Source organism: Corynebacterium efficiens YS-314, assembly GCF_000011305.1.
Taxonomy (GTDB): Bacteria; Actinomycetota; Actinomycetes; order Mycobacteriales; family Mycobacteriaceae; genus Corynebacterium; species Corynebacterium efficiens.
This window is the reverse complement of record NC_004369.1, coordinates 973212-1088554: the sequence shown is the minus strand read 5'-3', so window position 1 is coordinate 1088554 and position 115343 is coordinate 973212. Positions and strand designations below refer to the sequence as shown.

Genomic DNA, 115343 nt, shown 5'->3' with positions numbered 1-115343 from the left:
CCACCGGCATCGGCATTGAACACCCGCTCATGGCTGAACACGAAGCCGAGTTGATCGACGCCCTGGAGGACCTGGGTCACGAGGTCAACCCGACCGAACAATCCAGTGGTCTGTCCGCCCTGATGCGCGGAACGGGCAACTCCATCATCGGTGGCGCCGACCCCCGCCGCGAGGGGGTGGTGTTGGGCGGCTGACCCGGGGCTGTTCCCCTACAGCCCGTGGCGGTCGAAGATCGCGAGCATCTTGGTCCGCCGGTAGTGGGTGTCACGCAGCTCGGCAAGGGTGCGGGACAGCTCCAGCGAAGCCGGCTGGAGTTTTCTCGCCCGTGAGAACAACTCGGCAGCCCGCTTGTAGTTCTTTTCAACTGCCGGACCACCGGCCACATCCCGGCCCAGCCGGATGAGCAACTCCAGTGCCCTGTCCGGTACGGTGCGCTCGAAGTAGGTGATTACCGAGTCGGGAACCAGCATCGCCTCCCTGGTGGCGATGAGCTCCCACAGAGCCTCGGTGTCCCCCTCATGCAGGAGCACCTCCTGGAGGGCAAACACATTGGTGATCATGGCCTGTGCCTCTGACTGCAGGTCCTCCCCACGGGCTCGACCTGCCTCCACCAGGAGGAGGTAGTTGGCCAGGCTCTGGTGCCTGGCCAGCTCCCGGCGGGCGAACTCGACGGCCTCATCGACCCGGTTGGTGTCCACGAGGATGTCCACGATCTCCCCGGCAGCAAGGCGGTGACCGGGCAGGCCCTGCCAGTCCCCGAGCATCTGCTCAAAGAGATCCTGTGCCTGGTCTATCCGGTTGACCTCCACCAGCCGGTGGAATGCCTCCTTCAGGTTGCCTATCTGTTCCAGGGTGGTGACCGCCAGGTCCACATCCCCCGTGGCATCGGCGAATTCAACCAGGTGGCGGGTGATTGACCAGCGTCGACTATCGTGTCGGTCGCCTGCGGGATTATCCAGCGCGCTCTCCAGACCACGACGGTATTTCGCCTTCGCCCGGTCATCAAGGATGGGCCAGAAATCCGCGATGCTGACCTCCGGCCACCCGGGACCCGTCAGCTGCACCTTGAGCACCCAATCCACCACCTTGCCCGGGTGCGCCTCCCCCGTGACGCAGATGAAGGCATGCAGTGCTGCGGCATCCTCCAGGACCCCGCCGAGATATCCATCGGAATCATCGGTCCGCTCCAGGATCGTGGAGATCCGATCCACCAGCCGCCTCGACTGTTTGATGAGTGCCTTCTGGTGACCTGCCATGGCGAGGGCTTCGATCTCATTGACCACCTGACCAAGCTGGTCCGCGACCTCCCCGGCGCGGTGATAATCCACGAAGGGGCCCACACGGCAGGCGTCGGTGATCAACTGCCTGACATAGTTCTCCACCTCCTCCGGGGTCAGATCGGCGGCGATACCCGAATCGGTGAGGACTGCGTGGGACAACTGCGCCAGATAATCCTCCGCCCCGGGTACCGCGTCACGCAGCGCATCGAGCACGGTGAGCAGATCGTCCCGGTCGAGGGCGGCCAGCATCTGTGAGACGGGGTCGGCATCACGGGCCTGCACGGGAACGGGCACATCGTCGAACGCGTCATCAAACGCATCATCATCGAAGGACAGCACACCCGGTTTCGATGGCTCATCCAGGAGTGTCAGTCCCAGGGCCACCAGATGTTTGCAGAAGAATCCCCGCTGATGATGGGGACAGGAACAAAACGACTGGATCTGCCCACCCACCAGTCGAAACCCCACCTCATACAGGCGGGTACCCCGGACAGCACCTTCCACCTGGCGATCATCTTCTCCCTCAATAGTCACCGCGTGCAACAGTTGTTCCCCCCGATCAAAGACATCCGATCCGGCGTTAACTTCGAGGAGCTCCCTGCTGAGGGCGGTACGTAGAGCGGTGATGGGTGAAGTCATGGGGTCAGGATAACCGAAGCCTTTCATCACCAAGAGCTTTTCCAGTCGTGAGTGTTGCCAAGACACCAGCACTTGCAGCACATATGCTCTATGTATACTTACTGGATTTGCCCTGTGAATAAGCTTCACTCCCCCTCAATTATGCCCTTCAAGGGCGCAGATAAGGCTCAAGGTGTTCAAGAACGAACTCATGGCAGGCCTCACCTCGTTCGCAGTCGGCACGACGGCGGTAGTAATGGTCTCCCCCACCGCCCACGCTGTCCAACTGCACTCAGAGGAACGCTCAGGGCGGGAAATCTGCGTGGCCACCCTCTCCGAACGCGAGACTCAGATCTCCAGGGACTACTTTCAGAAGCTTCTCGACGAACACGCGAAGCTCCAGGAGAAACTCCGCGCTGCGTTTCCACAGTTCCAGGCTGAATACATCGCAATGGATGAACGAATCGCGGCTGGTGAGGTTGTTAGAGGGGTTGATCTTCCTCAAAGATCTAGCGACGCTCTTCGAAGTGAAGGGGTCTTCTTCGTGGATTTGGAATTGTTCTTCTTTCAGGGAACTGCAGAATATCGAGAGTATCAGCGCCTCGCTGAAGAAGGCTTTGCCATCACCGTTGAGATAGCTCCGGGATGGACGAAGGGTGAACTACCTCTTTACCCCTTCAGTGAGAACGCTGTTCTACCGGTAGGTGCTGATTGGACCAGAACTGAAGTCAGTTCCAAAGCGGTCTCATTGCACGTTGCTCTGACGAATCTGTACTCCCAGAGTGCACTGAGTTCAACCGTCCAACGGGAGGCAGTTCGTCCCTATATTCAGCCTCATTCATATGCGATCACCACGATTGAAGAGCAGTTCCTCGAGACCTTTCACTATGACACCCTGAAAGATGCTGCAGAGGATTGTCTGGCTTCGGTGGATACCTCGGCATTCCCTCCGGTTGAGGCCGCTCCCACCACGACGTACACCCCCACGGTTACGGTGACCGCCCCTGCCCAGACCACGACTTTGACCCCGGAGCCTTCAACCATCACGGCTGCACCCAGCACCGTTGTCGTTGAACCAGCTCCAGTCACCACTACTGCATCGCCTTCGACTGTCACTGAGATTCCGGATCCCGTGACCACAACGCCGGCTCCCCAGACAATCACAGAAACCCCAGAACCGATTACGACAACGGCAACGCCCGTAACGGTTACAACTACACCTGATCCAGTAACAGTCACTCAGACTCCGTCACCGGTGACCAAGATATAGCTCTCCCAAAACAAAAGCTACACCCACAAGGTCAGATTCGATAGGAAAAAGTCGATGAACCGACAAACGTCTCAAACCCGATACAGGTGTCCTCGAAGACTAGTCGCTGACGGTTACTGATCGCTGCTTTCGCCTCGTTCCATACCTTTTCAATCGGATTATGGTCCGGGGCATAAGGTGGCAACCATACCAGGCGCACATTAGCCAAGACGTTGCCTTGGCCAAGGTGCTCGCGAAGCTTCTTGGACCTGTGCCACCTCGCGTTATCCCACACCACGGTGATCTTTTTACCTGGATGCCTGTCCATCAGCGTGGTCAGTGCCTCGATGATGGTGTCAGTGTTTTGCCACGCCAACCGCAACAGATCCACCTCACCGCTGCTCTGGGACAGGAAACCGATGTAGGACTGGGCCTGACGGACACGATCGACACTCAACGTTGTGGGATGACCTTTATGGATCCAGGCTTTACGCACCTCTGATTCATGCTCAACACGGACTTCGTCAGCGGCAAAAACCACCTGCTCGGGGTCATTAAGTGCGCCAGCGATCTCGTTGCGGATCGTAGCCATCCGGGCAGCAATCTCGGCGTCACTGCCGCGGCGTTTATCAAAGACCTGTGGGTATTTAAAGCTCAGGCCCGCGTGGCGTAACAGCAGGTGGTAGGTGGTGTCAGAGTCGTAGACGACCTCGAAGTTACTGGCTATCCAGTCTTTTAACTGTGGCACGGTCCAGAACTGGGCTGGGATGTCATGTGCAGACGGCGGTGTGGATAGGACTGTGGCTATCTCTGCGCGTTGTGCGGGGGTGAGTTTGGATGCGTTGGTGTTAGCTGCGTGGCCGGTGTAGAGGCTGGCGATCCGTAGTCGGTTGAACTCTAGGATCCAGGTGGTGACCGTTGAGGGTCGTCGCTCCACGAACCTGGCGATGATGTCTGGGGCGACACCGTCATCGAGAAGTAGAAGTGCTTCGGCTTTGTGTTGGACAAGGCTAAATCGGGAGCGTTTGTAGCTTTTGAGGATGGTGATTTCCTCGTCGGTGAGGGCAATCTTCGAGAGTGTCTAATGGTTTGTGTGTGAGGGACTCCCCTCACATCAAGGAGATAAACCATAATGACCACCGTGGCTAAACAAGACCCAGCAGATTCCGCACGGATCAAAGCAATCGAGGAAAAGCTCCTAGCCAACCCAGAAATGGCAAAGCTCATCGATGAGCTCGGCACGTCCACCACCGATGCCAATGACCTCGTCCGGGGCCTGTTACAGGCGTCAATTAACCGTGGTTTGAACGCGGAAATGGATGCCCACCTCGGCTACGGGCATAGTGATCGGGATGGGAAAACAGCCGCTGGCCAGGGAAATCACCGCAACGGGTACTACCCCAAACGCGTGGACTCCAACTACGGTCCCATCGATGTTGCTGTCCCCAGGGACCGCAACGGCTCCTTCCTACCGACCATGGTGCCCAAAGGCTCCCGCCGGCTCACCGACGTCGACGATATGATCATCAGCTTGTATGCGGGCGGGATGACCGTGCGAGATATCCAACACCACATGATCACCTCCATGGGTGTTGATATCTCCCATGAAACAATCTCCGCGATCACCGATGCCGTCTTGGATGAGGTCATGATCTGGCAAAACCGCCAACTTGATGACTTCTACCCGGTGATCTTCCTCGATGCGTTACGCATCAAAGTCCGTGACGGGGGCCGGGTGGTCAACAAGTCCGTCTACCTGGCCATCGGGGTGGATATGGACGGGATCAAGCACATCTTAGGGATCTGGTTGGCGAAGGAAGAAGGAGCGTCGTTCTGGGCGAATGTGTGTGCCAACCTCGCCACCCGGGGAGTCCAGGACGTCTTTATTGTCTGCTGTGATGGGCTCAAGGGCCTGCCACAGGCGGTGGAGGCCACCTGGCCTGATTCCATGGTCCAGACCTGTGTCGTGCACCTGATCCGGGCGGCGAACCGGTGGGTGGCCTACGGCGATCGCAAGGCCGTGTCGGCGCAGTTGAGGAAGATTTACACGGCCCCCACCGAGGACACCGCTATCGCGGCGTTGGAGGAATTCGAGGCATCTGAACTGGGAGTGAAGTACCCACAATCGGCGAAGGTGTGGCGTGATGCCTGGGATCGGTTCATCCCATTTTTGCAGTTCCCGCCGATGGCGAGAAAGGTGATTTATACGACGAACTCGATCGAATCGATGAACAATGAGCTGCGGAAAGCCACCCGGAACCGGGTGCAGTTCACCAATGATGAGTCCGCGATTAAAACCTTGTGGTTGATGATCTGCAATATCGAGGACAAGCGGGCGGCGAAACGCGCTAAGCAGGGAAAACGGGTGGCTGCTAGCAGCGGCCGGTTGATCGAGGGCCGCAAGGTCGCCAACTGGAAGCAGGCGATTAATCAGATGGCGGTGGCGTTCCCGGACCGCTTTGAGGCTTACCTTTAATATTTAAATCCAGGAGCCCCACACACAAAAATCTTGACACCCTCCTTCGGGGAGGCGACCATGGTTCAAAAGTCAACAACCCCGGTGAAGCAGATCAGCGCTCAAACACGCTTATCCGGAAGCTTTTGTTTTGAGAGAGCTATAGTTGAACCGAGTACTATTACAACCACTCCGGATCCCGTGACCACCACGCCCACCGCCGACATCATTACTGTCACAGAGACACCAGAGCCGGTCACCGTGACAGCTCTCCCAGACACGGTGACTGAGACTGCAGAACCGGTGACTTCCACGGTAACCCCGGAGCCCTCTACTGTGACGCTTGCTCCGTCCACCACCACGGTGAACCCAGCTCCTGCCACCGTCACCAACACCCCAACCACCGTGACCGAGACTATCGAGCCAACAACAGTCACCGTGACCCCGACTGCAACGAAAACCTCGGCTCCCGGTGACCAGGCGACCGACAACGAGGGTGGTTTTGGGAACCTGGGCCTATTTGCAATCGTGGCGGCCATTTTCGCAGCAATCGGCGGAATAGTTGGTTTCATGATGCAGGGCATCATCTAAACACTGGTCAATAAGGGCCAACGGGGACAGATGGTTTCTCACTCAATTCCACTCGAACAAGAACCCCGCCGGGATTCCAACCAAATCCGAATCGAAGCTAGTGGAGGAAAACCTCACTCGCTGGCAACGTCACTACCGGACATTTCGGATCAGAAAACCAAGGGTTAATCCATCTCGCTGCGCCCCACGCGCCGGGAACCGCGGTGTTCAGTACGCACCGCGTCATTCTCTGACTGCTCCGATTCATCCTCCTGATCGGAGGCCCTGTTGGCCGCCATGTTCTCCGCGGCGTGTTTGAGCCGGAACTGGCGTGCCTCCTCGACGATGCCCTCCCGGATTTTCTTGTTCCGCACCGCCGCAGTGGTTGACCGGGGTGGCACGAGGTTGTTCTCCTCCGCCGGCAGACCCGCCTGCAATTGGCGGGCGCGGCTGACCTCGGCGTCAATCTTGATGCCGAGGATGAGCACGATGTTGAGGATCCACATACCCACGAACAACGCCATGACGGATCCCACCGCACCGTAGCTGTTGAAGGCGGCGAACGTGGTGAAGTAGATGTTCAATCCCCAACCGGCAAGCAGGATTCCGAGGATGGCGAAGACGGATCCCGCACTCAACCACTTGAACCTGTGGGGTTTGACGTTGGGAGCGAGGTGGTAGAGAAGCGCCACCAACCCCATGAGGATGAGAAGGATCGCGGGCCATCTCACCCAGTTCCACACCGGCAGGAACGTCTCGGAGAGATAGGTGAGGACATCGGTCAGCCCCAGGGGTTCGGCGATCGGGCCGAACAGTCGCATCACAGTGGTCTCATTGATCAGCAGCGATATCAGGATGGCGGCCACCCCCATCAGCAGGGACAGGTTCATGAGCACCATCATCAGCCAGTGCTTCAGCAGGAACCGTCCCTCGGCGCGCCCGTAGACGGTGTTGGCGCAGCGGGAGAACGCGCGCACATACGCCGAGGAGGTCCATAGCGCCACGACGATACCCACGATCAGACCGACCAGACCCGCGGAGGCGGAACCTGCCACGGCATCGACCACGCTGAGGACAATCTGCTGCTGGTCCTCGGCGACATGCCGGGTGATGAACTCCCTGGCCTGGTCAAGTACCTCCAGGGGTCCACTGGCCAGCACCAGCGTGACCAGGGAATAGGCCACCAGTAGGCCCGGGGCGACTGACAACACTGAGAAATAGGTCAGGAGGGCACCCAGGTCCCACAACCGTTCAATGAAGAATTCCTTGGCCACCCGTTTGATCGCATGACGCCAGCCCTCGGCTGAGAGTGGACGGAGTTTGTCCACATCGATTTCCTCGCCGGAGATGTCCGTATCCGCTGCGATCAATGTTGCGTTCAGGTATTCACTGGGCTGCACCACGCCTTCCATCCTCCCACAAGACCTGGTGGGGAACCACGGACCCGGTGTCCACGGTGACCTCCCGGATGCTAGCCCCGACGATGGTCACAACATGGCCACAACACCCGGGTATAGACCTTTAACCTCTTCCCTGGTGCTTTTAGACCCGATATCATCAGGGCAGACCCTGTGATATCTGATGTCACAGGAGTTCCTGCCGGTCACCCCCCTGGTGCCATCGGCCATGAGGGCCTCCGCATCCTATGGTGCAGGGGCCCTCGCCATGCTCACCCATGCTCACCACCCCAGTTACAACCACCCCAGTTCGCGGGCCCGGGCGAATGCCTCGAAGCGGTTCTGTGCCCCCACCTTGCCCATGGCCTGCGAGAGGTAATTGCGTGTCGTGCCGGGAGCCAGGTGCACGGCAGCGGCGATCTCCTCCACGCTCAGCCCCTTGCCCGCCAGTTCCAGGACGCGTTCCTCACCCGGGGTGAGTGGGGATTCACCGGCGCTGATGGTCAGGGCGGCGAGTTCCGGATCGATATAGCGTCGGCCGGAATGCACACTGCGGATGGCGTCGGCGAAGTCGGCGGCGGTGGAGGTCTTGGGCAGAAACCCCCGGACCCCGCTGGTCAGGGCACGTTTGAGTTGTCGGGGTCGGGCATGACTGGTGACAATCAGCACGGGAAGTTCCTCGGTCATCGCCCGCAGCGCCACGGCCGTGTCAATGCCGTCCATCCCGCCCAGCTGGAGGTCCAGCACACAGACATCGGCGCACTCCTCCCCCGCTGCCTGCCGTTCACGCCACCAGGTGAGAAGCTCCTCACCGGAGCTGCAGACCACCACCACCTCCAGATCAGGCTCCAGGCCCAGCAGGGTGGCAAGCGAACTCGCAACGAGGGATTCATCATCGACGATGGCAATGGTAATCATGCCGGGACCGCGCTTTCCAGGAGAAGTCGGACGGTGAAGAGCTCGCCCTCGCAGTTGACCTGCAGGGACGCCCCTGCAGCATCGGCGCGTTGGCGCAGCGCACCGAGGCCTGAGAGTCTACCCACCGCACCGCTGGCACCGTCGTTGGTCATGCGGACATCCGTGTCCGACAGGTACAGATCGACCGTGGTGGCGTCGGAGTGGCGCAGGACATTGGTGGTGGCCTCCCGCACCAGCCAGGCGGCCAGTTCACGGTGGGGTGCGGGGACATCACCGGCGGCACCGTGGACGTGGAGGGTGATGCGGGCGTCGTCAAGCAAACTTCTTGCGCCGTCGATCTCGGTGGCGAGGTTGATGGAACGGTACCCCTGGACCACCTCCCGCATCTGCGACATGGAAGTGCGTGCGAGTGTCTGCAGTTCACGCAGCTCATCCTCCAGCCGGTCATCACCGCGGGTGGCCAGGGCGAGGGCCACCTCGGATTTCAATGACATGGCTGCCAGGTGCTGACCGAGGGTGTCGTGCAGTTCCTGCGCGAAACGCAGACGTTCCTCGGTAACCCGCAGGGAGGCCTCCAGTTCCCGGGAGTGCTCCACCTCCTTCATCACATTGACCGTCCAGATGGTCATGCGCACAGTGATCACCGTGATCGGGGCGAACACCACCCACCATGAGGCCACCGGCACAGTCATGTTCACGATCACCCCGACCACCAGGGTGAGTCCGAGGATGATGAGCCAGGAATACCTCAACCAGGGCACATAGGCGATCGACAGGGCAAACAGGGACATCACCGTGATAATGACCGCTGTCAGACGATCCGCGGTGGAAAAAGACGGATGTTGCAACGCCAGTGACACCACCAGGCCGAGTACCGTGATGACCAGCCCGACCCGGAATAGTGGTTCAACTGGGCTGCGGGGCCGGGTGTTGAGGTCCGGGTGCACCTCGAAGATCAGGATGGGGAAGATCAGGAGCAGCAGCACATAGAGACCCACCACCACGAGGCGCCAGGATGGAATGCCTGCGGTGGAGAGGAAATCGGAGGCGCCTACCAGGTAACCCAGGATCACGGCCACCGGAATGAGCTGCATGGACACCCGGGTGTACAGCGCGTATTTGTCCACACTTCCGAGTCCCCGCCACCGGTGCAGTGGGGTGAGGAGGTTCTCCAACCGGGACGAGTGTGTTTCAGTCATCAAAGAACCCATGTTAGCGGTGGGTGTCCCAGCGCATGAAGTGTCGTGCCGCGACAACCGCCAGGACCGTCCACGCCGTCACGATCAGCAGTGGTTGCACGCTGGCACCCAGCACACCGGTGAAATCGAGTGTCTCCGCACCGTTCAAGGCCGAGGTGAAGGTCTGCCCCGCCCAGCCCAGCTGGACCAGGTCCCTGACCGCGGCGAAGGGGGTGTAGCTGATGATATCGGCCACCACCCCGTCACCGAAGATGGGCCGCACCGACCCCAGGCCGATCAGGGCGATGGTGAACACCGGCATGGAGGTCAGCTGGGCGGCCTCTGCGTTGCGGGTGAACGCGCTGGTGTTAAACGCCAGGGCGCTGACCAGCACCAGACCGATGATCATGGCCACAATGACCGGGATGAGATTGACCGGGGCAGGCGCACCCATGAGCATCAGGAGCACCACCACGATGACGGCGAACACCACCGTCAGCAGGGCACCCGGCACGCAGATCGCCCCGAGGATCTCCCCGTCGCGGGCTTCCCCGGTGCGCAGCCTTTTCAGCACACGTTCATCACGCCGGGTGGTCACCATTGACAGCACGGTGTAGAACTGCACGAACAACAGGGTGTACAACGCGAAGATATCGAAGGTGTTGGCGGCCTCCAGGGCCCCGCGGTCCCCAACGCCGAACAGAAACAGTGGGATGCCGACGGGGAATGCCGCGATGAACAGCAGTGTCTTGTTGCGGCGGAACTGCAGCCACTCCGCGGTGCCCAGTGACCTCAGCCGGGACAGGGAGGTGCTGCAGAGCCGGTTCCTGGACGGGGCGGACGTGACGGCCGAGGTGGTTGAGGTGGAGTTGGTTGAAGTGGTCATGTCTGTTTCTCCTGGGCTTGTTGGCTCAGCTGTGGGCGATATTGTTGGCGATGGTGCGACCGGCGATGCCCATGAACACCGACTCCAGGGTGGCCGGGCGTGCGGCGAAATTCTCCAGCTCAACGCCCTGATCCGCCGCCCACTGCAGCAGCTGCAGGGTGTGGTCCTGCAATTGGGTGGTGGAGATGACCACGCGGTTGTCGTCTCGCTGTACCTCAGCCCCGGTGAACTCCGGAAGAGCTAAGCGCCGGTGGTCTGTGGTGAAGCTGATCTCCGCGCGCACCCGCCCCACCAGTTCCCGGAGGGTGCCCGCCAGGGCTATCTCCCCGGCATCCATGATCGCGATCCGGTCGGCGAGGTATTCCGCCTCCTCCAGGTAATGGGTGGTCAGGATCATGGTCACGCCGCGTTTCTTAAGGTTAAGCAGCAGGTCCCAGGTCTGGCGGCGTGATTCCGGGTCCAGGCCGGTGGTGGGTTCATCCAGGAACAGGATCGACGGATCCCCCAGCAGAGCACAGGCAAGATCGAGGCGTCGTTGTTCGCCGCCGGACAGTGAGCCGACCTTGACGTCCCTGCGGTGGGTGAGATCGACGTCGGCAAGCACCTCATCGATGTCCCGGGGATAGGAGCAGGTGCCGTGCCACATGGTCATGGTCTCCTGCACGGTCAGCTGCGAGGGCAGACCCCCGGACTGCAGCATGATGCCGAGCTCCGGGCGCAGGTCATTCCGATCGGCCAGCGGGTCCAGCCCGTTGATGCGCACCTGCCCGCCGGTGGGTGGGGCGAGCCCCTCCATGATCTCCAGTGTGGAGGTCTTGCCCGCACCGTTGGTGCCCAGCAGGGCGAACACCTCACCACGCTGGACGTGGAAACTGCAGTTCCGCACCGCCTGGTACGCCTTCTCCCCCTTGCCGTAGGTGCGGGAGAGATCGGTGACCTCGATGACTGTGGTGGCGGCGGCCTGCTGCCCTGCAGAGTCTGGAGTGTTCAGTGTGCCTGTCATGACACCGATTCTTCCCCGGATCTGCCGCCGTCACCAGAGTCATATGTCAGGAATGTGGTGCCAGCCTGTCACCTCCCGGGCATGACAAATGTCATGGGTAACCCGGTGCTCAACACTGCTTGACGACGCCCCGATCACACCACGTGGTGCGCGTGGGCGTGGGCCCCACCGCCCGAACCGCTCGCCGAATCCCCGAGCTGGTTCGCCGGCTGCCCACCGGGTTCCACAATGACGAACTGGCCCATCATGCCCTGGTCCTCGTGGTAGAGCATGTGGCAATGGTACATGTACGGCCAGGCGGGGTCCGGGTGGTAGCCGAACTCCACGGCCAGGCGGGCGGTGGCACCGGGTGGGAGCCCCACGGTGTCCTTCCACCCGTCGACAGGCACCTCGATGTCGGTTCCGGTCATGGACAAGACCTTGAAGCGGGAGTTGTGGATGTGGAAGTTGTGGGGCCAGTCCGAGTTGTCGTTGGTGATCTCCCAGATCTCCGGGCCGTCGTGGTCGATGACCACATCCACCCGCTGCATGTCCATCATCTGGTCGTTGATGGAGAAGGTGTTGAGCACGAAGCTGCGCTCCGGCGCGTCGATGACATCCGGGTCCTGGCGGGCGGCCGGATCGAGCACCCCGGGGATGGCCGGGGTGGACGGCGCATCCTCACCCGGGCCGGTGATGGTGAGCAGATCGAAGGAATCCGCGAACCCGAAATCCGGGGTGTACTCATCCTCCGGCACTCCGAAATTCCCGGGGAACGCCACCGACCGCAGGGTGACCTCCTCCCCCGGTTCCAGATCCACCAGGATCTCCCAGCGCTCACCGGGTCCGATGATCAGGCTGGTGCGCTCGATCGGTTCGGCGAGGAAACCGGAATCACCGGCGATGACCTGGAAGGGGCGGTCATCGGAGAAGGCCAGATTGAAAAACCGCATGTTGGATCCATCCAGCAGGCGGAACCGGACGCGGCGGGTGGTGGCGTCGAAATGCGCTCCGGTGATGCCGTTGACGGTGGGGGTGTCCCCGAGCAGGCCCAGGTCGGGCAGGTCCTCCTCGTCCAGGGAACCATCCTCGTGGAAACGGTGGTCCATGAGCACCACCGGGATGTCGTCCACACCGTAGTCCTTCGGGATGTCGAGGGAATCGGAGACCTCATCCTCGATGACGAAGGCACCCGCCAGCCCGCGGTAGGCGTGCAGACCGGTCAGCCCATGGGGATGCGGGTGGTACCAGAGGGTGGCCGCGGTGTTGCTCACCGTCCAGGACGGGGACCAGGTCTCCCCCGGTTCGATGGGCGAATGGGGTCCGCCGTCGGCGATGCCGGGCAGTTTCATGCCGTGCCAGTGGATGGTGGTCATCTCCCCCAGCCCGTTGGTGATCTCGACGGTGACCTCCTCACCCTTGCGGGCGGTCAGGGTCGGCCCCAGGTGGTTGCCGTTGAAACCCCAGGTGCGGGTGGTCACATCGGGCAGGATGTTGCTCTGCCCCTCCTGGGCGGTGAGGCGGTAGATGACCCGGTTGCCCTCCCGTTCGCCCTCGGCCAGCGGCGGAATGGGTAGTGGACGGGGTTCACCGCCATACCCGCGGGGTGTGGAGTCCCCGGCGCAGGCCACCAGGAACCGCGAGGCCGCCACCATGGCCACCGTCGCTCCCGCACCCTTGATGAACGCCCGACGGTTGATCTCTGGCAGCTGCATGATGTGGGCCCACTCCTGATTTTCTACGGTGAAAACATTGGTAATCATCCTACTGAGCTCGGCAAGCGTGATCCAACCCCCGGCCCCGGCCCTGCCTACAATGACGGCCATGAATACAGATGAAAGCACCCACCGGGACCGCCGGGATCCGGCGCTGGAGGAGCACAACGCATCGCGGTTCATCTGGTCCAACGGCCTGCAGAACATCGGGGACCAGATCATCGCCGCCAAGACGGTACTGCCGTGGCTGCTGCACGCCGGTGGCGCACCGGGGTTCTTCATCGCGCTACTGGTACCCATCCGTGAATCCGGGTCCATGCTTCCGCAGGCCGCGATCACCCCGTGGGTGCTGTGGCAGGCGTCCCGCAGCCGGGTGTGGATCATCGGTTCCAACGGTCAGTTCCTCTCCGGTCTGGGTATCGGCATCGCGGCACTGTTCCTCGAGGGGTGGGCGCTCGGTATCGCGGTGGTGGTCCTGCTGGGCATCCTGGCGCTGTTCCGGTCCATGTGTTCGATCTCCTCCAAGGATGTCCAGGGCAAAACGATCACCAAGGGGCGTCGGGGCCTGATCAACGGCCGTGCCACCGCGATCGGCGGTGGTGTCGGCCTGGCCGTCGGTCTGGCCATCACCTTCCTGCTCGACACGGATTCCCCACCCTGGGTCCTGGCCGCGACCGTGATCGCCAGTTCCTTCTCCTGGTTGATCGCCTCCTTCATCTTCGCCGGCATCCGGGAACCGGATACGCGGGAGAAGGCACTACCCCGGGATCCCGAGGAGAAGAACCGGTGGTGGAAGGACTGCGTGGACCTGCTCGTGGAGGATGTGAACTTCCGGAAGTTCGTCATCGTGCGCTCCCTCATGCTGGTCACCGCACTGTCCACCGCATTCATCGTCACCCTCGCCGCGGAGGCGGGACAGGACATCACCGCGCTCGGTTTCTTCGTCATCGCCTCAGGGCTGGCCTCGATGGTGGGTGGTCGCATCTCCGGAATCTGGTCCGATCGTTCCTCCCGCGATGTGATGGCCGGTGGCGCCCTGCTCGGATCCCTGGTGCTGTTCGCGCTGGTCGCCAGCGCACAGTGGTCCCCGTCGACGGTCAATGTGATCGCGTTCCCCGCCGGGTTCTTCCTGGTCAACCTGGCCCACACCGCCATCCGGGTGGCACGTAAGACCTATGTGGTGGACATGGCCGAGGGGGATCAACGCACCAGATATGTCGCGGCGGCCAACACGCTGATGGGCGTGATCCTGCTAGTCGTGGGTGCCATATCGGGTGCCGTCGCCATGCTGGGAACCAGTTGGGCACTGATCTTCCTTGCTGTGATCGGGCTGGTGGGGGTGGTGTTCTCCCGCACCCTGGAAGAGGTCTCCGCACCACAATCCTGATTAGTGATCCACCACAGTTGCGAATAACCCCGCCCCGCCCGCTTCGGGCGTTATGCTGTCTTGCGTACATGTGCCACCGGTAAATTTTTAGAAGTTGAGGTCATCTTGAGCGCAAGCGATTCCTCCAGCGCAGTTGTTGTACTGGCAGCGGGTGCTGGAACCCGCATGAAGTCGGATCTTCAGAAGACATTGCACAGCATCGGGGGTCGCAGCCTCATCTCCCACAGCCTGCATGCGGCTGCGGGGCTGAACCCGACCCACATCGTGGCCGTTATCGGTCACGGTCGCGATCAGGTCGGTCCGGCGGTGGAGGACGTGGCCACCCACCTGGGCCGCGAGGTCCGGATCGCCATCCAGGAGGAACAGAACGGAACCGGTCACGCCGTGCAGTGCGCGATGGACCAGCTCGAGGGTTTCGACGGCACCATCATCGTCACCAATGGTGATGTGCCCCTGCTGACCTCCGACACCCTCGGTTCCCTGTTGGCCGCGCATACCGCCACCCCCACCGCGGTCACCGTGCTCACCATGAACCTGGATGACCCCACCGGTTACGGTCGCATCGTCCGCAATGCCGACGGTGAGGTCACCGCCATCGTCGAACAGAAGGACGCCTCCGATGAGGAGCGCTCCATCACCGAGGTCAACTCTGGGGTGTTCGCCTTCGACGCGACCATCCTGCGTTCCGCCCTCTCCCAACTGAAGTCCGACAATGCACAGGGTGAGCTCTACCTCACCGATGTCCTCGGCATCGCCCGCAGCGAGGGCCACCCGGTCCGCGCCCACATCGCCGCCGATGCCCGCGAACTCGCCGGTGTCAATGACAGGGTCCAGCTCGCCGAGGCCGGCGCTGAACTCAACCGTCGCACCGTGGAGGCAGCCATGCGAGGGGGCGCCACCATCGTCGACCCGGCCACCACCTGGATTGATGTGGAGGTCACCATCGGCCGTGACGTGCTCATCAACCCGGGCACCCAGCTGCGGGGCACCACCTCCATCGGTGACCGCGCGGAGATCGGCCCGGACACCACCCTGACCAACATGGTCATCGGCACCGGAGCCTCCGTCATCCGCACCCACGGGTCCGATTCTGAGATCGGTGAGGATGCCACCGTCGGCCCGTTCACCTACATCCGCCCCGGCACCAAACTCGGCGCGGAGGGCAAGCTCGGTGGTTTCGTGGAGACCAAGAAGGCCACCATCGGCCGGGGCTCCAAGGTGCCCCACCTGACCTACGTTGGCGATGCCACCATCGGCGAATACTCCAACATCGGGGCCTCCTCCGTCTTCGTCAACTACGACGGTGTGAATAAGAACCACACCACCATCGGCTCCCATGTGCGCACCGGTTCCGACACCATGTTCATCGCTCCGGTGACCGTGGGTGATGGCGCCTATTCCGGGGCAGGTACAGTGATCAAGGATGATGTTCCTCCGGGGGCCCTGGCCGTGTCCGGTGGACGTCAACGCAACATCGAAGGCTGGGTGCAGAAGAAGCGCCCGGGTACGGCCGCCGCCGATGCCGCAGCAGCCGCACAGAACTCTGTCCCAAACCAGGAAGGCTAAGCAGACTCACCATGACTGCTCACTGGAAAGAAAACCATAAGAACCTCATGCTCTTCTCGGGCCGCGCCCACCCGGAGCTGGCTGAGGCCGTCGCCCGCGATCTCGAGGTGGAGGTCACGCCGATGACCGCCCGTGACTTCGCCAATGGTGAGATCTACGTTCGTTTCGAGGAGTCCGTCCGTGGCTCCGACTGCTTTGTCATCCAGTCCCACACCCAGCCACTGAACAAGTGGCTGATGGAACAGCTGCTGATGATCGATGCCCTCAAGCGTGGCTCAGCCAAGCGCATCACCGCCATCCTGCCGTTCTACCCCTATGCCCGCCAGGATAAGAAGCACCGCGGCCGCGAGCCCATCTCCGCCCGCCTCATCGCCGATCTGCTCCAGACCGCCGGCGCCGACCGCATCGTGTCGGTCGACCTGCACACCGATCAGATCCAGGGCTTCTTCGACGGCCCCGTCGATCACATGCACGCCATGCCGATCCTCACCGACTACATCAAGGACAAGTACGACCTGTCCAACATCGTCGTTGTCTCCCCGGATGCCGGTCGCGTGAAGGTCGCCGAGAAGTGGGCCAACACCCTCGGTGATGCCCCGATGGCCTTCGTGCACAAGACCCGCTCCACCGAGGTGGCCAACGAGGTCGTGGCCAACCGCGTCGTCGGTGATGTCGCGGGCAAGGACTGTGTCCTGCTCGATGACATGATCGACACCGGTGGCACCATCGCCGGTGCCGTGGGTGTACTCAAGGAGGCCGGTGCCCGGTCCGTGGTCATCGCCTGCACCCACGGTGTGTTCTCCGATCCGGCCCGTGAGCGTCTGTCCAGCTGTGGCGCCGAGGAGGTCATCACCACCGACACCCTCCCGCAGTCCACCGAGGGCTGGTCCAACCTGACCGTCCTGCCGATCGCACCGCTGCTGGCCCGCACCATCAGCGAGATCTTCGAGAACGGTTCTGTCACCACCCTCTTCGAGGGTGACGCCTAAACCACCCCGTTAGCCCAGGAGCCCCCGGATGTCTGATTCCTTCACCCGTGTCCGGCAGGTTCTTGAGCCACTGGCCGACCCCGCACGTGCCGCCGAGATGACGGCGTACATGCGGGGTCGGTTTCCGTTTCTGGGGATCGGGACACCCGCGCGCAGGAAAGCCACCATGCCGATCCTGCGCACCCTCCGTGAGTTCGATGCTGACCTGGTCGCCGCCTGTTTCGACGCGGAGCAGCGGGAATACCAGTATGTGGCCTGCGATCACATCCGGCGGGTCGGCATCACCGACCTGCCCCTCGCCGAGCGTTTGGTCCGGACGAAATCCTGGTGGGACACCGTCGATGCCCTGGCCAAACCTATCGGCGCCAACCACGCCGATCACACCATGCGAGCGTGGGCAACCCACCGGGATTTCTGGGTACGCAGGGTCGTGATCCTCCACCAGCTGGGCAGGAAGACCGACACCGACCGGGATCTGCTCGCCTGGATCATCCGGCGGAACCTCGGATCCGGGGAGTTCTTCATCAACAAAGCCATCGGCTGGGCATTGCGTGACCTGGCCCATCATGATCCCGACTGGGTCCGCTCCTTCGTCGAGGCAGCCGACCTGCATCCCCTGAGTCGCCGGGAGGCGCTGAAGAACCTGTGACCGAACCTGTGACCGCCCCCCTGGGCCGTTTTGGTGCCCTGTTTCGTCCCGTGGTAGCCTATCGGAGTCTCGGCGAGGGCCGATCACACAGGGGAAATATTCCGCGGTGATCACGGCCGTTATCGACGCGATTCAGACTTCCACGGAAGCCGCCCGGGTGGGCATGATACCCGCCGGCCGGCTGCCACGCCTGCGAAGACTCGACCAAGACACTCGAGTCGGTCGTGGGCTTTATTGTTTTCGCGGCCGAGTTGATCCGGATCATCCCATTCAAGGAGAAACACATGGCTAACAAGTTCGAAACCATCGAGGCTGCCAACCGCACCGAGTTCGGCAAGGGTTCCGCACGTCGCGCCCGCGTCGCCGGCCTGGTCCCCGCCGTTGTCTACGGTGCCGACATGGAGAGCAACCTCCACATCACCCTCAACCACCGCGACTTCGCCGGACTGGTCCGTCGCAACGGCGTCAACGCCGTCATGGAGCTGGATGTCGAGGGTGTCAAGCAGCTCGCCATGATCAAGCACATCGATCAGAACGTCCTGACCTTCAACATCGACCACGTCGACCTCCTCGCCATCACCCGTGGCGAGAAGGTTGAGGTTGAGATCCCGGTCATCGTCGAGGGTCAGCCTGCACCGAACACCATGTTCGTCCAGGATGCCGACACCATCCGTGTTGAGGCTGACGCCCTGAACATCCCCGAGGAGATCGTTGTCTCCATCGAGGGCATGGAGCTCGGTTCCCAGATCACCGCCGGTGACATCAAGCTCGATGACGACATGACCCTCGTCGACGACGCTGAGCTGCTCATCGCCAACGTCGTTCTCCCGGCTGTGGAGGAAGCTCCAGCTGAGGACGAAGAGGGCGAGTCCGAGGGCGAGTCCGAGGCCTAAACCCCTCCTGCTCTCCAACCGGGGCCGCTGAGGTGACAGTGCACAGTCACCTCAGTGGCCTTTTCTCATGCTTGTCGACGCCCCGACCACCCCGTGTACCCCACCGTTTGACCGGGGGACGCGGCGTGGTTGACTGGGGTGTGTGAATGACTCCCCTGTTCTTGTTGTCGGTCTCGGTAACCCGGGCCCGAAATATGTCGGTACCCGCCACAACATCGGTTTCGAGGTGGTGGAGGAACTGGTGGGCCGCAACTACGCGAACTTCAGCGTGCACAAGCGGTCCAACACCGAGATCGCGCAGCTGCCCGGTCTGATCGTGGCCAAGCCCCGCAGTTTCATGAACCTGTCCGGCACCCCGATCCGCGCGCTGTGTGACTTCTTCAAGATCTCCCCCGCGAATGTCCTGGTGGTCCACGATGAGCTGGATCTGGATTTCGGTCAGGTCAAACTGCGTCAGGGCGGCGGAGACCATGGGCACAACGGCTTGAAGTCCACCAGCAGATCCCTGGGAACCAAGGACTACTGGAAACTCAGCGTGGGCATCGGCAGGCCACCGGGCCGGATGGATCCGGCCACCTTCGTGCTCAAGCCCTTCTCCAAGCAGGAGCAGGACAGCGTGCCGATCATGGCCGCGGATGCCGCGGATCTCATTGAGGAGCACATCAGGACACTGTGACTACCACCGCCGGGCGTGTTTGAGAGCGGTGCGCAGGGCTGCGTCGTCAAGCTCGAGGGCGCCCGCCTTGCGCAGGCGGTGTGCGACGGTCGGGCACGAGGAACACCGGGGGTTGTCCTTACAGCACTTCTTTTTGACCTTGCCGGATTTCAGCCGTTTGCGCACCTTGGTCATGGATTTGCCCATGGCCCCTACTTCCTGCGTGCTTCCTTGAGGCGGCGGGGCAGGTCGATATCATCATTCTCCAGGGCACCGGACTTGAGCAGCCGGGTGTAGACCACCGGGCAGTTGGTGCACCGTGGCGTCTTCCGGCAACACGTACTTTTCAGTTTCACCCCGAGCGGGTTGTGTGTCACCGTCACGCGTGAGGTGGGTCTCTTCCTACGCTTGCTCATGGTTTCCAGTGTAGTGCCCGAGGCAAGGGATGCCTAACAAAATAATCCGGCTGCGGCACCGGTGATGTCTCACAGGTGTGCAGCCGGATCACTCTCCGGGTGGGCCGGGGTTAGAGGGCCACGGGCAGTGCGCGCTCCGGGTAGACCTTCGGGCGTGCACCGGCGATCTCCTCCACAATGCGGACGACCTGGCTGGAGTAGCCGAACTCGTTGTCATACCAGACGTAGAGCACCAGGTGACGGCCGGTGGCGATGGTGGCCAGACCGTCGACAATGCCGGCGTGGGTGGTGCCCACGAAGTCGGTGGAGACCACCTCCGGGGACTTGATCCAGTCGATCTGCTGACGCAGGTTGGAGTGCAGGGACACCCGGCGGAGGAAGTCGTTGACCTCCTCGCGGTCAACCTCCTGGTTGAGGGTGAGGTTGAGCACCGCCATGGATACATCCGGGGTGGGGACGCGGATGGCATTGCCGGTCAACTTGCCGGCGAGTTCGGGCAGGGCCTTGGCCACGGCCTTGGCCGCACCGGTCTCGGTGAGGACCATGTTCAGACCTGCTGCACGGCCACGGCGGGAACCCTTGTGGAAGTTGTCGATGAGGTTCTGGTCATTGGTGAAGGAGTGGACCGTCTCCACATGGCCGAACTCGACACCGTAGCGGTCGTTGATGACCTTGAGCACCGGGGTGATGGCGTTGGTGGTGCACGATGCCGCGGTGATGATGGTGTCATCCTCCGCGATGTCGGAGTGGTTGATGCCGTAGACGATGTTCTTCAGGTCGCCCTTGCCCGGCGCGGTGAGCACCACCTTGGACACGCCCTTGGCCTGCAGGTGCTGGCCCAGGCCCTCACGGTCGCGCCAGCGGCCGGTGTTATCCACCACGATGGCGTTGTCGATGCCGTATTCGGTGTAGTCGACCGTGGTGGGGTCGTTGGAGTAGATCACCTGGATCGGGGTGCCGTTGGCCCAGATGATGTTGTTCTCGTGATCGATGGTGATGGTGCCGTCGAAGGCCCCGTGCACGGAGTCACGGCGCAGCAGGGAGGCACGCTTGACCAGGTCATCCTCGGAGTTCTTACGTACGACGATCGCGCGCAGGCGCACACCGTCGTAGAGGGCCTCACGGGAGACGAGGATGCGCGCCAGGAGACGTCCGATGCGGCCGAAACCGTAGAGGACGACATCGGCGTGTTTGGTGGTCGGGCCGGTGCCGATGACATCCGCGAGTGAGTCCTCCAGGAAGGCACGCAGATCGGTGCTGTCGGAATTCTCGAAGTTGTAGGCCAGCTGTCCGAGATCGATCGATGCCGTGCCGAGGTTCATGTCCACCAGCTCGCGCAGGATCGCCAGGGTGTCCTCCAGGGGGAGTTCCTTGGAGGTGATGTGACGTGCGTAGCGGTGTGACTTGATGATGTCGATGTCAGAGACATTCACAAGGAGACGACCGAAGACCGACACCACGACATTATTGTTGCGGTGCAGACGCCCGATGAGGGGCACCATCTGCTCCGCAACTGCGATGCGTTCGTTCCAGTCCTTGTGGTTGTTCGTCATTTAATGCGTCCTTCGATGGGTAGGTGGAGAACAAGCCCCCTCAGCCTAGCTCAAACGGAAGGATTCATTGTGCTCAATATCTGTTTCACTGACCCCGTTTTGATATTACCAATACCGGTTCCCACCAGGCAGTACGCATAGTCCCAGTTCCCTGTCGCCCCAGCCGCGGCCCGCAGCGGGGCGATCATCACATTCAGGTACGGGTAGACCGGGGGTAGACTTTCATTTTCCCGCACGAATCGGGTCTTCACCCCCCTGGCGTACCTCCCTGAGAAGGCCCTGGAACAGGTGGTGGTCACGCCCCGTTCACCGGCCGTCAGGAGCAGTTCACGATTGGTCGCCGAGGTGCCGGCCTCATCCGCCAGGAGGAACACCGACCCGCAAGCCACCGCAGAGGCCCCGAGATCCAACATGCGTTGCACGCCCTCGCGGGTGGAGACACCGCCCGCGGCCACCACCGGGATGCGGACCTGCCCCACCACGGCCCGCAGCAGCTCATCAAGGGACCTCCGATCCGGTTCCTCTGTAAGGGACCAGGTGGACCGGTGACCACCGGCTTCCGGCCCCTGGACCACGAGCACATCCGCGCCGGCCCGTTCCGCCGTTCGTGCGTCATTCTCGTTGGTTACGGTCACCCAGGCCTCGATCCCCGCCTGTTTCAGGGTGGCGAACTCATCCGGTGTGAACATGCCGAAGGTGGAGGAGATCACCGCGGGGCGCGCTGCCACGGCCAGGTGGAATTTCTCAGCCCAGCCGTTGGTCAGATCCACCGCCGGAACCACTGGTTCCCCCAACCGGTATTCACGGAAGGCCTGGGTGAGCAGGCCGGCGACCTCATCAACATCCGATGGTGTCGGTTTCTCCTCCTGCGGACGGAACAGGTTCACCCCGAACCGGCCGGACACCTGCGCCAGCTGTGTGCGAAACTGCGCCACGCTGGAGGTGCCACCGGCGAGGAAACCCAGCGAACCGACCTGCCCCGCGGCGGTGACCAGCTCCGGGGTGGAGGGCCCCCCGGCCATCGGGGCGACAATGACGGGAACGGACAACGAATCGAGAATACCCATGCCACCCAATACTATTGACCGGGTGAGTTTCCTCTCCCGAATTCAGGCATTCTTCCAGTCCTCCCGCACCCCCGAGGTCCCCGACCTCGCAGAGCTACCCGAGGCCAGGTGGCTGGTGGTCGGTCTGGGTAATCCCGGCGTAAAATACGAGGCCACGAGACACAACGTGGGTTACATGTGCGTCGATACGCTTCTCGGTACCCACGACGCACCACCGTTGACCCCGGTCAGGGGACTCAAGGTGCTGACCACCCCGCTGCCCGACGCTGCTGACAGCGCGCTTGCGGTGCGTTCGACCACGTTCATGAACCATTCCGGGCAGGGTGTCGCGCCGCTGGCGCAGACACTGGGCATCCCGCCGGAGCGGATCATCGTCATCCACGACGAACTGGATCTACCAGCAGGCAAGGTACGTGTGAAAAAAGGTGGTAATGAAAACGGCCACAATGGTCTGAAATCCCTCACCCAGGAACTGGGAACCCGTGATTACCTGCGTGTTCGCATCGGCATTTCCCGTCCGCCCCAGGGCATGAGTGTGCCCGATTATGTCCTGGAGCCGGTGGCTGACCAACAGCCGGGCATCGATGTGGCTGCCGATGCGGTAGATCTGATCATCGCGCGGGGATTGGCGGCTGCTCAGAACGACATCCACGCACGCTAGAATCTGCCCACTCAATATTCAGATCGCCAGAGACATCTTGACCTTGTTGTGTTTGAGCTCTTTGTCTTCCACACCCATGCCCGTCTCCACGATTCTTCCCCGCGAGATCACCGCGTATTCCCGGGCCACCTCAAGTGCGAAGCCCATGTTCTGCTCAACGAGGAGAATACCCATTCCGCCAGCTGCGAGTTCGGTGATCGCCTGCTGAATCTCAGTGACTACCGAGGGTTGGATGCCTTCAGTAGGTTCATCCAGGAGCAGGAGACGCGGTCCTGAAATCAGCGCACGGGCTATGGCCAACTGTTGTCGCTGACCACCGGAGAGCAACCCCGCCGGTCGGTCCATCACCGCGTGAAGGGCGGGGAACCTCCCCAGTGCATCATCGACCCGGGCGTGTCCCGGCCGCCCGTGTAGATCTGCAACCACCCGAAGGTTTTCCCAACAGGTCAGTTGAGTAAACGACTGCTGCCCCTGTGGCACGTATGCCATACCCTTCCGGATCCGGCTGTGCGGTGGCAGAGTGGAAATATCCTCACCGTCGAAAAGCACTCTTCCGCTGGTGGGATTGATCAGACCGATAGCTGTACGCAGTAGAGTCGACTTGCCCGCGCCGTTGTGCCCCAGCACAGCCAGGATGCCAGACTCAGCCGATTCCAAACTCACGGAATGAAGAACCTGGGTACGCCCATAACTGGCGGTAATATCCTGCAAAATGAGCATCATGCCTCCCTGGTTGTGATGGCGGTGGTGCCCAGGTAGATGGCCTGGACGTCCGGGTGATTCTGAATTTCATCGACGGTGCCCTCCGTGAGAATCTCTCCCCTGTTCATAACGGTGACCCGGGTGGCGAAACGACGCATGAAGTCCATGTCATGCTCAACCACCAAAACCATTCGGTCACGCGAGACGCGCGATAGAAGTTCTCCGGTGGCGACGCGTTCCTCCTCGCTCATACCCGCCACCGGTTCATCAAGCATGAGCACTTTGGCATCCTGCACAAGAAGCATGGCGATCTCCAACCACTGTTTCTGCCCGTGGGAAAGGGTTCCCGCCTGCTTATCCACGAGATCACCGAGATTTGTCACCTGGAGGGCATCCTCAATACGTGGATCGATGTTCCTTCGTATGCCCCCTAAAGCTCTGAGCCCACGGTGCAACCCACATGCGACATCAAGGTTCTGAAGAACCGATAACCTCTCAAAGACGCTGGCGGTCTGGAAGGTACGCCCGACGCCCATTCTCGCGATCCGGTGTACCGGGGTACCTAGAATCTCCCGACCATCGAGCTTCACGGACCCTCCACCATCGACCAGACCGCTGATGGCATCAATGCATGTGGTCTTACCCGCCCCGTTGGCACCGATGAGAAAATGCACCTCTCCGGTCACTGAACGAAAACTCACATTATTGACAGCAGTGAACTCACCGAAGCGCACAGTCAGGTTTGTAACATCGAGGCTCATGATGATTGCTCCTTTGTCAAGCGTTTCCAGCCAAGCGACGCAATCCCTCCGGGGAGAAGCACGATGACCAGAACAAGGATCGCGCCCTGGAAGTAGGACCACGCACTGGGAAACGACTGGGCAAGGGCGGATTCCATCCACCCCAGGGCGAGAGCGCCCACTACAGGGCCGAAGAGGGAATTCCGACCACCCGCGGCGACAGCGATCACGAAGACGATCGATGGGACGACCCCGATCTCGGCGGGTGAGATGATTCCCATGATTGGGACGAACAACGCACCGGCGATACCTGCCATCATCGCGGCGATAACGTAAGCCCCAGTCTTGATCCATGCCGGATCGTACCCCAGAAAACGCACCCGTTCCTCAGTGTCACGCGTCGCTACCAGCAGTTCTCCGTAGCGACTCCGCATGAGCCAGTAGGAAATGGCAACCATCAACAACAGCACCCCGGCCGCCATCAGATAGAGGACCACCCGGTTCGTCGGGTCATAGAGTGTGAAGCCGAAGAAGGATGTGAAACCGTTGAGGCCGTTGGAACCACCGAGTGCGCCCTGTTGTCCCACCAGGAGAACGACCACTGCGGCAGCAAGCGCCTGGTTCAGAATGGCGAAATATGCCCCCTTTATGCGACGCTTGAAGATTGGAAACCCCAACGCGAATGCGACTAGTGCAGGCAGGATGATGACCGCTAACACGGTCACCACGGGATTAGCGAAGGGTCGCCACCAGAGTGGCACGTCGGATGTGCCGGCCAGGGACATGAATGCGGGAACGGTTTGTCCCATCATGGCTGCATCTGCCAGCAGCATGTGCATAGCCATCACGTAGGCGCCGATACCGAAGAACACTCCTTGTCCCAGGGTCAGCATCCCTCCTCTACCCCACGCGATGCCGATTCCCACCGCGACGATGGCATAACAGACCAGACGTGCCATGAGATTGAGCTGGAATGTTGACAGCACCAGTGGCGCGATGAGCAACGCGGCAGCTAACAGGGAGAAACCCAGGGCAGCATTCCTTAGCGTAGGCGCGTTGACCACCGACATCTTCCTGCGCGGGGTGGAGTCGGGATCTGGTCCCGTCGTCGGGATCGTTACCCTGGTCGAGCGCTTTGAGATGATACTCATACGAGGCTCCTTGTTCGGGTTTGAAACAGCCCTTGGGGGCGGAACTGAAGAAAGGCGACCACTGCAATCAGCACAATGAACTTCGCAATACTCGCACCGGTTGAGTACTCAATGAAGGCTTGCATTATGCCCAGAACAAACGCCATGATCACCGCGCCCTTGATCTTGCCGATTCCACCCGCGGCCACGACAAGGAAAGCGTCGACAATGTAGTTCTGACCGATGGTCGGCCCGGTGGCTCCAATGAGAGTGATGGCGACGCCTGCAATTCCGGCGAGACCAGACCCGATAAAAAAGGTCATACGGTCCGTGGCCCGGGTATTGATGCCATTAGTCTCGGCGAGATCGCGATTGATCACGACTGCCCTGATTCTCCGACCCCAGATGGAACGGTTGAGAAACACCGCCAATCCGGCCACTGAGGCCAAGGCGAGAAAGAGAATGAACAGTCGGGACACCGGCACCAGAGTCCCCAGAATTTCGGTATGACCACGCAACCATTCAGGCGCACGTACGTCTACTGCTGGTGCGCCGAAAATATCCCTGGCCAGCTGCTGCAGGATCAGACCAACGCCAAAGGTCGCAAGCAGTGTGTCCAAAGGCCGGTGGTAGAGATGGCGTAGCAAGGTCTGTTCAAGGAGAACCCCGAGGAGCCCTCCGATGGCAAATGCCAGTGGAATACTGATCAAAAGCGAGAACCCTGCAGAGTTGATAACCCCCTGCACAACGAAGGCCGTGTAGGCCCCAACCATGATGAACTCGCCGTGGGCCATGTTGATGACCCCCATCTGACCGAAGGTCAGGGAAAGACCAACCGCCACCAGCAGCAGAACGGACCCCACTGACAGGCCCGCTACTAGCTGATTGAGTAGAATGTCCATGTTCTTGAGTGCTCCTGCTTAAGACGTGGCTGCAGAAGCAGACTGTGCCCACTCGTAGGTCTCCAGAAATGGGTCTGGATTAACAGGCGAGTCGGTTTCCCAGATGATGTCGATCAAACCGTCTTCACGAACCTGCCCAATGCGTGGAGTTTTAGAAATGTGGTTGTTGTCGCCGTCGACAACGACCGTGCCTTCCGGTGCATCGAAGGAGGTACCATCTGCTGCTTGCCGGATGGCCTCAGTTTCGAAGGAACCGGCTTTCTCCACCATCTCCTTCCACAGGTAGAGACTGGTGTACGCAGCCTGCATGGGATCTGAGGTGACGCGGTCCTGGCCATACAAGCTCTTGAAGCGGTCGACGAAACCGGCATTCTCATCGGTGTCGACAGTCTGGTAGTAGTTCCATGCAACGAGTTGTCCCTCAATGTTGGAGGCGCCGATACCGGCAATCTCTTCCTCGGCGATAGATACAGACATCACCGGGAGAGTCTCGGCGGTCAGCCCGAGACTGTTGTATTGGCGGAAGAATGCCACGTTGGAATCGCCGTTGAGGGTGTTGAATACCGCATCAGCGCCGGAATTCTTCATTCGATTGGCAATTGTGGTGAAATCTGTGGAGCCAAGCGGGGTGTAATCCTCCCCCACGATTTCCATTCCGTTAGCCTCGGCGTAATCCCTGATGATCTGGTTCGCGGTCCGGGGGAATACATAGTCGGAACCGACGAGGAAGAGCCGGCTCTTCCCTTGTTCCTTGAGGTAATCAAGCGCCGGGATGATCTGCTGGTTGGTGGTTGCCCCGGTGTAGAAGATGTTGGGTGAGGATTCCATTCCCTCGTACTGCACCGGATAGAAGAGCAGGGAGTTGTTTCCCTCGAACACCGGCAGCATGGCTTTACGAGAGGCAGAGGTCCAACCACCGAACGCTGCTGCCACACATTCCTGCTGTATCAACCGCTGGGCACGCTCTGCGAAGGTCGCAGGTTCACTGGCACCGTCTTCTTCCGCGATTACCAACTCTTTACCCAGAACACCGCCATCCGCGTTGATCTCCTGAGCCGCCATGTGTAGGGATTCATTGACCGTGGTCTCCGAGATTGCCATGGTGCCTGAGAGGGAATTGATGAATCCCACCTTGACGGCGTCGCCCGAAGTATCTACACATGATCCGCCGTTGGCGGCAACAGTCTCCGATTCTGCACGGGTGCAGGCCGTCATTCCGAGCGCCAGCGCTGAGAGCACGGCCAGCCCCTGAATCATTGTCTTCTTGGACATTCTTCCTCCGGTTCAGATTTCTATAGATCGACAGGTTTACCTGTTTCTATAAAGCTATAGGTAATCAGCCGCAAGAATCACTCAGGTGTCGCAGCCCACACTTGGACTACCCCCGGATTAGTGTGCTACAGGCTCATGAATAGTGCATTGAACTGGCACTTTCCGCACCTCTCCATTTAGCGGTTTCGTGTCGATAGAGTTCAATAATGGCTTCATGGATCTGCTGGATACGTCCACTGCGATATGCGAGCGATCGCACGACGAATCCCCCGTGCACTCTGGTCAAACCACACTCGAGCTCACCGACCCCTGACCAACGAACCGATTCGACGATATTTGTTGCTGCATGGAAGACCACGTCATTGCATAGCGGTGGCGCAATGAGGATAAGGGTGCCCGAATGGCTGAAACCCTCCATCACCCCGATTCCGGATATATCGACATCAGGAACCATTCGTAGATTGTCCAAAAGCACCATGCGCCCCTGCATCATGACTTCTGTGCGCATATGTAGACGGTCGAAACCGAAGTGGGTGGCATCCGGGGACCATCCTGGGGTGACAATCTCGGCGGAGAGAAAGACCGAGGACTCGTCCATCTCTACACGGGTCGACTGCCGGTAGGTGCCACCACGGTAAACGATCACCGGATCGGGCACGCTCTCCAGCAGCGCCCGCTTTCCCAGTTTGACGACGGTCTGCTGAACAGCCGGTCCCTGTGGGGTGCGGTAGATCTTTGTTGCAGACTGGGTGCATAGTTGCAGACCTGCCCCGTCACCGACCTCCACATCAATGTCATAGACATCACCACCGAGAAAACCTCCCCCTGGGTTGATCAGTGTGTAACTCACCAAGCCATCATCCGACGGGTAATGGGGGCGCAGTACGCGAAGTGCCCCCCGGTGGAATTGCGATTGTGCGAAGCTGCGACCGTCTGTTCCCCTGTGGGCGATCCGCAGTCGCAGTTCTCCACCGGGCTTCACGCCAGATCGGACATGAGAACATCTCGCCGGATCCACGCCAGGATCTCCTCAAGTCCTTCATCGGTACGGAGATTGGTCAAGGCGTAAGGACGTTGGCCCCGGAACTCATGGGTATCCTTCACCATCACAGACAGATCTGCTCCGACGAACGGTGCGAGATCTGTCTTATTGATGACGAACAGGTCAGCTTTAATCATGCCCTGGCCGGCTTTTCTAGGGATCTTTTCTCCCTGAGCCACATCAATGATGTAGATCGAGAAGTCTACGAGTTCCGGGGAGAAGGTCGCCGAGAGGTTGTCCCCACCGGATTCAATGAAAAGGAGGTCCAGGTCAGGGAACTTCTCTCTGAGCTGTCTGGCCGCCGCCTCATTCATCGAGGTGTCCTCACGGATGGCGGTGTGAGGGCAACCTCCGGTTTCGATGCCGATAATTCGCTCGGTCGGCAGAATGCCATTGCGGGCGAGGATTTTCGCATCTTCGATGGTGTAGATGTCATTGGTTATAGCTGCCATCGACAGCGTCCCATCGAGTGCCCGGGTGATACGTTCAATCAACTGGGTTTTTCCGGCCCCCACGGGGCCACCGATTCCAATTCTGATCATGGTTTCCTTCTTTCTGGTAATTTTCGTTTCTGATCGGTCCACTGCGTGGTGTGCCTAGCTCATGAACATCCGGGCACGTTGATTCTCATGTTGCATCTGTGCTATTTCGAGTCCCGGAGTAATGGAACCGATGTCATCGAATTCGATGTCCGCAGAGTTTCCGACAGCTGCGGTCACCCACTCCTGTGCTTGTCTGATCAAATGCTGACCAGCGTTTTGTCCGAAGGGGACGGCTCTGACGGCATTGTGGATCAATGACATTGACGTGGCGTAGAGGTGTTGCGCCACCGCCTCATCCTCGGCGACATCCAGGGCACGCGCCACAAGGGCCCAGACGATGGCTGGATGACCGGACAGAGTCCGCTGGTCCACCTCTCGGCGGTACCAGATCAGAGCCGGATCGGGGTATCCCTGTTCCGCTATCTCCAGCATCCGGATACCCATAGTCTTGCCAGCTGTGCGAATCTGCTCGGGAACAGCCTGAGCTGTAATCAGTTGATCGAGCTCTCCCACCCGTTTCAACGAGGTCGAGCGAAACACCTCCCTAATGACAACAGCATCAGTGAACGTCAGCTGCTGTTGAATAAACATCTGCAGCCATACGCCGAAACTGCTCGCATCATGGATCACACCTCGATGAAGATAGGTTTCGAATCCATGGGAATGACTGAATGCACCGGTCGGCAGCGCGGAATCCATGAGCTGCATGGCAGCTAAAGTCCGCGTCATGCGAGTGGATTCCATTGAATTCACCGGGATCACATCAATGGGTGTGCTCAGAATGCCGGAAGGGGGTCGGCATCACGGTACTTCGTCTCTCGTACCGGACACCGTAATGTTCCAGAAAGTCAACAACGGTATTGTCATATCGAACTATCATCACGTCACCGTCAAACTGTGCAGGTAGATGGCGATTACCCAGCGAATGGGCAACAAAAGCCATATCCCTGAGGGTCCCCGGCCTGATCATGAGGACATCTGTCGGTGCCACGGCAATGAGAATAGAGTTCTCACCGTCACTATGGAGAACATCGCCGTCGCGTAGTGGCGGATGCCCGGAAGGCAGTCGCAGTCCCAGCTCGGAGCCATGATCACTCACCAGACGCTGAATACGTTTGGTGAGTGCGTCGTCGACGAGCGTGATCGTCTCCGCGTGGTGAGTTCTCAGTTCGGGTTGTTCGTGAATGTTCCCGATTATTTCGGTAATGATCATGTGTCTTCGCCTTTCTAGAAAAGGAAATAGCGCTGGGCCAGTGGTAGTTTCTCGGCTGGTTCACAGGTGATTAGGGCACCGTCGATACGCACTTCGTAGGTTTCAGGGTCAACGTGAATGGAGGGAGTCTCCCCATTGAGTTTCAGACTCTGCTTGGTGAGGGTCCGAATGCCATGGCATTCCTCAATCCGACGGTTGAGTCCGAGTTGCTCGGGGATACCGGCAGCAATAGCTACCCGGGGGAGGAAGGTGATCGAATTGCTGCTTGTCGCGCTGCCGTAGGAGCCGAACATGGGACGATACAATTCCGGTTGGGGAGTTGGAATTGATGCTCCCGCATCCCCCATGATGGAATTGACCACCTGCCCACCCTTGAGAATCATGAAGGGTTTCACACCGAAGAACTTCGGTTCCCACAGCACCAGGTCGGCGAATTTACCGGTTTCCACCGAACCAACCACATGAGAGATGCCCTGGGCCAGTGCGGGATTGATCGTATATTTGGCTACGTAACGTTTGATGCGGTTATTGTCTGAGTCCGCGGTATCGCCCTCGAGTGGACCACGTTGGCGCTTCATCGAATCCGCCACCTGCCACGTTCGGATGATGACTTCACCTACCCGTCCCATCGCCTGCGAATCTGACGAGGTAATGGAAAATATACCCATGTCATGGAGTACATCCTCTGCAGCGATGGTTTCAGTTCGGATGCGGGAATCGGCGAATGCAACGTCTTCGGGGACATCGGGATTGAGGTGGTGACACACCATTAGCATGTCCAGGTGTTCTTCCACGGTGTTCACTGTGTACGGTAACGTCGGATTCGTTGATGCAGGAAGCACATTGGGTTCCCCTGCCAGCGCGATGATGTCAGGAGCATGGCCGCCTCCCGCCCCCTCGGTGTGGAAAGTATGGATCACCCTCCCCCCGATCGCCTCCCGGGTGCTTTCGACGAATCCTGCCTCGTTGAGGGTGTCTGTGTGCACAGCCACCTGGATGTCGAATTCGTCTGCCACACTGAGCGATAGATCGATGGTGGCGGGTGTGGCACCCCAATCCTCGTGAACCTTGAGCCCAATGGCGCCTGCCCGGATCTGGTCGATCAACGGTGCCGATGCTGTCGCATGTCCCTTACCCAGCAATCCGATATTCATCGGGAAGCCGTCCAGCGATCTCAGCATCTGATGAATGTGCCAGGGTCCGGGAGTAATCGTTGTGGCCTTCGTGGATTCCGAGGGACCGGTACCGCCACCGATCATGGTGGTGATCCCGGAAACTAGTGCAGCTTCGATCTGCTCCGGGGAGATGAAGTGGATGTGAGTGTCAATGCCACCCGCAGTGAGCACCTTGCCCTCGCCGGCAATGATGTCGGTGGAGACACCGATTGGGATTGTCCCCCCATCCATGGTGTCGGGGTTACCCGCATGACCGATCCCGGTGATAATACCGTCGCGGATTCCGATGTCCGCCTTGTAGATTCCCGACCAATCCAGGACGATCACGTTGGTGATCACCGTGTCGGGAATGTCCGGATCCTCTTCTCTCGTCCGGTGCCCGTTCTGGCCCATCCCGACGCGCACAACTTTCCCGCCTCCGAAGACAGCTTCCTCACCGGCGATGGTGAGGTCTTCTTCAATCTCGGCGAAAAGACCGGTGTCGGCAAGTCTCAGTCTGTCCCCGGTGGTGGGTCCGTACATCGAGGCATGCTGTTTTCTACTCATGGAGAACATCAGGATGTTTCCCCCGTCCCACTGGCGGGTTCACTGGCACCCGAAACCATGCAAGATTCAACGGCACCGTTGATTTCATTGCGAAATCCCCGTATCAGGCGCCCGCCCGCAAAGGGAATTAATCGAACGGTGGTGGCATCACCGGGTTCCAGGCGGGCAGCGGTTCCGGCCGGGATGTCCAGACGCATGCCACGGGCTCGTACGCGATCGAAGGTCACCAGCGGATTTACTTCTGCGAAGTGGTAATGCGACCCTATTTGGACGGGCCGGTCCCCCGTGTTGATCACCTCGATCTCAATGGCTTCGCGACCACGGTTGCAAAGAATCGGTGTGTCGGACAGGACATACTCTCCGGGAATCATGACAACCTCCCTATCGGATCGGAGTGTGGACGGTGATGAGTTTGGTCCCATCTGGAAATGTTGCCTCTACCTGCACCTCAGGGATCATCTCGGCAATGCCCTCCTGGACGTCGTCGCGGTTGAGGATGGTTGTGCCCCAGCTCATCAGCTCCGCCACCGAGCGGCCGTCCCGTGCTCCTTCCATCAGTTCGTAGGAGATGATGGCCACCGCTTCGGGATAGTTGAGTTGGAGGCCACGGGCCTGTCTGCGGCGTGCCAGGTCTGCCGCGACTACAATCATGAGTTTCTCCTGCTCTCGGGGTTGTAGGTGCATTTTGTTTCGAGATCCTCTCTGAACGGTCAAAAATAACTATAAGTCAATAGTTAGAGAACGGTACACCTACGTACCCCCAGCCACAGAAACCCTCCACCGAGTTACAGGTGCATCCACCAGGACACCGGCTGGGGTTCGACCCACCCCACCGGCTATTCTTATAATCCATGAGCACCACCAGCACAGCAGCAGAGGCACAACGCCGCCGGACATTTGCCGTCATCGCACACCCCGATGCCGGTAAATCAACCCTGACCGAGGCGCTCGCACTGCATGCGCACATCATCTCCGAGGCTGGTGCCACCCATGGCAAGGCCGGCCGCAAGGCCACCGTCTCCGACTGGATGGAGATGGAGAAGGACCGCGGTATCTCGATCGCGTCCTCCGCCCTGCAGTTCGAGTACGCGCCCGAGAACCATGAGGGCGAGCCCTACATGATCAACCTGGTGGACACCCCGGGTCACGCCGACTTCTCCGAGGACACCTACCGTGTGCTCATGGCCGTCGATGCCGCCGTCATGCTCATCGACGCCGCCAAGGGCCTCGAGCCGCAGACTCTGCAGCTCTTCCGCGTGTGCAAGGCCCGTGGCCTGCCGATCATCACCGTGATCAACAAGTGGGACCGTGTCGGTCGCACCCCGCTTGAGCTTGTCGACGAGATCGTCCAGGAGATCGATCTCCAGCCCACCCCCCTGTTCTGGCCCGTCGGTGAGGCAGGTGACTTCCGCGGACTGGCGCGCATCAACGAAGACGGTGAGGCCGAGGAGTACATCCACTTCACCCGCACCGCCGGTGGCTCCACCATCGCCCCGGAGGATTTCTACACCCCCGAGGAAGCTGCGCAGCGTGAGGGCGAGGTGTGGGAGAACGCCACCGAGGAGGCGGAACTCCTCGCCGCCGACGGTGCCGTGCACGATCAGGAGATGTTCCTCAGCTGCACCACCTCCCCGTTGATCTTCGCCTCGGCGATGCTCAACTTCGGTGTCCACCAGATCCTGGACACCCTGTGTGCCCTGGCCCCCTCCCCGCAGGGCCGCGATGCCGACCCGAAGGCCCTTGAGGCCTCCACCACCGCCATGGATGAACGCCGTGAGGTCACCGATGATTTCTCCGGTGTGGTGTTCAAGGTGCAGGCAGGCATGGACCGCAACCACCGTGACACCCTCGCCTTCATGCGGGTGGTCTCCGGGGAATTCGACCGTGGCATGCAGGTCACCCACGCGCAGACCTCCCGCAGTTTCTCCACCAAGTACGCCCTGACGGTGTTCGGACGCACCCGTTCGACCGTGGAGACGGCCTTCCCGGGTGACATCGTGGGTCTGGTCAACGCCGGTGCCCTGGCACCCGGTGACACCATCTACGCCGGACGCAAGATCCAGTACCCGCCGATGCCGAAGTTCGCCCCCGAGCACTTCCGCATCCTGCGTGCGAAGTCCCTGGGCAAGTACAAGCAGTTCCGCAAGGCACTGGAGCAGCTGGATTCCGAGGGTGTCGTCCAGATCCTGCGCAACGACCTGCGTGGCGATGCCAACCCGGTCATGGCCGCTGTCGGCCCCATGCAGTTCGAGGTCATGCAGGCCCGCATGGAGGTCGAGTACAACGTGGAGACCGTCGCCGATCCGATCCCGTACACCGTGGCACGCCGCACCACCCCGGAGACCGCCGTGGAGCTGTCCAAGCAGCGCGGTGTGGAGGTCTTCACCCGCACCGACGGCGAACTCATCGCCCTGTTCGGTGACAAGTGGCGTCTGTCCTTCATCGAGAAGGAGCACCCGGAATTCGTGCTGGAGTCCCTCGTGGCGGAATAGTCGCGGTCGTGACAAGAACCCACCCTGTACGCAGGGTGGGTTCTTGTCGTTGTGTGGCCTGCTGGGTTATCCACAGCGGCGGCACCCCGGTGGGGAATCATCCACAGATTCCGGATGGTCATGCTGGTCGGGGCCCTACCCGGCGGTTTAGCGTGAGGGCTGATCGAGCAACCCGCATACGAAAGGATCGTCATGAAACCCGTCCACTACTTCTGCCCCGACTGCGACCACCCCCACGTCGGTATCCCGGCCATTGCCCGGATCTATCCGGACATCATCGCGGAGAAGATCCACCGGGCCCTGCCCTGGCGTCTGCAGGTCGGCGATGATGTCTGCCGCGTCCTCTATCCGCAACCGCGGCGCAGTTTCATCCGCGCGAACCTGGATATCCCGGTCATCGGGGAGACCGAACCACTACAGTACGGGCTCTGGGTGGAGCTGTCCGAACAGGACTTCACCCGGTACCAGCGGTACGAGCGTGAGAATATCCCCCTGGTTCTGGAAGGCCGGCTGGCCAATGAGGCACCGGAATTCCCCGGCACCTTCGACATCCCCGTCCGTCTGGTCACCCGCCCCTTCCCCCTGCGTCCCCTCATCCACCCGGTCGAGGACGACAATGATCTGTGGCGTGCCTATGACGACGGACTGGAGGACTGGGAGGCACAGATGCGCCTGGAGCTCTCGGTGTCGGTCATCGGGGCGAAGGCCGCCTAACCATCAAACCAATTCGGTGCCCCGCCTGGTGTTGTCTACCTATACTCCGGGGGTAGCTACACATCCACTCACACCCATACCCAGAAATGAGGACACCCCATGAACATCGATGCCTATGTCATTGAGAAGATCGGCGCCCCCTTCCGCCGCGAGGAGCTCACCCTTGCTGATCCCGGCCCCGGGGAGGTGCTGGTCAGGGTTGTCGGAACCGGTGTCTGTCACACTGATCTGAACACCCAGTCCGGGGATATGCCCCTCCCGCTGCCCGGTGTGCTGGGCCATGAGGGCTCCGGCGTTGTCGAGGCCGTCGGCGAGGGGGTGACCACGGTGGTACCCGGGGATCACGCCATCATGGGGTGGCCCTACTGCGGTAAATGCCGCAACTGCATCCGCGGTGAGCACCGCTACTGCCTCAACATCGGGGCCGAGCTACTCGCCGGTGTACGCCTCCACGGACCGGACGCCGGATCCTCCGCCTACACCCGCGCCGATGGTACCGCACTGTCCGGGCATTTCTTCGGCCAAGTCCTCCTTCGCCACCTACTCACTGACCCGGGCCAATGCGGTGGTGAAGGTGGATAAGGACATCGACCTTCTGATACTCGGGCCACTCGCGTGTGGCATCACCACCGGTGCAGGTGCGGTGTTCAACACCGCACAGCCCCAGCCCGGGGAATCCATCGTCATCATCGGTGCCGGGGCTGTCGGGCTCGGTGCGATCATGGCCGCCCGAAACACACCCGCAGCAAAGATCATCGCCATGGATCTGCAGGATTCCCGTCTGGAGCTGGCACGTGACCTCGGTGCCACCCACACCGTCAACACCGGTGACCGTGACATCGTTGATGCCGTGACCGAGATCTGTGGTGGCCCGGCCGACTACGTCCTGGACTGCACCGGCAGCATCAGGGTGATTGAGCAGGCCGCGGATGCCGTCGGCCTGATGGGCACCTTCATCCTCGTCGGTGGCGCACCGGCCGAGGCACGCTTCTCGCTCGACCACATGCGTACCCTGTTCGACAAGACAGTGGTGGGCACCCTGGGTGGTTCCTCCAACAGCCTCACCCTGATCCCTGCACTCATCGACCTGTACAAGCAGGGCCGGTTCCCCTTTGACCGGCTGATCACCACCTACAGCTTCGATGAGATCGACACGGCCATCCATGATGCCCACGAGGGTGGCACCATCAAGGCGGTCCTGGAGGTCTCCCCGACCCACGGTTAGACAGCACGAACAGATGCTGACAACCCCTGATCCCGGGGCACAGTTCAGGCACCCGGGATCAGGGGTTGTCGCGTACCCGGGCTGGGCGGCATTCCGCCAGCTAGATCAGTGCGAGTGCTCCCATGATCGTCAGCACGATGGCCACGAGGTATCCGGCCCATTTGGCCAGGGCTGTCTTGTTCTGGCCGGCCTTGTCGAAGAGCACACCCACGGGGCTTTCCGGGTAGGCCCGGACCCAACCGACCAGGAAGGCGACGATCGTCGGCAGGCTGAGCGCGAGGCTGGCGTAGATGATCAGTCCGCCGTACCGGATGGCCACGCTGAAATCACCCGCACTGAGCACCGCCAGTCCTGCGTAGAAGGGTGCGGAGGTCGCGGACTGGATGAGGCCGAGGAGCAGGCCGGCACCGACCGTCAACAAGGAGGGCCTGCGCACCGGGGCCAGGAACCGTTCAATCATCTCGGTATTGCCGTCGCCCCTGCTCAGCTTGGTGGCGATGAAGGAGGCCACACCAACGACGATGAGCACGATGCCGAACACCGGTGAGTCGAGGAACTGTTGAATCAGATCCCCGAGCCCGTCGAAGATGACCATGACCACGATGCACAGGAGGAACACCCCCAGCCAGTCACCGAGGATGAGCAGAAAGGCGATGAGCCCGTATCTGCCGGACCGCGGGAGAAAGGCCCCGATCGCCACGACGATTCCGATGAGTAAGACATTTACTGAGTCCAGCAATGCGAAACTCACGGCTAGTAGCACAGGGGTACTCTTTCATTCGATCGACAACAGGGGTGAAAACCCTCGTCCCCCGGAGTCGCTGTTCAGCGGCCGCGGGGGTGTTTCACCGTGGGGGATGTCGGATCAGCCGCAGGAAACGTTACGCCGTTCCGGCATCACGTCCCGCTAGTTGCTTGCTGGGGCCTTCACCGGGTTTTCGGTAACCACGATACCGTCGGAGTCGGCATACAGGTAATGCCCCGGCGTGAAATCGACCCCACCGAAGGAGACCACCACGTCCCGCTCCCCCGCGCCGGTCTTGGAGGACTTGCGGGGGTTGGTGCCCAGGGCCTTGCAGCCGAACTCCATCTCGCCGATGACAGCGGAGTCACGGATGGCACCATTGACCACCACGCCGGACCACCCGTGGTCCCTACCCAGGCCCGCGATGATGTCACCGACGAGGGCGGTGTGCAGCGAGGCATCACCGTCGATGACGAGCACACCACCGGGGTTGTCCTCCCCGAGGATGGACTTGAGCAGGGCATTGTCCTGGAAGCATTTCACGGTGGTGATGGTGCCGTGGAAGTCGGTGCGGCCGCCGAGGTTACGGAACTGGGTGTCGCAGGAGCGGACGTCATCGCCGATGATGTCCACGAGGTCGGCGGTGGGAATGAAGGTGCCATGTGTGTCAGTCATGACACCAGCATAAAACCATTTCAGTACGCCTGTCCTGGTTTCCCGGACCATGCTGTCCGCCACACCCATCCCGGGACGTTGGATACCTCACAAATAGCCCTGCGTGGCTGGCTCCCCCTTTCATCCACCCGTAAACTTGCGCTCGTTCTGCAAATTTGCATTCGGTGTGCAGATAACCGCCGAAGCCAGGACGTCACCATCCTGCTGGACCAATTGAAAAGTTAAGGACCCATGTCAAAATTCCTCTACAGGTTGGGCTCAACCGCCTACCGGAAGAAATGGCCGTTCCTGGCCTTCTGGCTGGTGCTGCTCATCGCCGTCGGCACCCTGGCCGGTCTGTTCGCCAAGCCGACCACCAGCTCGTTTTCCATCCCCGGCATTGATTCCGTGGTCACCATGGAGAAGATGCAGGAACGTTTCCCCGCCGCGGAGGATGCCACCAGTGCCCCCACCGGCAATGTGGTGATCCAGGCCCCGGAGGGCTCCACCCTCACCGATCCTGAGGTATCCGCCGAGGTCAACGCCATGCTCGCGGAGGTCCGCGACACCGGTGTGCTCGTCGATCCCGAGACCACCGTCATCGACCCGGTGATGGCCGCCCAGGGCCTGGCCGCGCAGATGACCCCGCAGCTGCAGGCCCAGGGGGTTCCGGAGGAGAAGATCGCCACCGACCTGGCTTCCATCAGTCCCCTGAGCCCCGATGAGACCACCGGTATTGTCTCCATGACCTTCGACGCACCGACCGTCATGGATGTCACCGCCGGGGAGCGCGAGGCGGTCACCGACATCCTCGATGAGTACAACGAGGGCGATCTCACCGTTGTCTACAACGGCAATGTCTTCGGTGCCGCAGCGACCTCCCTCAATATGACCTCCGAGATCGTCGGCCTGTTGGTCGCCGCCGTCGTCCTGATCGTCACCTTCGGATCCTTCATCGCCGCCGGTATGCCGTTGATCTCCGCGATCGTCGGTGTCGGCATCGGTGTCCTCGGTGTCTCCCTGGCCACAGTGTTCTCCGATGACATCAATGACATGACCCCGGTGCTGGCCACCATGATCGGCCTGGCCGTGGGCATCGACTACGCCCTGTTCATCGTTTCCCGTTTCCGCAATGAGCTGATCACCCAGTCCGGGGCCAATGACCTGGAACCGAAGGAACTCGCCCAGCGTCTGCGCACCATGGATCTGGCCACCCGCTCGCATGCCATGGGCATGGCCGTGGGTACCGCCGGTTCCGCCGTGGTTTTCGCGGGCATCACCGTGCTCATCGCCCTGGTGGCCCTGTCCATCATCAACATCCCGTTCCTCACCGCCATGGCACTGGCCGCCGGTGTCACCGTGTTCCTCGCGGTGCTCATCGCCGTGTCCTTCCTCCCGGCGCTCCTCGGACTGCTAGGCACCCGGGTGTTTGCCGCCCGTGTACCGGGACCGAAGGTCCCCGACCCCGAGGATGAGCGCCCGACCATGGGTCTGCAGTGGGTTCGCCGGATCCGTAAACGCCCGGTCACCCACCTGCTGGTGGGTGTGATCCTGCTGGGGATCATCGCCATCCCGGCCGCGGGCATGCGTCTGGCCATGCCGACCGACGGCACCGCCACCCCGGGCACGGCCCCACGTGAGGCCTATGACATGACCGCCGAGGCCTTCGGCCCGGGCCGTAACGCCCCCATGATCGCGCTGGTGGATGCCGTGGAGGTGCCGGAGCAGGAACGCCCGCTGGTCTTCGGCCAGGCCGTGGAACAGTTCCTGGGCACCGAGGGTGTGGCCAACGCTCAGATCACGCAGACCACCGAGAATCTCGACACCGCACAGATCCTCATCACCCCTGAGTTCGATGCCATCGATGAGCGCACTTCTGAGACCCTCTCCCAGCTGCGCGCTGATGTCACCGACTTCGAGGACACCACCGGCGCCACCTACGGCATCACCGGTGTCACCCCGATCTATGACGACATCTCCGAGCGACTCTCCGACGCCCTCCTCCCATACATCGGGATCGTCCTCGTGCTGGCCTTCATCGTGTTGCTGCTGGTGTTCCGTTCCATCTGGGTCCCGCTGATCGCAGCCCTCGGATTCGGCCTGTCGGTTGCCGCCACCTTCGGTGCCACCGTCGCGATCTTCCAGGAGGGCTGGCTGGGCATCATCAGCGATCCGCAGCCGATCCTGTCCTTCCTGCCGATCATGCTCATCGGCCTGGTCTTCGGCCTGGCCATGGATTACCAGATCTTCCTGGTCACCCGCATGAGGGAAGGCTTCACCAAGGGCAAGACCGCCGGCAATGCCACCTCCAACGGTTTCAAGCATGGTGCCCGTGTGGTCACCGCCGCAGCCCTGATCATGATCTCCGTGTTCGCGGCCTTCATCGCCCAGGACATGTCGTTCATCAAGACGATGGGCTTCGCACTGGCGATCGCCATCTTCTTCGATGCCTTCATCGTCCGCATGACCATCATCCCGGCCACGATGTTCCTGCTCGGCGACCGGGCCTGGTGGCTGCCCCGGTGGCTGGCCAGGATCCTGCCCAACATCGATGTCGAGGGCGAGGCCCTGGGTGAATACGATGAGCAGCGCACCCGTGAACTTCGTGACCACCAGAAGGAATCCGTCGGTGTCGGGGCTTCGTGAGACCAAGAAGGCCGCCACCCGCACCGCACTGACCCGGGCGGCAGCCGAGATCGCCCTGGAGCACGGTCCCGAGGGCCTGATCATCGCCGAGATCGCCGCCCGGGCGGGGGTGTCAGCCAGGACCTTCCACAACTATTTCGCCTCCCGCGAGGAAGCCCTGCTGGGTTTCCTCTCCGATCAGATCCGGGATCTCATCGATCAACTCGATGAACTCCCGGAACAGATGCGGTTGGTGGAGGCGGTGGAACACCTCGTCGTGGAGCACCTGCGCACCGGGGAGGATGAACTGGATTCCTTCGGCTCCCTGTTCCGGATCTCGGAGATCATCGGGGCGCTCAGCCCCACCCCGCAGCACCCGGATGCCGGTGCCCTCGTGGTTCCCCTGCTTCCTGCGGTGCACCCCCGCGCACCGGAGCTGGATGAGTTCGAGGCGTGCGTGGCCATCAACACCCTTGCTACCAGCGTTCGGGTGGCACTGGACTGGTACTATCGCCTGCCCGAGCCCCGCGACATCGAGGTCGGCGCACAGCTGGTGCGCCGTGCCTGCCGGATGGTGCGACTCGACGGGTGATCCCCTGCCACGGGTGCTTTTCGACGCCTGACAGTCCGGCGTCGATAAGCACCTGCGACATGGTGAAGGCCCGATCCCCAAGCCGGGGATCGGGCCTTTGTCGTGGACGGCGCTAGTCGTCGTAGACGCTGCCGGTGGCGCTGGACAGCGAGTCCAGCGCCGAGCTGCCGGCGATGAACTCACGCGTGGAACTCCCCGTCCCGGCACTGGGGGAACTGCCCTCCAGGGCACCGGCCGCACCGGCGAGACTGCTGCCTGATGCCACCGTCGACGACAGGGTGGACTGGTCCAGACCGGTGGCGTTGTACTCAGGGATCGGGCCACCGTCCAAGCCGAAGCCCTGCATCATCAGGGGGAAGAAGCGGTGGAGTGCCTCATTCCAATAATCCCAGGCATGGGTTCCGGTGGGACGGAAATCATAGTGGATGGTGTCGATGCCGTGGTAGTCAGTGGCCGCCTTGAGGTTGTGGGTACACGTGTTCGACAGGGCCTCGATGCGGAAACCGACGGTGATGCGGTTTTTCAGACCCTTCTCGTCCTCCGGGGCGTTCTCGCCCTCCACATCAACCTCGGACCACACACCGGAGGCGGCGAACACATACAGGTTGTCCTGCTTCGCCAGGCGGTGGGCGTTGATCACCGGGTCGTTGTAGCGGGCGTAGTCACTGTCCACCTCACCGAAGATCTGGGTGGGGGTGGCGTTACCGGAATAGACGGTGGCGGCGACACCACGCCGGCCCATCCAGGAGTTGGTCTCCGCGCATCCGGACAGGGATGCCACCGAGGAGTAGAAATTGGGCTGGTGGGAGGCGATGTTGACCACGGAGCCGCCCGACATGGACATGCCGATGATGCTGCGCTGGCCATCACCACCGATGGCGGCCTCCAGTGGCTCGGGCAGCTCATGGGTGAGGAAGGTCTCCCACTGCTGCTTGCCGCCGAGGGAGTCGTTCTCCTCCACCCAGTCGGCGTAGAAACTATGCGAACCCAGCATCGGCATGATGACGTGGACGTTGTTGGAGCTCATCAGCTCAGGCATGTCGGTCTTGGTGATCCAGTTGGCGCTGCCCTGTCCGCCGTCGCCACCACCGAGTGCATAGAGGGTGGGGCGGGGTTCGGAGGTATCTTCCGGCACGATCCACACCAGGGGGATCCACCGTTCCATGGACGGTGAGTAGGCGTTGATCTGTCGGATCCGCTCACCGTCCACCTCGGCGAACCTGGCGAGACGCGCGAGCACCTCGGGGTTCATGTCGATCTCGGCCTTCGGCAGGTGGTCCTTGCCGTCCGGGTAGCGCGGGTCGAACTCCTGCGGTTGCATCGAGGTGACCACACCGGTTGAGGCCGAGGCGTCGGAGGATCCCCAACCGGTCAGCTGGGAACCGATGCCGGGGATGTCCGACAGTCCCTTCGGTCGGTCCTCGATGTCATCGATCGGGTTATACCTGACGGTGGGGTCCATGCCGTAGTCATAGGCGTAGGCGACAGTGGTGCCGGCGGCGATGGTGCCGACGCCCAGCATGGTGGCCAGGGCGGTGGTGAGAATACGGGATTTTACAGCGCGCACGGATGGCTCTTTCCGTAAATATAAGGAGATTGTAGTAAGCAGTATTCTCCATCTTCACAGACCCCCCAGTCGGAAACCAAACACGTCACAGGTAGTAGTGGTGATGAGACGGACCATGTCGCACACAGGGATATTGCCTATCCTTGAGGAATGCAGATCCCTCCCCCCACCTCTCTCGCCGATGTCATCACCGACGGTTTCCTCGCCCAGACCGGAATCGACCGCGCATTCGCCACCAGGCTCGGGAGGATCCGGGGGGTGGAATTCAACCTGGTCAACGGCACCGACAACGCCCCCAGCGCCCAGGTCCGCATCAACCGTGCCCAGGGGGAACCCTTCGACACCACCGGAACCGTGGTGGCGTGGATCAACGGGGAGGAATTCACCTGGGCCCGGGAGCAGGACGCGGGTTTTGATATCCCTGAGCTGCACGGCACCCAGCCGCTGTCCGATGAGTTGATCCGCGCGGCGCGCACCCTGCACGGCAATGCCCCCGCCTTCATCGCCCCCTTCGGTAACCGGGGTCAGGCTCTGGTGGTGCTCAACGATCCCCACCTCCCCACCGATATCCGCACCGATCTCGTGGAGGGGTTGGCGCTGTTGCCACCCCACGCCGATGCCCACCGGGCGCTGGCATCCTACGCCGCGTTCCGAGAGCTGGGTATCCGGAAAAACCCCAGCTACATCGCGTTGAGCGACGGCACCGCCGTCACCTTCCGGGAAGACCGCCCCGTCGAGGTGACCGGGGGTTTGACCCTGCGTGATGTGCGCGCGGATTCGGCATTCTCCTCCGCGGAACACCAGCTGCTTTTCGACGCCCTGTCCCCCACCGCCCAGGTGGCGTACAACCCCCAGGCGGGCACCGCGGTCATCGGGGGAGAACTCGAGGTGTCCGCACTGCCACTGGCCACCATCGAGGAGGATGTGTGGCGCTGGGCCTGGGCCGATACCCGGGTCCGCGGGCAGGGATCGCGGGGCCTGCGCCAGTTCGGTGTGGACAACGGCCTCCTGCCCCTGGTCAGTCCGATGTTGCCGGTGGGACAGGCACTCACCTTCGACCTGACGGCGGTGGCCAAACCCGTCCTGCAGGTATGGACCCACACAACCGTGGACAGCGGTCAGGGATTCCAGGTCGTGCTGCTACTCAACCATCCCCGGCTCCATCTGCCCCCGGCCTCCTTCGCCGCGATCGAGGCGACCCTGTACACACGACTGGACCCGGAACTGGACGCACGCCGGGCGGTGGCCGCCTACGCCAGCCAGCGTCAGGTGTCCTTCGACGGTTCCCGGATCACGGTGGACAACCGGCACCTCACCGTGGAGTTCCGGGGCAACCAGATCGGGTCGATCAGCTGACGTAGACCACCAGGCCCACGATGAAGATCGCCGGGATGATCATGGCAACCACCAGCCCCCACGATGCCGGACGTGCCATGTTCACCACCGTGGTCTGCCCACTGTCGATCTCCACGAACACCCGTGGGTCAGCCGGGTTGTGATAGATCAACCCCCATTTCAGGCTGGTGTCATCCTCCCCCACCGGAAGGGCACGGTCAATCAGGATCTGGCCCCGCCGCAGCGACACCAACAACGCCCAGGCCAACACCACGATGCACACCACGTAGGCGGACATCTCGATGGTGCTGACAAAGCCGGGACTGTTGAGGCGGATCGAGGACACCACGAGGATGGCTGCGGTGAAGAAACTGAACCAGCCCAGACAGGACTGCACGTTATTCAGGAAAGCCCAGCGTCGACCCACCGCAACGGCGGAGGCCTCCGGGTAGTTCTGCTGCAACCGCGCGGACTGGGAGGAGATCAGCAGGGAGATACCCGCCGCGATGATGAGGACAAGCAACGGCCCGGCGGTGACCCGGGCAATGAGTGTCCCCGTGCTCATCGGTGGTGAATAGGAACCCCCCAGGGCAACCAGTCCACTACTGACACGGGCCGGCATCTGCTGGGGAACCAGGCTGAGCATCGATGCCGACACCGCCACGCTCACCACGATCAATCCAACGATGCCGAGGTACCAACCCCACGGCACGGGGATTCTCGCCAGCGGCTTCACTCCACACCTTCCTTCAAAAGTTGGTGCCCATCAACCTAATGGGTCACTGTCAAAGGTAGCAAACAGTGTGGGCAAACCCCGCACTCATGACAACAGGTCGCGGAACACCGCCTCATCCACCCCGGCGTAATCAGCCGGGATGAAGGTGGCATCGCGGTCCTTATCCACCAGCACAGCCCGCACCCCCTCGACGAAATCCGGCTGACGGATCATGTGCAGGCTCAGGGCAAGTTCATTGTCCAACCCCTCCCGCAGCGTGGCCGCCTCACGATTGGCCTCCATGAGCAGGATGGCCGCCACCACCGAGGAGGGTGCGGCGCCACCCATGAGGTCCCTGACCCGATCGACGAACTCCCGATCGGGGTGGCGGGTGAGGGCTTCGTCGATAAGCTCCCACCGCCCGTGGCTGAAGGTCTCCTCGATCTGGGGCGCGAACTGCGCCAGTTCGCTCTCCCCCTCCGGCTGGGACCGGAATTCCTCGAGTGCCTCCTCCAGGGACCGCTCGATGACGGTCTGCTTGAAGGCCTCCACGTCCCTGGATTCGATGAAGTCGGTGGCCACACCGGTCCACAGCATGTCCGCGGGGCTCATCCGCCATCCGGTGACCGCGAGGAACTTACCGATCGCCGGGGTGGTGACCTGCTGGATGAAGTAGGTGAAGCCCACATCGGGGGTGTAGCCGATCGCCATCTCCGGCATCGCGGCGAATGCCTTCTCCGTGACCACCCGGTGCGACCCGTGCATGGACACCCCCAGCCCACCGCCCATGACCACCCCATCCATGACGGAGATGATCGGCTTGGGGAAATTGCCGAGGTCATCATTCATCACGAATTCCTCAATGAAGTAGCGGTCCCCCGCCTCGATATTGCCTCCCAGCACGGCCTCACGTACCGCACGGACATCACCGCCCGCACAGAAGGCGCGGTCGGTGGTCGAATAGATGAGCACGCGGTGCACGGCGTCATCATCAATCCATTTATCCAGGGCCTCCTGAACCAGATCAACCATCTCCTGGTTGAGCGAGTTCAGAGCCTTGGGACGGTTGAGTTCGATCACCCCGGTGGAATGCTGGACGAAGTAGTTGATCACCCGGGTATCGGTACGCGGTGCGGTGACAGCGGTGGTGTTATCAGAGTTATCAGCCATGGTTCAAGTGTGACACATCACAGGTCGGACTGGCAGGAAAACAGTTATGGCCGGGCAGCTCAAGGTATGGGACAATGAAAAACAAGACATAATCAGAAAGGAAACCAACCAAATGGACTTTCGCCTTGTTGTTACAGACATGGACGGCACGCTACTGAACCCCGAGGGAGACATCCCCGAGGGGTTCTGGAGCCTCCTGGATGACCTCCGGGGCCGCGGTGTGGCCTTCGCCCCCGCCAGCGGCCGTCAGCTGGCCACCCTGCGACACCAGTTCGAGCGCGCCGGTGAGCCGATGTCGTACATCGCCGAGAACGGCACGGTGGTGGTCCACGACGGTGAGATCATCTCCATGACACCCATCGACCCCGGGGCTGTCCACGCCATCATCACCGCCGCACGCGACTCGGACATCGACATGGGTGTAGTCGTCTGTCGCCCTGAACGCGCGTACGTCGAACGCAATGATGAGGCCTTCCGCGCCGAGGGGTCCAAGTACTACCTGGCCCTCGACGAGGTGGAGGATCTGCACGAGGTGGTCACCGATGATGTGATCAAGGTGGCCGTGTTCACCTTCGAAGACGCGGAAACCATGGCTGCCCCGATCCTGCGCGGGGCCGCCCCGGATAACAAGGTGGTGGTCTCCGGCAAGCACTGGGTGGACATCATGGACCAGTCAGCCGACAAGGGCCGGGCCCTGGTATCCCTCTGCCGGGCCATGGACATCCCGGTCAGTGGATCGGTGGCGTTCGGGGACTACCTCAACGACATGGAACTCCTCAAGGCTGCAGGCACCTCCTACGCCATGGACAATGCCCACCCGGACATCATGGCCATCGCTGACCGCAGGGCCCCCTCGAATGTCGAGGACGGTGTCCTGCAGGTACTGGGCGAGATGCTGAAGGAGACGAACTAGGCCCGGTCGGGGCCAGGGAAGGGGATTACTTCCCGCCCTTCCCCGATTTCCCGGTTTTCTTCACAGCCTTGGCCTTCCCGGCGGCCTTCTTGGCTTTTTTCGCAGCCTTGGCCTTCTGCGCCTTCCTGATTTTCTTGGCCTTCTTGGCGGCCTTCACCTTCTCGGCGGCCAGCGCCCGTTCCGCCTCCTCCCGGGCCTTCGCCTCCGCCTTCGCCTTCTCCCTCGCTGCAGCTACCCGGTGTTCCTCCAGGCAGGCCGCGACATCGGGGACATACCGGAATTCATTGCGTGGGGGACGGATGTACTCCCCCTCCCGCACGGGCCGTTCCGGTATCTCCGGCAGGGGCCGGTCGATTTTCTCATAGGGGATGGTGCTGAGGATGTGGGAGATGACATTGATGCGGGACCGCTTCTTCTCCTCCGACTCGACGGTGTACCAGGGGGCCGAGGGGATGTCGGTGTGGATGAACATCTCATCCTTGGCGCGTGAATAGTCCTCCCACCTGGTGATCGAGTGGAGATCGATGGTGGACAGTTTCCACCGTCGCAGGGGGTCACTGAGGCGGCTGTGGAACCGCGCCAACTGTTCCTCATCGGAGACCGAGAACCAGTATTTCCGCAGATGGATGCCATCCTCGACGAGCAGACGTTCAAAGATCGGCGCCTGGTGCAGGAAACGGCGGTATTCCTGGGAGGTGCAGAATCCCATGACGCGCTCCACACCGGCGCGGTTGTACCAGGACCGGTCGAAGATGACGATCTCACCGGCTGCGGGGAGTTTCTCCACGTACCTCTGGAAATACCACTGCCCCTTCTCCCGCGAGGTGGGGGTGGGCAGCGCCTCGATGCGGGCGGTACGGGGATTGAGGTACTGGGTGATCCGCTTGATCGCCGAGCCCTTACCGGCAGCATCACGACCCTCCATCACGATGACCACCCGGGTCCCGGTCTCCACGACCCACTGCTGCATCTCGACGAGTTCCGCCTGGAGTCGCTTGAGCTCCTTCTTATAGGCCTTATTGTCGAGTTTGGGAAGCTCTTTGCCGAAGGTGGGCATCGGGGCATTTTCCATCTTGTTCATGATCCAATCCTACAAGGCGACGGGACCTGAGCGACCTGCGGGACAACACAACCCCTCCCCTGTCAGCACGGTTGATGCCACAGGTGAGGGGTTGTGTCGGTGGGTGGTGGGATGATCAGTAAACAGTGAAGTCGTGGAAACGTTCCCACCCCTTCTTCTTGGGAAATTCGCTTTCCACGATGAGCGGGGTCTGCTGGAGCAGTGGTGGCAGGGTTTCCTGGGCCCGGCTGTAGGACTCACCCTTCTTGAAACTGACCGCGCCTTCATCGGTGAACACACCGATCAGGACATATTCACCGGGGTAATCGGTGCTGCGGAACCATTCGAAGTAGAGACACCCCTCATCCGAGCGGGCCTCCTCGGTGAATTTATCGACGGTGTAACGGAAAGTCTCGACGTACTTTGCCTTGGGCTTGAATCTGACGTTGACGATATGCATATCCCCAGCTTACCGCCGTTTTATCAAATATGCCATGGCCCACAATATGGTATTATTGTGGGCTGGATTGCATTTCACCGGGGTGTCACGGGGAATCTACTCTCCGACGGAGAACTCCGCCATGCGGTCCCAGTCCGTCTTGCCCTCGATGAGGGTGTTGATGATCTGAGGGGTCTCCTTCAGGATCTTCGGGAACAGCTCGGTGGCCGCCTTGAAGTGCTCACTGTTGACATGTGCCTCGGCGGCATCATCCTCGAAGGCCTCGATGAGGATGAACTCAGACGGGTCATCGGTGTTGACCGACCAGTCGAAGAAGATATTGCCCTTCTCCGCTCGGGTCTTCTCGGTGAACTCGGCAACCTGCTCACGGAAGGTATCGACATACTCGGGTAGTGGACGGAAACGAACGTTGATCAAAATCATAGGACCAACTCTACCGAAAGGAACCCCTCCCGTCGCCACACCCGACAACTGGGGAAAACGCTAGGATGTGAGGCACACCACCGACGTGCCTGACATCATCATCTGAGGAGCTGGTCCCCCTGTCATCGGCCCTGGACAACGCCCCACTGCTGGAACTGGATGTCTCGGAGTGGATCAACCACCCCGGGCTGACGCCTGAGGATCTGCGCGGGAAGGTGGTGCTCATCGAGGTCTTCCAGATGCTGTGCCCGGGATGTGTGAACCATTCACTGCCCCAGGCGGTGAAGATCCACCGCAAGGTGGAGGAGTCCGCCCTGCAGGTCATCGGTCTGCACAGCGTATTTGAACACCATGAGGTGATGACACCGGCGGCTTTGAAGGTGTTCATGTCCGAGTTCGGGATCACCTTCCCCGTGGCCGTGGACCGGCCCCGGGAAGGCCAGCGGATCCCTTCGACGATGAAGAAGTACCGACTCGAGGGCACGCCGTCAACGATCCTGGTGGATAAAAAGGGCCGGATCCGCCAGGTCCAGTTCGGTCAGGTGGATGACTTCGTGCTGGGTCTGCTCATCGGCAGTCTCCTCTCCGAGGAGGACTGACCCCCGCCTAGAGCGCGCGGGCGGTGAGACCGGCGTAAACCGTCGTGGCGGCGTGGGTGGCGGCGTCGACAAGCGTCATCTTGTTGTGGAGACCCGCAACCAGGGCTGCTGCATACACATCACCCGCACCCTTCACACCGGTGGGCACGAGGGGATTGTCCACCCGGGTGGTGTTGTCGCGGGTGATGATCAGGTCGGTGACCGTCTCCCCCGCCACCTCGTGGCTGGTCACCACGACCCACTGTCCGTATTCACCCAGCATGGCGCGGGCCGCCGCCACCGGATCGTCAGCCTGGTCGGTGAGGTGGGAGAACTCGAAGGCGTTGGGGACCAGACCGGTGGCCAGGGGCACCAGATGATCACGCAGGGCGGCGTCGATACCCGGCGCGGTGTAGACCCCCACGTCATAGTCGCCGATGGTGGGATCAACCACCACCGTGATATGCGGGTGGCTGAGGCGGATCCGGCGTAGCCAGTCGGCCACCACCTCCACCTGGTCCGCGGTGGCGAAATACCCCGTGGCGATCGTGGTGATCTCATCGACCAGCCCCAGCACCACCAGGTCATTGAGGGTGTCGGCCAGCCACCCGGCATCATGGGGCACAGCGTGGTAGTTGGCGTAGTGGGGCATGGCGCTGAGCACAATGGTCGGAACCGCCAACACATGCAGTCCCTCGCGGTGCAGGACGGGCAGCGCAGCGCTCATACCCACCGTGCCGTAGACCACCTGGCTGCCGATGATGAGCACATCCGCGGGGGTCTGCCTGAGTTCTGCGTGCGTGCGGTGCTCCCGCTGCGCTGCGGCGGCTTCGCGTTCCGGGAGCCCGCTTCCGACCTGTGCCATGGTTCCTACCCTTCTATCTCTTCGCCCAGCTCGAGCCACTGCATCTCCAGCTCGGAGTGCTCCTCCTGAACAGCACGGAGGGTGGTGTCCAACTCGGTCAGTTTCGCGGTGTCCATCTTCTCCGCGGCATCGGCGAGCTGCTGGTTGAGCTTATCCATCTGCTGATCGAGCTTGTTCATCTTGCGCTCCAGGGCGTTCATCTCCTTGGTGATGCGCTGGTGTTCCTGCGCGGAGATGGTCTTTGACGGGGTCGCGGAACTGGAAGCCCCGGCCTGGGGTGGGGTACCTGCAGTGTCCGACCCCGCGGTGATTCCCTCACCCAGGTCGAGCACTCCGGTGCCCTCGGCCTCCGCCATGGCTGTCCGACGCGCCAGGTACTCCTCGATGCCACCGGGCAGGTTGGTGAGTTTGCCATCGCCGAACAGCGCCCAGGTGGAGTCGGTGACACGTTCGATGAGGTACCGGTCGTGGGAGATGACCACCAGGGTGCCGGGCCACCCGTCGAGCAGGGATTCCAGCTCCTGGAGGGTGTCGATGTCCAGGTCGTTGGTGGGCTCATCCAGCAGCAGCACATTCGGTTCCGCCATGAGCACCCGGGTCAGCTGGAGTCGGCGGCGTTCACCACCGGAGAGGTCACCAACCGGGGTGCGCTGGCGTTTCGGGGAGAACCCGAGCCGTTCCGCCAGCTGGGAGGCGGAGATCTGCTTGTCACCCATCTGGACGTAGCTGGCCACATCCTCCACGCAGTCGATGAGACGACGTGACAGGTCCAGGTCATCGAGTTCCTGACGCAGCCATCCCAGACGCACGGTCTGGCCCTCGATGCGCCGCCCGGCGGCCAGCGGGTGCTCCCCGGCCAGAGCACGCAGCAGGGTGGTCTTGCCGGAACCGTTGACACCGACCAGGCCGATGCGCTCACCCGGTGCCAGGCGCCAGGTGAGATCATCCACCAGCATCCGTCCATCGGGGGTTTCAATGCGGGCATCCTCCAGCTCGATGACCACCTTGCCCTGACGGGACCTGGAGAAGGCCATGAGTTCAACCTTGTCGCGCGGTGGTGGAACATCCGAGATGAGTGCCTCGGCGGCCTCGATGCGGTATTTCGGCTTGGAGGTTCGAGCCGGTGCGCCACGGCGCAGCCAGGCCAGTTCCTTGCGGGCAAGGTTCTGCCGGCGCTGTTCGATGGCATCGGCCTGTCGGGCACGTTCCGCACGCGCGAAGGTCCAGTCGTTGTAACCACCCTCATAGGCATCCACCACACCGTCGTGGACCTCCCAGGTGGTGGTGGCAATCGTGTCCAGGAACCAGCGGTCGTGGGTGACCACCACGATGGCGAGTCTGCGGGAGAGCAGGTATTCCGCGAGCCACTGCACGCCCTCCACGTCCAGGTGGTTGGTCGGCTCATCGAGGATGATGAGGTCGAGGTCCTGCACGAGGGCGGCGGCGAGGTTGGTGCGGCGACGCTCCCCTCCGGAGAGCTGACCGACCCTGGTGTCCAGGCCCAGATCCACGATGCCGAGTCCCCCGAGCACATCGCGGACGGTGGCGTTGGAGGCCCATTCAAAAACCTCCAGGCCGAGCGGGCCGAGCACGACATCGGCGACGGTGTCCTCGTCATTGAGTTCGGCGCGCTGGGTCACCACCGCCATGCGCAGGTCGGAGTTGTGGGAGACACGGCCGGAATCCGGGGGTTCAATGCCGGTGAGCACCTCAAGCAGGGTGGTCTTGCCGCCGCCGTTGAGGCCGACGACACCGATGCGGTCGCCGGTTTGAACGCCGAGGGAGATGCCGTCGAGAAGCGTCTTGAGCCCCCACGTCTTGGTGACGTTCTCCAGATTGATCAGATTGGCCATTGGTGTTTTCTTCTACTCCGATTCGATGGACACGATGTGGGCGCCACGGTTCTTCGCGGGCCCGGGGACAGGACTGGTGGCGGGGTGGACGGACAGGCCGACACCCTCATCCATGAGGGCATCTGCGACATCCCGGGCGGACTGGGCATCATCACAGAGCAGGGCGATGGTGGGCCCGGAACCGGAGACCATCGTGGCCAGGGCCCCGGCGCGCAGGCCCGCCAACTGTGTCTTGCGCAGATCGGGCCGCAGGCTGAGTGCGGCAGGTGCGAGGTCGTTTTCCAACACCTCCGCGAGAGCCCCGGCGCTGCCGTCGAGCAGTGCCTGACTCATCGGGGTGACATCCATGCTTGAAGGCAGGGACATCTCGTCGAATTTGGCGAAGACCTCCGGGGTGGACAGGCCCTTCGGGGAGACCACCAGTGCCCAGTGGTAGGTGCCGCGGCTGAGCATGTCCACCAGCTGCTCACCCCGACCGGTGCCCAGTTTGGTGCCGCCGAGCAGGCAGAACGGGACATCGGAACCGAGTTCGGCGGCGACCTCGAGCAGGGTCTCCTCCCCGAAGGGACCGATCCAGGCATCCACCGCACGCAGCGCAGCGGCCGCATCGGCGGAGCCACCGGCCATGCCACCGGCGACAGGAATGCCCTTATCAATGTGCAGTTCGACAGCGGGCAGGGGTGTGCGGTCATGCTCGCGTCGGCGCCCGACGAGCGCATCAACCGCACGCCACGCCAGGTTGTCCGGGGTGGTGGGCACCCCACGCGGCCCGGTGACCGTCAGTTGCCTGACGACGCTCCCTTCCTCCACCAGCTCGTCCTCGAGCGTGGTCAGGGTGATCGTCTCCGCGAGATCAATGGTCTGGAAGACCGTGACCAGTTCGTGGTAGCCATCCTCGCGGGCGGGGCCGACCCCCAAGTGCAGATTGATCTTGCCCCAGGCCCTCGCGGTGATCCTCACGATCCGATCACCCCGGCCAGGCGCACATAATCAGCCACATCGAGGCGCTCGCCGCGCAGCTGCGGATCGATATCGGCTGCCCGCAGGGCCTCCTCCGCGGCCGAGGCGGAACCGAAATGGCCCGACAGTGCGGCGCGCAGGGTCTTGCGGCGCTGCAGGAAGGCGGCATCGATAACCGGCCACACCTTCGCACGGGTGGCATCATCCTGCGGCCACGGGGTGTGAGTGCGGATGATCTTGACCAGACCGGATTCGATCTGAGGTGCCGGCCAGAACACATGCTTGCCGATGGTGCCCGCCTTGGACACCTCACCATAGAACGAGGCCTTCACGCTGGGCACACCATAGATCTTCGATCCCGGGACCGCGGCCAACCGGTCGGCGACCTCCAGCTGGACCATGACCAGCACCTTCGTGATGCTGGGGAATTCCGCCAGCATGTGCAGCAGCACCGGGACGGAGACGTTGTACGGCAGATTGGCCACCAGCGCGGTGGGCTGGGTGGTGAAATCGGACTGCTGCACCTTGAGCGCGTCCTTCTGCACCACGGTCAGTTTGTCTGCGAGTCCGGGGGCCCGCCAGGCGAAGGTGGCGGGCAGTTCAGCGGCCAGGCGAGGATCGATCTCCACCGCGGTGACCGACGCCGCCTTCTCCACCAGCGCCAGGGTCAGTGACCCCAGGCCCGGGCCGACCTCCACCACATGATCCTCCGGGGTCAGGTCAGCTGCGGTGACAATGCGTCGCACGGTGTTGGGATCGTGGACGAAGTTCTGCCCCAACTTCTTCGTCGGGGTGACATCGAGCTTTTCCGCCAGCGCGCGGATCTCAACGGGTCCGAGCAGCTGTGCACCTGAAGGTTCTTCCATAGCATCCCAATCTACCGCCCGGTTGTGGGATTTCTACCATTGACCGTGCCGGTGATCCCGCCAGACAGCTGGTGCCCGGGTATCCCGTGCGGACTTCCCCTACGGACTTCCCCCGTATATGCTTCCCCCGGGTGTTAGCGGATCCCCAGCTTGGCGGTGCAGGCCGGCCAGGCTCCCCAACCCTGGGCCGCCTGGACCTTCTGGGCGATGGCGATCTGCTGCTCGCGGGAGGCACCGGCTGCGGTGGGTGCATACTGGCCGCCACCGTAGGCCTGCCAGGTCTGGGGGTGGAACTGCAGACCACCGGAGAAACCATTGCCGGTGTTGATAGACCAGTTGCCGTTGGATTCACACTGTGCCAGCGCATCCCACACGGAACCACCGGCCACGGACGGGGCTGCGGAACCGGATGTTGAGCTGCTGACTGTAGCGGGGGCCGCCTTGGTACCACGCTTGATGGTGGTGGGGGTCGCGGCGGTGAGCTCGACCTCACGCAGGACGGTGTTCTCTGCCTCGACACCGTTGACGGTGACGATCTGGCGGGTGATCTCCTTGGCTCCCGGGGTCCCCTCGGTGACCACGGTCTCGGTGCCCTTGTCAGCCTCCGGGTCATCCACATAGGTCACGGGTGCTGCGATGTCGACGGTCTCGGTGACCTCGGAGGTCTCCACACGGTCGATGATGATCTCGGTGTTGGTGGTGATCCGGTGGTTGGCGTCCAGGTTGAGGCGGTCATCCTCATCGATGGTGATGCCGCGACGTTCCAGCACCTCCCCGACCGTATCGGCGGCGATGGAGGTGTACACCACGCGGCCACCGTCGTTGATGGAGATGATCTTCGGCTTGGTCACCTTCAGTTGAAGACCGGAGTCCGGGATGGTGGTGTCCGGATCGGCGTCGATGGCATCGGCTGGGCTGATCTCGTCCAGCTCGCCGAGGAGGTCCTCGACGCTGACGGCGGTGGTGGTGAGGGTTTCCTCCCGGCCGTCGACCACGAGCGCGACCTGCTTGGCGGTGCGCACGGTGACCACCGACTCACTGGTCAGGGAGGAATCAGGTGCCGGGGAGACGAAATCCTGCGCGCCCAGCTCCACGCCGGCCTGCTCCAGGGCACCCTCGACGGTCCCCGAGAGGGTGGTCAGCGCGATCTGCTCGCCATTGACATCGATGATGACATCCTTCTTGGCGGTGGCTACGGTGACCCCACCGATGAGCAGGGTGGCGAGCATACCGCCAGTGGCCAGACGCAAGGGCACGGACCGGGTGCCGTTGAGTTGGTTGATCCGGGATTTCTGATGAATCGCCATGTGAATGCTCTACTTCTTCGCTCTCGGGGTGATGAACACTTAGTCACAATACGATAACGGCCCCTGAGAGTCCAGAACTTAACCCCGATGACATGCAACCTTCTACGCAACTGTCCCACTATTCACAGATGACCACGACCTTCACCGCCGATGTGGGCTATGTCACTAGTCTGGTTATGGCTGCGTCGTGAGCCCATAAACCCGGTCGAAGTTGGCCCCCAGTACCTCGGCGAGCTCCTCGACCGCCATGCCACGCACCTCGGCGAGACACAGGGCGGTGTGACCGATCAGCGAAGGCTCGTTCCTGCTCCCCCGGAACGGCTCCGGGGTCATGTACGGCGCATCCGTCTCGATGAGGATCTGCTCCAGCGGTGCCAGACGCGCCGCCTCGCGCAGCTCCTCATTGCGCTTGAAGGTGACATTCCCGGCGAAACTCAACACATATCCCCGATCGAGTGCCTCCCGGGCCATCTCCAGGGGTGAGGAGAAACAGTGCAGGATGGTGTTCGGGGCGGCCGGTGCATCCGCCAGCACCCGCATGAGGTCCGCATCCGCCTCCCGGTTGTGGAGCATCAGGGTCTTGCCCGCGGACACCGACAGGTCGATGTGCCAGCGCAGCGCCTCCTCCTGGGTCTCCAGATCCGCGGTGTTCTCCGGGTCGTGGGTGATCCAGTAGGTGTCCAGGCCGGTCTCCCCCACCGCCACGCAGGCCGGATCGGCAACCATCTCGGTCAACTTCTGCCGTGCGACCTCATCCAGCTGCCCGGCCTTGGTCGGGTGGATGGCACAGGCCGCCCACACATTGTCGAACTGCCGGGCCGCGTCGAGTGCGAGCCCGGCCTCCTTGAGGCCGTCACCGACGGTGCAGAGCTTGTCGACGCCCGCCTCCCCTGCTCGTGCCACCAGCGTGGCGATATCATCCCTGCACGAGGTCAGGTGGGTGTGGGCATCGATGAGTCCGGGGATGAACTGGGCCGGAACCGGAATGGGACGGGGCTTCTTCTTAGACATAGGGCTTATATTCTAGTGCCATGAAGGTCATTGATCTCTCCCACCCGTTCCGACCAGGTCAGCCCCGGTATCCCGGTGATCCGGACCAGATCACGGAGACGTTGACCACCATTGCTGATGATGGGTTCCTCATGCACCGCTACCACCTCGTGGGGCCCTGGGGAACCCACATTGACGCGCCGGCGCACTTTGATCTAACGGGACGCACCCTGGATGAGATCGCAGTGGATGAGTTGACTCTTCCTCTATATACGGTGCGGTTTGAGCAACCAGGTCTTCTGACCCCGGATCATCTGCGTGAGTCCGAGGCCACCCACGGCCCGATTCCCGCAGGGTGCTTCGTGGCCCTGCATACCGGATGGTCCTGGGGTGCCGAGGGCACGGCTCCCGGGTGGAGCATTCCGGCCCTGGAGTACCTCCATGACCGTGGTGTCACAGCGATCGGCCATGATCTCCCCGACACCGACCCCACCCTTGAGGCCCAGAGCTGGTGGCTGCACCATGACCACTGGCAGATCGAGAACCTCACCCGGCTGGAGGAGGTACCCGCCACCGGTGCCACCATCGTCTGCGCCTTCCCCGTTCCGGTGGGTGGGGTCAGTTTCCCGGTGCGCCCCCTGGTCTTTATCCCCGACTAGCCAGCGCGAACGGCAGGACGTCCTGCCCGGAGCGTTCCGCGATGCCGCTTCCAGCCACGGTCACCGACCATCCGGTGTCGATGAGATCGGTAACCAGGAGCACCGGACCGTCCACCAGGTTCAGACCCTGGGAGTAATCCCAGTGATCCAGCAGTGCCGCCACCCGGTAGGCGGAGTTCTGCGCAGTCACCTCCACCGCCCCCGGCGCCACCGGGAGCACCCCGGCGTAGTTCATCCGCCCCACCCGGGCGATGGCTTCCGCCACCTGCTGAGTCAGGGCGGTCCTTTTCTCATCCACCTGCCCCAGCGCTGCGACATTGACCGGGCGGGTGGCCCAGTCCCAGTCCGCCAGCACCGCGATGATCCGCTGCATCCAGGGATCCTCGGTGAAGGTGCATGAGTCCAGCAACTCCCGCAGGGCCGGGCCACGGCCGATGTCGTTGAGGCGCCCCAGTGCACGGCCCTCGTTGAGACCCCTGATCTTCCCCTTCACGGCGATGCCGGTGGGCCACTGTTTCCTGGCCTGCACCCGGATACCCGGCGCGCTGAGCTGCCTGCCCACCTCGGCGGTGACGGCACTGTCGGTCTCGGTGGGCCAGTACCTTCCGGTGCAGTTGTCGCAACGTCCGCAGGGATCGGTGGCGGTGTGGTCATCCAGTTCACGGCGCAGATAGAGCATCCGGCACCCGTCGGTGCGCTGGTAGGTGAGCATGCTGTTCTGTTCCTCTGTGCGGGCCTGTTCCAGACCGCGGTAGCGCTCGGCATCGTAGATCCACTCAGCCCCGGTGGTGACCCAGCCACCACGCACGCGACGGACCGCGCCGTCCACGTCAAGCACCTTGAGTACCTGTTCCAGGCGCGACCGGGAGAGATCCACCTGGGATTCCAATCTGATGGTGGACTGCGGCTCCTCGGTGAGGACACTGAGCAGCTGGCGGACCACAGGTTCTTTAGGGAAGGACACGGAGGCGAAATACTCCCAGATCTCCTTGTCTTCGATGCCGGGCAGGAGGATGACATCGGCGCGATCGGTGCCACGGCCGGCGCGGCCGATCTGCTGGTAGTAGGACACCGGGGAACCGGGTGCGCCCAGGTGGACCACGAATCCGAGGTCAGGTTTGTCAAAACCCATGCCGAGTGCGGAGGTGGCCACCAGTGCCTTGATCTCATTGTTGAGCAGGGCTTGTTCCAGGCGTTCGCGTTCCCCGGCCTCGGTCCGGCCGGTGTAGGCGGCCACGGTCCAGCCCACCGCGGTGAGTGCATCAGCCAGGTCATGGGCGGCAGCCACCGTCAGACAGTAGATGATGCCGGAGCCCTGGAGCTGGTGGAGGTGGGTGGCCAGCCACGCCGGTCGTGCTGTGGAATCCGGGATGTTCACCACCGCGAGGTGGAGTGATTCCCGGTCCAGTCCACCACGCAGCAGACCGGTATCCTCCCCGAGCTGTGCCCGGACATCCTCCACCACGCGGTCATTGGCGGTGGCGGTTGTTGCCAGCACCGGCGCCCCCGGTGCCAGGCCCGCCAACAGGTCACGGATGCGACGGTAATCGGGGCGGAAATCATGACCCCAGTCGGAGATACAGTGCGCCTCATCCACCACCACCAGCCCGGTCTCCGCAGCCAGGCGGGGCAGGACAGCATCCCGGAAATCGGGGTTGTTGAGGCGTTCCGGGGAGATGAGCAGCACATCGACTGCGCCTGCGGTCACCTCCGCCTGGATCTGATCCCAGTCGGTCATATTCGCGCTGTTGAGGGTGGCCGCCCGGATCCCGGCGCGTTCCGCCGCCGCGACCTGGTTACGCATCAGCGCCAACAGCGGCGAGATGATCACCGCGGCCCCGGCTCCCCGGGCGCGCAGCAGCTTGGCGGCGATGAAGTAGACCGCGGATTTACCCCATCCGGTGCGCTGGACCACCAGCATGCGTCTGCTCTGGTTGACCAGGGCATCAATAGCCACCCACTGGTCATCGCGGAGGGTGGCCCCTGGTCCGGCGATACCCTCCAGGAGCTGGTTGGCTTCTTCTCTCGTTGCGTTCATGCCCTCCACCTAACACCATAGGGTGGACACGGGGGCACCCGCCCGTAAAAGGTGCCAAGGGGATAGGAAAAGCGGGACCTTGAAGAAGGTCCCGCTGTCCGTGCGTCGTCTAGCTCTGTACCGGTGCCCACTCCGGGCCGGTCTCGCCGAGCTCGGGGTCGAGCTTGGTCACCAGCGGCGCCGGCTTGTTCAGGGGTGTGCCGGGCACCATGTCGATGCGCTCCCACTTCGCCGCCTGCGCCTGGTAGTCACCCATGATCACCGGGTAGGTGTGCTCCGGGTCGGGCAGCCCGACGCCGACGGGCTGACGGGGGGACTCATTGGTCACCTCGACGATCTGGGGGCTGGCCGCCCAGATACCCTCACGCCCCAGGGTCTCGTGGACCTTCTGCGCGGTGTGCGGCAGGTAGGGGGTGAGCATGGTGTTACAGTCGGACACCACCTGCAGGGCGGTCCACAGCACGGTGGCCAGTCGCTCACGCTGGGTCTCGTCCTTGGCCAGCTTCCACGGCTCCTGCTCGGCGATATACGCGTTGGCCTCGCCGACCACGTGCATGATCTGGGTGATGGCGTTTTTGAACTTGGACAGTTCCAGATCAGCGCCCGCCGAGTCGAAGGTGGAGGCCGCCAGGTCCAGGATGCGCTGGTCGGAATCGGTCAGTGCACTGGGCACCGGCACCTCGCCGAAGTTCTTGTGGGCCATGGACACGGTGCGGTTGACCAGGTTGCCCCAGCCGTTGGCCAGCTCATTGTTCACACGGCGGACGAACTCGTCCCAGGTGAAGTCGGTGTCGTTGTTCTCCGGGCCGGCCACCGCGATGAAATAGCGCAGCGGGTCGGGACCGAACTCGGCGAGGAAGTCCTTGACGTAGATGACCACGCCCTTGGAGGAGGAGAACTTGGAACCGGACATGGTGAGGAATTCAGAGGAAACCACCTCGGTGGGCAGGTTGAGCTCACCCAGGTCCCCGACCTCTCCCCCACGGGAACCCCTGCCAGCGTAACCGAGCAGTTCGGCCGGCCAGATCTGGGAGTGGAAGGTGATGTTGTCCTTGCCCATGAAGTAGTAGGACGAGGTCTCCGGATCATTCCAGAAGGTGCGCCACGCCTCCGGGTCGCCGGTGCGCCAGGCCCATTCGATGGAGGCGGAGAGGTAACCCACCACGGCGTCGAACCAGACGTAGAGCTTCTTGGCGTTGTTGTCCTGCCAGCCCTCGACGGGGATGGGGATACCCCAGTCGATGTCGCGGGTCATCGCACGTGGCCGGATGTCCTCCAGCAGGTTGAGGGAGAACTTCAGCACATTGGGGCGCCAGTCCTCGCGTCCCTTCAGCCACGCGGTGAGGGAATCCGCCAGGGCGGGCAGGTCGAGCAGGAAGTGTTCGGTCTCCACGAATTCGGGGGTTTCGCCGTTGATCTTGGAGACCGGGTTGATCAGGTCGGCCGGGTCGAGCTGGTTGCCGCAGTTGTCACACTGGTCGCCGCGTGCGCCGTCGGCGTGGCAGATCGGGCAGGTGCCCTCGATGTAACGGTCCGGCAGGGTGCGGCCTGTCGACGGGGAGATCGCACCGAGGGTGGTCTCCTTGATCATGTACCCGTTGTCGTGCAGACCGCGGAAGAGTTCCTGCACCACGGCGTAGTGGTTGGAAGTGGTGGTGCGGGTGAACAGGTCATAGGACAGGCCCAGGCCGGTGAGATCCTCGACGATCTGGCGGTTGTACTTGTCCGCCAGCTCCTGGACGCTCACCCCCTCCTTGTCAGCCTGGACCAGAAGTGGGGTGCCGTGTTCGTCGGTTCCGGAGACCATGAGCACATTGTTGCCACGCATTCGCTGGAACCTCGCGAAGACATCGGAGGGGACACCGAACCCCGCCACATGTCCGATGTGACGGGGTCCGTTGGCATAAGGCCAGGCAACAGATACGAGCACGTTCTTGGTCATGCGTACCACCTTAATTTATGGTGCGCGGTTAAGCCGTATCGAGGTGTTGCTTAACGACGACGTGCCATGCGCTCGGCCTGCCGCTCACGCTTCTTCCGGGCCAACTCGGCACGCCGCTGGGCTTCTGCGTGGATCCGGCGCTCACGTGCCAGACGCGCCGCGAACCTCTGTTGCTCCCGGTAGTCGACGTAGATGATGTCATTGCGCAGATCCTTCACGATCGCGAACATCAGGCCGATGATCACGAAGAGGAAGGGAGTAGCCGCGACGATTGTGACGTTCTGCAGATTATTCAGGGCGTTGTCACCACCCGATAGGAGCAGCGTCAGGCCGATGGCGGCGGTGGCCACGCCCCAGGAGGCCGAGACCCACCTGTTGGCGTCCAATTTTCCGCGCTGGCTCAGTATCCCCATGACCGTGGATGCGGAATCCGCAGAGGTGATGAAGAAGGTGCTCAGCAAAATCATGGCGACAATTGAAACGACCTGACCACCGGGTAGGGACTGCAACAGCGAGAAGAGCTGCTCCTCCGCCACGCCTTCACCCCAGATGGACTCGCCACCCTGTTCCTTTGTGATGGCGGTACCCCCGAAGATGGAGAACCACACGGTGGACACACCCGCGGGTACGAGCATGACACCGATGATGAATTCGCGGATGGTACGTCCACGGGAGATACGTGCCAGGAACATGCCCACGAAGGGTGACCAGGAGATCCACCAGGCCCAGTAGAAGATCGTCCAACCGCTCAGCCACTCGCCCGCGGTGCCATCCGCGCTGACGGCGGTGCGGCTGGCCATCTCAAAGAAGGAGGAGAAGTACGCACCGATTGAGGTGGGGATCATGTTGAGGATGGACACGGTCGGACCGACCACAAATACGAAGATTGCCAGGATCGCCGCCAGGACCATATTGCCGTTGGACAGGTACTGGATGCCCTTACCCACACCGGACAGCGCAGACAGGATGAAGGCAAGAGTCAGCACGGAGACGATACCCAGCACGGTCCACTGGCTCGGATCCTCGATGATGCCGGCGGCGGACAGCCCGGCGCCGATCTGCAGGGCACCCAGGCCCAGGGAGCATGCGGTGCCGAACACGGTGGCGATGATGGAGAGGATATCGATCAGACGCCCCAACCAGCCAGTGGCACCCTTCTCTCCGATGAGTGGTACGAAGGCGGAACTGAGCAGCTGCCTACGCCCCACCCGGAAGGTGGAGTAGGCGATGGCCAGCCCGACGATGGCGTAGATCGCCCAGGGATGCAGGGTCCAGTGGAACAGGGTGGAGGCCATGGCGGTCCCCACCTCCTGGGGCTGGTGGGCGGGAACACCATTGCGGTAGAAGGTTAGCGGCTCAGTGGTGCCGTAGAACATCAGGCCGATGCCCATGCCTGCGGCGAACATCATGGCGATCCAGGACACGGTCCGGAACTCCGGCGCTTCATCCTGATGACCCAATCTGATCTGGCCAAATTTGCTAGCCGCGATGACTATGGCGAAAAACACGAAAACGGTGCCGAAGAAGACAAAGGCCCAGCCGAGGCTATCCACCACCAAGGTCAGCGCGGTCTCGGCGAAGGAGGAGAAGCTGTCCGGCAGACCGATGCCCCAGGCCACAGCAATGAGCACCACGACGAGGGCAGGAATGATCACCCCCCAGTTGAGAGAGAAATCCTGCTTCTCACTCTCCGGAGGAAACCCAGCCGGGGAGTCAGCCGTATCAACCTCCGCGGTACGTGAACTTTCAAGCAGACCAGCCAGTTCCTCCGTGGCAGTCAGCTCCTCGGCTTCATCATCCACCGGGGGTTGGTGTGAATATGGATCGGGTGTAGTCATGGAAACCACCTTTATGTGGACTCAACTGGGAAGCAAATCCGGTTCCACTGAATGCTTACTGTTAGTGGGCTCTGCCTGACCCGGCTTTACATCCCCGAGATGTGGATGAAACCCAGCCTAGTGGGGCTTTCCGACCAGCCTGATCACAAAGGTATAACGATTACTGATCGCGGGCGGTGATGACGGCGTCGTAAAGCTCGTTCTTGCTCACCCCGTGGACCCGCGCCAGGTCGGCGCACACCGCCTTGAGTCGTTCACCGGCGTCGACACGCGCCTGGGCGAGGGCGACCAGGGAGTCCACATCGACACTGACATCCCCCGCGCCCTCGATGACCACGGTGATCTCACCGCGCACCCCGTCGGTGGCCCACTCCGCCAGTTCCGGCAGGGTGCCCCTCCGGACCTCCTCGTAGGTTTTGGACAATTCCCGGCACACCGCTGCACGCCGGTCCCCCAACACCTCCGCCGCGGCGGCCAGGGTGTCCGCGATGCGGTGCGGTGATTCGAAGAAACACACCGCCCGCTGTTCGGTGCGCAGGCTCTCCAGCCAGGTCATCCGGGCACCGTGTTTGCGGGGCGCGAAACCATCGAAGGCGAACCGTCCGACATGCAGACCCGACAGCGCGAGCGCCGTGGGCACGGCGGAGGGCCCGGGGAAACACGTGACCGGGATACCGGCATCATGGGCGGCATCGACGAGCGCGAACCCCGGATCGGAGACCACCGGCATGCCGGCATCGCTGACGATCACCACGCTGCCCGTGCGGGCGGCAGTGAGGAGACGCGCCACCCGTGATTCCTCATTGTGGTCGAAGTTGGACACCACCTGCCCCGTGATCTCCACCCCGAGTGCGGCCGCCAGGGCCCGGGTCCGGCGGGTGTCCTCCGCCGCGATGACGGTGGCGTTGGCCAGGGCATGAACCAGACGCGGGGAGGCATCCCCGATGTTGCCGAGCGGGGTGGCGGCGATGATGATTCCGGTGGGCAGGGTTAGTTCAGCGACATCCATTCCCCCAGCTTCCCACAAAAATGTTCCCAGACCCTAGAATCAACGGGGTGAGCCAAGCCCTGCCAGTTCGTAACCAGGTGCGGGACCAGGGTATGTTCGCCGGTACCCGTGCCCCCGCCCCACCGACGTTTCGATGGACCCCCCAGGACACCTGGACGTGGGCCCTCATCGCGGTGTTCGCCACCCTGACCCGGTTCATCGGGCTGACCAATGCAACATCCTCCGGCACCCCGGTCTTCGACGAGAAACACTACGTCCCTCAGGCGTGGGACATGGTCGAGTCCTGGTTCAACCCCGTCCTCGGTGGCATCGAATCCAACCCCGGGTTCGGACTGGTGGTGCACCCTCCCCTGGCCAAACAGATCATCGCCCTGGGAGAGATGGTCTTCGGGTATACACCTCTGGGCTGGCGGGTCATGGCTGCCCTCTTCGGCACGCTGACCGTACTGACCGTCATGGCCCTGACCCGTCGTCTCAGCGGATCCACGGTGGTGACCTTCATCGCCGGTATCATCGCCACCGCCGACGGGGTGCTGCTGGTGTCCGCCCGTTTCGGCATGCTGGACATCTTCCAGGTCTTCTTCATCACCGCCGCCGCGTGGACCCTGGTCCGCGACCACCAGCAGATGCACCACCGGTTGCACACCGCCGCTGTCACCGCCAGTGAATTCGGTCCCCGGTTCGGTTTCCGCTGGTGGCGTTTCACCACCGGTGTCCTCCTCGGCCTGGCCCTGTCGGTGAAGTGGTCCGGGTTGTACTACATCGCCTTCTTCGGCCTGGCCAGTGTGTTCCTCGATCTGTGGCTGCGCAAACGCTACGGGGCGCGGCGCTATATCGTGGGCACCCTGCGCAACGACGTACTTCCGGCCCTGGCCTCCCTGGTACTGCTGCCGGCCCTGCTCTACATCTGGAGCTGGCGGGCATGGTTCGCCTCGGAAACCTCCGTCTACCGGCATGCCAACTCCGACGGCACCATCGAGGGCAGTTCCTTCCTCAGCCTGCTTCCGGATTCTGTCGCCGGCTGGTTGCACTACCACTTCAGTGTGCTGGAGTTCCACGGCTCCCTGACCAGCTCCGCGGGACACAGCCACCCATGGGATTCCAAGCCGTGGTCCTGGCTGGTAGCGGGACGACCGATCCTCTACTATTCCTCCACCGACATCGAGTGTGCGGTGGGTGATACCTGCCGACGCATGATCTACCTCTTCGGCACCCCCGCCATCTGGTGGCTGACGGTTCCGGTGATCTTCTGGGCCCTGTGGTCCCTGATCATCCGTAAACAGCGCGCCTACATCGTCCCGCTGGTGGCCTTCGCCGCAGGTTTCCTGCCCTGGCTAGCCGCCTACGACCGACAGATGTACTTCTTCTACGCCGCCGCCCTCGCCCCGTTCATCGTGGTGATGCTGGCGCTGACCTGTGGCGAGCTCTGGCAGCGTGGCACCATGCTGAAAAACGGGTTGACCACCGGTTCCATGGCGGTGGTCGGGTATGTGGCACTGGTGGTCACCATGTTCCTGGCGTTCTCACCGATCCTGTACGGCTACCTCATCCCGGATTCCGTCTTCGATTCCCTGATGTGGCTGCCGAGCTGGCGTTAGGCCGAGCTGCCCCTTCTCAGGCGGGGTGGCTGTAGCGCCGGCCGGCGTTATCGGTGATCTCCATGCTGCAGCGGACGCTGTCGAGCTTCACCCGCACCCAGTTGCCGGTGTCCACGCCACGGGCATCAACCTCATGGGAGCGGTAGGTGATCTGGGTGTTGGCCAGGTCCTCGACCTCGGTGCGTGCGGCGTGCAGCCAGGGGTTGGTGCGGCGGAACGCGATGAGATCGTGGTAGATCTGACGCATCCACCCGCCCAGGGGTGAGTACTCCTCCGGCAGTGGCGGGCGGATCTGGTCATCGCCGCCGAAGCGTTCCTCCTTCACCCCGGTCACGGCCTGCTCATCGCCGTAGTAGATGCTCGGGGTGCCACCGACGGTGAACAGGACGGCCGCCGCCAGGGCGGCCTTCTCCGGCCCGACCTGGGTGGCGATCCTGGTGACATCATGGTTGCCCACGAAGGTCTGGGGGACGAAATGCTCCAGAACATCATTGTGGCGGCGCAGGGTCCATTCCAATTCGAAGAAGTTCCCCTCCTTCAGGCTGCTCCAGATCGCCTTCCACAGTTCATACTGGGTGACCGAGTCGATGCCGGATTCGGCGACGTACGCGGCATAGTCACCGTGGATCATCTCGCCGAGGATCCAGGCGTCGGGGTGGGTTGTCCGCACCCGGGGCAGGACGCTGCGCCAGAACGACGGATCGATCGCGTACACCGCATCCAGGCGCCAGCCCGCAATCCCCCGGTCCAGCCAGTAGGTCATCACCTCCACCACCAGATCCGCCACCTCTTCACGGGTGTGATCCAGTTCGACCAGTGCGTCATGGCCTTCGAAGGCCCCACCGGTGGTCAGGTGTGTGTACCCGGAGTTGCGGGAGACGTGGTTGAACACCCCGTCGAGAAGCACCCCGATCCCGCGCGCGCGGGCGGCGTCGATGAACGCCACCAGGTCGGCCTCATCACCCAGGCGGGGGTCGATGGTGAAGAAATCCAGGGTGTCGTATCCGTGGGTGTCAGAGGCGAACACCGGACCGAGCAGCACCGCGTTGCACCCGAGTTCCACCACGTAGTCCAGCCACTGTTCGAGAACGGGCAGACGGTGGGTTGGTGGCTGGGTCAGTTGCTGGGGCTCGCCCGGGAAGATGGGCGCACCCGTGGCGCCGAGGGGGTAGACATGCCAGATGATCGCGTGTTCAGCAAAACTCATGGCACCCACACTAGTCAGGATGGGGTCGCGCTGATAGAACTCCAGGTCCGGCGCAGCACACCGGCCCCCAGATGATTGAGCCAGGTCAAGCCGAGCACCACCGCTGACACCAGCAGCAACACTATGGTGGTGGCGGTGGTGGAATCTGCGGTGTCGACGAGCAGATCCCGCGCCGCGAACCCGAGACTGAACGTCCACAGCGCGCCGAAGATCGGCAGCATGCCCGTGATGATCGACGGTTTCCACGCCGCGAAGAACAGACCCACGGCCAACCCCAGGCGGAAGGTGGCGGCCTCGGCGGCCAGGCGAGCGGTCAACGGGTCGTCCTGGATGCTTATCGACGCCGTGTCCCCCAGCATCGTTCCCGCCCACACGGTATACACCACCGCCAGTACCACCAGCACCAACCGCAATACGGTGTTGGCGATGACCCGCGTGTTCGCCCGGCGCCGCCACTGGGGTTCCACCTCCGCGAGGATGATCTCCGACAGATCCGGGGGCACCATGGTGCGGGGTTCCACCGCCGACAGGCTCAACGTCCTGTTGAGGGCCGCGGCCCGGTCGTAGAAGGTACGGCAGGCCTCACAGTGGGCGAGGTGGGTGTCGATCACCGCATCATCTATCCCGGTGGGTTCACCATCCAACCGCGCGGACAGGGCGGCCTGGATCCCATGACAATCAACCACGTGTGAGAACCCCATCAATACTCGCCCGGCCGGAACCGAAGACCACGATCATCATCAGCGAGACGATGATGAGCAGGGGGAATTCCAATCCATTGGTGCTGACGAAGAAACCGGCGTCCAGGTGCACGAAGTACACCGCGGCGAGCATGAGCAACGCCAGGGCACCGGCCACGAAGGTGGTCAGCAGACCCACCACGAGGAAGGCACCGCCGAGCAGCTCCGCGACCGCCGCGATCCACACCGACAGTGTCGGCTGTGGCACCCCCCAGGCCGAGAATTGGCCGGTGGTGGCCGTGGTGCCACTGATGAACAGTTTCTCCCACCCGTGTGCCACGAAGATGATGCCGAGCACAACGCGAAATAGCAGCAGGGCTGCATCCCTCACGACCGGTTTATCCATGTTTGACAGGTTACCTCAGCCACCGGACACAGTTGATCCGGACGGTGATGCGTCCTGCCCCGCCACCGCGGGGGCATCCAGCTCATCGTCGACCATGCGGTTCCGGGCGGCACGGTAGCCCACCGCCCCGAGGACGACGGTGCCGGCGGCCAGGATCGCAAGGATGGGTGGCCAGGAGCCGAACACACCGAACAATGCCCCGACCACGAGGGGCCCCAGCGCGGCGAGCAGGTAGCCGACCGGTTGGGCGAAACCGGACAGACTGGCGGTGACACGGGGGTCTCGCGTGCGGGCGGGGATCAGGGCGATGGCCATGGGGAAGCACAGTGCCCCCACGCCCAGGAAGAAACACCACAGCCACCATGCCTGGGTGGGCAGGAACCAGATGCCCAGATAACCGGTGAGCATGCAGGCGGCGAGGAATACGGGGATGCGCGCCAGGTGATGGTCCCGGGTCCGGGCAATGGTCACCGGCATGATGAAACCTCCGATGATCCCCAGCACACCGAGGATCGCCAGGCCGATGGTCGCGTTGCCGGAGCTGACACCGCTGTCGATGAGGATCTTGGGCAGCCATCCCATCTGGATGTAGGCGTTCATGGACTGCAGGCCGAAGAACAGCATGATGAACACCGCGGTGGGTGATGTCCAGATCCGGCCCCGGGTGCCCGTGGTCACGGTCTCCGCGGGGAAGTCATGCCGTTTGACGGCCCACATCGGCAACCAGATCAGCACCTGCGCCAGGCCGGCGAACGCCCAGATGAAGATCGCCCAACGCCACCCGTCCTCCCCGGCGAACACCAGGGCCGACAGTGGGCCCACCGTGGACCCCACCCCGAGCACGGAGGTGTACACCGTCATCAGCGCGACGGTGTTCCTCCCGCCATGCGTCTTGACCCAGGCAGGCAGCAGGACATTGGCGACGGCGATGCCGATCACCACCAGACCGGTGAGGAAGATGAAGCTCCAGATATCCCCCACCCACGGCCGGACCGCCAGGCCGATCAACCCGATGACCATGCCCGTTGTCATAGCCCCGGACAGACCGATCCAACGGGCCAGGGGCACGGCAGCCACACCGAAGATGGCGAAGGTCAGTCCCGGGATGGCGGTGATGATGCCCGCCTGCGTCTCGGTCGCGTCGAAGGCGACGATGATGTCATCGAGGACGGCCCCGACGGACACGATGGCGGTACGAAGATTGAAAGCCGCCACGAGGACGGCTATGAAGGCAAAGATCTGTGTGCCTCGGGATGGAGCTGTGACCATAGACGGCCACTCTACCCCGGAAGCAGAAACGGTCTAGCGATTTATGTGACGCGGGAGGTTCAGCCCGGGCGGTTCAGCTGACGCGACGGATGCGGTCGGTCCCATAACCATCGTCATGGTCCTCGACGGGCAGGTAGGTGGTGTCCAGGCCCTCGAAATCAGGGCTCTCATCATCAAGCTCGAGAACGACGGCACCGGGACGACGCAGACGCGGTGGCAGTTCCCCGGAACTGCGCACACCCATGCGGGACCGTCGGAGGCGTCGGATCCTGCGGGCACGCAGCTCATTCTCGGCACGGACCTGACGACGCAGTGCCACCAGGTACAGCGCGGTCATCGCCACGGCGACCGCCGGTAGTGCCCAGACACCACCGCCGAGGACGAACCCCAGGATGACGGTCACGACCACCGCGACCCCCAGCCCCAGGAGGGTGCGCTGACGGCGGATGTGCTGGTTGTGGGCGAATTCCCGGTCTGCCTGGGGATCATAGTAACCACGTCCACGACGACGGGCGGCGAACTCCATGTCGGCCTGGGTCAGCTCCCCATTGTCCTCCTCCGGGCTGTGCGACCGCGTCGTGTCCTCGGCATGATCCCCGCCAGTGGCACCGGCTTCCCGGGCTGCACGGTAATCAGCGATGGCGCGCACGCGTTCCTCGTGGTGCATGAGATCGATCGGTGCGTTGTAGCTGTCATCCAGGGCGTAATGATCCTCGGCGTTCCACTCCGCGATGACCTCAACGTCCGGACGGACATCGGTGTTGTTGAGGGTCTCCTCATCGACATCCACCTCGGCGTGAACATCGATCTCGACCTCATCCTCCGCCTGGTCGTCCGTCTCGACTGCAGGTTCTGTCACCCCGGCGGTGACCGTGGTGGCGGTGTCAGCCGCGGCGACTACGGCGCTGAGGGCGGTGGAACCGGTGCCGGTGCGTTCCTCGTCATCGCGGTTATCACGGTCGTCCCGGTCATCCCGGTCACTGTCCTCGCGGGTGCCCTCGCGACGGTGGCGGAAAATACTGGGGGAATCCTCCAGCTCGTACTCCTCGTCCTCCCGGTCGGTGGTGGTGTCATCCTCCTCCCCGGTGTCCCCACCGAGGCGGGGACGGCGGCGCATCGGAACGCTGCTGCCGCCCTCGAGGATGACACGTGTGTCATCGAAAGCCTCACCGGCCTTCCGGATTGGCTTCTGGCTCCGAAGAAGCAGCGGTGCGAGCACAACAAGCCACACCACCACGATCAGGCCGATCAAGAGGAAATTGGACACTTAAAGCACCAAACCTTCCGAGACGGGTGCACGTTCAAGACAATTACGACACTAACGGGTGTGACGGTTTCAACACGACCGCCACGCCGGATTCACGGCCTCAAACGACCAGCCTGTCTGAGGCGCGCCACCGCGGTCGATGGGTATTCATCTGCCAACAATGCCACAAAATGGTGATCCATCCACCGGCCGTCGATGTGGAGGTTGCGGATGAAGTACCCCTCCTCCCGGAAACCGGACAGCGCCAACACCCGCCCCGAGGCCGGGTTGCTGGGCAGGTAGGTGGCGGTGAGCCGGTGCAGACCGACCCGTCGAAAAGCATGGTCGACGCCGAGCGCGCAGGCGGCGGTGGCCACTCCCCTGCCGGTCACCCCGCTGTAGACCCAGTACCCTATCCACGCGTCGGACACACCACCATGCTGGATGTTGCCGACGGTCAGCTGCCCGACGAAACGACCATCCAACTCGATGACCAGGGGCAGGACCGTTCCCCGGCGCGCAGCCCGGAGGAGATAGGCCGAGGTGTCCCACCACGCCATCTTCGAGTGCGCATCCCGCCAGGAACCCGGGACGGTCGGCTCCACCGGTCGGAGGTGCTGCTCATCGCGGATCCGCAGCGTGGACCATGCCTGGTAGTCAGCCCTCCGGAGGGGACGCAGACGCAGTGAACCACCGGCGGGCAGGGTGACCTGCGGGGTGGATTCCCGCCATCCCGGATGGGTCAGATGCGGGCGGTCCCGACTGGGACCCGAGGCGAATGGTTTCAACATGGGAAGATCCGTCCCTCCCCCTCATCGACCCTGCGCCAGGAAGATGACATCAACGACATCGCCAGGGCGGATCTCGGTGACCTCCTCGGGGATCCGGATCATGGCGTTAGCCTCGGACAGTCCGGCGAGCAGGTGGGAGGGCGCACCGGTGGCCCCACCCAGCGCCTCCACCAGATAATCCTGGGTCTCCGCATCACGCATGAGGCGGGACCGGATGAACCCCTTCCGTCCCGCGACGGAGGCGACATGGTTGAGCGCCCGCGCCCGCACCACCCGCCGGTTCGCATTCGACTTGCCCAGGCTGAGTCGGATGAGGGGTCGGACGAAGGTCTCGAAGATCACCAGGGAGGCCAGAGGGTTGGAGGGCAGGAGGAACACCGGAATACGGTTCTCCCCCAACAGCCCGAACCCCTGGACCGACCCCGGGTGCATGGCCACACGCTCGGTGTCGATCTCGCCGAGTTCACGCAGCACCTCCCGGACGTCCTCGGAGGCGGAGCCCCCCACGGCTCCGGCGATGACCACGATCTCGGCGCGCAGCATCTGCGATTCGATGATCTCCTTGATGCGCCGCGGTTCACCGGCGGCGATGCCGTAACGGTAGACATCGGCGCCGGCTTCCCTACCGGCGGCGGCGAGGGAGTAGGAGTTGACGTCATAGACCTGCCCCAGACCGGGCTGCCGATCGATGTCAACCAGCTCCGCCCCCACGGAGATCACCGACATGCGGGGACGGGGGTAGACCAGCACCTTGGATCGCCCGACCGCGGCGAGCAGTCCGATCTGGGCGGGACCCAGCACCGCACCGGCGCTGACGGCGACATCACCCGGTTGGATGTCATCACCCTCCTTGCGCACAAACTCACCCGAGCGAACGGGGCGTTGCGCTGTGACGCGCTTGCGTCCGCGGTCGCTCCAGGCCAGGGGCAGGACGGCATCGGCGAGGGTGGGCAGGGGCGCACCGGTCTGGACACGCACCGCCTGCCGGGGTTGGAGGCGCAGGGGTTGTTGTGAACCCGCCGCCACCTCACCGACAACCGGGAGGGACTTCTCCGGCGGGGCCACCGGTACCTCCCGGCTCAGCGACCGCTCACCACCGACATCCACGGCACGTACTGCATAACCATCAATCGCTGCCTGGGCGAAACCAGGCAGCGCACGGGTCGCCTGGACATCCTCGGCGCACATGAGACCGAGTGCCTCGGCGATGGCGATACGCACCGGCTCCGGTGCCACCGCCGCCTGCGTCACCATAGCCAGCTGTTGTTCGACTGACCGCAATAGGACCTCCTTCAGGAACAGCGAGCTATCTTACGTCGGTTGGGTGGCCACCCGGGTGGAAACCCCGAAGCAGTAACGACAGTGGGTCCCACGATCCCTGCGGGGTACACACCGGGAGAACGGGACTGTGAACCAAACTACCGACCCCCGGGCCATCCCGGTGGCTCATGTCACCGGGGTGAACCGAACCCCTCCGGCCGGGGGCCTGCTCACCTGATGGCGGAGGCATCGACCACGCCATGATCCACCATGATCTGGGCGAGTGCGCGACGAAGCTGGGGACCGTACACGGGATGGTCCAGACCAAAGTCGACGCATGCCGGGATATAACCACCGGGGTTGCCGAGATCGTGTCGTTTACCACGGTGGACGACGATGTGAACCGGGTGCCCGTCGTCGATAAGCAGGGCGATGGCATCGGTCAGCTGCAGCTCCCCACCGGCACCGGGGGTGATACGCCGCAGGGCGTCGAAGATGGACCGGTCAAGAAGGTAACGGCCGGTGGCCGCGAGGTTGGAGGGGGCATCCTCAACAGCCGGCTTCTCCACCATCCCGGTCACCCGCTTGACATCCTGGTCAGCACCATTATCATCAGCGTTCTCCACCCGGAAGATGCCGTAGTTGCTCACCTCATCATCAGCAACCTCGACGGCACACAGGACGGAACCACCGAACTCCGCACGTACCTGCGCCATGCGTTCCATGACCCCGAACGGCAGCACGAGATCATCGGGCAGCATGACCGCAACGACATCCTCATCCGCATCGAGCACGGACTCAGCCAGTCCCACAGCGTGCCCCAGTCCGAGGGGGTGCTCCTGAGTGACGGGAACAGCGTCGATGAGCCCCGCCGCACGACGGACCTTCTGCAACTGGTCTGTCTTTCCCCGCTCCTCCAGGGTGGCCTCCAGCTCGGTGAACCGCTCAAAATGCGCGAGCACCCCTGCCTTGTTGGGTGCGGTGATAACCGCCAGGCGGGTGGCCCCCAACTTGGCGGCCTCCTCCGCGATCAACTCGATGCCAGGGGTATCCACAACCGGGAGCAGTTCCTTGGGAACCGTCTTCGTGGCGGGGAGAAAGCGCGTCCCCATTCCAGCGGCAGGCACCACGACAGTCTTGACCGCGTTCACATGCTCTTTGATAGACAGACTCATGGACACCACCCTACCTGCAGGCGTCTGGCCAAACCCCGTGCCCCACCGGAAATAAGGGATATCCTTTAAACCATGAGCGAGAGCAAACAGAAGCTGCGGGACAAGCTGCAAGAGGCACGCGCCACCATGCCGGAGGACCGTCGGGAGGCCGAGAACGCCGCCCTGATAGCGAATATCTCCTATTATCTACGGTCCAAACGCCCCCAGCGGGTGGCCGCGTACGTGCCCACCCGCACCGAGCCGGGTGGGCGGTTGCTTCTCGACGCCCTCCAGGCCGAGGTTCCCGCCGTGATCCTGCCCGTCGCCCTTGATGATGGCCGCATGGACTGGGCCCTCTACGAGGGCCCGACCGGACTGGTACCCGGCCCCTTCGGCATCCGGGAACCCTCCGGGACGCGGCTCGGTCCGGAGGCCGTGAACTTCTGCGACGTGGTGATCGCCCCCGCACTCGCCTGTACACCGGAGGGCATCCGGCTCGGCAAGGGCGGGGGTTATTACGACCGCGCCCTGGCCACCGGCATGAAGGGGACCACCCTCACACTCCTGTTCAACGGTGAGATCCGTGAGGACATCACCGTGGAGGAACACGACCTCCCGGTCAATATCATCATCACCCCCGCCGGGGTGCGGAACCTCGGGCGCACTTAAACAGTCCAAGAGGGTATGAACCTGAAAACAACCCTCACCACTCCCGGGTGGCACCGCACCCTTCTGCTCCGCCGCGCTCTGGCCGCCACCCTGCTCATCGTCGCCGGCTTCCTCTTCGCCGGTTCTCTGATCAGCACCGATCCCCGGGTGGTTGTGTTCTCCCGGGACATCCCCGCAGGCACCGAAATCACCGACCAGGACCTGGAGTTGCGACGGATCCCCGCAGATCTCGTTCCTGATCAGGTCATACGCATCCCGGAGGAAGCACTCGGCAGGATCACCGCATCCTCGGTCACCGCCGGGGAATGGGTCACCGCCCCCAGGTTTGTCGGCACCGAGCTGGTGTCCTCCCTCACAGATGATATTGACCCCGCTGCGGCTTCCACCGACCCGTTCAACATGGTCCCGCTCAAACTCGCCGACCCTTCCATCATCCCCCTCCTGCTGCCCGGCGACACGATCTCCGTAATCTCCCAGAACCCGGACACCGGCCTACCCGCCACCATCGCCTCCGGCGGAAAGGTGGTGCTGGTCGGAGATACCGCCGGGGCAGACCCCGCAACTGTCCTCATCGCACTCCCCCAGACCGATGCAGCCGCCGTGGCAGCGGCCGCCCTCAATTCCCCACTCGCGGTGGTGCTCACCGGTGATCGCACCGGCTGAACTCCGGCCTCTTCCGATGCGTCCCGGGCCGATTCCCCGCTAGAGTACAGATGTGGCCCACACCCCGGTATGAACACCCGGGTCACCTGCACATCATCCCCATTGAACTCATGAATCAGGAGCACCCGCATGCTTAAAGGCTTCAGGGATTTCATCCTTCGCGGCAATGTCGTCGAGCTGGCCGTGGCGGTGGTCATCGGAACCGCCTTCACCGGCATCGTGACCGCCTTCTCCACCCACATCATCAATCCGCTGATCGCCTCGGTAGGAGGGGCTGATGTCTCCGGGCTCGGATTCCACATCTTCGCAGACAACCCGGCCACCTTCATCGATTTCGGCGCCGTGATCACCGCCGCCATCAACTTCCTCATCATCGCGGCCATCGTCTACTTCGTCCTCATCACCCCGATGAACAAACTCAACGAGGCCCTGGCCCGACGCAAGGGGGTGGAGGAGGAAGAGGAGGCACCCGCCTCCCTGGAGGCCGAGCTGCTCACCGAGATCCGGGATCTGCTCCTGGAGCAGAAGAACCAGCAGGCTGCCGGTGCGCAGCAGACCGGTTCGGATGACCGGCCCGGACTCTAGATCCCGGAAATGCCAAGAACCACCCCGCGGTGGGGGTGGTTCTCTCAACCGGTATGGGATCAACCATGGTGGGGTGGCAACTGCTCCTGCCAGAAATCCTCATCCACGGGTGTGTCATCCTGCTCGGGATCGAGGATGACCTCCCGGGCCTCATCACCCACCGGCAACGGTGCCGGGGTGTCCGCCGTCCTGTCATAGTCCCCGGCGGGTGATTCCCTGAAAACTCGCCTGCGTTTCCTCATCACCTACCAGACCCCCTAGACGACAGAAGCCTGCATCTGATCCACCACATGGTGAACCAGCGGTCCCACAGTGGTCATGCCCTCCCGGATGGCTTCATCGGAGTCCGCGAGATTGACCACCAGGGTCGACCCCGAGATACCGGACACCCCGCGCGACACACTCGCATCCACAGCTCCGGAGGCCAGAGCTGAGGACCGCAGTGCCTGGGCGATACCGGGGACCGACTGGTCCAGAATCGAGCGGGTGGCCTCAGGAGCCCTATCCCGCGGTCCGACACCGACACCACCGACGGTGAGCACCAGGTCGGCACCACCTACCACGGCGGTTTCAATAGCCTGACGGATCTGGGACTTCTTGGACGGAACCTGGACCACCGCATCAACAGCGAAACCGGTTTCCACCAGAAGTTCGGTGACCAGACAACCTTTTTCCTGTGCGACCGCATCCGGATGATCGGTGATCAGCACGACAAGGGCCCGACGGAAGCTGGAGGGATTCGACTCCTGTTCCGTCGCCATCAGATATTCCGGGTCCGGCTCCACATTGGGGAGGGGCTCCCGGTTCTCCAGGACATCAGTGAGATTTCCCAGCGGATCGTTCGTCATCGTTCCTCGCTCAAACTTCAATAGGGCCGTTTCAGTCACATGCTCTGCACTCAAACTACTCGCTGGTGAGAGTAACCTCCACCTGCCGGGTCTGCGAGGTGTCTTGTGCTGTGACTGTCAGCGTAACCGTTTCCCCGAAATCTTGTGAGCGAACTGCGGCAATTAATGCATCCGCACTATCGATGACACGATCATTGAGCATGGTCACCACATCACCGGGCTTCAAGCCGGCCGCAGCGCCGGGGCCACCGTCCTGGACGCTGGCGATCAGGGCACCCGACACATTGGCACCGTTGGCCAGCGTGACACCGATCATCGGCTGGGTGGCCACCCCAGTCTCAATGAGCTGCGTGGCGACCCGTTTGGCGAAATTGGCGGGGATGGCAAAACCGAGGCCGATCGACCCACCGGTGTCCGTGCCGGAGGAAATCGAGGCGATCACCGAGTTCATCCCGATGAGATTTCCCTCCATATCCACCAGCGGGCCACCTGAGTTACCCGGGTTGATGGCGGCATCGGTCTGGATGGCATCGATGAGGGAGGATTCCCCACCGTCACCCGACGCCCGCACCGGGCGGTTGAGGGCGGAGACTATGCCGCTGGTCACGGTGGAGCTCAACCCGAGCGGGGACCCCACCGCCAGGACTTCCTGCCCGACCGCCAGGGAATCAGAATCACCGAAGTTGATCATGGGCAGGTCGGTGGCATTCCGGATCTTGATCACGGCGATGTCGGTGGAGACATCCCCGGCGATGAAATCAGCCTCATAGGACGATCCATCGGACATGGTCACCTGCAGCACACCGTTCTGTTCCACACCCGCCACGACATGGTTGTTGGTCATCACGAAACCATCGGAGGAGATGATGGATCCGGATCCCTCAGATGCGGAATTACGGGTGAGGGCCTGGATGGAGACCACTGAGGGCAGGACCTGATCAGCGACCTGTTCAGCGGATCCCGGTTCCGCGCTGACGGAGCGCTGGGCGCTGGGCTGATCCAGTGCGTTGATGACACCGCTGCCCCCGGTGTCATCCCCGAACTGCGTACTGGCCACACCCACGATCGAACCCGTGGCAACAGACCCCACCACCATGAGTGCAAGTGCGGTGCCCAGCCCCACGGTTTTCTTCTGTTTCCTCTCCGGTTGGGTGGTGTCCATCCCGGTGGCATCCGTGTCCCAACTGGTCCACGCCGGGGTTCCCGGATCCCCCGCCTGCCTCTTGTCTGTCCCTGACCCCTCCGGTGCCCCCGGGGCCGGGGATGAGGAGGGCTGCGTCGTCTGCGGCGGCGGGGTTCCCCACGAAGGATACGCACTCCGGACAGGTTCAAATGAGGAGGTTTCATTATCCGGCGTGGAATTCGCCTCATTATTGTGGGGATAGGGATTCGTCATGGTCTCCAGTATGACCTTCCTGGCTGCGGGGCCACTCTCATGATTCTGAATGCTGGCTGTGAGGTTGGTGAATGCCTCCACTATTGCGGATTGGGCTGCCCCGGTGACAAATGGGTGGGGTCCTGAGTCCCGGGAAACACCAGGGTGACCTTGGTTCCCCCGTCATCCGATTCCCCAACCTCGATATGTCCGGCGTGGCGGTCCACCACCTGCCGGACAATGGCCAGCCCCAGTCCGGATCCGGGCAGTGAACGCGACTGTACCGCACGGTAGAATCGTTCGAAGATCATCTCGCGTTCCTCCTCCGGGATACCGGGACCGGAATCCTCCACCACGATCTGGACATGGTGTTTATCAATGGGCTTCATGGACACCCGCACCACAGCATTCTCCGGGGACCACTTGACGGCATTGTCCAGAACGTTGACCAGTGCCCGGGTCAATGAGAACCCATCACCGTTGAGGTACCAGGACACGGTGTGGGTGAGGATCTCCACATCATGACGCCGTCGTTCCACACGTTCCACCGCGGTTTCCAGCACCCGGTTGAGGTGAACCGGTTCCAGGACGTTCGTCTCCTCCTCGCGGGTGAGATCGACGAGGTCCCCGATGAGGGTGGACATCTCCTCCATCTGTGCCAGGACATCGCATTCCAACTCATGGCGGTCCTGTTCGGAGATCGGGGGCGATCCCGGGCGGGATGCCATCATGAGCAGCTCGATATTGGTGCGCATGGAGGTGAGCGGGGTCTTGAGTTCATGCCCGGCATCAGCCACGAGCTGGGACTGCCTCATCCGGGACACCCGGAGAGCCTCGAGCATCTCATTGAAGCTCACCGTCAACCGGGCCAGCTCATCATTACCCACCACCGGGATCGGGCGGAGCTGGTCGGTGCGGGCGACAGTTTCGACGGCACGCTGCAGTTGCGCCAGCGGTTTCAGGCTTGCATCGGAGATGGCAAACCCCAGGAGGATCGAGATCAGCACACCTGCGCAGCTGATGATCAGGAGCAACACCCCCAGGGAGGTGACCAGTCGGCGGATATCATCCATCTGCAGGGTCATGACCACAACGGCACCCGTCTCGTCACTCATGACAACGATGCGTTCCCCACCGGCACCACTGATGATCCTGGAGTCGGGGGTACCTCGGGATGGGGGGAGATCCGCCGGCAGGGCGATGGAATCGCCCACCACGTACTCCCACCCCGGAGGGGAAAGCGCCACACGCAGGTCCCCGTTGTAGGACTTGAGCATCGCTATCTCATCCTCGACGTTCTCATAGAACCCCGGTTCCTGGGCCCGCTCGAGAAGCGTGGATGCTTTTTCCTCCAGGCCCTCATCAACGGATGAGGTGAGGGATGAGGATACAGTCCAGTAGGAGGCCACTGAGATGACCCCCACCGTGATGGCGACGAGGACCGCCCTCATGAAGGCGAGGCGCCAACGCAGGGACGCGGCATAACCCCATCCCTCCGGCTGTTCCTCACCCGGATCAATCATCACCTCAACAGGCTGGTGCGATGATCCGATACGCCTCAAGGTCACGGAGCGGTCTCCCTGAGGACATAGCCGACTCCACGGACGGTGTAGATGACCCTGCTCTCCCCCTCCTGCTCAGTCTTGCGGCGCAGGTAACCGATATACACCTCGAGGGCATTGCCCGAGGTGGGAAAGTCATAGCCCCAGACCTCCTCCAGGATGGTGTTACGGGGCAGCACCTTCCGGGGGTTTTTCATCAGGAGTTCCAGGAGGGCGAACTCGGTGCGGGTCAGACTGATGGGACGGACCGCCCTGGATACATCGCGGGTCTCCGGGTTCAGGGTGAGATCCCCGAAGGTGAGTTCAGTCTGTCGGTTGCTGGCCGCATTGTTATTGGATTCCACCGCGGAGCGACGCACGAGTGACCGGACCCGGGCGAGCAGCTCCTCCAGCGCGAAAGGCTTGGTCAGGTAGTCATCAGCTCCCGCGTCCAGACCACCGACGCGGTCGGAGACATTGTCCCGGGCAGTGAGGATGAGAATGGAGCGGTCATCGCCCTGGCTGCGGAGGGTGCGGCACACCTCGAGGCCATCCATCCGCGGCATCATGACATCAAGAATCACGATTTCAGGATGTTCCCTCTCAATAACTTCCAGTGCCTGCACGCCATCTTCGGCAGTCACCACGTTGTATCCATTGAAGGTCAGGGAACGTCTCAGAGACTCGCGTACCGCCGGCTCATCATCTACTACCAGAACTTTCATTTACACACTTCCCTTTTTTTAAACAGAGAGAGGCACCTGCGACCTCTGAGAATGCTGCGAAATCCCATTAAGCTGGCGTGTAACCCCTTGAGGGGGAGCCGTGGATTCGCTCAATAATAGCACTAGACATAACAAAGAGACCGGATATGGTCAGCCAAACGGCTGCCATATCCGGTCTCCTGCATGGTGGTGAATGCCTCAGGGGCATCCACCGGGGTCGCAATTAGACCCTTGGACTAGAACTGCTCCACGTCAACGAGGCCGAGCTGCGCGGCCTTGACCAGACGACGTGGGATACGCACGGTCTGACCATCGATCTTCACATCCTGGAGGGCGACGTTGTCAGCCTTCCACTGGGAACGGCGCATACGGGTGTTGGCGCGAGACATACGGCGCTTTGGAACTGCCATGGTTTATTCTCCTATGCCTTCTTCTTACGGCGAGCCATGCCGCCGAAGCGACGCTCGAACTTCTCGACTCGGCCGGCGGTGTCCATGACACGCTGTGCGCCGGTCCAGAACGGGTGGGATTCGCTGGTGACGTCAACAACGATCAGCGGGTACTCATTACCGTCTTCCCAGGCGATGGTGCGATCGCTGGTAGCGGTGGAGCGGGTCAGGAACTGGAAACCAGTACCTGCGTCCTGGAAGACCACCGGGTGGTAGTCGGGGTGGATTTCGTTCTTCATTTACTCTCGATTCCCTCAGGATTGAAACTACGGGTCGGTTCCACACATCATGGATCGTGCCCGAGTTGGGTTCGGTGAAGTATGCACTGCCCAAGTGGCAATGAACCTGTAATACCTTACACGGGGTGCGGGCTAACCAGAAATCCCCTTAGCACGCCCCCCCGGCACGTCAATGCGTGACCCATGCGTTCCACCCCGCCCACCCCACCCGGAGCCGATAGCATCCCCTGTCACCACTCCGCGTCGTTTCCCTGCACAACAGCCCCACCTATCGATATGATGGATTCATCATATTCCCACGTCAAAGAGGTGCACTTTGTTCAGTTCCCAGCAACTCCCGCTGTATGAACGCAAGGCCAACCTGTTCAAGGGGCTGGCCCATCCCTACCGGATCAGAATCCTGGAGATCCTCTCCACCGAATCCCAGGTCCCCGTCTCCGCCATGATCCAGGAGACAGGCCTGGAGTCATCCCATCTGTCCCAGCATCTCGCGGTGCTCCGTAAATATGGGCTGGTCACCTCCGAACGCAATGCCAATGCGGTCTCCTACAGCCTCACCCACCCCCAGGTGGCTGACCTGTTGCGGACAGCACGGGCACTGCTCAACCAGATGCTCGCCCACTCCTCGGACCAGTTGACCTCCATTTCCACCCTGCCGGACATCGAGGCACACCCGGAGCAGAACGGTACGCAGGTCTCGGGGGTGACCACCGCGTGACCATCCCCCACCCCGCCTCCCCGGGCCCCACTCCCGCAGATCCCGCCTCCCCGGATGCCTCCGACACCACAGTCCACACCCCCGACCCCCGACGGAATCGTCGGAACCGCCGGGCCCAGACCGGGCAGTGGCGATCCCTCCTCCCCTCCACCGATGATTACGCCCTCCTGCGCTCCACCTGGCGCGGTGACATCACCGCCGGCATCACCGTTGGTATCGTCGCGCTCCCACTGGCCCTGGCCTTCGGCGTCAGTTCCGGGGTGGGTGCGGAGGCGGGGCTGATCACCGCCATCGTCGCCGGCCTCATCGCCGCCATCTTCGGTGGTTCCAATGTGCAGGTCTCCGGACCGACCGGGGCGATGGTGGTGGTCCTTGCCCCCATCGTGATGGCCCACGGTGTTGCAGCTGTGGCCCTGGTCAGTCTCATGGCCGGGGTGATCGTCCTGCTGGCGGGTGTGTTCAAACTGGGGCGCACCGTCAGTTTCATTCCCTGGCCAGTCATCGAGGGGTTCACCCTCGGCATCGGCGTCATCATCTTCATGCAGCAGGTCCCGGCCGCGGTCGGGTATGCGGGTTCCCTGCCGCCCAACACGGTCGCAGCCGCCTGGCATGCCCTCACCCATGCCACATGGCCGGAGGGTTTCCTACCTCTTGCGGTGGTGGCCGCAGTGATCATCGTCATGCTCCTGCTCGGCCGGTTCGCCCCGAAGGCCCCCGCGAGCTTCCTCGCGATCATCGTGGTGACCGTGGCCGTGCTGGTGCTCAGGCTCCCGGTGGCCGACATTGGTGAGATCCCCCGCTCCCTGCCTGCACCCACCCTCCCGGAGATCAACCCCGAACTGGTGGGTGCGCTGGTGGGGCCCGCCTTCGCCGTGGCAGCTCTGGCCGCGATCGAATCGCTCCTCTCCGCCAGGGTGGCGGCGTCGATGGCGGACACCGGCCCCTATCACGCCGACCGTGAGCTGGTTGGCCAGGGACTGGCCTCCATCGGGGCGGGTTTCTTCGGGGGCATGCCCGCCACCGGCGCGATCGCCCGCACCTCGGTCAACGTCCGCTCGGGTGGACGTACCCGGGTATCAGCCATCGTCCACGCGCTGGTCCTGCTCGCGGTGGTCTATCTGGCCGCGGGGGTGGTGTCGGTCATCCCCCTGGCTGCCCTGTCGGGTGTCCTCATGGTCACCGCCGGGCGCATGGTCAACCTCGAGGTGGCGTCCCGGGTGCTGCGTTCCACCCGCTCCGATGGTGTCGTCTTCGTCATCACAGCCATCATCACCATCACGGTGGATCTGGTGGTGGCGGTGGGCATCGGTATCGCGGCGGCTGCGTTCTTCATCCTGCGTCGGATGAGCCTGGATACCGGCCTGTTCCGCGAGACGCTCCCCGGCAGGGCGATGCCGGGTGATGAACGCATCGCCCTGTTCAGGATCGAGGGGTCCCTATTCTTCGGTGCGGCGGAACGTATCCTGGACCAGATCCTGGAGCATAAGGCCACCAATGACATCGATGTGGTGATCCTCCGCCTGTCCCAGATCCAGATGATCGACGCCACCGGTGCCAACCAGTTGACCGAACTGGTGACCTCCCTCGAACGGCGTGGGGTCACGGTGATCATCAAGGGTGTGCGCAAGGAGCATATCCATGTGTTGGGTGTGCTGGGGGCCATCCGTTCCCTGCGGGACCCCAACCATCTCGTCGATGATCTGGACACGGCTGTCACCCACGCCCGCAGCCACGTCACGGGGGTGTCCGGGGAGTCCGTGTCACGGTAGGGTGGCGCGATAACCGGGCCTGTGCTTATCGACGCCTACCTGTCACCGCCGCGGATGTCTGTCACATGAACAGCACGCGACGAGGGGATTAGGAGTTTTGGGGCTGCGTCTGTAAGCTTGTCCCTTGCTGTTGTCGTAAATATTCGTTATCGCCCTCTCAGCTGGCATGCTCGCGCCCCGGACCCCGTCCGGTGCGGCGCGTCTTCTAACTGATTGTGGGCGGCTAGGAGAAAGCTAAGTTATGTCGGCACATTGCCAAGTAACGGGACGCCAGCCGAGTTTCGGCAAGTCTGTCTCGCACTCGCACCGACGCACTTCCCGCCGTTGGAACCCCAACGTGCAGCGTCGCAAGTTTTTCGTCCCCTCCATGGGACGCACCATCACCCTGACCGTATCCACCAAGGGCCTGAAGGTCATTGACCGCGATGGCATCGAAGCCGTCGTGGCTCAGATCCGCGCACGTGGGGAGAAGATCTAAAGATGGCACGTAATGATATCCGCCCCATCATCAAGCTGAAGTCTACGGCTGGCACCGGTTACACCTATGTCACCCGCAAGAACAAGCGCAACAACCCGGACCGTATCACCCTCAAGAAGTTCGATCCGGTTATCCGCAAGCACGTCGAATTCCGCGAGGAGCGATAATTCATGGCAAAGAAGTCTAAGATCGCCAAGAATGAGCAGCGCAAGGCTATCGTCGCCCGCTACGCGGAGCGTCGCGCAGAGCTCAAGGCCATCATCCGTAACCCGAACACCTCTGATGAGGATCGTCTGGATGCACAGTTCGAACTGAACCGTCAGCCACGCGACGCCGCTCAGGTCCGCGTTCGTAACCGCGACGCCCACGACGGTCGTCCCCGCGGTTACCTCCGCAAGTTCGGTCTGTCCCGTGTCCGTATGCGCGAGATGGCTCACCGCGGTGAGCTGCCGGGCGTTCGTAAGTCCAGCTGGTAGGAGCACACACAATGAAGCAGCGCAACAACGCTAAGCGTGTCCGCCTGGAGCAGACCCGCCGCCCCAAGAAGAACCCGCTGAAGGCAGCGGGCATCGAGAAGGTTGACTACAAGGACATCAACACCCTTCGTCAGTTCATCTCGGACCGCCACAAGATCCGTTCCCGTCGTGTCACCGGCCTGACCCCGCAGCAGCAGCGCGAGGTCGCCACCGCCGTGAAGAATGCACGCGAGATGGCTCTCCTGCCGTTCACCAGCCGCTAAGACTGGGAATAACGAACACAGCGACATTTAAAGAACCACCTGTTCCCTGGATTTCCCGGGAGCAGGTGGTTCTTTCTGTTGTGTCAGGGTGTATTTTAAGTAGCGATACACCACCACCGCGATATCTAAGGATCCCACCGTGCTGCACCGCTCCCTGCTCGAACTCGCCGAAAGCGCACCGCTGTGCACGAATCCAGCCACCGTCCGTGGTGTGCTGGCGGATTCCCTCGAGTTGCTCGGTAACGCGCTGCAGCACGGTGAGGATCCCTCGGTGCTGGCGGGCTGGTTCTCCCGGGTGATCACCGATGCCCTCCACTCCCCCGGCATCGATGATGAGATCGTTCTCACCGGCCCGGTGGGACGGGGAGACGCACTGCCCACGTCGCCCGTGAGGTGGCTGGCGGTCGTCGGCAAGCACGCCGAGGACCCCAACCCGGCGTTGGCGCGGATGCTGACGGATCTCGGTTTCGTCGCGGAACCCGTCGGGGCGGCCACCCGCGGCCAGTGGGAGGAGCGTGCGCGGTCGGGTGAGGACGCCAAGGTATACCTGGATGCGGGCACGTGGGTGGCTTCCCTGGTGCAGGTGGATGCGCGCCCCCTGCTTGACGACGCCCTCGCCTCCCGTCCCCCGGCCATCGAGCTGGCCGACGGTCTCCCGTCCCGCGAGATGAGCGTGAATGTCCGCGCGGATCTGATGATCCCCACGGTCAACCTCGCCCGCTGGGCCGCGTATCAGGCGGGGTCGACCGCACCAACCACCGCGCAGCGGCTCATCGATGCCCGCACCGCCGATGTGCTCACCGCCGATGAGACCGATGCACTGACCCAGGTGTGGAAATCCTCCCTGGAGTTGCAGTCCAGGCGGTGGATGGACCATATTCATGATCAGGATGCCACGGCCTGGGACATGCCGGCCCTGCAGCGTTCCACCTACGGGGCCGCAGCACGTCTTTTGTCTCAGGTGATGAGTTCCGTGGAGGCGCGGCACGCCGGTTAGCCATCCCCAGTGGGACGGCCGGTCGGTGAGGCACTAGAATCTTTTCAAATATCAATCACCAGCAGTGTTCACGCAACTGAAGGAAGTGCAACAAGGTTATGGCAGGTGCAGTCGGACGCCCCCGGAGGTCAGCTCCGCGTCGGGCGGGCAAGAATCCCCGCGAGGAGATTCTCGATGCCTCAGCTGAGCTGTTCACCCGCCAGGGTTTCGCCACCACCTCCACGCACCAGATCGCCGATGCCGTGGGTATCCGGCAGGCCTCCCTGTACTACCACTTCCCGTCCAAGACGGAGATCTTCCTCACCCTGCTGAAATCCACCGTCGAGCCATCCATGGTGTTGGCCGGCGACCTGGCCAATCTCGAGGCCTCCCCGGAGCTGCGCCTGTGGGCACTGGTGGCGGCCGAGGTGCGTCTACTGCTGTCGACGAAGTGGAATGTCGGTCGTCTCTATCAACTGCCGATCGTGGCCTCCGAGGAGTTCGAGGAGTACCACACGCAGCGTGCCACCCTGACGGATACCTTCCGCAGCCTGGCCACGGAGATCGTCGGTGAGGATGACCCCCGTGCGGAACTCCCGTTCCACATCACGATGTCCGCCATCGAGATGCGCCGCAATGACGGCAAGGTTCCCAGCCCCCTGTCGGAGGACAGCCTCCCGGACACCGCCGTCATGCTTGCCGACGCCGCCCTCGCCGTCCTGGGGGCCGACCTGCCCGGGGACCGGGTGGAGCGCACCCTGGAACTGCTCAGGCAGGCTGACGCGAAATAATCATCCGGGCCTGGGCGATGAGGGGTTCATCGATCATCTGACCGTCCAGCTTGAAGGCACCCGGGAAGTTCTCCGCCTCCGCCACCACCCTCCTGGCCCAGTCCAACTGCTCCGCCTCCGGGCGATAGGCGCGACGCACCGTGTCGACCTGTTTCGGGTGGATGCACGCAGAGGCCGCGAACCCGGACCTCGCCGCATCGGCAGCCTCATGGAAATGTCCCGCCACATCGGTGAAATCCGCGTGCACCGCATCGATGGTGAACTTCCCGTTCGCCCTGGCGTGGATGTGCATGAGCGCGCGGGTCAGTCGCATGGTGTCGCGGTAGGAACCGGTGCCGGGCTCATCTGCGAGGAACCGGGAATGGGTGCCCCCGAGCAGGTGGGTGAGATCCTCCGCACCCCAGAACATCCCCACCACATCCTCATGGGCGGCGATCTGTGCGACGTTGAGCACCGCCTGGGGTGTTTCAATCATTGCGATGACCTTCAGACCCGCCAGCGCCTCCGGGATACCGGTGGTGACCTTGGGCACCATCACCAGGGTGTAGTCGGTGCTGCGGACGAAGTCGACATCATCGGCGAAATGGGGATCATCCGGGCCGACCACCCGGACGATGGTGTGCTTCGGATCCAGGCCGGATTCAGCGATGTTGGCGTAGGCGGTGGCACGGTCCACGTCCCCTGCCCCGTCCTCCAGATCGAGGATGACCATGTCGGCGCGCGCGGCGGCCTTGGGTATGATCTCCCTGCGGTTGGCGGGGGCGAAGAGAATGGCGGGACCGGTGATCAAATCAGACATACCTACAGTTGTACGCGTGGAATAAGAAAAAGGCAGTCCTTTCACGGACTGCCTCTCCCCCACCATCTCCCTGACTAGTAGGACTAGTGGGAGAAGTGACGTGCACCGGTGAGGTACATGGTCACACCGGCCTTGTTGGCGGCCTCGATGACCTCATCATCGCGGATGGATCCACCCGGCTGGACCACCGCGGTGATACCGGCCTGCGCGAGCACCTCGAAACCATCGGCGAACGGGAAGAACGCATCGGAGGCGGCCACGGAGCCGGTGGCACGCTCCTCGCCGGCACGGTCGACGGCCAGACGTGCGGAGTCAACACGATTGACCTGTCCCATGCCCACACCGACGGTGGCGCCGTCCTTGGCCAGGAGGATGGCGTTGGACTTCACGGAACGCACCGCGGTCCAGGCGAACTCCAGGTCCTTGAGCACCTCCGCGGACACAGCCTCACCCGCCGCCAGGGTCCAGTTCGCGGGGTTGTCGCCCTCGGCGTGGATGAGATCGCGTTCCTGCACCAGCAGGCCACCGGAGATCTCGCGGGTCTCGAAACCCTCACGGACCGGGGCCTCGGCCTGGAGGATACGGATGTTCTTCTTCTGGCTGAGCACTTCAACCGCACCCTCCTCATAGGACGGGGCGATGATGACCTCGGTGAAGATCTCAGCGACCTGCTCGGCCATCTCCACGGACACCTCACGGTTGGAGGCGATCACGCCACCGAAGGCGGAGACGGAGTCGCAGGCGTGGGCCTGACGGTGGGCGGCGGCGATGGACTCATCGGACACGGCGATGCCACACGGGTTGGCATGCTTGATGATGGCCACACATGGACGCTCATGGTCCCAGGCTGCACGCCAGGCGGCATCCGAGTCGGTGTAGTTGTTGTAGGACATCTCCTTGCCGTGGAGCTGGGTGGCCTGCGCGAGTCCGCTGGCACCGTGGCTGACATAGAGGGCGGCGGACTGGTGGGGGTTCTCACCGTAACGGAGGGAACGGGCCAGGGTGCTGGTGGAACCGATCCAGCCCGGGAACTCCAGCTCGGTGTCCGCAGCGGAGAGCTGCTCGCTGATCCAGGTTGCCACGGTGACATCGTAGGTGGCGGTGTGGCGGAAAGCCTCGGCGGCGAGCTTGGTGCGTTCCGCCCGGGAGAATCCACCGGTGTTGAGGACGGAGACAACATCCTCGTACTGTCCCGGGGAGGTGACCACAGCCACCGACGGGTGGTTCTTGGCCGCCGCGCGGACCATGGAGGGGCCTCCGATGTCGATCTGCTCGACGCAGTCATCGAAATCGGCGCCCGATGCGACGGTCTCGGCGAAGGGGTACAGGTTGACCACGACGAGCTGGAACGGGGTGACCCCGAGTTCATCCAGCTGGCGGAGGTGATCATCCTTGCGGGTGTCGGCCAGGATGCCGGCATGCACCTTCGGGTGGAGGGTCTTGACACGCCCCTCCAGACATTCGGGGAATCCGGTGAGCTCCTCAACCGGGGTTACGGGAATACCGAGATCGGCAATCTTCGCCGCGGTGGATCCGGTGGACACGATCTCCACACCTGCGCGGTGCAGTGCCTGTGCCAGATCCTCCAGGCCTGTCTTGTCATACACGCTGATGAGTGCGCGCTTAATTGCCTTACGATCTTCGCTCATGAAGGATTAGCCTCTCCAGTTGAGTTGTACGCCACCCTGGGTGCGGGAAACCTCCGCACGGTTCAGGACTTCTACAATGAGTTTACGCTCTACCTGCTTGATTCTTTCATGCAGGCTGTTTTCATCATCGCCGACCTCCACCGGAACGGGGCGCTGGTCGATGATCGGCCCGGTATCAACCCCCGCATCCACGAGGTGGACGGTGGATCCGGTGATCTTCACCCCGTAGGCGAGCGCATCCCGGACCGCGTGGGCCCCCGGGAAGGAAGGCAGCAGCGCCGGGTGGGTGTTGATGATCCGGGAGGGGAACCGGGACAGGAAACCCTCCCCGAGAATCTTCATGAACCCCGCGGAGACCACCAGGTCCGGTTTGTACGCCGCCACCGCATCCGCGAGTTCAGCATTCCAGGCCGCGCGGTCTGCACCGAGCTTCACCACCCGGGCGGGTATCCCCGCATCGGTGGCCCGTTGGATCGCCGGGCAGTCGACATCGGAGACAACACCGGCGATCCGGTAGTTCCCCTGGGCCTCGATGAGCGCCTGCAGGAGGGTGCCCGTTCCGGAAGCCAGAACAACAATGGTGGTCGATGAGTCAGAGTTCACAGGCACAATGTTAATGCCCGTGGGGTCGGGAACCATCATCGGTTCCCGGACGGCCGTCCTCCGGATCAGGAAGGTCGCCTGTTTCCGGCATTGCTGCGTCCTGTGGGTCGTTATCCTCACTGTCCTCACGGTCCTCGCTAGCCTCACCGTCCTCCCCGTCAGCAGCTGCCCCGGATTCTTCAGAGGTTACGGGCGCATCGGTGGCCTCAGTTGACGCAACGACCTCGGTGGATTCTCCATCCTCCGGGCCAGCGTCTGCCTCCCCGGCAGCTTCCACGGACTCCCCATCCGCCCGCTGTTCATCGCCCTCCTCTATATAGGTCTCTGTATCGGCATCATTCTCGACGATCTGCCCGCTGTCCCCATCCGTCTCAACCGGAGATGCATCGGGGTCATCCGTATCCCCGTCGGGGGCAGGGGGTTCGTCGTCAAGCCCGGTTGCGGCAACGGGGACGGCGGCAGGGGGTGCCGCCGCGGGCCGCCGGATGCCGGCACGGATCCTGTCGATGCCGGTGATGAGCAGGACAGCCACCGCCGGGTAGAGGAACATCAGACCCGCAGCCGGCAGCAGCGCGAGGCCAACCCGGCCGTAGACACCCAGGTGTCCACCGGCCAGAACTGCGGCGATCAGGAAGAACACAGCGGTGATAACCGCCGACACAAGTGTGACCGGCAAGCGCAGGGGGGTGCGCAGGCAGACCCACACCGCCACGGTGGCAGGGATCAGGAGAAGAACCACAGCCCACTCCGGTGCCACGGAAGGCACGGACGCCAACGCCGGCAGTGGTGGCAGGGGCACCAGCGTAACACTGAAGAGACTGACCAGACCGTCACCGAAGTGCAGTGGCGCACCGGCGAGGACACCCATGGCATAGATGACGATATTGGGCAGGTAGAGCAGGCTGAGAACCAGCAGGGCCGGCACCGCGCCACCACCCTCATAGCCGGTGAGGGTCTGGAGGAAGACCCGGTGATTGACCACGATCATCACGATCACCACCACCAGGGCCACAACCGCATAGGCGCTGAGGAAGCGGAGTGCCTGGATGGCCGCGTCCACCACCCAGGGTGGACCGCCGTAGCGCCGGATCAACGCCCGCCACAACCTGGGGCCCATACCCAACACCAGCGCGATGAGGTGGACAAGCAGCACCCTGCCGATCATCACCGGTGCGGGCGGGGCATCCACCTCCAGCACCGCGGAGGCATCCCGGAGCATGAGGCTGGCGACACCGGCGAGCGCCAGCGGTACCAGCAGCACCAGGGTGGTCAACACGGCGAGATCCGCGATGCTGGCCTTCTTCTTCACCGAGTTGTACACCCGGCGGGCCACAGCCCAGACCAGCACCATGCCGGGGACCAGTGGGAGGACACCGACCACCTCCCCGCTGCCGGCAACCGGGCTCATGTTGAGTGCGAGCCACAGCTGGGCGATCGTTGCAGGCAACGCCACCATGCTCGAGGCCGAGAACAGCAACACTGCAACGGCTGACACGATGACGAGGAGGACGGCGATGCCATGGGGGATCAGAACGGACGGCAGGAGGCGACGCACACGCGACGTCGTCCCGGTGGTGGCCGGTGCCGGAGGGGGGTTCTGGGGCTTCGGCCGTCGACGACGGACCGAGGCTGGCCGTTTCTGCGGACTGTTGTTCTTGCTCATCGTGATCAACTGTGCCACGCCGGTGGCGAAAAATGTCGGTGGCACGACGGGAACCGGCGGTGAACAACCATCCCCGAGCCAGTCCCGAGCCCTCCGGGAAACCCCCCCGGGAACCTCCCTGCGACACCATCACCGACCACCCACCGGGGTCGACACCTGTCCAATGACACATCGCTGTTACATTACGACAACCCGGGGTAAATGAGACAGGGGGAAATCATCCCCCACAGATCCCGAAATTGAGCTTCATTATTACTAAATGCGACAAAGATTACACTTTACGCAAAAATTGCATAAAGGAAGACTATCCCTTCAACACTGCAGGTGAGAGCTGGATTACCCTCCGGACCACGGAGCAACTCGTCACATGCGGGCGACGAAATTGTCATCGACGCGCCGTTTTCACTTGATCCCCCGGGGGTCAGGCGCTAGTGTTACTTCCGGCAGATAACAAGATGGTCACAATCCAGACACCAATCGTGATGCTTCAACAGGGTTCCAGAACCCCTCGTGGCTGGTTTGATGTGACAGATGATGGAAGCAGGCTAAATTGCAGGAGCAGACCCAGCGGGTGGGCAAGCACCGCAAGCACACCACTTCTCAGTCGGCCAAGGGCCGCGTGGCTTTTGTGGCGGTAGCAACCGGCGCGGTCTCCACCGCAGGTGCAGGTGGAGCGGCAGTGGCACAGACCCAGGCACAGCCCCAGTCGGCTGTCACCGAGGCGGCTGTCGAGGTGGACTACCAGCTCACCAACAACGGTGTGGAGTCCGAGTACGTCGGCGGCAGCTCCGCACCACAGATCCTGGCGATTGCTGAATTCAAGCCGGTGGTCAATCTCGGTGAGCAGATCGCCAAGACCATCGAGTACAACGCAGAGCGCGTCCAGGCCGACCTGGACAACCGCGGCCCGTCCGTGGCCAAGCCCGCAGAAGGTGCCTTCACCTCCGGTTACGGCCCCCGCTGGGGCACCATCCACCAGGGCATTGACATCGCCAACGCCGTGGGCACCCCGATCCTCGCGGTGATGGACGGTACCGTCATCGATTCCGGCCCCGCCTCCGGTTACGGCAACTGGATCCGCATCCAGCACACCGACGGCTCCATCTCCGTCTACGGCCACATGGAGACCCTCGATGTCGCCGTCGGCCAGACCGTGCGCGCAGGCGAGAAGATCGCCGGCATGGGCAGCCGTGGCTTCTCCACCGGTTCCCACCTCCACTTCGAGATCCACCCGGCCGGCATGGGCCCGGTTGATCCGCTGCCCTGGTTCGCCGAGCGCGGCATCATCATCGCTTAACACCCCGGATCCCCCACCCGTTCATGGGATCCGCACCGAGGACAGTCCACCCGGACTGTCCTCTTTTTGCGTTCACGGATCCGTAACCCGACCCAACCCCCGGGAGCCAGCCCCGCACCGCCACTCCCTTGCCCTCCAATGGTTACTGGGTAACAATGAGGAGTAGTTACCCAGTAACCAAATCTCATTCCCTATTCCGTTAAGGACTGTTATGTCCATCAAACATGCGCTCCTGGCGCTGCTTCTGGATGAACCCCGTTCCGCCAGTCAACTGCAGTCCCGGTTTGCCGAGACCACCGCCGGGGTGTGGCCACTCAACATCGGGCAGGTCTCCCAGACGCTTGGCCGGCTCCACCGGGACGGCCACATCGAATCCGCGGGCACCATCACCGGTCCGACCGGGCACAGTGCGGAACGCTACCAGTTGACCGACACGGGCCGCGCCCTGGTGGATGAGTGGTTCACCACGCCGGTGGTGCAACCGGTGGCCGAACGCGATGAGCTGGTCACCAAGGTCACCCTCGCCCAGACCCGCCCGGAGCTGGATCTGATCCACCTCCTGGACACCCAGCGCGCCTCCATCATGGAGGAGCTGCGCGCCCTCAACCGACGCACCCGCACCCTGCCGGATACCCGGACCACCGACCGCCTGCTCGTCGAAAAGCGCATCTTCGAACTGGAGGCCCAGGCCCGCTGGCTGGACCGCGTCGAGACCCTGCACGCCCCCATCCTAGAAAGTGAGAACGGCCATGAATAGTACCCACCCCGCAGCACTGGAGCTGCAGGATGTCTCATGCGTCTTCGGTGAGGGGCCCCGACGTGTGGTGGCGCTGAACCAGGTGTCGCTGGTGGTGGAACCCGGTGAACTGGTCGCCGTCATGGGGCCCTCGGGGTCGGGTAAATCCACCCTGCTCAACGTCGCCGGCCTGCTGCAACAACCGACCTCCGGCCGGGTGCTTATCGACGGCGCCGATGTCGCACAACTCAACCGTGCCCGCGCGGCCCGGGTCCGCCGCACGCGGGTGGGTCTGGTCTTCCAGAACTACAACCTCATCCCCACCCTCACCGTCGGGGAGAATGTGGGTCTGCCCCTCGAACTGGATGGGGTGGATCCCCGCGAGGCTGTCCTCACCGCCCTGGCGGAGGTCGGGCTCGACGGGCTCGCCGACCGCTTCCCCGAGGAGATCTCCGGTGGCCAGGCCCAACGGGTGGCCATCGCCCGCGCCCTGATCGGGCCACGCACCGTGCTGCTTGCCGACGAACCCACCGGCGCACTCGATACCTCCACCGGCGAGGGGGTGCTGCGGGTGCTGCGCTCGCGTATCGACGCCGGGGCCGCCGGCATCCTGGTCACCCACGAACCCCGCTTCGCCGCCTGGGCGGATCGTACCGTGATGATGCGTGACGGGGTGATCCAGTCATGACCGCCCTGGCTGCCGCCACCCGCCCCACCCGGCGCGATGTGCTCAGACACCCCCTGCGTTCCCTGGCCGCGATCATCCTCATCATGATCCCGGTGACCCTTGCTGCGATCGGGGTGGTCTACAACGGATCGCAGTCCTCCTCCTTCTTCCTGAGCAGTCCACGCACCTCCGCCACCTATGTCGGTGGGGTGTGTGAACAGAGCATCGACGGTTATCTGTCAGATTGCGCAGGTGAGCCTGCCACAGGCGCGACAGAATATGAGCTGCTGCGCGCGAATATCCCGGAGGGGTTCACCATTGACCTGACCCTCACCGGAACCACCGGTGCCACCTTCGGTGAGCGCTCCGTGGTGCTGTACTTCACCCAGACCACGGACAGCATGGCCCCGGCCCCGGGTGAGGCCTTCATCCCCCAGCGCTTCCTCGACTCCCTCGATGCTGAGGTCGGGGACACCATCACGCTGGACCACGGCACGGAGGTGACCGTCGCCGGGATCACCCCGTCCGGCACCGCCGTGTTCCGGGAACCCACCGTCATCTCCCCGGAGGCCTTCTCGGTGACTGACCCGGTGACCGGCTCAGGTGACTACTGGGGTTCCTGGTCGATCACCGGCCCGGAGGCCTTCACCTGGGATGATGTGCTGGCGCTCAATGCAGTGGGCTTCACGGTGACCTCCCGGGATGTCATCGATAATCCGCCGCCGGCAGATCAGGTGACCTTCGAGGGGGACATCACCCCATCCCGTTCGGTGTTCTGGGGTGTGGTGGAGAGTGCCCTGTGGTTCATTCCAGTCGCGATCATCGGTTTTCTCCTCCTCATGCTCATCTCACCGGTGTTCACCATCTCCGTCTCCCGCCAGACCCGCACCTTCGCCCTGCTCGCCTCCCAGGGGGCCACACCACGGCATATCCGCTGGTCCGTACTGATGTACGGGCTTTTCGCCGGACTGGTCGGTGCCACCCTGGGTGTGGGCATCGGCACGGTGGGGACTGCCGCGTGGTGGTCCGCCACCTACCCGGCCTGGCCGGTGGTCGTCGACTGGTTGTGGTTGCTGGCGGCCTGGGTTCTGGCGGTGGCAGGATCCACAGCCGCGGCCTTCCTCCCGGCATTCATCGTCGGGCGTTCCAGCATCATCCGGGGTGTCCACGGTGGCGGGATAGACCGGATCCTGCGCTGGCGGCGATGGATGGCGATCGGGCCGGTATTTCTGGTCATGCTGGGTCTGATGTTCCTGGTGCTCCGATTGACGGAGGATCCCGCACGGGCCTACACCACTGATGTCTATGTGCCGTGGCGGGAGGCCCTGGGTGGTTTCGGAATCCTGTTCGCGGTCATCGCGGTGGTGGCCTCCGCCCCCGCGATGGTGTGGGCGGTGGGCCAGCTGAAGGGTCCGCTCCCCCTCCGGCTGGCCGCCCGGGATCTGCTGCGCCAATCGATGCGGTCGATCCCCGCGGTGGCGGCCCTGGCCGGCGTCATCTTCGTCGCCACCGGATTGATGGTGGCCTCGCATGCCGAGTCGGAGAGGATGACCGTGGCAGCCGGGACCGTCTACCCGGCAGGCACGGTCTTCCTCGGCATGGACAACGGTGTGGCCGGCGACCTGGACCCGGCGATCACCCGGGTGGAGTCGCAGCTGGGGGACGTCCGACGCATCGACGTCTACGGGCACAGTGATATGACTGGCTGGATGGAGGTGGAGGGATCCACCAATCCGCACTCCGGTGCCCGCGACTGGGTGTCCGCCGTCGGTGATTCCCTCGGCGCGACGGCTGTTCTCGCCTCACCGGAATTGCTGGATCTGTTCCAGATTCGGGGAGCAGACCTGGGGGGTCGGGCCATCCTGACATCCTCGCTGGAGGAACAGATCCCGGACGCACGGCTGCGGGTGCGCAGCTACGACAACCGGGGATCTGAGCCCCGGGAGGTTGTCGCCACCGCCGTGGAGACCCGACCTGTTCTGCCTCCCCTGTCCAGCGACCGGCTGATCACCGAGGAGGCATTCGAGGAACTCGGCCTGGAACGCACCTACCTGGGTGCGGTCCTGGTCAGTGGAGATGCCATCAGTCCGGAGGATGCCGGGGAGTTGAATGCCTACTTCCTGGACACCGCGGGGGTGTCGTTGAGTTTCCCTGTCTGGCCCACGGATCACATCAGGGACAACCTGGTGGGATCCGCCGGTATCACCGCCCTGGTCATCGCTGTGATGGCCCTGGTGCTGGCACTGTCCTCCCAACAGACCCGGCGCCAGCAGATCATCCTGGAGGCGGTGGGTGCCGAGCCAGCGGTGAGCAGATGGTCCAACGCCCTCTTCGGGGCGCTGTGCACCATCGGTGCTGCCCTGCTGGGGTTGGTCACCGGCCATGGGGCAGCGCTGCTCTCGGCATCACTGGCTGAGGTCAACCAGACCGGGGTGACCACCTCTTTCGGCACCCTCCAGTTCACCGGGCCGCTGTGGCCGATGATCCTGGGCACGCTGGTGATCGCCCCGCTTGTTGCCGGGGTGATCGGGTGGGTGTTCACCCCGAGGCTGGATCTCGCCGAATACCGGGAATAACAGGGTTAGAGTTTCTCCATCGGCACCCCGCCGATGAGCATGAGACGCACCTTGCCGGCGGAACCGAAGTCGATGGTCACCGTGGCCCGGGGGCCACTGCCATCGGCGGCGATAACGGTACCCAGACCGTACTTGTCATGGTTGACGCGATCCCCCACCGCCAGTTCCAGGTCCTTGTTCCGGGATTGTTTGGTGGGGATGGAGGGCCGCGACGGCGCGCTGCGCCTGGTCTGGGAGCCGTAGCCACCGGATGGGTGTCCGCCACCATAGGGGGATCCGGAGGGTGCCCAGGCGGAGCCGAAGGAGTTGGCGGGTTCCTCCCGACGCCAGTCGATGAGACCTTCGGGGACCTCCTGCAGGAAGCGGGAGGCCGGGTTGGTCACCGGGTTACCCCACGAACTGCGCAGCATCGCCCGGGTGACGTAGAGCCGCTGGCGGGCACGGGTGATCCCCACATACGCCAGGCGACGTTCCTCCGCCAACTCCTTGGCATCACCGAGTGAACGCAGATGCGGGAACTGCCCATCCTCCCACCCGGTGAGGAACACCACCGGGAACTCCAGCCCCTTGGCGGTGTGCAGGGTCATGAGCGTGACCAGGCCCTGCTCATTGTCGGGGATCTGATCGGCATCCGCGACCAGCGAGACCCGTTCTAGGAAGGCCTGGAGACTGCCCGGGGCCGGTTCGCTGTCATCCAGCTCCGGTTCACTGCCGTCCATGGTGTCATAGGCCATGCGGTTGGCGGCATCGGAGGAAAACTCCCGGGCCACGGAGACCAGTTCGTTGAGGTTGTCCAGGCGGGCACCGTCCTGGGGATCGTTGGAGGCCTCCAATTCGGCCTTGTACCCGGTGATGTCCAGGATGCGGCTGATCACCTGGCCGATGTCGGGCATGCCGGTGACCTCGTTGACCATGGAGAGCAGCTCGCCGCGCAGGGTGTCCATCAGTTCATTGAACTTGCCCACCGCATTGCGGCCACGCCCCCCGAGCAGCTCCACGTTGCCGGCGGCGGCGTCGACAAGCGCCTGTCCGAAACTGATCCGGTTGTTCTCGGCGTGCAGGGCCACGAACGCCTGGGCGCGGTCACCGATGCCGCGTTTCGGGGTGTTGATGATGCGACGCAGGTTGACGGTGTCATCCGGGTTCTCCAGAACCCGCAGGTAGGCGATGACATCACGGATCTCCTTACGCTCATAGAACTTGGTTCCGCCGACCACCTTGTAGGGCACACCGGTGCGGATGAACACCTCCTCCAGTGCACGGGAGGAGTTGTTGGTGCGGTACATGATCGCCATGTCGGAGTAGCTCAGGCCACGGTCGGCCAGCTCGTCGATCTCCGAAGCGATGAACCGGGCCTCATCGTGCTCATTGTCGGCGACATAACCGATGATCTTCTCCCCCTCCCCCAGGGCCGTCCACAGGTTCTTCGGCCGGCGGTTCTCATTCTGGGAGATCACCGCATTGGCCGCCGACAGGATCGTCTGGGTGGAGCGGTAGTTCTGCTCCAGGAGGATGGTGCGCGCATCGGTGAAATCACGCTCGAACTCCTCGATATTGCGGATGGTCGCCCCACGGAAGGCGTAGATCGACTGATCGGAATCACCCACCACACACAGCTCGGACGGGTCCTGGTCCGGGCGTCCCACCAGGATGGCGATCAACTGGTACTGCGCATGGTTGGTGTCCTGGTACTCGTCGATGAGCACATGGCGGAAACGACGACGGTAATGCTCCGCCACCTGGGGGTGCTCGGTGAAGATGCGCACGACCTCCCCGATGAGATCATCGAAGTCAACGGCGTTGGCGCGACGCAGGCGCTGCTGGTACTCCACATACACCCGCGCCACAACCGTTTCGAAGGGGTTGTGGGTGCGCTCGGCATCGGCGAGTGCCTCAGACGGGGAGATCAACTCATTCTTCAGATTGGAGATCGCCGAGGACAGGGTGCGCGCGGAGAACTTCTTGATGTCCAACTCAAGATCCTTGGCGATCATGGTGAGCAGACGGCGTGAATCATCCGAATCGTAGATGGTGAAGTTGGTGTTCAGACCCTGCACCAGCTGGGCCTGCTGACGCAGGATCCGTACACACACCGAGTGGAAGGTGGCCACCCACATCCGCTGGGCAACCGGCCCCACCAGATCGGCGACGCGTTCACGCATCTCCGCGGCCGCCTTGTTGGTGAAGGTGATCGCCAGGATCTGCTGGGGGTGCACACCCCGGTACCTCATCAGGTAGGCGATGCGCCGGGTGAGCACCGCGGTCTTACCCGAACCGGCGCCGGCGACAATGAGCAGCGGCGATCCGATGTGCTCGACGGCGGCCTTCTGCTGCTCATTGAGTCCGGCGGTCAACTCGTGCCCGAGCTCGGTGCCGTCGGCGGCCCCGGCACAGGCAGCGACGCCGTCGGCGACGTGGTCTCCAGTGGGTTTCGCGGTGGCGGAGGCGTTCTGGGCAAAAGGATTGTGTGCAGTATTCATCACCCCTCCAACGTACTAGGTGGGGTGGACACCACCACCCCAGCGGTGGTCAGGGGCATGGAGTTATCGGGGGCCATGGCAGAATAGTTCCCATGACTAATGCGGATGAGAACTTCGAAATCAGAATGCCGTCAGGCACCGACGACCCACTCTCTGATGCGGAGATCCAGAAGTATCGTGAGGAAATCGACCGCCTCAACCGGGAGATCCTCGATGCGGTGAAACGTCGCACCAAGATTGCGCAGGCTATCGGCAAGACCCGCATGGAATCCGGTGGCACCCGTCTGGTGCACACGCGTGAGGTGGCCATCATCAACCAGTTCCGTGATGAGATCGGTGAGGAGGGCCCGGCCCTGGCTGCGATCCTCCTGCGTATGGGTCGGGGCAAGCTGTAGATAAGGTGTGAAACAAGACCGGGGAAGGTCTCTGTGAGCACAGTCCGAACCGATTCCCTGCAGTGACGGTGGTCGCTTAGGTAGGGTCAGGTTATGGATACCCGAAACATCATCAAACACTCTGATCCGATCCGACATGATGACCTGGAGAGCCTGGCCAAACAGCCGGGCCCGACCGTGTCCTTCGTGATTCCGACCCACCGTGGTGGCGCTGAGAAATTCACCGATTCCCAGCGGTTGCGCCCCCTGCTGGAGGAGGCCCGTGAGAAGCTGGCCCAGCAGTACCCGGATGTTGATGCCGATGCGCTGCTGAAGCCGGTGGTCACCCTGGCCAAGGATGAGGCCTTCTGGTTGACCCAGTGTGATGGACTGGCCATCTTCGCCACCCCGGAGAGAACCCGTCACTTCCGCCTGGACCGCAGTTTCACCCCGCAGGTCACCGTCGGCGACCACCCCAATCTGCGCCCCGTCATGACCCTGGTCACCAATGACCTGGAGTTCCTCCTGTTGGCCCTGAGCCAGAACAAGGTGCGTCTCTTCGCTGCGGACCGTGCCACCATCACCCCGCTGCCCCTGGAGAACATCCCCGGCTCCGCTGAGGAGGTCAAGGGCGCTGCGGTCAACGAGCCCCGCATCCAGCACCAGACCGCCCACGGCACCGGCCCGGCACATGGCACCGGTCCCCGCGAACACAATGTGCTCAGTGGTTTCCTCCAGAACGTGGGCAAGAACGTGGAGAGGCGTTTCACCAACGACAAACGCCCCATGGTCCTGGCCGCGGTGGATGAGCACCAGGGTGCACTGCGGGACCAGTTCAAGACGGTCACCCTGTTGGATTCGATCGTCTCCGGCAACCCGGACCGCGTCAGCGAGCTGGATCTGCACGCCGCGGCATGGCCCCTGGTGAAGGAGGAATCCATCCGCCGTCATGACCACCTCGTCGATCGTCTCTCCGAGGCGCTCGGCACCGGACTGGCCACCAATGATCCAGAGCTGATCATGGCAGAGTCCATGACCGGTCGCGTCGAGACCCTGATCCTGGCCGATCGCGCACTGGAGAACCACCCGCGCAGCGTGGAGCTGGATGCCGCGATCTCCAACACCCTCATCAACAGTGGCCGGGTCGACACCGTGCACGAGTTGCCCGGCAACCATGCCGCCGGCGCCATCTTCCGCCACTAGCCGTCAGCCCGCGACACCACCCCACCGGCATCAGCCCACCCCGGTTCAGGACAACGGGGTGGGCTGGCGCGCTTCCGCCATATTCCCACCGGGGATGCGGGGAGGGAAGGGGAGGGAAACTGCCTGGTTCTAACCCTGCGCACCCATGGTGATCCACGCTAACCTGACAGGTATCCCCTTTACCCCCTTCTCACCGAGGAGTTTTCATGGCGAATGACATCACGACCACCGCGGCCTGGCAATCACTGACCGAGCGGTATGAGGCCTTCCAGGGCACCACCCTGCGTGAACTCTTCCAGGACGGTGGGCGCGCGGAGAAGCTGTCCTTCGACGCGGCGGGTCTGCGGGTGGATCTGTCCAAGAACCTGCTTGACGACGCCATCCTCACCGACCTCGTCGCCCTCGCCGAGCAGGCGGGCCTCACCGACCGCATCGAGGCCATGTTCCGCGGCGAGCACATCAACAACACCGAGGACCGCGCCGTACTCCACACCGCCCTGCGTCTCCCCGTGGAGGAGAGCCTCGAGGTTGATGGCCAGGATGTCGCCGCCGATGTCCACGAGGTCCTGGGGCGCATGCGTGACTTCGCCACCGCGCTGCGCTCCGGTGCGTGGCTGGGGTATACCGGGCGGACCATCAAGAAGGTGGTCAACATCGGCATCGGCGGATCCGATCTGGGCCCGGCTATGGCCACCAAGGCCCTGCGTGCCTACGCCACCGCCGGCATCACCGCGGAGTTCGTCTCCAACGTCGACCCGGCCGACATGGTCTCAGTCCTGGAGGACCTGGATGCCGAATCCACCCTGTTTGTCATCGCCTCCAAGACCTTCACCACCCAGGAGACCCTGGCCAACGCCAACGCCGCGAAGAACTGGCTCATCGAGCAGCTCGGTTCCGAGGAGGCTGTGTCCAAGCACTTCGTTGCCGTGTCCACCAACGCCGAGAAGGTCACCGCCTTCGGCATCAACCCGGAGAACATGTTCGGGTTCTGGGACTGGGTGGGCGGCCGCTACTCCGTGGACTCCGCGGTCGGCCTGTCCCTCATGGCCGTCATCGGTCCCCGCGACTTCATGCGTTTCCTCGGTGGTTTCCGTGCCATGGATGAACACTTCCGTTATACCGACTTCGGCCAGAATGTCCCGGTTCTCATGGCACTGCTGAGTGTCTGGTACACCGATTTCTTCGGCGCGGAGACCCATGCGGTCCTCCCCTACTCCGAGGACCTGTCCCGGTTCGCCGCCTACCTCCAGCAGCTGACCATGGAATCCAACGGCAAGTCTGTGCGTCGTGATGGCTCCCCCGTGACCACCGGCACCGGCGAGATCTACTGGGGTGAGCCCGGCACCAACGGCCAGCACGCCTTCTTCCAGCTCATCCACCAGGGCACCCGCCTCATCCCGGCGGATTTCATCGGTTTCGCCCGCCCGAAGCAGGATCTGCCCGCCGGTGAGAAGTCCATGCACGATCTGCTCATGAGCAACTTCTTCGCCCAGACCAAGGTGCTGGCCTTCGGCAAGACCGCCGAGGAGATCGCCGCCGAGGGTGTCGACGACAACCTGATCAACCACAAGGTCATGCCGGGCAACCGTCCCACCACCACCATCCTCGCCGAGGAGCTCACCCCGGCGGTGCTCGGCGCGCTGATCGCGCTCTATGAGCACATCGTTTTCGTCCAGGGGGTCATCTGGGATATCAACTCCTTCGACCAGTGGGGCGTGGAGCTGGGCAAACAGCAGGCCAGTGACCTGGCTCCCGCGGTCTCCGGCGAGGTGGAGGTCGACTCCGGTGACTCCTCCACCGACGCGCTGATCAGGTGGTACCGCACAAATCGATAGGTATTCCCTTACGATCGGAGGGTGTGAGATACCCCCGATTGATGGCCCTGACCGCCATCGCTCTGACCGCCACCAATCTGCGCACTGCCGTCACGGCACTCGCACCCCTGGTGTCGGAGATCCAGGACGATCTGCGGGTCGGGGCCTCGCTATTCGGCGTGCTGGGGATGATACCCACCGCCATGTTCGCCATCGCCGCCTTCGCACTGCCCGGCCTGAAGTCGAGGTTCACCACCTCCCAGTTGCTGATGGCGGCCATGCTGGTCACCGCTGCTGGCCAGGTCCTCCGCGTGCTGGGTGGCCCTACCAGCCTGGTGGGTGGGTCGGTGGTGGCGTTGTTTGCCATCGGCATCACCAACGCGTTACTGCCCCTGGCTGTTCGGGAGTACTTCCCCAACCGGGTGGCGGGGATGTCCACGACCTACCTGACCACCTCTCAGATCGCCCAGTCCCTGGCCCCAGTGATGGCCGTCCCGCTGTCTGCCTGGGCGACCCAGATGGGTCTGAGCGGTTGGCGGTGGTCCCTGGGCTCCTGGGCGGTACTCGGTGTGCTGGCCGCGCTGACCTGGCTGCCCCTCCTGACCACCCCGGCACCCCGGGCGGACGTGGCCGCCCCGGTGCCGGCGATGCGGATCCCGGTCTGGAGGACACCGGTCGGGATCGGCCTGGGGTTGATGTTCGGATTCACCTCGTTCACCACCTACTCACTGATGACCTTCCTTCCCCAGATGGTCACCGACCCCACCCTGGGTGCAGCCCTGCTCGGCTGGTGGTCCCTACTGGGTATCCCCCTCAACTTCATCGGGCCGTGGGTGGCCGCGCGTATGCGCAACCCGTATCCCGTCCTGGTCCTCTCCTCCGTGGTGTTCCTGGTCGGTAACGCCGGTCTGTGTTTCGCACCGATGGTCGCGCCCTGGTTGTGGACCACCCTCTCCGGTCTGGGGCCACTCGCCTTCACCATGGCACTGACCCTGATCAACGTCCGGGCACGCACCACCGCGGGGGCCACGGCACTGAGTTCCTTCGGCCAGGGATTGGCCTACACGATCGCCTGCATGGGGCCGTTGCTCACCGGTATCATCGTGGACATCACCGGTGGTTTTTCCACGGTCTTCATCCTCTTTCTCGTGGCAACAGCATGTGTGCTCGGTGGTGGATTCTTCGCAACCCGTCAGGTTCATGTGGAAGACCAGGCAAGAGACTAGGAGTTTCCCGTGGGTTCTAAAGACAGCCGTCTCAATTCATACGACAGGAACGCCGCCAGGCATACGCTCGATCTGCATCTGAAGAATGGCAGGTTGACCGCCGAGGAATATGACACCAAGAAGCTCCTGCTCGCGGTGGCAGATGACATCAGTGATCTGGAGCGGATCTTCAAGGATCTCGGTGACATGCCCAGGACAACCCGTCCGCCCAGCGCCTTCCAACGCACACGCGGACGTCAATTATCCACCTTGGACATCGTCTGCATCGCCGTCTTCTTCGTGTTCATGGGGATCATCCGGTTTGTCTTCCACGTCGAATGGCATATGTTTGCGTTCTTCGGCATTTTCCTGGTCCCCATGATCCCCCGCATGATCGTGGACATGAGGCGGGAGGAGGAGATTGTCTATTACGAGTCAGAAAGTAGAAATAAGTGATCATTGATTGGGTCATCCGCATCATGGAGGCGCTCGGCGCGCCAGGCGTGGGCATCGCTGTCTTCCTCGAGAACGTGTTCCCGCCGATCCCCAGTGAACTGGTCCTCCCTCTGGCGGGTTTCACCGCCTCCCAGGGGGAATTCAACGTGTGGGCGGCATTGATCGCCTCGGTGATCGGTTCTGTCTCCGGAGCGTATCTGCTCTACTACGTCGGGCAGGCCTTCGGTGCGGAACGCCTGCGGCGCATCGCCGACTGGATGTGGCTGGTGGAGCCCAAGGATGTCGATGACGCCCTGGCCTGGTTCGACAAGTACGGCACCTGGTCGGTGTTCTTCGGACGTCTGGTCCCCGGTGTGCGCAGTCTCATCTCCATCCCCGCCGGCATCGACCGCATGAATCCCCTTGTCTTCGGTGCCCTCACCACGGTGGGATCACTGATCTGGAACACCATCCTGATCTGGGCGGGTGTGTGGCTGGGTGAGGAGTGGGAGACGGTGACCCGCGCCTTCGAGAGTTATTCCTCCGTGGTCTATGTCCTCATCGCACTGATACTCGTCGGTGTGGTGCTGCACCTGCTGAGGCGACACAACAAACGCCTCAAGAAAGACACGACTGGGGAATCCACCGACACCGCCACCGGAGAAACCACGGGCGATGCCGTCACCGATCCCACCGGAGGTGCCACCGACTCCGGTGCCGGATCCACCCGCCGGCAGCGGTAGATCCTGGGGGTTCTACAACCTGATCATCGGTTCATAACCGACGGGGATGCGGTCATTGTCCACGATGTGCTTGCCGAAGGGGAAGCAGGTCACGGGGATCATCTTGATGTTGGCGATGGCCAGGGGGATGCCGATGATGGTGATGGCCTGGGCCGCGGCGGTGGTGATGTGGCCGATGGCCAGCCACAGTCCGGCGATGATGAACCAGATAAAATTGGAGATCGCGGACAGGCCATTGCCACCGTGGGTCTTGCGGACCACGGTCCGGCCGAAAGGCCACAGGGCGTAGTTGGCCATGCGGAAGCTGGCGATACCGGCCGGGATGGTGATGATGAGGATGCAGGCGAGGATGCCGAACAGGACATATCCCAGGGCCAGCCAGATGCCACCGAAGAGTAACCAGATGATGTTCAGGAGGAGTCTCATGCGCCCGATAGTAGTGGCTGGCAGCGTGGGCACCACCAGATGATCCGATCGCCCAGCTCAGCATTGACGATGCGGGTGCCACAACGTCGGCAGGGTTTGTTGTTGCGTCCGAAGACATAGCTGGATTCCCCGGCGCGGCGGACCCCGGTGGTCACCCGGATCGGCGAGTTGCGGTTCTCCCACATGAGGCGGCGGGTGAGATGGAGGGTCCTGTCGATGTCGACCAGTGCCACCGGTGTGGCGGGGTGGACACCCATGAGGAAACAGATCTCGGCACGGTATTCATTACCCACCCCGGCCAGGTTGGACTGGTCGAGCAGCGCCTCACCGATGGGGCGTGTCGGGCGGGCGAGGATATTCGCCTTCGCCTGCTCCAGGTCGAATTCAGGGGCCAGGACATCGGGGCCGAGGTAGGCCACCCGGTCGGGATAGTCGCTAATGTGGAAGACCTTGACAAAGCCCAGGGAGTGCCCGACCACCTCGATGGTTTCCTCCCCGGACAGGTCGAGGACGACGCGGGCGGTGTGGCCGGGTTTGCGCCACCGGTCGCCCTTGCGGTGGATGGACCAGGTGCCCTCCATCTTGAGGTGGGTGTGCAGGATCTCCTCCCCGAACTGCATGAACAGGTGCTTGCCGTAGGGCCAGACCCGGTGCACCGTTCGGCCGGTGAAATCATGCAGTGCCACCGATGGCACACGCAGGGAGGTGGCCAGCACCTCCCGCCCCCTCATGAACTGGAGGCGGCGGGACAGTTGGAATACGGAATCACCCTCTGGCATGTCTTCAGGTTAACGCCGTCCGAAGCCACCACGAAAAGGCCTGTTGTTCCCACCCTGGTAGGGCGATCTGCCAGTTGATCTCCCCGGCGGGTCGAAGGGGATCGGGTCATCGAAGGACAGGGTTTCATCATCGGCCTGTGGGGGCAGCCCCGGCACCGGGGGTGCGTCGGCAGTGGACCGCGAACCATACGACCTGCCACCGGCGCGGGCCTCCTGCCCCGGTGCCGCCCCCGACCGAAACCGCATGCCGCGCGGGGTGATGGAGGCACCTGCAGCCCGGAAGGCGGGCAGGTGGGGGGAATCGAAGACGGATTCGCCGTTGATCTTCTCCACCACCAGTTTCTCCTGGATGGCCAGTGCCCGGGCGACATGGGTGATCTCCTCGGTGAACAGGGTCAGTGTGCGCCCGCCGCGGGTGAGGTGTGCCAGCAGCAGTCCGTCGGCGATGATCACGGTGGCACCGGCCGCCCGGCTGGGTCCCTGTTCCGGCCACGGCAGGGCGGCACCATAGGGGTTGGCGGGATCGGCGGCGGCGATGAGGTAGACCTCGGGGTCGGTGGTGCCGGAGGGCCAACCCTCCACATCCGGGGAGTCATCCATGCCACGCAGGCGGTCGATGATGGCCGGGGTGGAGAACTGTGCCGCGCCGAGGCCCTCGATGAGATAACCACGCATGGCCTTGCCGCTCTCCTCGAATCCGGAGAGCACCTTGTAGGCCAGGGCGAAACCACCGATGACATCCTCAGCCACCACACTGCCGCGGGTGACCACACCGTAGCGGTCCAGCCAGGCCTCGCCGTGGGCGAGTGACCGGGTGGTGGCATCGAGCGCCGGGCGCACCGACAGCGACCACCTGCCCCGCATGTCCGGGGGTGAGGATTCCATCTGGGCGAAGGAGGTGCGTCCCATCCGCAGCCGGGAACGGTTGGGGCGTCGTTTGGCGCGGTGGGCGGTGGTGCCGGAGGCCAGGCGCGCGCGGACCGGGGCGAAGGAGTCCGGGCTGACCAGACCTGCCTCCACCAGACCCCAGAGCGCCTCGCGCAGCTGCTCCGGGGAGATGTGCCCGGTGATCAGGCCGAGATCCTCACCGGTGACATCGGCGAGGATATCGGCGAACCGGAACCCACCGCCGGGGGCGAGCACCTCGAGCACAGATTCCTGCAGTGCGGTCAGCCCGGTGGTCACCGGTTCCGGCATGAGCTGGGCGGCATAGTCGGCGGGCAGCAGCATGATCCACGGATCCTGCGACCCTGCCTGTCCCGCGCCGACCACCAGCACCTCCCCACTGGCGGTGAGTTCATCCAGGTGCAGCGGGGTGTAGTCCCCCACCCGGCGCGGCAGCACGAGATCCTCCCACGCGCTGGCCGGCAGGCGCACCCCGGCGAGCTGCTCGATGACGGCGAAGGTGCCGTCGACCCCGCGCAGGGTGGGATGCTTGTCGACGCCGGCCACCTGCTGCCAGTCCAGCAGGAACCGGGCGAACGCGGACTGGGAGACCGGCTTTGTCTGCTGGCGCGCGATCGCCAGGCTGCGGCTGCGGATGCGGCGCAGCACCTCGGTGGCGCAGTATTCCTGTTCCTGCACACCCTGCCGGTAGCGGCCCTGCACCACATCGGCGTTGCGCAGCGCAGTGTGGGCGGTGGCGATACCCAGGCCGAAGGCCTCGGCGAGGTCCTGGGCCACGAAGGGACCGCGGGTACGTACCCACCGGTTGACCAGCTGTTCCAGGGCGTCGGTGATGGTCTCCACCTGGGCGGGTACGCCGGGTGGGACGGGTACCCCGAGGGCGTCGCGAAGCAGCGGGGCGTCGAGCACCTGCGCCAGGTGCGGGCGTCCGTTGATGCGCACCGTCATCGCACGGTCGCCCAGGTCCGGGTCGTCGAAACTGATGTGTTCACCGAGTTCATCGAGGGGGATGGGCCCCAGGATGCGCAGGCTGTCGGCCAGTTCCTCATTGTTTCGGGCCCGACGCTCGCCCTTGCGTTGCAGCTGGGTGTGGACCTCCTCGATGACATCCGGGTCGAGCAGCTGGCGCAGCTCCACCTCGCCGAGGAGTTTCGCCAGCAGCGACGGGTCCAGCGCGAGTGCGGCGGCGCGTTTCTCCGCCAGGGGGGAATCCCCTTCGTACATGAAGGCACCGGTGTAGTTGAACAACAGTGAGGAGGAGAACGGGCTCGGCTGCTGGGTGGTCACCTCGGCGATGCGCACCTTGCGCAGCTGCAGATCCCCCACCAGTTCCTTCAGCGCGGGCAGATCGTAGACATCCTGCAGGCATTCCCGCACCGTCTCCAGGATGATCGGGAAACTCGGGTATTTCCGCGCCACGTCCAGCAGCTGGGCCGCACGCTGGCGCTGCTGCCACAGGGGTGCACGCTTGCCGGGGTTGCGGCGCGGCAGCAGCAGGGCACGCGCCGCGCATTCCCGGAACCGGCTGGCGAACAGTGCCGAGTTACCGACCTGCTCGGTGACGGTCTTCTCCACCTCATCGGCGTCAAACATGAACAGTGATGCCCCGGGTTCCTCATCGCCCTCCGGCAGGCGCAGCACGATGCCGTCATCACCGGCCACCGCCTGAGCGTCCATCCCGGTCAGTTCCGCGATCCGCGCCCCGATGGCCAGGGCCCACGCGGCGTTAACACCGCGGCCATAGGGGGTGTGCAGGACAATGCGCCAGTCCCCCAGCTCATCCCTGAACCTCTCCAGCACCAGGGTCTTCTCATCGGGCAGGATGCCGGTGGCCTCCTCCTGTTCACGCAGGTAGGTCACCAGGTTGTCATGCGCCCATCCCTCCAGTCCGGAGGTGGTGGGATCGGCGAGAACACGGCGTCGATAAGCACCCAGGGCGCGGCCCAGCTCGGCGGGCCGACCCGCCTGGTCACCGGTCCAGAAGGGCAGCCTGCCGGTATGCCCCGGCGCGGGCGTGACCAGCACCTGATCGCGGGTGATCTCCTCGATGCGCCAGCTCGACGCACCGAGGGTGAACACATCACCCACACGCGATTCATAGACCATCTCCTCATCGAGCTCACCCACGCGCCGGGGCGTGCCCTCCCCGCCCATGAGGAACACACCGAACATGCCACGGTCCGGGATGGTGCCACCGCTGGTCACCGCGACCCGCTGCGCGCCGGGGCGGCCCTCGAGCATGCCGGAGACCCGGTCGTAGACCACGCGCGGACGCAGCTCGGCGAAATCCGTCGACGGGTAGACACCGCTGACCAGGTCGATCACCGAGTCGAAGACTTCCCGGTCGAGCTCGCGATAGGGGTATGCGCGGCGCACGGTGTCGAACCAGTCATCGACGTGGACATCCGTGATCGCGGTGGCCGCCACGGTCTGCTGCGCCAGCACATCCAGCGCATTCATGGGCACCTTCAGCTCCTCGATCAGTCCCTGCGTCATCCGTTCGACGGTGATCGCGGTCTGGACGAGGTCGGAGCGGTGCTTGGGGTAGAAGGAGCCTGTCGACGTCGCACCCACCGAGTGCCCGGCGCGACCAACGCGCTGCAGCCCGCCGGCCACCGACGGGGGCGACTCCACCTGCACCACCAAATCAACAGCACCCATGTCGATGCCCAGTTCCAGGGAGGAGGTGGACACCACCGCCTTGAGGGTGCCCTCCTTGAGCATGGTCTCGGTCATGGCGCGTTCATCCTTGGACACCGAACCGTGGTGGGCACGCGCGATCACCGCCGGTGCCTGCCCCACCTCATCGGCGGCCACCATCACCTGCGCGGGCGGGCGACGGCGTTCCGCGGACAGCGACTCCGGATCGTGCTCCAGAGCCCAGATCTCGTTGAGGCGGCTGGTCAGACGTTCCGCGGTGCGACGCGAATTGACGAAGACCAGGGTGGACCTCGCCGACATCACCTGTTGGTAGACCTGATGTTCGATGAACGGCCAGATCGAACCCTGCGTGGGCAGGGCGGATTCCGCCTCGCCGGGGCCGGCCAGACCGAGGGGATCATCAATGACGTAGTCACCGATGGTGGATCCCGGTTCCTGCACGGGCAGATCCGACATGTCCTCCACCGGGACGGTGACCGTCAGATCCCACTTCTTCTCCGCGGGCGGGGCCACAATGGTCACCGGGCGGTCCCCGCCGAGGAACTGTGCGACGCGCTCCAGGGGCCGGACCGTGGCGGACAGGCCGACGCGCTGGATGGGCCGGGCGACCAGTTTCTCCAGGCGTTCCAGGGTCAGCGCCAGGTGCACACCGCGTTTGGTGCCGGCCATCGCGTGGATCTCATCGATGATCACCACATCCACATCCTTGAGGATGGCCCCGGCCTTCGAGGTGAGCATGAGGTAGGCGGATTCCGGGGTGGTGATGAGGATGTCCGGGGGTTTGCGCACCTGCCGGGCCCGCTCGGCGGCAGGGGTATCGCCCGAACGGACACCGACGGTGATGTTGGGCACATCCAGCCCCATGCGGGAGGCGGTACGGGCAATGCCGGTCAGGGGTGCCCGGAGATTGTTCTCGATGTCCACACCGAGCGCCTTCAGGGGCGAGATGTAGAGCACCCTGACGCGGCGGCCCTCCACCGGGGTGGGGCTACCGGTGTCCAGAACCGTCTGACCTGTCTGTTCCACCAGTGAATTCAGTGCCCACAGAAAAGCGGCAAGCGTTTTACCGGAACCGGTCGGTGCGACCACGAGGGCGTTCTCCCCATCGGCCACCGCGCGCCAGGTCCCCTCCTGCACGGGAGTGGGGGCTTCGAAGACGTCCCGGAACCACTCCGACACCTGGGGACGGAACCTGGAGAGAATGCTGTTGGCCATGCCCCAATGTAACCAAAAGTCTAGAATCAGTGTCATGACTGCTCAGATCAATGATTCCATTCTGACCAAGCGCCTGGCGCAGGGAACCGGTGAAATTCTCAAGGGTGTCCGCAACGTCGGTGTGTTGCGGGGACGCAACCTCGGTGATGCCGGTGATGACCTGGCCCAGAACTGGATCGCCCGGGTTCTGGAGCAGCACCGCCCCGATGACGGTTTCCTCTCCGAGGAGGCCGCCGACAACCTGGAGCGTCTGAACAAGAACCGCGTCTGGATCATCGATCCCCTGGACGGCACCAAGGAGTTTGCCACGGGACGTCAGGACTGGGCGGTTCACATCGCACTGGTGGAGAACGGCATCCCCACCCACGCCGCCGTCGGTCTGCCCGACCTGGGTGTGGTCTTCCATTCCGCCGATGCCCGCGCAGTCTCCGGCCCCTTCTCCGGGAAGGTGGCCATCTCCCACAACCGTCCCCCGCAGGTGGCGGAACATATCGCCGCACAGCTCGGCTTCGATACCGAGGCACTCGGATCCGCCGGTGCCAAGGCCATGCACGTTCTGCTCGGTGACTATGATGCCTACATCCACGCCGGTGGCATGTACGAATGGGACTCCGCCGCCCCGGTGGGTGTGTGCAAGGCCGCGGGCCTGCACTGCTCCCGCCTCGATGGCTCCGAACTGACGTACAACCACAAGGACACCTTCCTGCCTGACGTGCTCATCTGCCGCCCGGAGCTGGCCGAGGAGATCCTCGACCTGGCCGCGAAATACCGCGAGGAGAACGGGGCCTACTAGGTCGGCTGGGCTTTTCTTCAACTTCTGGTCTCCGGCGGTTACACTCGGGAATCATGACTGCCATTCCCACCCCATATGAGGACCTCCTCCGCACCATCAGAGACGAAGGCGCCCATAAGGACGATCGCACCGGCACCGGCACCACCTCCCTGTTCGGCCAGCAGATCCGTTACAACCTGCAGGAGGGTTTCCCCCTCCTGACCACCAAGAAGGTTCATTTCCACTCCGTGGTCGGTGAACTGCTGTGGTTCCTGCGCGGTGACTCCAACGTCCGTTGGCTCCAGGACAACAACATCCGCATCTGGAACGAGTGGGCCGATGAGGACGGCGAGCTCGGTCCCGTCTACGGCGTGCAGTGGCGCAGCTGGCCCACCCCGGACGGTCGCCACATCGACCAGATCTCGCGTGCACTGGAGATGCTGAAGAACAATCCGGATTCCCGCCGTAACATCGTCTCCGCATGGAACGTCTCCGAACTGGAGAACATGGCGCTTCCCCCCTGTCATCTGCTGTTCCAGCTGTATGTCGCCGATGGGAAACTGTCCTGCCAGCTCTACCAGCGCAGCGCCGACATGTTCCTCGGTGTGCCCTTCAACATCGCCTCCTACGCCCTGCTGACGCACATGTTCGCCCAGCAGGCAGACCTGGAGGTGGGTGAGTTCATCTGGACCGGCGGTGACTGCCACATCTATGACAATCACACCGAACAGGTCGATGAACAGCTGAGCCGCGCGGCGCGCCCCTACCCCACCCTGGAACTGAACAAGGCTGCGTCCCTGTTCGACTACACCTTCGAGGACATTGCCGTGAGCAACTACGATCCGCACCCGCTCATCCGCGGCAAGGTCGCGGTATGATCGGCGCGATCTGGGCCCAGGGCCTCGACGGGGTCATCGGTGACGGCGCGGGCATGCCCTGGCACATCCCCGAGGATCTCCGCCATTTCAAGGAGGTCACCCTGGGGCAACCCGTCATCATGGGTCGTAAGACCTGGGAATCCCTGCCGGAGCGTTTCCGTCCCCTGCCGGGCCGGGAGAACTTTGTGCTCTCGCGCCGGGAACCCGGTGACTGGTCCACAGGTGCCACCGTTGTCCGGGAACTGCCCGCAGCGGGGTGGATCATCGGCGGCGGTGAGGTGTACCGGGCCACCATCGAGCACACCGACGTTCTGGAGGTCACCGTCATCGACGCCACCTTCGCCGACGAACTCGGTGACCGCGCGGTCTACGCCCCTGAGATCCCCGACTTCTTCACCCTTGAGACTGACACCGGGTGGCAGGATAGTGACACCCACCGTTTCAGGTTCCAGCGCTGGGTGAATAACAACCACATCGCCTAACACCGCTTCACAAGGAGAATAACCATGGCACATGCAACCATCTACGCCACCGACTGGTGCCCCTACTGCGCATCGCTGATGCGGGGTCTGAAGGACCTCGACCCTGCCGAGTACGAGGTCATCGACGTGGATCAGGATGAGGAGGCCGGCGAGTGGGTGAAATCCGTCAATGATGGCAACCGCATCGTGCCCACCGTGAAATTCTCCGACGGTTCCCACGCCACCAACCCGCCGGTGGCGGAGGTCATCGCCAAGATCCAGGATCTGTCCTAAAAGCCTGCTTGTCGACGCCTCCCCGACACACCAACGGCGCCCGCTACCAGCCTGATTGGGCTGATGACGGGCGCCGTTTATGCGTTATGCAGTGTGGGGGACGGTATTTCTACTCGTCTTCCTCGCCGAACAGACGCGCCATGTCCTCCGGGGACAGATCGGTGTTCACACCGGAGAAGGTGATGGAGAAGATCTCCTGCAGGTAGCGATCACAAGCTGCACTGAGCTGCTTGGCGTCGTACTTGTTCAGAAGAAGGATGCGACGGGTGGAACCGTCTTCCTGGATCTCATCGACGGCCAGGGCAGGAACATTGTCCTTAGTGATCTGGCGGACAACGATTGGTCGGCGCTGCACATCGTGGAACGAGGGCTTCAGCTCAGACATGACCACTCCTTGAGGTAAGTTTCGAATACCTTTCCAGTCTACGTCGTAACACCACGTTAAGAGCGGTATTCCCGTTTAGACTGCCCCCTTTTCACCCCGGGTGTGGGGATACGCTAATCTAGTCGGGTACGCCTTGGTAGCTCAGTGGATAGAGCACCGCTCTCCTAAAGCGGGTGTCGGAGGTTCGATTCCTCTCCAGGGCACCATTCACCCTCCTGAACACCCTGATCGGGTGTCCAGGAGGTTTTTCTTCTCATCGTCGATGCCATTGGTACCGACGGGGACGGGAGCGTGTGCGCCCGGCACATCCCGGATCAGCTGCCTCGCACTGGGAGGCAAGGGTCAGGTCACGCCCCCAAGGAATTTTATTCACGTTTCGGCAGAATTTTTTTCCCCTGCATTCGCCACACTCTCCAATGCAATTCCCATCCCCGCCCACATAGTCGACCCCCAGCCGGTGATCATGGGGTGCCAACAGTGGAAACATAAGAATTCCCTAATCTCCCGGGCGGACAATCACCCGTTACTTTGATGGTATCCCCGATAATGGGGATAGTCGCTGGGCCCGGTATGGCTTAATTGCCCTGTAGTTCACATGATCCGGGGGGTGTTGCCGCCGGGCTACCAGGACATCCGTTGACTGCTGATAGGGACACGGACGACCTCTCAAGGTTCAGTTCTCTTTGTAACGTGGGTGCCAGCATCGGATGTCAAGACACCAGCGACGCAGTTTGACCGTCACTGTTGCTACGACACCACGAGGAGGCCGGCTATGACCACCGGCACCATCGACGTCACCATCGGACTCGACGTCGGTAAAACCGCCCACCACGCCTGCGCCATGACCCCTGCAGGCGAGATCATCTACGACAAACCCCTGCCCCAAGACGAAAACCAACTCCGGAAAGTCTTCACCGAACTCCAGACCCATGGCACCGTCCTGGTGGTTGTCGATCAACCCAACACCATCGGTGCCCTGCCCATCGCAGTGGCTAGAGATGCCGGCTGTCTGGTGGGTTACCTGCCCGGATTAGCGATGCGCAAGGCCGCTGATCTTTATCCAGGGCGGTCTAAAACCGACCGTCGGGACGCCTTCATCATCGCCGATACCGCACGGACCATGCCACACACTCTGCGGGCAGTAGACCGGGATAACGAAATCCTGTCGGCGTTGAAGATGCTATCCGGATTCGATGATGACATCGCCAAGGATTGCACTCGCACGATTAACCGACTGCGCAGCGTGCTCACCCAGATCTACCCCAGCTTCGAACGAGCCCTGGCTGGCGACATCATCACCAGGCCCTTGGTCCTGGACATGCTCATCCACTACGGCGGACCGACGAAGATGAAGAAGGCCGGTTACCACCGGGTTTTAGCCTGGATGAGTAAACGCGCCAAGAAGGATCCCACCACACTCGTGGATGCGATCTTTGATGGTCTGAAAGCCCAGACCGTAACAGTGCCTGGCACGACAGCTGCGGAAATCGTCATCCCGCAGTTGGCTACCAACATCAAAGCCTTGCTGGAACAACGCAAGACCATCGCGGAACAAGTCGAGGAGCTACTCGAAGAATTCCCTCTTCACCAGGTCTTGATGTCCATGCCGGGAGTTGGCATCAAGACCGCAGCCAACATCCTCCTGGCCGTCGGTGACTGTTCTGACTTCCGGTCCGCCGGCCACCTGGCTGCCTATGCGGGGATCGCCCCGGTGACCCGAAGGTCCGGCACATCCATTCGAGGTGAATTCCCGGCTAGATCAGGTAACAAAAGACTCAAGAATGCGTTGTTCTACTCGGCATTCGCATCAATCCGGTTCCACGAGCCGTCGAAGACCTACTATGAACGAAAACGGGCTGAGGGCAAGCGCCACAATGCTGCGATCATGTGCCTGGCCAGGCGGCGGTGCAATGTCATCTACGCGATGTTGACCCGAGCTGAATTCTTCCGGGAGGTTCCTGCCAGGGCGGCTGCCTAATTCCGAGTCAGTACGATCAGCTGATCAACAATGAACACACTGACCAGCCGATCAACCATGCCCACACTCAGGAATGAGCACTTACCCCCGAAGCTGTTTCTTGAGTACAGGGCCTGACTCTTGACAAAAACATAGGGACACCCCCCATTTTCACAGCCGGAACACCGTCCTTATTCAATAGGTTTTACCTCCACTTCCGGGCCTTTTCACCAATCTAAACCTTTA

114 protein-coding genes and 1 tRNA gene (1 of these 115 only partly in view) are annotated in these 115343 nt (G+C 62.9%); 49 read left to right on the top strand and 66 right to left on the bottom strand.

Features of this window, described 5'->3' with window-relative positions:
• On the top strand, window positions 1–194 hold the final stretch of the coding sequence (gene ggt / locus CE_RS05255) for a gamma-glutamyltransferase (protein ID WP_011075246.1). 1870 nt of this gene lie to the left of the window's left edge; 194 of the gene's 2064 nt are visible here — the last part of the coding sequence; its start codon lies off the left edge, out of view; it ends in the stop codon at window positions 192–194.
• A 15-nt stretch (window positions 195–209) separates the two neighbouring features.
• Here the strand turns inward: ggt and CE_RS05250 are convergent, their stop codons facing one another.
• Entirely contained in the window at window positions 210–1919 is a 1710-nt protein-coding gene (locus CE_RS05250; protein ID WP_162096713.1) for an SWIM zinc finger family protein, read from the bottom strand.
• A gap of 301 nt (window positions 1920–2220) precedes the next feature.
• Between CE_RS05250 and CE_RS05245 the strand changes: the two genes are divergently transcribed.
• Window positions 2221–3168 carry a hypothetical protein gene (locus tag CE_RS05245; protein WP_143758426.1) on the top strand — a complete coding sequence of 316 codons (948 nt, stop codon included), beginning with the start codon at window positions 2221–2223 and terminating at the stop codon, window positions 3166–3168.
• 31 nt (window positions 3169–3199) lie between these two features.
• On the opposite strand, the gene CE_RS05240 is transcribed toward CE_RS05245, so the two are convergent.
• Entirely contained in the window at window positions 3200–4216 is a 1017-nt protein-coding gene (locus tag CE_RS05240; protein ID WP_035110174.1) for an IS630 family transposase, read from the bottom strand.
• 63 nt (window positions 4217–4279) lie between these two features.
• Between CE_RS05240 and CE_RS05235 the strand changes: the two genes are divergently transcribed.
• Complete coding sequence (locus CE_RS05235; RefSeq protein WP_011074885.1) at window positions 4280–5623, top strand: IS256 family transposase; 1344 nt, start codon at window positions 4280–4282, stop codon at window positions 5621–5623.
• Window positions 5624–5683: 60 nt separating this feature from the next.
• Complete coding sequence (locus CE_RS05230; protein ID WP_143758425.1) at window positions 5684–6193, top strand: hypothetical protein; 510 nt, start codon at window positions 5684–5686, stop codon at window positions 6191–6193.
• 164 nt (window positions 6194–6357) lie between these two features.
• Here CE_RS05230 and CE_RS05225 read toward each other — a convergent pair whose 3' ends face one another.
• The 6 genes from CE_RS05225 to CE_RS05200 all read right to left on the bottom strand — a co-directional run bounded on the left by CE_RS05225 (window position 6358) and on the right by CE_RS05200 (window position 13248).
• Window positions 6358–7584: a YihY/virulence factor BrkB family protein gene (locus tag CE_RS05225; RefSeq protein WP_006770014.1), complete on the bottom strand. Its 1227-nt coding sequence runs from the start codon at window positions 7582–7584 to the stop codon at window positions 6358–6360.
• A 279-nt stretch (window positions 7585–7863) separates the two neighbouring features.
• On the bottom strand, window positions 7864–8487 hold the full coding sequence (locus CE_RS05220) for a response regulator transcription factor (protein WP_006770015.1): 624 nt from the start codon (window positions 8485–8487) through the stop codon (window positions 7864–7866).
• Window positions 8484–9686, bottom strand: a complete 1203-nt coding sequence (locus CE_RS05215) for a sensor histidine kinase (protein WP_162096712.1) — start codon at window positions 9684–9686, stop codon at window positions 8484–8486. Before CE_RS05215 ends, CE_RS05220 begins: the two co-directional genes overlap by 4 nt.
• Before the next feature lie 13 nt (window positions 9687–9699).
• Window positions 9700–10551, bottom strand: coding sequence for an ABC transporter permease (locus CE_RS05210; protein ID WP_006770017.1), 852 nt, complete (start codon window positions 10549–10551; stop codon window positions 9700–9702).
• 25 nt (window positions 10552–10576) lie between these two features.
• Window positions 10577–11554 (bottom strand): ABC transporter ATP-binding protein, encoded by a 978-nt coding sequence (locus CE_RS05205; RefSeq protein ID WP_006770018.1) that lies wholly within the window; start codon window positions 11552–11554, stop codon window positions 10577–10579.
• 134 nt (window positions 11555–11688) lie between these two features.
• Window positions 11689–13248, bottom strand: a complete 1560-nt coding sequence (locus CE_RS05200) for a multicopper oxidase family protein (RefSeq protein ID WP_035109876.1) — start codon at window positions 13246–13248, stop codon at window positions 11689–11691.
• A 109-nt stretch (window positions 13249–13357) separates the two neighbouring features.
• On the opposite strand from CE_RS05200, the gene CE_RS05195 reads away from it, so the two are divergent.
• The 6 genes from CE_RS05195 to pth (CE_RS05170) all read left to right on the top strand — a co-directional run bounded on the left by CE_RS05195 (window position 13358) and on the right by pth (CE_RS05170) (window position 19408).
• Entirely contained in the window at window positions 13358–14635 is a 1278-nt protein-coding gene (locus tag CE_RS05195; protein ID WP_006770020.1) for an MFS transporter, read from the top strand.
• A 105-nt stretch (window positions 14636–14740) separates the two neighbouring features.
• Window positions 14741–16201, top strand: coding sequence for a bifunctional UDP-N-acetylglucosamine diphosphorylase/glucosamine-1-phosphate N-acetyltransferase GlmU (gene glmU, locus CE_RS05190; protein ID WP_035109878.1), 1461 nt, complete (start codon window positions 14741–14743; stop codon window positions 16199–16201).
• A gap of 11 nt (window positions 16202–16212) precedes the next feature.
• The gene (locus CE_RS05185; RefSeq protein WP_006770022.1) at window positions 16213–17190 is read left to right on the top strand and encodes a ribose-phosphate diphosphokinase; all 978 of its coding nucleotides are present in this window, start codon (window positions 16213–16215) and stop codon (window positions 17188–17190) included.
• A 28-nt stretch (window positions 17191–17218) separates the two neighbouring features.
• Window positions 17219–17839, top strand: coding sequence for a DNA alkylation repair protein (locus CE_RS05180; RefSeq protein ID WP_006770023.1), 621 nt, complete (start codon window positions 17219–17221; stop codon window positions 17837–17839).
• A 284-nt stretch (window positions 17840–18123) separates the two neighbouring features.
• On the top strand, window positions 18124–18732 hold the full coding sequence (locus CE_RS05175; protein ID WP_011075235.1) for a 50S ribosomal protein L25/general stress protein Ctc: 609 nt from the start codon (window positions 18124–18126) through the stop codon (window positions 18730–18732).
• A gap of 142 nt (window positions 18733–18874) precedes the next feature.
• A complete protein-coding gene (gene pth, locus CE_RS05170; RefSeq protein ID WP_006770025.1) occupies window positions 18875–19408 on the top strand; it encodes an aminoacyl-tRNA hydrolase in 534 nt (177 codons plus the stop codon).
• On the opposite strand, the gene CE_RS05165 is transcribed toward pth (CE_RS05170), so the two are convergent.
• The 4 genes from CE_RS05165 to CE_RS05150 form a co-directional block, all read right to left on the bottom strand.
• Complete coding sequence (locus CE_RS05165) at window positions 19409–19594, bottom strand: hypothetical protein (protein WP_006770026.1); 186 nt, start codon at window positions 19592–19594, stop codon at window positions 19409–19411. It abuts the gene before it with no gap.
• A 5-nt stretch (window positions 19595–19599) separates the two neighbouring features.
• The gene (locus CE_RS05160) at window positions 19600–19803 is read right to left on the bottom strand and encodes a hypothetical protein (protein ID WP_006770027.1); all 204 of its coding nucleotides are present in this window, start codon (window positions 19801–19803) and stop codon (window positions 19600–19602) included.
• Window positions 19804–19913: 110 nt separating this feature from the next.
• Entirely contained in the window at window positions 19914–21356 is a 1443-nt protein-coding gene (locus CE_RS05155) for a glyceraldehyde-3-phosphate dehydrogenase (RefSeq protein ID WP_006770028.1), read from the bottom strand.
• A 50-nt stretch (window positions 21357–21406) separates the two neighbouring features.
• A complete protein-coding gene (locus CE_RS05150; protein WP_006770029.1) occupies window positions 21407–22423 on the bottom strand; it encodes an NAD(P)H-dependent flavin oxidoreductase in 1017 nt (338 codons plus the stop codon).
• Between CE_RS05150 and pth (CE_RS05145) the strand changes: the two genes are divergently transcribed.
• Window positions 22422–23084: an aminoacyl-tRNA hydrolase gene (gene pth / locus CE_RS05145; protein WP_006770030.1), complete on the top strand. Its 663-nt coding sequence runs from the start codon at window positions 22422–22424 to the stop codon at window positions 23082–23084. The two genes, CE_RS05150 and pth (CE_RS05145), sit on opposite strands and share 2 nt — an antisense overlap.
• Before the next feature lie 18 nt (window positions 23085–23102).
• Here pth (CE_RS05145) and urtE read toward each other — a convergent pair whose 3' ends face one another.
• The 12 genes from urtE to CE_RS05085 form a co-directional block, all read right to left on the bottom strand.
• Window positions 23103–23804, bottom strand: coding sequence for an urea ABC transporter ATP-binding subunit UrtE (gene urtE / locus CE_RS05140; protein ID WP_035109880.1), 702 nt, complete (start codon window positions 23802–23804; stop codon window positions 23103–23105).
• Complete coding sequence (locus CE_RS05135) at window positions 23804–24547, bottom strand: ATP-binding cassette domain-containing protein (protein ID WP_006770032.1); 744 nt, start codon at window positions 24545–24547, stop codon at window positions 23804–23806. Before CE_RS05135 ends, urtE begins: the two co-directional genes overlap by 1 nt.
• Window positions 24544–25596: an urea ABC transporter permease subunit UrtC gene (gene urtC / locus CE_RS05130; protein WP_081447262.1), complete on the bottom strand. Its 1053-nt coding sequence runs from the start codon at window positions 25594–25596 to the stop codon at window positions 24544–24546. The genes CE_RS05135 and urtC overlap by 4 nt, the downstream gene beginning before the upstream one ends.
• Before the next feature lie 77 nt (window positions 25597–25673).
• Entirely contained in the window at window positions 25674–26558 is an 885-nt protein-coding gene (gene urtB / locus CE_RS05125) for an urea ABC transporter permease subunit UrtB (RefSeq protein ID WP_006770034.1), read from the bottom strand.
• 18 nt (window positions 26559–26576) lie between these two features.
• Window positions 26577–27830: an urea ABC transporter substrate-binding protein gene (gene urtA, locus CE_RS05120; RefSeq protein WP_006770035.1), complete on the bottom strand. Its 1254-nt coding sequence runs from the start codon at window positions 27828–27830 to the stop codon at window positions 26577–26579.
• A gap of 133 nt (window positions 27831–27963) precedes the next feature.
• Complete coding sequence (locus tag CE_RS05115; protein ID WP_231295163.1) at window positions 27964–28680, bottom strand: urease accessory protein UreD; 717 nt, start codon at window positions 28678–28680, stop codon at window positions 27964–27966.
• A gap of 128 nt (window positions 28681–28808) precedes the next feature.
• Window positions 28809–29414 carry an urease accessory protein UreG gene (gene ureG, locus CE_RS05110; protein WP_006770037.1) on the bottom strand — a complete coding sequence of 202 codons (606 nt, stop codon included), beginning with the start codon at window positions 29412–29414 and terminating at the stop codon, window positions 28809–28811.
• Window positions 29415–29468: 54 nt separating this feature from the next.
• Window positions 29469–30158 carry an urease accessory protein UreF gene (locus CE_RS05105; protein WP_006770038.1) on the bottom strand — a complete coding sequence of 230 codons (690 nt, stop codon included), beginning with the start codon at window positions 30156–30158 and terminating at the stop codon, window positions 29469–29471.
• Between the two features lie 19 nt (window positions 30159–30177).
• Window positions 30178–30627, bottom strand: a complete 450-nt coding sequence (gene ureE, locus CE_RS05100; RefSeq protein ID WP_006770039.1) for an urease accessory protein UreE — start codon at window positions 30625–30627, stop codon at window positions 30178–30180.
• A gap of 14 nt (window positions 30628–30641) precedes the next feature.
• Window positions 30642–32357, bottom strand: a complete 1716-nt coding sequence (gene ureC, locus CE_RS05095; protein ID WP_006770040.1) for an urease subunit alpha — start codon at window positions 32355–32357, stop codon at window positions 30642–30644.
• Window positions 32357–32719, bottom strand: coding sequence for an urease subunit beta (locus tag CE_RS05090; protein ID WP_006770041.1), 363 nt, complete (start codon window positions 32717–32719; stop codon window positions 32357–32359). Before CE_RS05090 ends, ureC begins: the two co-directional genes overlap by 1 nt.
• 10 nt (window positions 32720–32729) lie before the next feature.
• On the bottom strand, window positions 32730–33032 hold the full coding sequence (locus CE_RS05085; protein ID WP_006770042.1) for an urease subunit gamma: 303 nt from the start codon (window positions 33030–33032) through the stop codon (window positions 32730–32732).
• A gap of 167 nt (window positions 33033–33199) precedes the next feature.
• Here CE_RS05085 and CE_RS05080 point away from each other — a divergent pair, with 167 nt between their 5' ends.
• From CE_RS05080 to CE_RS05065, 4 genes are all read left to right on the top strand, one after another.
• Window positions 33200–34840 (top strand): peptide chain release factor 3, encoded by a 1641-nt coding sequence (locus tag CE_RS05080; protein ID WP_006770043.1) that lies wholly within the window; start codon window positions 33200–33202, stop codon window positions 34838–34840.
• Between the two features lie 192 nt (window positions 34841–35032).
• Window positions 35033–35554, top strand: a complete 522-nt coding sequence (locus CE_RS05075; protein WP_006770044.1) for a DUF2199 domain-containing protein — start codon at window positions 35033–35035, stop codon at window positions 35552–35554.
• Window positions 35555–35653: 99 nt separating this feature from the next.
• Entirely contained in the window at window positions 35654–36136 is a 483-nt protein-coding gene (locus CE_RS05070; RefSeq protein ID WP_006770045.1) for an alcohol dehydrogenase catalytic domain-containing protein, read from the top strand.
• On the top strand, window positions 36129–36779 hold the full coding sequence (locus CE_RS05065; RefSeq protein ID WP_231295164.1) for a zinc-binding dehydrogenase: 651 nt from the start codon (window positions 36129–36131) through the stop codon (window positions 36777–36779). Before CE_RS05070 ends, CE_RS05065 begins: the two co-directional genes overlap by 8 nt.
• Before the next feature lie 100 nt (window positions 36780–36879).
• Here the strand turns inward: CE_RS05065 and CE_RS05060 are convergent, their stop codons facing one another.
• Window positions 36880–37542 (bottom strand): hypothetical protein, encoded by a 663-nt coding sequence (locus CE_RS05060; protein WP_006770047.1) that lies wholly within the window; start codon window positions 37540–37542, stop codon window positions 36880–36882.
• Window positions 37543–37686: 144 nt separating this feature from the next.
• Window positions 37687–38199 carry a ribonuclease E activity regulator RraA gene (gene rraA / locus CE_RS05055; protein ID WP_035109947.1) on the bottom strand — a complete coding sequence of 171 codons (513 nt, stop codon included), beginning with the start codon at window positions 38197–38199 and terminating at the stop codon, window positions 37687–37689.
• A gap of 231 nt (window positions 38200–38430) precedes the next feature.
• Between rraA and CE_RS05050 the strand changes: the two genes are divergently transcribed.
• Window positions 38431–40824, top strand: coding sequence for an MMPL family transporter (locus CE_RS05050; protein ID WP_006770049.1), 2394 nt, complete (start codon window positions 38431–38433; stop codon window positions 40822–40824).
• Window positions 40808–41395 (top strand): TetR/AcrR family transcriptional regulator, encoded by a 588-nt coding sequence (locus CE_RS05045; RefSeq protein ID WP_006770050.1) that lies wholly within the window; start codon window positions 40808–40810, stop codon window positions 41393–41395. Before CE_RS05050 ends, CE_RS05045 begins: the two co-directional genes overlap by 17 nt.
• A gap of 112 nt (window positions 41396–41507) precedes the next feature.
• Here the strand turns inward: CE_RS05045 and CE_RS05040 are convergent, their stop codons facing one another.
• The gene (locus CE_RS05040) at window positions 41508–42962 is read right to left on the bottom strand and encodes an alpha/beta hydrolase (RefSeq protein WP_011075227.1); all 1455 of its coding nucleotides are present in this window, start codon (window positions 42960–42962) and stop codon (window positions 41508–41510) included.
• Between the two features lie 150 nt (window positions 42963–43112).
• Between CE_RS05040 and CE_RS05035 the strand changes: the two genes are divergently transcribed.
• Window positions 43113–44318, top strand: a complete 1206-nt coding sequence (locus CE_RS05035; RefSeq protein ID WP_006770052.1) for a DUF6882 domain-containing protein — start codon at window positions 43113–43115, stop codon at window positions 44316–44318.
• On the opposite strand, the gene CE_RS05030 is transcribed toward CE_RS05035, so the two are convergent.
• Window positions 44311–45033, bottom strand: a complete 723-nt coding sequence (locus CE_RS05030) for a hypothetical protein (RefSeq protein ID WP_006770053.1) — start codon at window positions 45031–45033, stop codon at window positions 44311–44313. The genes CE_RS05035 and CE_RS05030 overlap by 8 nt on opposite strands.
• 84 nt (window positions 45034–45117) lie before the next feature.
• The gene (locus CE_RS05025; RefSeq protein WP_006770054.1) at window positions 45118–46182 is read right to left on the bottom strand and encodes an enoyl-CoA hydratase/isomerase family protein; all 1065 of its coding nucleotides are present in this window, start codon (window positions 46180–46182) and stop codon (window positions 45118–45120) included.
• A gap of 112 nt (window positions 46183–46294) precedes the next feature.
• Between CE_RS05025 and CE_RS05020 the strand changes: the two genes are divergently transcribed.
• Entirely contained in the window at window positions 46295–47095 is an 801-nt protein-coding gene (locus CE_RS05020; protein ID WP_035109889.1) for a Cof-type HAD-IIB family hydrolase, read from the top strand.
• Window positions 47096–47120: 25 nt separating this feature from the next.
• Here CE_RS05020 and ppk2 read toward each other — a convergent pair whose 3' ends face one another.
• The 3 genes from ppk2 to CE_RS05005 all read right to left on the bottom strand — a co-directional run bounded on the left by ppk2 (window position 47121) and on the right by CE_RS05005 (window position 49038).
• Window positions 47121–48176 carry a polyphosphate kinase 2 gene (gene ppk2, locus CE_RS05015; RefSeq protein WP_006770056.1) on the bottom strand — a complete coding sequence of 352 codons (1056 nt, stop codon included), beginning with the start codon at window positions 48174–48176 and terminating at the stop codon, window positions 47121–47123.
• A 115-nt stretch (window positions 48177–48291) separates the two neighbouring features.
• On the bottom strand, window positions 48292–48615 hold the full coding sequence (locus tag CE_RS05010) for a putative quinol monooxygenase (protein WP_006770057.1): 324 nt from the start codon (window positions 48613–48615) through the stop codon (window positions 48292–48294).
• A gap of 96 nt (window positions 48616–48711) precedes the next feature.
• Complete coding sequence (locus CE_RS05005) at window positions 48712–49038, bottom strand: putative quinol monooxygenase (protein WP_006770058.1); 327 nt, start codon at window positions 49036–49038, stop codon at window positions 48712–48714.
• Window positions 49039–49127: 89 nt separating this feature from the next.
• Here CE_RS05005 and CE_RS05000 point away from each other — a divergent pair, with 89 nt between their 5' ends.
• Window positions 49128–49637 carry a TlpA disulfide reductase family protein gene (locus tag CE_RS05000; RefSeq protein WP_331385693.1) on the top strand — a complete coding sequence of 170 codons (510 nt, stop codon included), beginning with the start codon at window positions 49128–49130 and terminating at the stop codon, window positions 49635–49637.
• A gap of 7 nt (window positions 49638–49644) precedes the next feature.
• Here the strand turns inward: CE_RS05000 and CE_RS04995 are convergent, their stop codons facing one another.
• The 6 genes from CE_RS04995 to CE_RS04970 all read right to left on the bottom strand — a co-directional run bounded on the left by CE_RS04995 (window position 49645) and on the right by CE_RS04970 (window position 56478).
• Entirely contained in the window at window positions 49645–50481 is an 837-nt protein-coding gene (locus tag CE_RS04995) for a pyridoxal kinase (protein ID WP_006770060.1), read from the bottom strand.
• 5 nt (window positions 50482–50486) lie between these two features.
• Window positions 50487–52334, bottom strand: coding sequence for an ABC-F family ATP-binding cassette domain-containing protein (locus CE_RS04990; protein ID WP_006770061.1), 1848 nt, complete (start codon window positions 52332–52334; stop codon window positions 50487–50489).
• Between the two features lie 12 nt (window positions 52335–52346).
• Window positions 52347–53294, bottom strand: coding sequence for a 4-(cytidine 5'-diphospho)-2-C-methyl-D-erythritol kinase (locus CE_RS04985; RefSeq protein ID WP_006770062.1), 948 nt, complete (start codon window positions 53292–53294; stop codon window positions 52347–52349).
• Window positions 53291–54160, bottom strand: a complete 870-nt coding sequence (gene rsmA / locus CE_RS04980; RefSeq protein WP_006770063.1) for a 16S rRNA (adenine(1518)-N(6)/adenine(1519)-N(6))-dimethyltransferase RsmA — start codon at window positions 54158–54160, stop codon at window positions 53291–53293. Before rsmA ends, CE_RS04985 begins: the two co-directional genes overlap by 4 nt.
• A 134-nt stretch (window positions 54161–54294) precedes the next feature.
• Window positions 54295–55467 (bottom strand): resuscitation-promoting factor, encoded by a 1173-nt coding sequence (locus tag CE_RS04975; protein WP_006770064.1) that lies wholly within the window; start codon window positions 55465–55467, stop codon window positions 54295–54297.
• Between the two features lie 174 nt (window positions 55468–55641).
• Entirely contained in the window at window positions 55642–56478 is an 837-nt protein-coding gene (locus CE_RS04970; RefSeq protein ID WP_006770065.1) for a TatD family hydrolase, read from the bottom strand.
• Window positions 56479–56498: 20 nt separating this feature from the next.
• Between CE_RS04970 and CE_RS04965 the strand changes: the two genes are divergently transcribed.
• A complete protein-coding gene (locus CE_RS04965; RefSeq protein WP_006770066.1) occupies window positions 56499–57116 on the top strand; it encodes a cyclase family protein in 618 nt (205 codons plus the stop codon).
• Here CE_RS04965 and CE_RS04960 read toward each other — a convergent pair.
• The 4 genes from CE_RS04960 to rsmI all read right to left on the bottom strand — a co-directional run bounded on the left by CE_RS04960 (window position 57103) and on the right by rsmI (window position 63943).
• Window positions 57103–59154: a RecQ family ATP-dependent DNA helicase gene (locus CE_RS04960; protein ID WP_006770067.1), complete on the bottom strand. Its 2052-nt coding sequence runs from the start codon at window positions 59152–59154 to the stop codon at window positions 57103–57105. The two genes, CE_RS04965 and CE_RS04960, sit on opposite strands and share 14 nt — an antisense overlap.
• Before the next feature lie 109 nt (window positions 59155–59263).
• Complete coding sequence (metG, locus tag CE_RS04955) at window positions 59264–61096, bottom strand: methionine--tRNA ligase (RefSeq protein WP_006770068.1); 1833 nt, start codon at window positions 61094–61096, stop codon at window positions 59264–59266.
• A 50-nt stretch (window positions 61097–61146) separates the two neighbouring features.
• A complete protein-coding gene (locus CE_RS04950) occupies window positions 61147–62934 on the bottom strand; it encodes a BCCT family transporter (RefSeq protein WP_035109893.1) in 1788 nt (595 codons plus the stop codon).
• Window positions 62935–63094: 160 nt separating this feature from the next.
• Window positions 63095–63943 (bottom strand): 16S rRNA (cytidine(1402)-2'-O)-methyltransferase, encoded by an 849-nt coding sequence (gene rsmI, locus CE_RS04945; RefSeq protein ID WP_006770070.1) that lies wholly within the window; start codon window positions 63941–63943, stop codon window positions 63095–63097.
• A gap of 47 nt (window positions 63944–63990) precedes the next feature.
• On the opposite strand from rsmI, the gene CE_RS04940 reads away from it, so the two are divergent.
• A complete protein-coding gene (locus tag CE_RS04940) occupies window positions 63991–65541 on the top strand; it encodes a dolichyl-phosphate-mannose--protein mannosyltransferase (RefSeq protein ID WP_143758422.1) in 1551 nt (516 codons plus the stop codon).
• A 16-nt stretch (window positions 65542–65557) separates the two neighbouring features.
• Here the strand turns inward: CE_RS04940 and CE_RS04935 are convergent, their stop codons facing one another.
• The 8 genes from CE_RS04935 to CE_RS04900 all read right to left on the bottom strand — a co-directional run bounded on the left by CE_RS04935 (window position 65558) and on the right by CE_RS04900 (window position 73575).
• Window positions 65558–66748, bottom strand: coding sequence for an alpha-amylase family protein (locus tag CE_RS04935; protein ID WP_006770072.1), 1191 nt, complete (start codon window positions 66746–66748; stop codon window positions 65558–65560).
• 14 nt (window positions 66749–66762) lie between these two features.
• Window positions 66763–67434 (bottom strand): zf-HC2 domain-containing protein, encoded by a 672-nt coding sequence (locus CE_RS04930; protein WP_035109949.1) that lies wholly within the window; start codon window positions 67432–67434, stop codon window positions 66763–66765.
• Entirely contained in the window at window positions 67427–67834 is a 408-nt protein-coding gene (locus CE_RS04925) for a DoxX family protein (RefSeq protein WP_006770074.1), read from the bottom strand. Before CE_RS04925 ends, CE_RS04930 begins: the two co-directional genes overlap by 8 nt.
• Window positions 67835–67849: 15 nt before the next feature.
• Window positions 67850–69103 (bottom strand): CynX/NimT family MFS transporter, encoded by a 1254-nt coding sequence (locus tag CE_RS04920; RefSeq protein ID WP_006770075.1) that lies wholly within the window; start codon window positions 69101–69103, stop codon window positions 67850–67852.
• 73 nt (window positions 69104–69176) lie between these two features.
• Complete coding sequence (glpR, locus tag CE_RS04915; RefSeq protein WP_006770076.1) at window positions 69177–70370, bottom strand: divisome protein SepX/GlpR; 1194 nt, start codon at window positions 70368–70370, stop codon at window positions 69177–69179.
• A gap of 92 nt (window positions 70371–70462) precedes the next feature.
• The gene (locus CE_RS04910; protein WP_011075217.1) at window positions 70463–71140 is read right to left on the bottom strand and encodes a GNAT family N-acetyltransferase; all 678 of its coding nucleotides are present in this window, start codon (window positions 71138–71140) and stop codon (window positions 70463–70465) included.
• A 21-nt stretch (window positions 71141–71161) separates the two neighbouring features.
• A complete protein-coding gene (glp, locus tag CE_RS04905; protein WP_011075216.1) occupies window positions 71162–72421 on the bottom strand; it encodes a molybdotransferase-like divisome protein Glp in 1260 nt (419 codons plus the stop codon).
• A gap of 209 nt (window positions 72422–72630) precedes the next feature.
• Window positions 72631–73575: a UTP--glucose-1-phosphate uridylyltransferase gene (locus CE_RS04900; RefSeq protein WP_006770079.1), complete on the bottom strand. Its 945-nt coding sequence runs from the start codon at window positions 73573–73575 to the stop codon at window positions 72631–72633.
• A gap of 72 nt (window positions 73576–73647) precedes the next feature.
• On the opposite strand from CE_RS04900, the gene CE_RS04895 reads away from it, so the two are divergent.
• The 3 genes from CE_RS04895 (at window position 73648) to mscL (ending at window position 75471) form a co-directional block, all read left to right on the top strand.
• Complete coding sequence (locus CE_RS04895; RefSeq protein WP_006770080.1) at window positions 73648–74223, top strand: 5-formyltetrahydrofolate cyclo-ligase; 576 nt, start codon at window positions 73648–73650, stop codon at window positions 74221–74223.
• A 15-nt stretch (window positions 74224–74238) separates the two neighbouring features.
• A complete protein-coding gene (locus CE_RS04890) occupies window positions 74239–74886 on the top strand; it encodes an SAF domain-containing protein (RefSeq protein WP_006770081.1) in 648 nt (215 codons plus the stop codon).
• A 129-nt stretch (window positions 74887–75015) separates the two neighbouring features.
• Window positions 75016–75471, top strand: a complete 456-nt coding sequence (gene mscL / locus CE_RS04885; protein WP_006770082.1) for a large conductance mechanosensitive channel protein MscL — start codon at window positions 75016–75018, stop codon at window positions 75469–75471.
• 59 nt (window positions 75472–75530) lie between these two features.
• Here the strand turns inward: mscL and CE_RS04880 are convergent, their stop codons facing one another.
• From CE_RS04880 to CE_RS04850, 7 genes are all read right to left on the bottom strand, one after another.
• Window positions 75531–75713, bottom strand: coding sequence for a hypothetical protein (locus tag CE_RS04880; protein ID WP_006770083.1), 183 nt, complete (start codon window positions 75711–75713; stop codon window positions 75531–75533).
• A gap of 15 nt (window positions 75714–75728) precedes the next feature.
• Window positions 75729–76319, bottom strand: a complete 591-nt coding sequence (locus CE_RS04875; RefSeq protein WP_006770084.1) for a MogA/MoaB family molybdenum cofactor biosynthesis protein — start codon at window positions 76317–76319, stop codon at window positions 75729–75731.
• A 55-nt stretch (window positions 76320–76374) separates the two neighbouring features.
• On the bottom strand, window positions 76375–77715 hold the full coding sequence (locus tag CE_RS04870; protein ID WP_035109951.1) for a S1C family serine protease: 1341 nt from the start codon (window positions 77713–77715) through the stop codon (window positions 76375–76377).
• 80 nt (window positions 77716–77795) lie between these two features.
• A complete protein-coding gene (locus CE_RS04865) occupies window positions 77796–79217 on the bottom strand; it encodes a HAMP domain-containing sensor histidine kinase (RefSeq protein ID WP_006770086.1) in 1422 nt (473 codons plus the stop codon).
• Window positions 79218–79258: 41 nt separating this feature from the next.
• Window positions 79259–79960 (bottom strand): response regulator transcription factor, encoded by a 702-nt coding sequence (locus tag CE_RS04860; protein WP_006770087.1) that lies wholly within the window; start codon window positions 79958–79960, stop codon window positions 79259–79261.
• A gap of 236 nt (window positions 79961–80196) precedes the next feature.
• On the bottom strand, window positions 80197–80370 hold the full coding sequence (rpmF, locus tag CE_RS04855; RefSeq protein WP_011075210.1) for a 50S ribosomal protein L32: 174 nt from the start codon (window positions 80368–80370) through the stop codon (window positions 80197–80199).
• Between the two features lie 11 nt (window positions 80371–80381).
• Window positions 80382–80648 (bottom strand): type B 50S ribosomal protein L31, encoded by a 267-nt coding sequence (locus CE_RS04850; RefSeq protein WP_006770089.1) that lies wholly within the window; start codon window positions 80646–80648, stop codon window positions 80382–80384.
• A 316-nt stretch (window positions 80649–80964) separates the two neighbouring features.
• Between CE_RS04850 and CE_RS04845 the strand changes: the two genes are divergently transcribed.
• From CE_RS04845 to CE_RS04810, 8 genes are all read left to right on the top strand, one after another.
• Window positions 80965–81366, top strand: coding sequence for an ArsR/SmtB family transcription factor (locus CE_RS04845; RefSeq protein ID WP_006770090.1), 402 nt, complete (start codon window positions 80965–80967; stop codon window positions 81364–81366).
• A 167-nt stretch (window positions 81367–81533) separates the two neighbouring features.
• Window positions 81534–83135 carry a SulP family inorganic anion transporter gene (locus CE_RS04840; RefSeq protein ID WP_173362595.1) on the top strand — a complete coding sequence of 534 codons (1602 nt, stop codon included), beginning with the start codon at window positions 81534–81536 and terminating at the stop codon, window positions 83133–83135.
• Window positions 83136–83376: 241 nt separating this feature from the next.
• Window positions 83377–83613, top strand: coding sequence for a 50S ribosomal protein L28 (gene rpmB, locus CE_RS04835; protein WP_011075209.1), 237 nt, complete (start codon window positions 83377–83379; stop codon window positions 83611–83613).
• Between the two features lie 2 nt (window positions 83614–83615).
• The gene (gene rpmG, locus CE_RS04830; RefSeq protein ID WP_006770093.1) at window positions 83616–83780 is read left to right on the top strand and encodes a 50S ribosomal protein L33; all 165 of its coding nucleotides are present in this window, start codon (window positions 83616–83618) and stop codon (window positions 83778–83780) included.
• A gap of 3 nt (window positions 83781–83783) precedes the next feature.
• Window positions 83784–84089 carry a 30S ribosomal protein S14 gene (gene rpsN, locus CE_RS04825; RefSeq protein ID WP_006770094.1) on the top strand — a complete coding sequence of 102 codons (306 nt, stop codon included), beginning with the start codon at window positions 83784–83786 and terminating at the stop codon, window positions 84087–84089.
• Between the two features lie 11 nt (window positions 84090–84100).
• The gene (gene rpsR / locus CE_RS04820) at window positions 84101–84352 is read left to right on the top strand and encodes a 30S ribosomal protein S18 (protein WP_003858407.1); all 252 of its coding nucleotides are present in this window, start codon (window positions 84101–84103) and stop codon (window positions 84350–84352) included.
• A gap of 139 nt (window positions 84353–84491) precedes the next feature.
• The gene (locus CE_RS04815) at window positions 84492–85349 is read left to right on the top strand and encodes a putative nucleotidyltransferase substrate binding domain-containing protein (protein WP_035109898.1); all 858 of its coding nucleotides are present in this window, start codon (window positions 84492–84494) and stop codon (window positions 85347–85349) included.
• Window positions 85350–85447: 98 nt separating this feature from the next.
• Entirely contained in the window at window positions 85448–86119 is a 672-nt protein-coding gene (locus CE_RS04810; RefSeq protein ID WP_006770096.1) for a TetR/AcrR family transcriptional regulator, read from the top strand.
• On the opposite strand, the gene CE_RS04805 is transcribed toward CE_RS04810, so the two are convergent.
• The 4 genes from CE_RS04805 to CE_RS04790 form a co-directional block, all read right to left on the bottom strand.
• On the bottom strand, window positions 86097–86918 hold the full coding sequence (locus CE_RS04805) for an HpcH/HpaI aldolase/citrate lyase family protein (protein WP_006770097.1): 822 nt from the start codon (window positions 86916–86918) through the stop codon (window positions 86097–86099). The genes CE_RS04810 and CE_RS04805 overlap by 23 nt on opposite strands.
• A gap of 83 nt (window positions 86919–87001) precedes the next feature.
• On the bottom strand, window positions 87002–88567 hold the full coding sequence (gene purH / locus CE_RS04800) for a bifunctional phosphoribosylaminoimidazolecarboxamide formyltransferase/IMP cyclohydrolase (RefSeq protein WP_006770098.1): 1566 nt from the start codon (window positions 88565–88567) through the stop codon (window positions 87002–87004).
• Between the two features lie 6 nt (window positions 88568–88573).
• Window positions 88574–89206 carry a phosphoribosylglycinamide formyltransferase gene (gene purN, locus CE_RS04795; protein WP_173362594.1) on the bottom strand — a complete coding sequence of 211 codons (633 nt, stop codon included), beginning with the start codon at window positions 89204–89206 and terminating at the stop codon, window positions 88574–88576.
• Window positions 89181–90833, bottom strand: coding sequence for a cell division protein PerM (locus CE_RS04790; protein ID WP_193763632.1), 1653 nt, complete (start codon window positions 90831–90833; stop codon window positions 89181–89183). Before CE_RS04790 ends, purN begins: the two co-directional genes overlap by 26 nt.
• Before the next feature lie 550 nt (window positions 90834–91383).
• Between CE_RS04790 and CE_RS04785 the strand changes: the two genes are divergently transcribed.
• From CE_RS04785 to CE_RS04770, 4 genes are all read left to right on the top strand, one after another.
• Complete coding sequence (locus tag CE_RS04785) at window positions 91384–92130, top strand: M23 family metallopeptidase (protein WP_006770101.1); 747 nt, start codon at window positions 91384–91386, stop codon at window positions 92128–92130.
• Between the two features lie 211 nt (window positions 92131–92341).
• Entirely contained in the window at window positions 92342–92887 is a 546-nt protein-coding gene (locus tag CE_RS04780) for a PadR family transcriptional regulator (RefSeq protein WP_006770103.1), read from the top strand.
• Window positions 92880–93554 (top strand): ABC transporter ATP-binding protein, encoded by a 675-nt coding sequence (locus tag CE_RS04775; RefSeq protein WP_006770104.1) that lies wholly within the window; start codon window positions 92880–92882, stop codon window positions 93552–93554. The genes CE_RS04780 and CE_RS04775 overlap by 8 nt, the downstream gene beginning before the upstream one ends.
• Window positions 93551–96109 (top strand): ABC transporter permease, encoded by a 2559-nt coding sequence (locus CE_RS04770; RefSeq protein ID WP_006770105.1) that lies wholly within the window; start codon window positions 93551–93553, stop codon window positions 96107–96109. Before CE_RS04775 ends, CE_RS04770 begins: the two co-directional genes overlap by 4 nt.
• 5 nt (window positions 96110–96114) lie before the next feature.
• Here the strand turns inward: CE_RS04770 and pcrA are convergent, their stop codons facing one another.
• Window positions 96115–98589, bottom strand: coding sequence for a DNA helicase PcrA (gene pcrA, locus CE_RS04765; protein WP_006770106.1), 2475 nt, complete (start codon window positions 98587–98589; stop codon window positions 96115–96117).
• 92 nt (window positions 98590–98681) lie between these two features.
• Here pcrA and CE_RS04760 point away from each other — a divergent pair, with 92 nt between their 5' ends.
• The 6 genes from CE_RS04760 (at window position 98682) to CE_RS04735 (ending at window position 104363) form a co-directional block, all read left to right on the top strand.
• Window positions 98682–98984, top strand: a complete 303-nt coding sequence (locus CE_RS04760; RefSeq protein ID WP_006770107.1) for a chorismate mutase — start codon at window positions 98682–98684, stop codon at window positions 98982–98984.
• A 93-nt stretch (window positions 98985–99077) separates the two neighbouring features.
• The gene (locus CE_RS04755; protein WP_006770109.1) at window positions 99078–100166 is read left to right on the top strand and encodes a hypothetical protein; all 1089 of its coding nucleotides are present in this window, start codon (window positions 99078–99080) and stop codon (window positions 100164–100166) included.
• Window positions 100167–100372: 206 nt separating this feature from the next.
• Window positions 100373–102001 carry a glucose-6-phosphate isomerase gene (gene pgi / locus CE_RS04750; protein ID WP_006770110.1) on the top strand — a complete coding sequence of 543 codons (1629 nt, stop codon included), beginning with the start codon at window positions 100373–100375 and terminating at the stop codon, window positions 101999–102001.
• Window positions 102002–102024: 23 nt separating this feature from the next.
• Complete coding sequence (locus tag CE_RS04745; RefSeq protein ID WP_035109901.1) at window positions 102025–103206, top strand: MFS transporter; 1182 nt, start codon at window positions 102025–102027, stop codon at window positions 103204–103206.
• A 9-nt stretch (window positions 103207–103215) separates the two neighbouring features.
• The gene (locus CE_RS04740; protein WP_006770112.1) at window positions 103216–103641 is read left to right on the top strand and encodes a DUF1707 SHOCT-like domain-containing protein; all 426 of its coding nucleotides are present in this window, start codon (window positions 103216–103218) and stop codon (window positions 103639–103641) included.
• Window positions 103638–104363, top strand: a complete 726-nt coding sequence (locus tag CE_RS04735) for a DedA family protein (RefSeq protein ID WP_006770113.1) — start codon at window positions 103638–103640, stop codon at window positions 104361–104363. The genes CE_RS04740 and CE_RS04735 overlap by 4 nt, the downstream gene beginning before the upstream one ends.
• Before the next feature lie 12 nt (window positions 104364–104375).
• Here the strand turns inward: CE_RS04735 and CE_RS04730 are convergent, their stop codons facing one another.
• From CE_RS04730 to CE_RS04720, 3 genes are read right to left on the bottom strand one after another with little or no spacing between them, the layout of a single operon-like run.
• Entirely contained in the window at window positions 104376–104789 is a 414-nt protein-coding gene (locus CE_RS04730; protein WP_006770114.1) for a YccF domain-containing protein, read from the bottom strand.
• Window positions 104786–105568: a DNA-formamidopyrimidine glycosylase family protein gene (locus CE_RS04725; RefSeq protein ID WP_006770115.1), complete on the bottom strand. Its 783-nt coding sequence runs from the start codon at window positions 105566–105568 to the stop codon at window positions 104786–104788. Before CE_RS04725 ends, CE_RS04730 begins: the two co-directional genes overlap by 4 nt.
• A 9-nt stretch (window positions 105569–105577) precedes the next feature.
• Window positions 105578–110350 (bottom strand): ATP-dependent helicase, encoded by a 4773-nt coding sequence (locus tag CE_RS04720; RefSeq protein ID WP_081447258.1) that lies wholly within the window; start codon window positions 110348–110350, stop codon window positions 105578–105580.
• A gap of 34 nt (window positions 110351–110384) precedes the next feature.
• Between CE_RS04720 and CE_RS04715 the strand changes: the two genes are divergently transcribed.
• Genes CE_RS04715 through CE_RS04700 form a run of 4 tightly spaced genes read left to right on the top strand, consistent with a single transcriptional unit; the run spans window position 110385 to window position 112755 of the window.
• Window positions 110385–111143: a 3'(2'),5'-bisphosphate nucleotidase CysQ gene (locus CE_RS04715; RefSeq protein WP_006770117.1), complete on the top strand. Its 759-nt coding sequence runs from the start codon at window positions 110385–110387 to the stop codon at window positions 111141–111143.
• 53 nt (window positions 111144–111196) lie between these two features.
• A complete protein-coding gene (locus CE_RS04710) occupies window positions 111197–112000 on the top strand; it encodes a thymidylate synthase (RefSeq protein ID WP_006770118.1) in 804 nt (267 codons plus the stop codon).
• The gene (locus CE_RS04705; RefSeq protein WP_006770119.1) at window positions 111997–112482 is read left to right on the top strand and encodes a dihydrofolate reductase; all 486 of its coding nucleotides are present in this window, start codon (window positions 111997–111999) and stop codon (window positions 112480–112482) included. The genes CE_RS04710 and CE_RS04705 overlap by 4 nt, the downstream gene beginning before the upstream one ends.
• A 24-nt stretch (window positions 112483–112506) precedes the next feature.
• The gene (locus tag CE_RS04700) at window positions 112507–112755 is read left to right on the top strand and encodes a mycoredoxin (protein WP_006770120.1); all 249 of its coding nucleotides are present in this window, start codon (window positions 112507–112509) and stop codon (window positions 112753–112755) included.
• 109 nt (window positions 112756–112864) lie between these two features.
• Here the strand turns inward: CE_RS04700 and CE_RS04695 are convergent, their stop codons facing one another.
• Entirely contained in the window at window positions 112865–113140 is a 276-nt protein-coding gene (locus CE_RS04695; protein ID WP_006770121.1) for a hypothetical protein, read from the bottom strand.
• A gap of 130 nt (window positions 113141–113270) precedes the next feature.
• Here CE_RS04695 and CE_RS04690 point away from each other — a divergent pair.
• Together CE_RS04690 and CE_RS04685 are read left to right on the top strand one after the other, a co-directional pair.
• Window positions 113271–113346 (top strand) — tRNA-Arg (locus CE_RS04690).
• A 566-nt stretch (window positions 113347–113912) separates the two neighbouring features.
• Window positions 113913–115118, top strand: a complete 1206-nt coding sequence (locus CE_RS04685) for an IS110 family transposase (protein WP_006770548.1) — start codon at window positions 113913–113915, stop codon at window positions 115116–115118.
• Window positions 115119–115343 lie beyond the last annotated feature (225 nt).

Bases quoted from the DNA above. Each gene is read 5' to 3' on its own strand.
- rsmI (WP_006770070.1), bottom strand. From the start codon at position 63,943: ATGGATGTCGCTGAACTAACCCTGCCCACCGGAATCATCATCGCCGCC.
- CE_RS05180 (WP_006770023.1), top strand. From the start codon at position 17,219: ATGTCTGATTCCTTCACCCGTGTCCGGCAGGTTCTTGAGCCACTGGCC.
- CE_RS04890 (WP_006770081.1), top strand. From the start codon at position 74,239: ATGAACCTGAAAACAACCCTCACCACTCCCGGGTGGCACCGCACCCTT.
- CE_RS05035 (WP_006770052.1), top strand. From the start codon at position 43,113: ATGCAGATCCCTCCCCCCACCTCTCTCGCCGATGTCATCACCGACGGT.
- CE_RS04755 (WP_006770109.1), top strand. From the start codon at position 99,078: ATGGATACCCGAAACATCATCAAACACTCTGATCCGATCCGACATGAT.
- CE_RS04895 (WP_006770080.1), top strand. From the start codon at position 73,648: ATGAGCGAGAGCAAACAGAAGCTGCGGGACAAGCTGCAAGAGGCACGC.
- CE_RS04935 (WP_006770072.1), bottom strand. From the start codon at position 66,748: ATGAGTTTTGCTGAACACGCGATCATCTGGCATGTCTACCCCCTCGGC.
- CE_RS05235 (WP_011074885.1), top strand. From the start codon at position 4,280: ATGACCACCGTGGCTAAACAAGACCCAGCAGATTCCGCACGGATCAAA.
- CE_RS04880 (WP_006770083.1), bottom strand. From the start codon at position 75,713: ATGAGGAAACGCAGGCGAGTTTTCAGGGAATCACCCGCCGGGGACTAT.
- CE_RS05020 (WP_035109889.1), top strand. From the start codon at position 46,295: ATGGACTTTCGCCTTGTTGTTACAGACATGGACGGCACGCTACTGAAC.
- CE_RS04775 (WP_006770104.1), top strand. From the start codon at position 92,880: ATGAATAGTACCCACCCCGCAGCACTGGAGCTGCAGGATGTCTCATGC.
- ppk2 (WP_006770056.1), bottom strand. From the start codon at position 48,176: ATGAACAAGATGGAAAATGCCCCGATGCCCACCTTCGGCAAAGAGCTT.
- urtE (WP_035109880.1), bottom strand. From the start codon at position 23,804: ATGCTCATTTTGCAGGATATTACCGCCAGTTATGGGCGTACCCAGGTT.
- CE_RS05225 (WP_006770014.1), bottom strand. From the start codon at position 7,584: ATGGAAGGCGTGGTGCAGCCCAGTGAATACCTGAACGCAACATTGATC.
- CE_RS04900 (WP_006770079.1), bottom strand. From the start codon at position 73,575: ATGAGTCTGTCTATCAAAGAGCATGTGAACGCGGTCAAGACTGTCGTG.
- CE_RS04685 (WP_006770548.1), top strand. From the start codon at position 113,913: ATGACCACCGGCACCATCGACGTCACCATCGGACTCGACGTCGGTAAA.
- CE_RS05155 (WP_006770028.1), bottom strand. From the start codon at position 21,356: ATGACGAACAACCACAAGGACTGGAACGAACGCATCGCAGTTGCGGAG.
- CE_RS04720 (WP_081447258.1), bottom strand. From the start codon at position 110,350: ATGGCCAACAGCATTCTCTCCAGGTTCCGTCCCCAGGTGTCGGAGTGG.
- rpmF (WP_011075210.1), bottom strand. From the start codon at position 80,370: ATGGCAGTTCCAAAGCGCCGTATGTCTCGCGCCAACACCCGTATGCGC.
- CE_RS04860 (WP_006770087.1), bottom strand. From the start codon at position 79,960: ATGAAAGTTCTGGTAGTAGATGATGAGCCGGCGGTACGCGAGTCTCTG.
- CE_RS04695 (WP_006770121.1), bottom strand. From the start codon at position 113,140: ATGTCTGAGCTGAAGCCCTCGTTCCACGATGTGCAGCGCCGACCAATC.
- CE_RS05075 (WP_006770044.1), top strand. From the start codon at position 35,033: ATGAAACCCGTCCACTACTTCTGCCCCGACTGCGACCACCCCCACGTC.
- CE_RS05205 (WP_006770018.1), bottom strand. From the start codon at position 11,554: ATGACAGGCACACTGAACACTCCAGACTCTGCAGGGCAGCAGGCCGCC.
- rpsR (WP_003858407.1), top strand. From the start codon at position 84,101: ATGAAGCAGCGCAACAACGCTAAGCGTGTCCGCCTGGAGCAGACCCGC.
- CE_RS04850 (WP_006770089.1), bottom strand. From the start codon at position 80,648: ATGAAGAACGAAATCCACCCCGACTACCACCCGGTGGTCTTCCAGGAC.
- pgi (WP_006770110.1), top strand. From the start codon at position 100,373: ATGGCGAATGACATCACGACCACCGCGGCCTGGCAATCACTGACCGAG.
- CE_RS04925 (WP_006770074.1), bottom strand. From the start codon at position 67,834: ATGGATAAACCGGTCGTGAGGGATGCAGCCCTGCTGCTATTTCGCGTT.
- CE_RS04715 (WP_006770117.1), top strand. From the start codon at position 110,385: ATGACTGCTCAGATCAATGATTCCATTCTGACCAAGCGCCTGGCGCAG.
- CE_RS04705 (WP_006770119.1), top strand. From the start codon at position 111,997: ATGATCGGCGCGATCTGGGCCCAGGGCCTCGACGGGGTCATCGGTGAC.
- metG (WP_006770068.1), bottom strand. From the start codon at position 61,096: ATGACCAAGAACGTGCTCGTATCTGTTGCCTGGCCTTATGCCAACGGA.
- CE_RS05195 (WP_006770020.1), top strand. From the start codon at position 13,358: ATGAATACAGATGAAAGCACCCACCGGGACCGCCGGGATCCGGCGCTG.
- CE_RS05220 (WP_006770015.1), bottom strand. From the start codon at position 8,487: ATGATTACCATTGCCATCGTCGATGATGAATCCCTCGTTGCGAGTTCG.
- CE_RS05070 (WP_006770045.1), top strand. From the start codon at position 35,654: ATGAACATCGATGCCTATGTCATTGAGAAGATCGGCGCCCCCTTCCGC.
- CE_RS04960 (WP_006770067.1), bottom strand. From the start codon at position 59,154: ATGAACGCAACGAGAGAAGAAGCCAACCAGCTCCTGGAGGGTATCGCC.
- CE_RS04870 (WP_035109951.1), bottom strand. From the start codon at position 77,715: ATGACGAATCCCTATCCCCACAATAATGAGGCGAATTCCACGCCGGAT.
- CE_RS05005 (WP_006770058.1), bottom strand. From the start codon at position 49,038: ATGATTTTGATCAACGTTCGTTTCCGTCCACTACCCGAGTATGTCGAT.
- CE_RS04875 (WP_006770084.1), bottom strand. From the start codon at position 76,319: ATGACGAACGATCCGCTGGGAAATCTCACTGATGTCCTGGAGAACCGG.
- CE_RS04700 (WP_006770120.1), top strand. From the start codon at position 112,507: ATGGCACATGCAACCATCTACGCCACCGACTGGTGCCCCTACTGCGCA.
- CE_RS05165 (WP_006770026.1), bottom strand. From the start codon at position 19,594: ATGGGCAAATCCATGACCAAGGTGCGCAAACGGCTGAAATCCGGCAAG.
- CE_RS05105 (WP_006770038.1), bottom strand. From the start codon at position 30,158: ATGGAATCCACTCGCATGACGCGGACTTTAGCTGCCATGCAGCTCATG.
- CE_RS05250 (WP_162096713.1), bottom strand. From the start codon at position 1,919: ATGACTTCACCCATCACCGCTCTACGTACCGCCCTCAGCAGGGAGCTC.
- rsmA (WP_006770063.1), bottom strand. From the start codon at position 54,160: ATGGAAGAACCTTCAGGTGCACAGCTGCTCGGACCCGTTGAGATCCGC.
- CE_RS05160 (WP_006770027.1), bottom strand. From the start codon at position 19,803: ATGAGCAAGCGTAGGAAGAGACCCACCTCACGCGTGACGGTGACACAC.
- urtA (WP_006770035.1), bottom strand. From the start codon at position 27,830: ATGTCCAAGAAGACAATGATTCAGGGGCTGGCCGTGCTCTCAGCGCTG.
- CE_RS05010 (WP_006770057.1), bottom strand. From the start codon at position 48,615: ATGCATATCGTCAACGTCAGATTCAAGCCCAAGGCAAAGTACGTCGAG.
- CE_RS04760 (WP_006770107.1), top strand. From the start codon at position 98,682: ATGACTAATGCGGATGAGAACTTCGAAATCAGAATGCCGTCAGGCACC.
- CE_RS05085 (WP_006770042.1), bottom strand. From the start codon at position 33,032: ATGCACCTACAACCCCGAGAGCAGGAGAAACTCATGATTGTAGTCGCG.
- rpmB (WP_011075209.1), top strand. From the start codon at position 83,377: ATGTCGGCACATTGCCAAGTAACGGGACGCCAGCCGAGTTTCGGCAAG.
- CE_RS04730 (WP_006770114.1), bottom strand. From the start codon at position 104,789: ATGAGACTCCTCCTGAACATCATCTGGTTACTCTTCGGTGGCATCTGG.
- CE_RS04780 (WP_006770103.1), top strand. From the start codon at position 92,342: ATGTCCATCAAACATGCGCTCCTGGCGCTGCTTCTGGATGAACCCCGT.
- CE_RS04865 (WP_006770086.1), bottom strand. From the start codon at position 79,217: ATGATTGATCCGGGTGAGGAACAGCCGGAGGGATGGGGTTATGCCGCG.
- CE_RS05090 (WP_006770041.1), bottom strand. From the start codon at position 32,719: ATGATTCCCGGAGAGTATGTCCTGTCCGACACACCGATTCTTTGCAAC.
- CE_RS05150 (WP_006770029.1), bottom strand. From the start codon at position 22,423: ATGGGTATTCTCGATTCGTTGTCCGTTCCCGTCATTGTCGCCCCGATG.
- CE_RS05025 (WP_006770054.1), bottom strand. From the start codon at position 46,182: ATGGCTGATAACTCTGATAACACCACCGCTGTCACCGCACCGCGTACC.
- CE_RS04920 (WP_006770075.1), bottom strand. From the start codon at position 69,103: ATGGTCACAGCTCCATCCCGAGGCACACAGATCTTTGCCTTCATAGCC.
- CE_RS04970 (WP_006770065.1), bottom strand. From the start codon at position 56,478: ATGTCTAAGAAGAAGCCCCGTCCCATTCCGGTTCCGGCCCAGTTCATC.
- CE_RS04770 (WP_006770105.1), top strand. From the start codon at position 93,551: ATGACCGCCCTGGCTGCCGCCACCCGCCCCACCCGGCGCGATGTGCTC.
- CE_RS04950 (WP_035109893.1), bottom strand. From the start codon at position 62,934: ATGACTACACCCGATCCATATTCACACCAACCCCCGGTGGATGATGAA.
- rraA (WP_035109947.1), bottom strand. From the start codon at position 38,199: ATGACTGACACACATGGCACCTTCATTCCCACCGCCGACCTCGTGGAC.
- CE_RS05230 (WP_143758425.1), top strand. From the start codon at position 5,684: ATGGTTCAAAAGTCAACAACCCCGGTGAAGCAGATCAGCGCTCAAACA.
- purN (WP_173362594.1), bottom strand. From the start codon at position 89,206: ATGGTTCCCGACCCCACGGGCATTAACATTGTGCCTGTGAACTCTGAC.
- CE_RS04725 (WP_006770115.1), bottom strand. From the start codon at position 105,568: ATGCCAGAGGGTGATTCCGTATTCCAACTGTCCCGCCGCCTCCAGTTC.
- rpmG (WP_006770093.1), top strand. From the start codon at position 83,616: ATGGCACGTAATGATATCCGCCCCATCATCAAGCTGAAGTCTACGGCT.
- CE_RS04710 (WP_006770118.1), top strand. From the start codon at position 111,197: ATGACTGCCATTCCCACCCCATATGAGGACCTCCTCCGCACCATCAGA.
- pth (WP_006770030.1), top strand. From the start codon at position 22,422: ATGCCACCCAATACTATTGACCGGGTGAGTTTCCTCTCCCGAATTCAG.
- CE_RS05080 (WP_006770043.1), top strand. From the start codon at position 33,200: ATGAGCACCACCAGCACAGCAGCAGAGGCACAACGCCGCCGGACATTT.
- ureC (WP_006770040.1), bottom strand. From the start codon at position 32,357: ATGTTCTCCATGAGTAGAAAACAGCATGCCTCGATGTACGGACCCACC.
- CE_RS05050 (WP_006770049.1), top strand. From the start codon at position 38,431: ATGTCAAAATTCCTCTACAGGTTGGGCTCAACCGCCTACCGGAAGAAA.
- CE_RS05175 (WP_011075235.1), top strand. From the start codon at position 18,124: ATGGCTAACAAGTTCGAAACCATCGAGGCTGCCAACCGCACCGAGTTC.
- CE_RS04810 (WP_006770096.1), top strand. From the start codon at position 85,448: ATGGCAGGTGCAGTCGGACGCCCCCGGAGGTCAGCTCCGCGTCGGGCG.
- urtB (WP_006770034.1), bottom strand. From the start codon at position 26,558: ATGGACATTCTACTCAATCAGCTAGTAGCGGGCCTGTCAGTGGGGTCC.
- pcrA (WP_006770106.1), bottom strand. From the start codon at position 98,589: ATGAATACTGCACACAATCCTTTTGCCCAGAACGCCTCCGCCACCGCG.
- CE_RS04990 (WP_006770061.1), bottom strand. From the start codon at position 52,334: ATGGCCAATCTGATCAATCTGGAGAACGTCACCAAGACGTGGGGGCTC.
- CE_RS04790 (WP_193763632.1), bottom strand. From the start codon at position 90,833: ATGAGCAAGAACAACAGTCCGCAGAAACGGCCAGCCTCGGTCCGTCGT.
- CE_RS04805 (WP_006770097.1), bottom strand. From the start codon at position 86,918: ATGTCTGATTTGATCACCGGTCCCGCCATTCTCTTCGCCCCCGCCAAC.
- purH (WP_006770098.1), bottom strand. From the start codon at position 88,567: ATGAGCGAAGATCGTAAGGCAATTAAGCGCGCACTCATCAGCGTGTAT.
- CE_RS04910 (WP_011075217.1), bottom strand. From the start codon at position 71,140: ATGTTGAAACCATTCGCCTCGGGTCCCAGTCGGGACCGCCCGCATCTG.
- ureE (WP_006770039.1), bottom strand. From the start codon at position 30,627: ATGATCATTACCGAAATAATCGGGAACATTCACGAACAACCCGAACTG.
- CE_RS05135 (WP_006770032.1), bottom strand. From the start codon at position 24,547: ATGAGCCTCGATGTTACAAACCTGACTGTGCGCTTCGGTGAGTTCACT.
- CE_RS04965 (WP_006770066.1), top strand. From the start codon at position 56,499: ATGAAGGTCATTGATCTCTCCCACCCGTTCCGACCAGGTCAGCCCCGG.
- rpsN (WP_006770094.1), top strand. From the start codon at position 83,784: ATGGCAAAGAAGTCTAAGATCGCCAAGAATGAGCAGCGCAAGGCTATC.
- urtC (WP_081447262.1), bottom strand. From the start codon at position 25,596: ATGTCGGTGGTCAACGCGCCTACGCTAAGGAATGCTGCCCTGGGTTTC.
- CE_RS05210 (WP_006770017.1), bottom strand. From the start codon at position 10,551: ATGACCACTTCAACCAACTCCACCTCAACCACCTCGGCCGTCACGTCC.
- CE_RS05185 (WP_006770022.1), top strand. From the start codon at position 16,213: ATGACTGCTCACTGGAAAGAAAACCATAAGAACCTCATGCTCTTCTCG.
- CE_RS04975 (WP_006770064.1), bottom strand. From the start codon at position 55,467: ATGGCGATTCATCAGAAATCCCGGATCAACCAACTCAACGGCACCCGG.
- CE_RS05200 (WP_035109876.1), bottom strand. From the start codon at position 13,248: ATGCAGCTGCCAGAGATCAACCGTCGGGCGTTCATCAAGGGTGCGGGA.
- CE_RS04995 (WP_006770060.1), bottom strand. From the start codon at position 50,481: ATGGCACAGGTCGGAAGCGGGCTCCCGGAACGCGAAGCCGCCGCAGCG.
- ureG (WP_006770037.1), bottom strand. From the start codon at position 29,414: ATGATCAGAATTGGAATCGGTGGCCCCGTGGGGGCCGGAAAAACCCAG.
- mscL (WP_006770082.1), top strand. From the start codon at position 75,016: ATGCTTAAAGGCTTCAGGGATTTCATCCTTCGCGGCAATGTCGTCGAG.
- CE_RS05215 (WP_162096712.1), bottom strand. From the start codon at position 9,686: ATGACTGAAACACACTCGTCCCGGTTGGAGAACCTCCTCACCCCACTG.